Annotated in this window: 112 protein-coding genes and 1 pseudogene (2 of these 113 cut by a window edge); 40 read left to right on the top strand and 73 right to left on the bottom strand. The window is 54.9% G+C overall.

What is annotated here, in order from left to right; translation table 11 throughout:
* The 7 genes in view from FBY13_RS12420 to FBY13_RS12390 are tightly spaced (at most 12 nt apart) and all read right to left on the bottom strand, a layout consistent with a single transcriptional unit that may run on beyond the window.
* Positions 1–1,177, bottom strand: partial view of a TIGR03752 family integrating conjugative element protein gene (locus tag FBY13_RS12420; RefSeq protein WP_105080694.1) — the 5' portion only. It extends 347 nt beyond the left edge of the window; only the first 1,177 of its 1,524 coding nucleotides appear in the window; it begins with the start codon at positions 1,175–1,177; its stop codon lies beyond the left edge, outside the window.
* A complete protein-coding gene (locus FBY13_RS12415) occupies positions 1,174–2,061 on the bottom strand; it encodes a TIGR03749 family integrating conjugative element protein (protein WP_105080695.1) in 888 nt (295 codons plus the stop codon). Before FBY13_RS12415 ends, FBY13_RS12420 begins: the two co-directional genes overlap by 4 nt.
* Positions 2,061–2,720: a PFL_4703 family integrating conjugative element protein gene (locus tag FBY13_RS12410; RefSeq protein WP_105080696.1), complete on the bottom strand. Its 660-nt coding sequence runs from the start codon at positions 2,718–2,720 to the stop codon at positions 2,061–2,063. Before FBY13_RS12410 ends, FBY13_RS12415 begins: the two co-directional genes overlap by 1 nt.
* The gene (locus FBY13_RS12405) at positions 2,717–3,091 is read right to left on the bottom strand and encodes a TIGR03750 family conjugal transfer protein (RefSeq protein ID WP_105080697.1); all 375 of its coding nucleotides are present in this window, start codon (positions 3,089–3,091) and stop codon (positions 2,717–2,719) included. Before FBY13_RS12405 ends, FBY13_RS12410 begins: the two co-directional genes overlap by 4 nt.
* A 9-nt stretch (positions 3,092–3,100) precedes the next feature.
* Positions 3,101–3,466 (bottom strand): TIGR03745 family integrating conjugative element membrane protein, encoded by a 366-nt coding sequence (locus FBY13_RS12400; RefSeq protein WP_105080698.1) that lies wholly within the window; start codon positions 3,464–3,466, stop codon positions 3,101–3,103.
* A gap of 12 nt (positions 3,467–3,478) precedes the next feature.
* Positions 3,479–3,718, bottom strand: a complete 240-nt coding sequence (locus FBY13_RS12395) for a TIGR03758 family integrating conjugative element protein (RefSeq protein WP_105080699.1) — start codon at positions 3,716–3,718, stop codon at positions 3,479–3,481.
* Complete coding sequence (locus FBY13_RS12390) at positions 3,715–4,032, bottom strand: RAQPRD family integrative conjugative element protein (RefSeq protein WP_105080700.1); 318 nt, start codon at positions 4,030–4,032, stop codon at positions 3,715–3,717. Before FBY13_RS12390 ends, FBY13_RS12395 begins: the two co-directional genes overlap by 4 nt.
* Positions 4,033–4,205: 173 nt before the next feature.
* On the opposite strand from FBY13_RS12390, the gene FBY13_RS12385 reads away from it, so the two are divergent.
* On the top strand, positions 4,206–4,649 hold the full coding sequence (locus FBY13_RS12385) for an STM2901 family protein (protein ID WP_105080701.1): 444 nt from the start codon (positions 4,206–4,208) through the stop codon (positions 4,647–4,649).
* 4 nt (positions 4,650–4,653) lie between these two features.
* Positions 4,654–4,968 (top strand): DUF1493 family protein, encoded by a 315-nt coding sequence (locus FBY13_RS12380; RefSeq protein WP_105080702.1) that lies wholly within the window; start codon positions 4,654–4,656, stop codon positions 4,966–4,968.
* A gap of 79 nt (positions 4,969–5,047) precedes the next feature.
* On the opposite strand, the gene FBY13_RS12375 is transcribed toward FBY13_RS12380, so the two are convergent.
* From FBY13_RS12375 to FBY13_RS12255, 25 genes are all read right to left on the bottom strand, one after another.
* Complete coding sequence (locus FBY13_RS12375) at positions 5,048–5,809, bottom strand: TIGR03747 family integrating conjugative element membrane protein (RefSeq protein ID WP_105080703.1); 762 nt, start codon at positions 5,807–5,809, stop codon at positions 5,048–5,050.
* Positions 5,796–7,910, bottom strand: coding sequence for a type IV conjugative transfer system coupling protein TraD (gene traD, locus FBY13_RS12370; RefSeq protein ID WP_145394288.1), 2,115 nt, complete (start codon positions 7,908–7,910; stop codon positions 5,796–5,798). Before traD ends, FBY13_RS12375 begins: the two co-directional genes overlap by 14 nt.
* Positions 7,907–8,680 carry a hypothetical protein gene (locus tag FBY13_RS12365; RefSeq protein ID WP_145394287.1) on the bottom strand — a complete coding sequence of 258 codons (774 nt, stop codon included), beginning with the start codon at positions 8,678–8,680 and terminating at the stop codon, positions 7,907–7,909. The genes traD and FBY13_RS12365 overlap by 4 nt, the downstream gene beginning before the upstream one ends.
* A gap of 3 nt (positions 8,681–8,683) precedes the next feature.
* Complete coding sequence (locus tag FBY13_RS12360; RefSeq protein WP_105080706.1) at positions 8,684–9,142, bottom strand: hypothetical protein; 459 nt, start codon at positions 9,140–9,142, stop codon at positions 8,684–8,686.
* Positions 9,143–9,153: 11 nt separating this feature from the next.
* A complete protein-coding gene (locus FBY13_RS12355) occupies positions 9,154–9,786 on the bottom strand; it encodes a restriction endonuclease (RefSeq protein ID WP_105080707.1) in 633 nt (210 codons plus the stop codon).
* Positions 9,786–10,316, bottom strand: coding sequence for an integrating conjugative element protein (locus FBY13_RS12350; protein ID WP_105080708.1), 531 nt, complete (start codon positions 10,314–10,316; stop codon positions 9,786–9,788). The genes FBY13_RS12355 and FBY13_RS12350 overlap by 1 nt, the downstream gene beginning before the upstream one ends.
* Positions 10,313–10,930, bottom strand: coding sequence for a transglycosylase SLT domain-containing protein (locus tag FBY13_RS12345; RefSeq protein ID WP_105080709.1), 618 nt, complete (start codon positions 10,928–10,930; stop codon positions 10,313–10,315). Before FBY13_RS12345 ends, FBY13_RS12350 begins: the two co-directional genes overlap by 4 nt.
* Positions 10,909–11,622 carry a TIGR03759 family integrating conjugative element protein gene (locus FBY13_RS12340; RefSeq protein WP_105080710.1) on the bottom strand — a complete coding sequence of 238 codons (714 nt, stop codon included), beginning with the start codon at positions 11,620–11,622 and terminating at the stop codon, positions 10,909–10,911. The genes FBY13_RS12345 and FBY13_RS12340 overlap by 22 nt, the downstream gene beginning before the upstream one ends.
* A gap of 11 nt (positions 11,623–11,633) precedes the next feature.
* The gene (locus FBY13_RS12335) at positions 11,634–12,473 is read right to left on the bottom strand and encodes a plasmid transfer protein (RefSeq protein WP_255474487.1); all 840 of its coding nucleotides are present in this window, start codon (positions 12,471–12,473) and stop codon (positions 11,634–11,636) included.
* A gap of 393 nt (positions 12,474–12,866) precedes the next feature.
* The gene (locus tag FBY13_RS12330; protein WP_105080712.1) at positions 12,867–16,202 is read right to left on the bottom strand and encodes a hypothetical protein; all 3,336 of its coding nucleotides are present in this window, start codon (positions 16,200–16,202) and stop codon (positions 12,867–12,869) included.
* Positions 16,192–16,509 (bottom strand): hypothetical protein, encoded by a 318-nt coding sequence (locus FBY13_RS12325; RefSeq protein ID WP_145394285.1) that lies wholly within the window; start codon positions 16,507–16,509, stop codon positions 16,192–16,194. The genes FBY13_RS12330 and FBY13_RS12325 overlap by 11 nt, the downstream gene beginning before the upstream one ends.
* A 273-nt stretch (positions 16,510–16,782) precedes the next feature.
* Positions 16,783–18,213: a shufflon system plasmid conjugative transfer pilus tip adhesin PilV gene (gene pilV, locus FBY13_RS12320; protein ID WP_145394284.1), complete on the bottom strand. Its 1,431-nt coding sequence runs from the start codon at positions 18,211–18,213 to the stop codon at positions 16,783–16,785.
* A gap of 5 nt (positions 18,214–18,218) precedes the next feature.
* A complete protein-coding gene (locus FBY13_RS12315; RefSeq protein WP_145394283.1) occupies positions 18,219–18,905 on the bottom strand; it encodes a potassium transporter TrkH in 687 nt (228 codons plus the stop codon).
* A complete protein-coding gene (locus FBY13_RS12310) occupies positions 18,902–19,387 on the bottom strand; it encodes a lytic transglycosylase domain-containing protein (protein ID WP_145394282.1) in 486 nt (161 codons plus the stop codon). Before FBY13_RS12310 ends, FBY13_RS12315 begins: the two co-directional genes overlap by 4 nt.
* A 4-nt stretch (positions 19,388–19,391) precedes the next feature.
* The gene (locus tag FBY13_RS12305; protein ID WP_024472205.1) at positions 19,392–19,976 is read right to left on the bottom strand and encodes a type 4 pilus major pilin; all 585 of its coding nucleotides are present in this window, start codon (positions 19,974–19,976) and stop codon (positions 19,392–19,394) included.
* A 9-nt stretch (positions 19,977–19,985) separates the two neighbouring features.
* A complete protein-coding gene (locus FBY13_RS12300) occupies positions 19,986–21,101 on the bottom strand; it encodes a type II secretion system F family protein (RefSeq protein WP_145394281.1) in 1,116 nt (371 codons plus the stop codon).
* Positions 21,091–22,653 (bottom strand): GspE/PulE family protein, encoded by a 1,563-nt coding sequence (locus tag FBY13_RS12295; protein ID WP_145394280.1) that lies wholly within the window; start codon positions 22,651–22,653, stop codon positions 21,091–21,093. Before FBY13_RS12295 ends, FBY13_RS12300 begins: the two co-directional genes overlap by 11 nt.
* Positions 22,654–22,660: 7 nt before the next feature.
* On the bottom strand, positions 22,661–23,164 hold the full coding sequence (pilP, locus tag FBY13_RS12290; RefSeq protein ID WP_145394279.1) for a type IV pilus biogenesis protein PilP: 504 nt from the start codon (positions 23,162–23,164) through the stop codon (positions 22,661–22,663).
* The gene (gene pilO2, locus FBY13_RS12285) at positions 23,151–24,440 is read right to left on the bottom strand and encodes a type 4b pilus protein PilO2 (RefSeq protein ID WP_145394278.1); all 1,290 of its coding nucleotides are present in this window, start codon (positions 24,438–24,440) and stop codon (positions 23,151–23,153) included. The genes pilP and pilO2 overlap by 14 nt, the downstream gene beginning before the upstream one ends.
* A 2-nt stretch (positions 24,441–24,442) precedes the next feature.
* Positions 24,443–26,116, bottom strand: coding sequence for a PilN family type IVB pilus formation outer membrane protein (locus tag FBY13_RS12280; protein WP_145394277.1), 1,674 nt, complete (start codon positions 26,114–26,116; stop codon positions 24,443–24,445).
* Between the two features lie 10 nt (positions 26,117–26,126).
* Positions 26,127–26,570, bottom strand: a complete 444-nt coding sequence (gene pilM, locus FBY13_RS12275; protein ID WP_145394276.1) for a type IV pilus biogenesis protein PilM — start codon at positions 26,568–26,570, stop codon at positions 26,127–26,129.
* 1 nt (position 26,571) lies between these two features.
* Positions 26,572–27,867 carry a TcpQ domain-containing protein gene (locus FBY13_RS12270; protein WP_145394275.1) on the bottom strand — a complete coding sequence of 432 codons (1,296 nt, stop codon included), beginning with the start codon at positions 27,865–27,867 and terminating at the stop codon, positions 26,572–26,574.
* A 127-nt stretch (positions 27,868–27,994) separates the two neighbouring features.
* Entirely contained in the window at positions 27,995–28,306 is a 312-nt protein-coding gene (locus FBY13_RS12265; RefSeq protein ID WP_145394274.1) for a hypothetical protein, read from the bottom strand.
* A 353-nt stretch (positions 28,307–28,659) separates the two neighbouring features.
* A complete protein-coding gene (locus tag FBY13_RS12260) occupies positions 28,660–28,896 on the bottom strand; it encodes a DUF2442 domain-containing protein (RefSeq protein ID WP_015701191.1) in 237 nt (78 codons plus the stop codon).
* A 76-nt stretch (positions 28,897–28,972) separates the two neighbouring features.
* Positions 28,973–29,416 (bottom strand): DUF29 domain-containing protein, encoded by a 444-nt coding sequence (locus FBY13_RS12255; RefSeq protein WP_145394273.1) that lies wholly within the window; start codon positions 29,414–29,416, stop codon positions 28,973–28,975.
* 325 nt (positions 29,417–29,741) lie between these two features.
* Between FBY13_RS12255 and FBY13_RS23560 the strand changes: the two genes are divergently transcribed.
* Positions 29,742–30,089, top strand: a complete 348-nt coding sequence (locus FBY13_RS23560; protein ID WP_222430270.1) for an FxLYD domain-containing protein — start codon at positions 29,742–29,744, stop codon at positions 30,087–30,089.
* Positions 30,090–30,207: 118 nt separating this feature from the next.
* On the opposite strand, the gene FBY13_RS12245 is transcribed toward FBY13_RS23560, so the two are convergent.
* The 14 genes from FBY13_RS12245 to dnaB-PI form a co-directional block, all read right to left on the bottom strand.
* Positions 30,208–30,639 (bottom strand): DUF29 domain-containing protein, encoded by a 432-nt coding sequence (locus tag FBY13_RS12245; RefSeq protein WP_145394272.1) that lies wholly within the window; start codon positions 30,637–30,639, stop codon positions 30,208–30,210.
* Between the two features lie 119 nt (positions 30,640–30,758).
* Positions 30,759–31,145: a type II toxin-antitoxin system VapC family toxin gene (locus tag FBY13_RS12240; RefSeq protein WP_145394271.1), complete on the bottom strand. Its 387-nt coding sequence runs from the start codon at positions 31,143–31,145 to the stop codon at positions 30,759–30,761.
* Positions 31,145–31,375 (bottom strand): type II toxin-antitoxin system Phd/YefM family antitoxin, encoded by a 231-nt coding sequence (locus FBY13_RS12235; protein WP_145394270.1) that lies wholly within the window; start codon positions 31,373–31,375, stop codon positions 31,145–31,147. The genes FBY13_RS12240 and FBY13_RS12235 overlap by 1 nt, the downstream gene beginning before the upstream one ends.
* A 165-nt stretch (positions 31,376–31,540) precedes the next feature.
* Entirely contained in the window at positions 31,541–32,095 is a 555-nt protein-coding gene (locus FBY13_RS12230) for a single-stranded DNA-binding protein (protein WP_145394269.1), read from the bottom strand.
* 75 nt (positions 32,096–32,170) lie between these two features.
* Positions 32,171–32,680 (bottom strand): STY4534 family ICE replication protein, encoded by a 510-nt coding sequence (locus FBY13_RS12225; protein ID WP_064352978.1) that lies wholly within the window; start codon positions 32,678–32,680, stop codon positions 32,171–32,173.
* A 631-nt stretch (positions 32,681–33,311) separates the two neighbouring features.
* Positions 33,312–35,330, bottom strand: a complete 2,019-nt coding sequence (locus FBY13_RS12220) for a DNA topoisomerase III (protein ID WP_145394268.1) — start codon at positions 35,328–35,330, stop codon at positions 33,312–33,314.
* Between the two features lie 11 nt (positions 35,331–35,341).
* Positions 35,342–36,067, bottom strand: a complete 726-nt coding sequence (locus FBY13_RS12215) for a PFL_4669 family integrating conjugative element protein (RefSeq protein ID WP_145394267.1) — start codon at positions 36,065–36,067, stop codon at positions 35,342–35,344.
* A gap of 503 nt (positions 36,068–36,570) precedes the next feature.
* Positions 36,571–37,815: an STY4528 family pathogenicity island replication protein gene (locus tag FBY13_RS12210; RefSeq protein ID WP_145394266.1), complete on the bottom strand. Its 1,245-nt coding sequence runs from the start codon at positions 37,813–37,815 to the stop codon at positions 36,571–36,573.
* Between the two features lie 77 nt (positions 37,816–37,892).
* A complete protein-coding gene (locus tag FBY13_RS12205; protein ID WP_064352974.1) occupies positions 37,893–38,123 on the bottom strand; it encodes a hypothetical protein in 231 nt (76 codons plus the stop codon).
* Entirely contained in the window at positions 38,123–38,719 is a 597-nt protein-coding gene (locus tag FBY13_RS12200) for a DUF2857 domain-containing protein (RefSeq protein WP_145394265.1), read from the bottom strand. Before FBY13_RS12200 ends, FBY13_RS12205 begins: the two co-directional genes overlap by 1 nt.
* Before the next feature lie 84 nt (positions 38,720–38,803).
* A complete protein-coding gene (locus tag FBY13_RS12195) occupies positions 38,804–39,547 on the bottom strand; it encodes a DUF2786 domain-containing protein (RefSeq protein ID WP_064352972.1) in 744 nt (247 codons plus the stop codon).
* Complete coding sequence (locus FBY13_RS12190; protein ID WP_064352971.1) at positions 39,540–39,794, bottom strand: TraR/DksA C4-type zinc finger protein; 255 nt, start codon at positions 39,792–39,794, stop codon at positions 39,540–39,542. Before FBY13_RS12190 ends, FBY13_RS12195 begins: the two co-directional genes overlap by 8 nt.
* Positions 39,787–41,499, bottom strand: coding sequence for a ParB family protein (locus tag FBY13_RS12185; protein ID WP_145394264.1), 1,713 nt, complete (start codon positions 41,497–41,499; stop codon positions 39,787–39,789). Before FBY13_RS12185 ends, FBY13_RS12190 begins: the two co-directional genes overlap by 8 nt.
* Complete coding sequence (gene dnaB-PI / locus FBY13_RS12180; RefSeq protein WP_145394263.1) at positions 41,496–42,860, bottom strand: SPI-7-type island replicative DNA helicase; 1,365 nt, start codon at positions 42,858–42,860, stop codon at positions 41,496–41,498. Before dnaB-PI ends, FBY13_RS12185 begins: the two co-directional genes overlap by 4 nt.
* 241 nt (positions 42,861–43,101) lie before the next feature.
* Between dnaB-PI and FBY13_RS12175 the strand changes: the two genes are divergently transcribed.
* Positions 43,102–43,530, top strand: coding sequence for a hypothetical protein (locus FBY13_RS12175; protein WP_064352968.1), 429 nt, complete (start codon positions 43,102–43,104; stop codon positions 43,528–43,530).
* Between the two features lie 47 nt (positions 43,531–43,577).
* On the opposite strand, the gene FBY13_RS12170 is transcribed toward FBY13_RS12175, so the two are convergent.
* Positions 43,578–44,462 (bottom strand): ParA family protein, encoded by an 885-nt coding sequence (locus FBY13_RS12170; RefSeq protein ID WP_064352967.1) that lies wholly within the window; start codon positions 44,460–44,462, stop codon positions 43,578–43,580.
* A 628-nt stretch (positions 44,463–45,090) separates the two neighbouring features.
* On the opposite strand from FBY13_RS12170, the gene FBY13_RS12165 reads away from it, so the two are divergent.
* Genes FBY13_RS12165 through FBY13_RS12155 form a run of 3 tightly spaced genes read left to right on the top strand, consistent with a single transcriptional unit; the run spans position 45,091 to position 46,406 of the window.
* On the top strand, positions 45,091–45,534 hold the full coding sequence (locus FBY13_RS12165) for an STM2901 family protein (protein ID WP_096011451.1): 444 nt from the start codon (positions 45,091–45,093) through the stop codon (positions 45,532–45,534).
* 4 nt (positions 45,535–45,538) lie between these two features.
* A complete protein-coding gene (locus tag FBY13_RS12160; RefSeq protein ID WP_063878109.1) occupies positions 45,539–45,853 on the top strand; it encodes a DUF1493 family protein in 315 nt (104 codons plus the stop codon).
* 40 nt (positions 45,854–45,893) lie between these two features.
* Positions 45,894–46,406 (top strand): GNAT family N-acetyltransferase, encoded by a 513-nt coding sequence (locus tag FBY13_RS12155; RefSeq protein ID WP_145394262.1) that lies wholly within the window; start codon positions 45,894–45,896, stop codon positions 46,404–46,406.
* A 76-nt stretch (positions 46,407–46,482) separates the two neighbouring features.
* Here the strand turns inward: FBY13_RS12155 and FBY13_RS12150 are convergent.
* The 7 genes and pseudogenes from FBY13_RS12150 to feoA all read right to left on the bottom strand — a co-directional run.
* A pseudogene (locus tag FBY13_RS12150) lies at positions 46,483–47,019 on the bottom strand (TIGR03747 family integrating conjugative element membrane protein); the annotation flags it as partial.
* A 273-nt stretch (positions 47,020–47,292) separates the two neighbouring features.
* Positions 47,293–47,712: a hypothetical protein gene (locus tag FBY13_RS12145; RefSeq protein ID WP_096011449.1), complete on the bottom strand. Its 420-nt coding sequence runs from the start codon at positions 47,710–47,712 to the stop codon at positions 47,293–47,295.
* Between the two features lie 975 nt (positions 47,713–48,687).
* Entirely contained in the window at positions 48,688–49,683 is a 996-nt protein-coding gene (locus tag FBY13_RS12140; protein WP_145394261.1) for a glycosyltransferase, read from the bottom strand.
* Between the two features lie 403 nt (positions 49,684–50,086).
* Positions 50,087–51,391, bottom strand: a complete 1,305-nt coding sequence (locus FBY13_RS12135; protein ID WP_063878100.1) for an oligosaccharide flippase family protein — start codon at positions 51,389–51,391, stop codon at positions 50,087–50,089.
* Positions 51,388–52,386, bottom strand: coding sequence for a glycosyltransferase (locus tag FBY13_RS12130; RefSeq protein ID WP_145394260.1), 999 nt, complete (start codon positions 52,384–52,386; stop codon positions 51,388–51,390). The genes FBY13_RS12135 and FBY13_RS12130 overlap by 4 nt, the downstream gene beginning before the upstream one ends.
* An 879-nt stretch (positions 52,387–53,265) precedes the next feature.
* The gene (gene feoB / locus FBY13_RS12125; protein WP_145394259.1) at positions 53,266–55,587 is read right to left on the bottom strand and encodes a Fe(2+) transporter permease subunit FeoB; all 2,322 of its coding nucleotides are present in this window, start codon (positions 55,585–55,587) and stop codon (positions 53,266–53,268) included.
* Positions 55,587–55,811, bottom strand: coding sequence for a ferrous iron transporter A (gene feoA, locus FBY13_RS12120; protein ID WP_063878097.1), 225 nt, complete (start codon positions 55,809–55,811; stop codon positions 55,587–55,589). Before feoA ends, feoB begins: the two co-directional genes overlap by 1 nt.
* A gap of 426 nt (positions 55,812–56,237) precedes the next feature.
* Here feoA and cspA point away from each other — a divergent pair, with 426 nt between their 5' ends.
* Together cspA and FBY13_RS12110 are read left to right on the top strand one after the other, a co-directional pair.
* Positions 56,238–56,450 (top strand): RNA chaperone/antiterminator CspA, encoded by a 213-nt coding sequence (cspA, locus tag FBY13_RS12115; protein ID WP_014606872.1) that lies wholly within the window; start codon positions 56,238–56,240, stop codon positions 56,448–56,450.
* A gap of 565 nt (positions 56,451–57,015) precedes the next feature.
* Positions 57,016–58,677: a methyl-accepting chemotaxis protein gene (locus tag FBY13_RS12110; RefSeq protein WP_145394258.1), complete on the top strand. Its 1,662-nt coding sequence runs from the start codon at positions 57,016–57,018 to the stop codon at positions 58,675–58,677.
* Positions 58,678–58,778: 101 nt separating this feature from the next.
* Here FBY13_RS12110 and FBY13_RS12105 read toward each other — a convergent pair whose 3' ends face one another.
* Complete coding sequence (locus tag FBY13_RS12105; RefSeq protein ID WP_255474486.1) at positions 58,779–59,897, bottom strand: endo-1,4-beta-xylanase; 1,119 nt, start codon at positions 59,895–59,897, stop codon at positions 58,779–58,781.
* 407 nt (positions 59,898–60,304) lie between these two features.
* Between FBY13_RS12105 and FBY13_RS12100 the strand changes: the two genes are divergently transcribed.
* The 5 genes from FBY13_RS12100 to FBY13_RS12080 all read left to right on the top strand — a co-directional run bounded on the left by FBY13_RS12100 (position 60,305) and on the right by FBY13_RS12080 (position 64,705).
* Positions 60,305–61,267: an aldo/keto reductase gene (locus FBY13_RS12100; RefSeq protein ID WP_145394257.1), complete on the top strand. Its 963-nt coding sequence runs from the start codon at positions 60,305–60,307 to the stop codon at positions 61,265–61,267.
* Between the two features lie 213 nt (positions 61,268–61,480).
* Positions 61,481–62,815 (top strand): carbohydrate porin, encoded by a 1,335-nt coding sequence (locus FBY13_RS12095; protein WP_145394256.1) that lies wholly within the window; start codon positions 61,481–61,483, stop codon positions 62,813–62,815.
* Positions 62,816–63,053: 238 nt separating this feature from the next.
* On the top strand, positions 63,054–63,365 hold the full coding sequence (locus FBY13_RS12090) for a cupin (protein ID WP_096011436.1): 312 nt from the start codon (positions 63,054–63,056) through the stop codon (positions 63,363–63,365).
* Positions 63,366–63,452: 87 nt separating this feature from the next.
* A complete protein-coding gene (locus tag FBY13_RS12085) occupies positions 63,453–63,992 on the top strand; it encodes an AAA family ATPase (RefSeq protein ID WP_145394255.1) in 540 nt (179 codons plus the stop codon).
* 185 nt (positions 63,993–64,177) lie between these two features.
* Positions 64,178–64,705, top strand: coding sequence for a GNAT family N-acetyltransferase (locus tag FBY13_RS12080; RefSeq protein WP_063878089.1), 528 nt, complete (start codon positions 64,178–64,180; stop codon positions 64,703–64,705).
* Positions 64,706–64,752: 47 nt separating this feature from the next.
* Here the strand turns inward: FBY13_RS12080 and FBY13_RS12075 are convergent, their stop codons facing one another.
* On the bottom strand, positions 64,753–65,565 hold the full coding sequence (locus FBY13_RS12075) for an IclR family transcriptional regulator (protein ID WP_063878088.1): 813 nt from the start codon (positions 65,563–65,565) through the stop codon (positions 64,753–64,755).
* A 319-nt stretch (positions 65,566–65,884) separates the two neighbouring features.
* Here FBY13_RS12075 and FBY13_RS12070 point away from each other — a divergent pair, with 319 nt between their 5' ends.
* The 13 genes from FBY13_RS12070 (at position 65,885) to FBY13_RS12010 (ending at position 79,095) form a co-directional block, all read left to right on the top strand.
* Positions 65,885–67,411, top strand: a complete 1,527-nt coding sequence (locus FBY13_RS12070) for a sugar ABC transporter ATP-binding protein (protein WP_109716723.1) — start codon at positions 65,885–65,887, stop codon at positions 67,409–67,411.
* A gap of 22 nt (positions 67,412–67,433) precedes the next feature.
* A complete protein-coding gene (locus tag FBY13_RS12065) occupies positions 67,434–68,534 on the top strand; it encodes an ABC transporter permease (RefSeq protein ID WP_063878086.1) in 1,101 nt (366 codons plus the stop codon).
* Positions 68,531–69,631 (top strand): substrate-binding domain-containing protein, encoded by a 1,101-nt coding sequence (locus FBY13_RS12060; RefSeq protein WP_145394254.1) that lies wholly within the window; start codon positions 68,531–68,533, stop codon positions 69,629–69,631. The genes FBY13_RS12065 and FBY13_RS12060 overlap by 4 nt, the downstream gene beginning before the upstream one ends.
* Positions 69,632–69,645: 14 nt before the next feature.
* A complete protein-coding gene (locus FBY13_RS12055; RefSeq protein ID WP_145394253.1) occupies positions 69,646–70,476 on the top strand; it encodes an SMP-30/gluconolactonase/LRE family protein in 831 nt (276 codons plus the stop codon).
* A gap of 251 nt (positions 70,477–70,727) precedes the next feature.
* Positions 70,728–71,726, top strand: a complete 999-nt coding sequence (yiaK, locus tag FBY13_RS12050) for a 3-dehydro-L-gulonate 2-dehydrogenase (RefSeq protein ID WP_145394252.1) — start codon at positions 70,728–70,730, stop codon at positions 71,724–71,726.
* A gap of 10 nt (positions 71,727–71,736) precedes the next feature.
* The gene (locus tag FBY13_RS12045; RefSeq protein ID WP_145394251.1) at positions 71,737–72,204 is read left to right on the top strand and encodes a YhcH/YjgK/YiaL family protein; all 468 of its coding nucleotides are present in this window, start codon (positions 71,737–71,739) and stop codon (positions 72,202–72,204) included.
* 15 nt (positions 72,205–72,219) lie between these two features.
* Entirely contained in the window at positions 72,220–73,515 is a 1,296-nt protein-coding gene (locus FBY13_RS12040) for an MFS transporter (RefSeq protein WP_063878081.1), read from the top strand.
* Entirely contained in the window at positions 73,512–74,993 is a 1,482-nt protein-coding gene (locus FBY13_RS12035; RefSeq protein ID WP_145394250.1) for an FGGY-family carbohydrate kinase, read from the top strand. The genes FBY13_RS12040 and FBY13_RS12035 overlap by 4 nt, the downstream gene beginning before the upstream one ends.
* Complete coding sequence (ulaD, locus tag FBY13_RS12030) at positions 74,990–75,646, top strand: 3-keto-L-gulonate-6-phosphate decarboxylase UlaD (protein WP_109716725.1); 657 nt, start codon at positions 74,990–74,992, stop codon at positions 75,644–75,646. The genes FBY13_RS12035 and ulaD overlap by 4 nt, the downstream gene beginning before the upstream one ends.
* Complete coding sequence (locus FBY13_RS12025) at positions 75,643–76,503, top strand: L-ribulose-5-phosphate 3-epimerase (protein ID WP_063878078.1); 861 nt, start codon at positions 75,643–75,645, stop codon at positions 76,501–76,503. Before ulaD ends, FBY13_RS12025 begins: the two co-directional genes overlap by 4 nt.
* On the top strand, positions 76,500–77,198 hold the full coding sequence (gene araD / locus FBY13_RS12020; RefSeq protein ID WP_145394249.1) for an L-ribulose-5-phosphate 4-epimerase: 699 nt from the start codon (positions 76,500–76,502) through the stop codon (positions 77,196–77,198). The genes FBY13_RS12025 and araD overlap by 4 nt, the downstream gene beginning before the upstream one ends.
* Positions 77,199–77,236: 38 nt before the next feature.
* Positions 77,237–77,755, top strand: coding sequence for a DUF1440 domain-containing protein (locus FBY13_RS12015; protein ID WP_063878076.1), 519 nt, complete (start codon positions 77,237–77,239; stop codon positions 77,753–77,755).
* A gap of 266 nt (positions 77,756–78,021) precedes the next feature.
* Complete coding sequence (locus FBY13_RS12010; protein ID WP_145394248.1) at positions 78,022–79,095, top strand: acyltransferase; 1,074 nt, start codon at positions 78,022–78,024, stop codon at positions 79,093–79,095.
* A gap of 47 nt (positions 79,096–79,142) precedes the next feature.
* On the opposite strand, the gene FBY13_RS12005 is transcribed toward FBY13_RS12010, so the two are convergent.
* From FBY13_RS12005 to iucA, 6 genes are all read right to left on the bottom strand, one after another.
* Positions 79,143–80,804, bottom strand: coding sequence for a methyl-accepting chemotaxis protein (locus FBY13_RS12005; RefSeq protein WP_145394247.1), 1,662 nt, complete (start codon positions 80,802–80,804; stop codon positions 79,143–79,145).
* 180 nt (positions 80,805–80,984) lie between these two features.
* Positions 80,985–83,180: a ferric aerobactin receptor IutA gene (gene iutA, locus FBY13_RS12000; protein ID WP_145394312.1), complete on the bottom strand. Its 2,196-nt coding sequence runs from the start codon at positions 83,178–83,180 to the stop codon at positions 80,985–80,987.
* A 27-nt stretch (positions 83,181–83,207) separates the two neighbouring features.
* Positions 83,208–84,542, bottom strand: a complete 1,335-nt coding sequence (gene iucD / locus FBY13_RS11995) for an NADPH-dependent L-lysine N(6)-monooxygenase (RefSeq protein ID WP_145394246.1) — start codon at positions 84,540–84,542, stop codon at positions 83,208–83,210.
* A gap of 3 nt (positions 84,543–84,545) precedes the next feature.
* Positions 84,546–86,279: an aerobactin synthase IucC gene (gene iucC / locus FBY13_RS11990; RefSeq protein WP_145394245.1), complete on the bottom strand. Its 1,734-nt coding sequence runs from the start codon at positions 86,277–86,279 to the stop codon at positions 84,546–84,548.
* Positions 86,279–87,226, bottom strand: coding sequence for a GNAT family N-acetyltransferase (iucB, locus tag FBY13_RS11985; protein WP_145394244.1), 948 nt, complete (start codon positions 87,224–87,226; stop codon positions 86,279–86,281). Before iucB ends, iucC begins: the two co-directional genes overlap by 1 nt.
* On the bottom strand, positions 87,227–88,951 hold the full coding sequence (gene iucA, locus FBY13_RS11980; RefSeq protein ID WP_145394243.1) for an aerobactin synthase IucA: 1,725 nt from the start codon (positions 88,949–88,951) through the stop codon (positions 87,227–87,229).
* A gap of 132 nt (positions 88,952–89,083) precedes the next feature.
* On the opposite strand from iucA, the gene FBY13_RS11970 reads away from it, so the two are divergent.
* Together FBY13_RS11970 and FBY13_RS11965 are read left to right on the top strand one after the other, a co-directional pair.
* Entirely contained in the window at positions 89,084–90,295 is a 1,212-nt protein-coding gene (locus FBY13_RS11970; protein ID WP_145394241.1) for an MFS transporter, read from the top strand.
* A gap of 15 nt (positions 90,296–90,310) precedes the next feature.
* Positions 90,311–91,201 (top strand): siderophore-interacting protein, encoded by an 891-nt coding sequence (locus FBY13_RS11965; RefSeq protein WP_145394240.1) that lies wholly within the window; start codon positions 90,311–90,313, stop codon positions 91,199–91,201.
* A gap of 183 nt (positions 91,202–91,384) precedes the next feature.
* Here FBY13_RS11965 and FBY13_RS11955 read toward each other — a convergent pair whose 3' ends face one another.
* Positions 91,385–92,254 carry a LysR family transcriptional regulator gene (locus FBY13_RS11955; RefSeq protein ID WP_109716732.1) on the bottom strand — a complete coding sequence of 290 codons (870 nt, stop codon included), beginning with the start codon at positions 92,252–92,254 and terminating at the stop codon, positions 91,385–91,387.
* 98 nt (positions 92,255–92,352) lie between these two features.
* Here FBY13_RS11955 and FBY13_RS11950 point away from each other — a divergent pair, with 98 nt between their 5' ends.
* Entirely contained in the window at positions 92,353–92,862 is a 510-nt protein-coding gene (locus tag FBY13_RS11950) for a phenolic acid decarboxylase (RefSeq protein ID WP_063878065.1), read from the top strand.
* Between the two features lie 220 nt (positions 92,863–93,082).
* Complete coding sequence (locus tag FBY13_RS11945; RefSeq protein WP_145394239.1) at positions 93,083–93,403, top strand: DsrE family protein; 321 nt, start codon at positions 93,083–93,085, stop codon at positions 93,401–93,403.
* A gap of 10 nt (positions 93,404–93,413) precedes the next feature.
* Here the strand turns inward: FBY13_RS11945 and FBY13_RS11940 are convergent, their stop codons facing one another.
* On the bottom strand, positions 93,414–94,649 hold the full coding sequence (locus tag FBY13_RS11940) for an FAD/NAD(P)-binding oxidoreductase (protein ID WP_145394238.1): 1,236 nt from the start codon (positions 94,647–94,649) through the stop codon (positions 93,414–93,416).
* A gap of 185 nt (positions 94,650–94,834) precedes the next feature.
* Here FBY13_RS11940 and FBY13_RS11935 point away from each other — a divergent pair, with 185 nt between their 5' ends.
* Genes FBY13_RS11935 through dsbG form a run of 5 tightly spaced genes read left to right on the top strand, consistent with a single transcriptional unit; the run spans position 94,835 to position 98,607 of the window.
* Positions 94,835–95,626 (top strand): sulfite exporter TauE/SafE family protein, encoded by a 792-nt coding sequence (locus tag FBY13_RS11935; RefSeq protein ID WP_145394237.1) that lies wholly within the window; start codon positions 94,835–94,837, stop codon positions 95,624–95,626.
* A gap of 17 nt (positions 95,627–95,643) precedes the next feature.
* Positions 95,644–96,939: a bifunctional sulfur transferase/dioxygenase Blh gene (gene blh / locus FBY13_RS11930; protein WP_145394236.1), complete on the top strand. Its 1,296-nt coding sequence runs from the start codon at positions 95,644–95,646 to the stop codon at positions 96,937–96,939.
* A gap of 24 nt (positions 96,940–96,963) precedes the next feature.
* Positions 96,964–97,389, top strand: a complete 426-nt coding sequence (locus tag FBY13_RS11925; protein ID WP_145394235.1) for a YeeE/YedE family protein — start codon at positions 96,964–96,966, stop codon at positions 97,387–97,389.
* A gap of 15 nt (positions 97,390–97,404) precedes the next feature.
* Positions 97,405–97,833 carry a DUF6691 family protein gene (locus tag FBY13_RS11920; protein WP_145394234.1) on the top strand — a complete coding sequence of 143 codons (429 nt, stop codon included), beginning with the start codon at positions 97,405–97,407 and terminating at the stop codon, positions 97,831–97,833.
* A 21-nt stretch (positions 97,834–97,854) separates the two neighbouring features.
* Entirely contained in the window at positions 97,855–98,607 is a 753-nt protein-coding gene (dsbG, locus tag FBY13_RS11915; RefSeq protein WP_145394233.1) for a thiol:disulfide interchange protein DsbG, read from the top strand.
* A gap of 6 nt (positions 98,608–98,613) precedes the next feature.
* On the opposite strand, the gene FBY13_RS11910 is transcribed toward dsbG, so the two are convergent.
* The 6 genes from FBY13_RS11910 to FBY13_RS11885 form a co-directional block, all read right to left on the bottom strand.
* Positions 98,614–99,630 (bottom strand): substrate-binding domain-containing protein, encoded by a 1,017-nt coding sequence (locus FBY13_RS11910; protein WP_063878057.1) that lies wholly within the window; start codon positions 99,628–99,630, stop codon positions 98,614–98,616.
* Between the two features lie 29 nt (positions 99,631–99,659).
* Entirely contained in the window at positions 99,660–101,069 is a 1,410-nt protein-coding gene (locus FBY13_RS11905; RefSeq protein WP_145394232.1) for a sucrose-6-phosphate hydrolase, read from the bottom strand.
* Complete coding sequence (locus tag FBY13_RS11900; protein ID WP_109716738.1) at positions 101,069–102,439, bottom strand: sucrose-specific PTS transporter subunit IIBC; 1,371 nt, start codon at positions 102,437–102,439, stop codon at positions 101,069–101,071. Before FBY13_RS11900 ends, FBY13_RS11905 begins: the two co-directional genes overlap by 1 nt.
* A 66-nt stretch (positions 102,440–102,505) precedes the next feature.
* The gene (locus FBY13_RS11895) at positions 102,506–104,023 is read right to left on the bottom strand and encodes a carbohydrate porin (RefSeq protein WP_145394231.1); all 1,518 of its coding nucleotides are present in this window, start codon (positions 104,021–104,023) and stop codon (positions 102,506–102,508) included.
* 239 nt (positions 104,024–104,262) lie between these two features.
* Complete coding sequence (locus FBY13_RS11890) at positions 104,263–105,507, bottom strand: MFS transporter (protein ID WP_145394230.1); 1,245 nt, start codon at positions 105,505–105,507, stop codon at positions 104,263–104,265.
* Positions 105,508–105,556: 49 nt separating this feature from the next.
* The gene (locus FBY13_RS11885) at positions 105,557–108,643 is read right to left on the bottom strand and encodes a beta-galactosidase (protein ID WP_145394229.1); all 3,087 of its coding nucleotides are present in this window, start codon (positions 108,641–108,643) and stop codon (positions 105,557–105,559) included.
* 131 nt (positions 108,644–108,774) lie between these two features.
* Here FBY13_RS11885 and FBY13_RS11880 point away from each other — a divergent pair, with 131 nt between their 5' ends.
* Positions 108,775–108,981, top strand: coding sequence for a hypothetical protein (locus tag FBY13_RS11880; protein WP_145394228.1), 207 nt, complete (start codon positions 108,775–108,777; stop codon positions 108,979–108,981).
* A gap of 186 nt (positions 108,982–109,167) precedes the next feature.
* Here FBY13_RS11880 and FBY13_RS11875 read toward each other — a convergent pair whose 3' ends face one another.
* On the bottom strand, positions 109,168–110,085 hold the full coding sequence (locus FBY13_RS11875; protein WP_145394227.1) for an aminoimidazole riboside kinase: 918 nt from the start codon (positions 110,083–110,085) through the stop codon (positions 109,168–109,170).
* 230 nt (positions 110,086–110,315) lie between these two features.
* On the opposite strand from FBY13_RS11875, the gene yghU reads away from it, so the two are divergent.
* A complete protein-coding gene (yghU, locus tag FBY13_RS11870) occupies positions 110,316–111,179 on the top strand; it encodes a glutathione-dependent disulfide-bond oxidoreductase (protein ID WP_063878050.1) in 864 nt (287 codons plus the stop codon).
* Between the two features lie 11 nt (positions 111,180–111,190).
* Entirely contained in the window at positions 111,191–111,481 is a 291-nt protein-coding gene (locus tag FBY13_RS11865; RefSeq protein WP_063878049.1) for a DUF1330 domain-containing protein, read from the top strand.
* 182 nt (positions 111,482–111,663) lie between these two features.
* On the opposite strand, the gene FBY13_RS11860 is transcribed toward FBY13_RS11865, so the two are convergent.
* Together FBY13_RS11860 and FBY13_RS11855 are read right to left on the bottom strand one after the other, a co-directional pair.
* A complete protein-coding gene (locus FBY13_RS11860) occupies positions 111,664–113,100 on the bottom strand; it encodes a methyl-accepting chemotaxis protein (protein WP_145394226.1) in 1,437 nt (478 codons plus the stop codon).
* A gap of 155 nt (positions 113,101–113,255) precedes the next feature.
* Positions 113,256–114,188 carry a LysR family transcriptional regulator gene (locus tag FBY13_RS11855; protein ID WP_145394225.1) on the bottom strand — a complete coding sequence of 311 codons (933 nt, stop codon included), beginning with the start codon at positions 114,186–114,188 and terminating at the stop codon, positions 113,256–113,258.
* A gap of 135 nt (positions 114,189–114,323) precedes the next feature.
* On the opposite strand from FBY13_RS11855, the gene FBY13_RS11850 reads away from it, so the two are divergent.
* Positions 114,324–115,343, top strand: partial view of a tartrate dehydrogenase gene (locus tag FBY13_RS11850; protein ID WP_063878046.1) — the 5' portion only. It continues 51 nt past the right edge of the window; only the first 1,020 of its 1,071 coding nucleotides appear in the window; the start codon lies at positions 114,324–114,326; its stop codon lies off the right edge, out of view.

Below are 115,343 nucleotides of genomic sequence, written 5' to 3'. Positions count from 1 at the left end.
AGGCGTTGCTTTTACGGGTGCCGGAAATGCAGGGAATGCCGTTGTCATCTGAAATCCAGCCAATGCTGCTGTTGCCGTTTCCGCTGCTGTTCTGTGAATTCTGATTGTTACCGCTGGCGTTCTGGCTGTCCGGCGAGGGGAGCGTGCGCACCGTGCCGTCCGCGAACACAAACGTGATGCTGGTAATGGACCCGCGCACGCAGGACAGCGTCCAGTCACCGGTTGCCGTACCGGACACGATGGCACCCTGAACGTCCGGCAGCTCGATGCCGTTGGCCGTCAGGTTGTCTTTGCCTAACATAACCTTGAACGGGTACGGATCAGTGACTTTGCCGTCAATGGGAACGCGGCCAAGCAGTGCCGTCATGGCGCGACTGCCGACCAGCGTGGAGTTCTCCGGCAGCGTAAACACTGGTTCGACGGGTTTCACCGCATCCGGCACAGCCTGGCTGACGGCTGTGGAAACCGCCGCGCCGGCCTGCTTACCGGCGTCACCCGCTTCACTGAACGACGAGGCAAACGAGAAGCCGGTTGCGCTGTTTTTATTGCTGTCATTCACGGGTTTGCCGCTGGCATCCACCGGGAGTCCGTCTTTGGGTTCGACCCACTGAAGACCGTCTGAGGCGGGGGCTGACATCGTGACGCTGCCACTGGTGCCGCCGTCATAGCCCAGCCCTATCGGGATATCGCTGCCGGGTGCGCTGCTTTTATCAGGCGTTGCGGCATTTTTGTTTTTCAGCTGCTCCATCATCTGGCCCATCTGTGCACTCAGATCGGAGACCTGGCTGCTCAGTTTTGCCCGCTTTTCGGCTTCCTCCGCCCGGGCACTGGCCACGGCCTCGTTGATTTGTGCATCCACGTTACTGTTGGTCTTTTTAAGATCCGCGTTTTCCTCGTTCAGCTTTTTGTTGTCGCCGGCGAGCGTATCCAGGCGGTCCTGAACGCGGCGAAAGTTGCCCACTATCGTGCGCAGGGTATCCTGCGGCGTGTCGCCTTCAACGCCCAGCGCCCTGAGCTCATCAGGCGTCAGGTCTTTCAGCGCTGCATTGGTGGTTTTTTGCGTCGATGTCGTTTTATCCTTTGAATCAGAGCAGGATTTAACGCCCACGACGATGGCGGCGGTCAGCACCACCGGCACCGCAATTTTCACCAACAGGTTTGTGCCGGGCTGGCTCATTTTTTCGCCCTCCGTGCCGTTTTAGGCATGATCGTGACGGGTTCGGCGATAAACGCGCCTTCGGGACGCCCCTGTATCACCAGGTACACGACCGTTGTGTCTTCCGGCGTGCCGGCACGGCCCAGCCAGCGGTGCTGAAAGGTCGCCGTCTCGAACTGGCCCTGCAGCTCTCGCGGGTCGAGGACGACTTTATCGGCCGAGCGGTTACGCACCTGCAGCGCCACCACGCTGTCGCCCAGCAGGCTCCAGGCCGCCATCGGCGTGACCGACACGGGCTCGCCGGGCATAAGCGTTGTAATGGACGAGGGCAGCTTCAGCGACACGGGGCTGATGCCCGGCACCGGCTCCACGGTGCGTACCGGCCCGTAAAGGCTCTGTGCGGCATAGCGGGTCAGCACCACCGGCAGCGGGGCGCTGAGTTTTGGCGGTTTACGTGCCGGCGCAGACCCGGACTGAGCGTCAGGAATTGTGCTTTTACTGCTGCTGCCGGCGTCGCCGCTCACCGACTGTCTGTCACTGGCCGTTGCTGTGGCCACTTCACCGTCATAAACAAGCTTCACCGGTTCGCGCGTCACTTTGCCGGGCACGGCGCTGACGTCAAGGAGGATGACTTCGCCGTTTTCCTTGCTCTGCAGCTCAATGCGCGTCACCGGAAAGGCCTTTCTGGCATAGAGATATACCGCGCCGCCGTTGCTCTGAATACGCACTTTGCCGTTGAGGGACGGCGGGAACCCCACGCGCACGTTTTTATTCACAAACACGATGCGCTCCTGGCCGACGGTGAGCGGTATCTGCAGCGGAATGCGCTCCCACTTCATGAGCTCAACTGCCTGCGTCAGGCCTGAGACCAGCATCAGGCACAGCAGTATCAGCGGACGTTTCATCACTGGAAGACTCCTGTTTTTTTCTCCGGCTCCGGCTGCGGCATGGCTTCTAGCTGCTGCGGCGTGGAGGCATAGCAGTCAAGCGCCATGCCAAACGGGTTGCGCGCCGGGTCACCTTCCCAGCGCACGACCTTGAGGGGATAGCGTACAAGCGCCCGCTTGACCTTCTCGGCGTGGTAATACTCGTCAGCGATCAGGTCGAGCCGGACCACCCAGCGATCGTCACTCAGGATGTCGACGCTGCTGTCGCTGTAGCCGCGACGCGGGATTTCATACACCACGCGCACGCGGTCCTTGAGCTCGCCGCTGTTTTTACGAAACTCATAGTCCCTGTTCAGAAAATCCTGGCAGGACGGCGTCAGGTAAGGGCTGAGCTGGGCAATCTTCGCCGAATAGTCCACCTCACCGTTGGTCGGCCATGCGTTGAGCTGCTGGAAGATATAGAACGCAAAGGCGTACACCGTATAGGGCGGAATCACCCACCATTTCTGCGTGCTGCCCGAGCGCAGGTCGGGGGGGATATGGATAGTCATATCTGAGGGCGCACGCATCCAGCCCACTGAGGTGACCAGCATGCCAGCGAACAGCAGCACGCAGGCAATCCGCAGGGAAAAGATGTGGTTATCACGCGCCGTGATACCGTTACGAAACCGGCTCATGTGGACCTCCTCATAGCGCGTGCTGACGTGCGCTGCAGCTCCCAGGCGCGGCTGGCCAGAATCATCGAACGCGACAGGCCCAACTGGCAGCGGATTTGCTCCAGCCTTTGCCAGATGTAGTTCTCCGGCTTCCCGCGCTTGTAGGCAGCAATCCGGTTCCCGCCGAAAAACACCGTAACAATGGGCATCAGCAGCATGCAGGTCGGAAATGCCAGCCAGCCAACGTGGGGCACCAGGCAAAGCGGTACGCCCAGTGGAATGCCCGCGATACTACCTGCACCTGCAGCGAGCAGAAATTCGCCGGCGGTAAATCCCCGGTACACCACGGGCGGGTAATTGAGCCGGTCGGGGAGAAAGTCGATAACGGCCATCACTGCTCCTCAGAGAATGTCTGCTGCCTGGGTTGCGAGGTAAATCACAACAAGGATGAGGATGATGCCGACGACGCAGTAAAGAATGAGCTCGGTCCAGGTGCCTTTGCCCTTACGTACGTCGTGAAATGAGGTAATTACGGCATGTGCCACCGACATGAATGCACCAATACACACCAGGAGCCCCAGAGCAAGTCCCCCCATCTTCAGGTAGCCCATCCAGGTGTTCCAGAGCCCGCCCCCGCCACCACCGGGCGGTGGCTGAACCTGAGGCAGTCCTGCACATGCCTGGCCGGCAGCCAGTGCCAGAGGCAGTATCAGCAGCGTGGCGCGTAGCCGTGCGGCACGACAGAGCCTGATAAATCGGAGTTTCATGGTGGTGTCCTTTCAGTTAAAGAAGAAAAACAGGGTCAGCAGGTACAGAAGAACCAGACGGATAACCAGCTCATTAAACTGCCTGAGCGTGATGGCTCTCGACGCCCATCCCCGGTAGCCCTGCACGATGGCCCAGGCAGAAAAGAGCAGGATGACGATGGCAAGCGTGCTCAGAATGAGGATATTCAGCTGTGAGGGCGTGAGGCTGCCGCCGGTGCCTGCCGCCCAGCCGGAGGTCTGTGCGCCGTTCATCGCCACGCCGGCTCCTGCGCCCGGTACTGCCCGGTCACCGACGCTGAGCCAGAATTGGGCTGCGCCCGCGACGGCTCCAGATAGGTGGAAATGCCCTGTTTCATGGTGGCGATGTCGCGGGTTGCCTGCTGATAGTCGAAGTAAAAGCGGGCATCCTGATTCTGGTTCGCCACCACGCGGGCGCGGTCAAGGCCCGCCTGAACCTGATCCAGCTGGCGCATCACCAGCGCGAGCTCATCCTTTTCGGAGGCGTGGCACGTCATGACAGGCATGATGCAGGCAAGGAGTGCAATGAAAGGGGGTAAACGGCGCATGTACGGCTCTCCCGGGTATCAGATGAGGGTGAGAGTGCCGCAACCGCGCGCGCCTGACAGCAGTAAAATCTTTATGGATTTCTGAAAATAAAAGCAGATTGTTTCTGGCAAAAACCGCACCGGCTGGGCGATGATTAAATACACAATGCATTGACAGACGGAGCTGAAGTCACATGGACACGACCGAACAGCTGGACGGGAAGTATTACTTTGACGGCATGAGTGTGGATAAAGAAGAGTTGCTGATGTGGCTGATTCTTGATGAATTTATGAAAACCTTTAGTGGCATTACGGACGTTCTGGCCGTTGCTTCTATGATCTCAAGCCTGCCTTTTATCTCTGTTCCAGGTAAGCTGGATGCTAAAAAAACAACCAAAGGAACCAGTGTTCTTTCGCTGGTGACGCGTAAGCTTATTCGCCAACGTTTCAGTAAAAGGCGGCGTACACTCACCCTGGGGAGCATGGTGCGCGGTAAGTGGGCCTATACAAACAACGTAGCGACCTATATTGGTCGTTGGGTGCCCTGGATTGGGGCCGTTATCACAGCCAGAGACATCTACATCATTACGAATAACGTTCGCCATCGTTATCGTCTGATAACGGGTGAAAAGGAGTAAGTTCATGGACACTGCTGTTGAGGTGCGAAACCTGATCAAAAAACATTTCTGGGAAATGGCAGATGACGTTTCACTGAGCACCGGAAAGGAACTGGTGTTGCCGGAAGATGCTTATGATTTTATGGTGGAGTACGCCGAGAAATTTGGCGTCGACCTGACCCATTTTGAGTTCAGGAAATACTTCCCCAATGAAGGTATACGCTTTCTGCCCAATGCCATACTGCCCAAATACATGCGTACGGACCACCACGAACCTGCCGCTCTTACCGTCAGAATGCTGATAGAGTCTGCTGAAGCCGGCCGTTGGCTTTTCCCCTGATCGCGCTTTATCTGTTCAGCCAGTGATAAAAAAAGCCTGCAGCAGCGCAGGCCTCCGGGCATGTTCCCGTAACCACACATCACAGATACTTCTTAAACGAGGCAGTGACTACTGCAAGAACTGCGCCAACAAGCAGCGCAGAGGGCAGCAAAAACAGATTTGGCCACACCGCCGTCGGCCAGGCCAGATACAGCATGCAGGGCCCGTACAGCGCAGGTTTTATAAAGCGTTTAGCGTGGTGATAGACAAAACTTGATTCGTAGCCTGCCCCGTAGCGACGCAGGTCACGCCTGACCAGTCCCTCAACGATACCGGTGATGATGACCAGCCCGAACAGCGGAATGCTGAGAAACAGGATCATCACGCGGATAAAGAAAATCAGCGTCACCCAGAGCGTGGCCTGCAGGTATTCTCCCAGCCAGCTGATGAGGGATGCGCCGAAGCCGTTCAGGGCCGGAATGAGACCGCTCCCTTTCCGGCTCGTTTCCCTGAAAGAGGCCAGCCAGTGACTGAATCCGCTGTCCACAAACAGCCAGTGCCAGGCGGCCTGAACCCATCGGGTGATGGTTTCCACCGGCGTGGCCATCAGCAGGCTTCGGGTATACCCCGAAGACAGCCAGTGACTTTCGGCCAGCATCACCTGATAGCTGTGCATGGCACCCTCGTCTGGCCAGAGGAACGTCATGCACGCATATTCAACACCCAGGCTGACGAACAGCGAACCAGTCAGGATGCCGATGAGGCTCAGCGGCATGTCCCACAGCAGCAGCGTAAAAGGGCCCGGGTGTCCGTGTTTCGCGGGAGCACTCTGCCGTGTGTTCCCGCCGTCATTCTGGGACATGAAGGCCTCCCGGAATGCCGGCGTCGCCACCCGTCCACCAGGATTCGCCGCTGCGGTAATTCTTCTCCATGGTGTCAGCCAGCTGTTTCAGGCTCGCCGGCATAAATCGGTCACTCTCGTCGCTGACCGGCAGCGGCATCCGGATTTTCCACAGCCGTCCGCCTTCCAGCAGGGCAAAGGCCTGGCCTTTCGGCAGGTTGATGATGTCAGACGGACTTATCATCGGCACCTTAACCAGCGTCACCTGATCGCTGACATTACTGTTAAAGTCCGTGCCTTCACCCGGACGGGAGACGTCGGTCACGCCTGACGTCAGGGTTTTCTGGTACACCCCCACCTCAGGCAACTGATCGGTCAGGAGCATAGCCGTGTTTTTCTCTTTCACACGGAGCATGACCAGGGAGTTAAAGTTACCGATGACCTGGCTGGCTTTAGCCGAATTTCCGATGCGGGCCTCAATGTCGGACAGCGTCTGGGTGTAGGCCGTGACCTGAAACCCGGCACCGCCGCCCTTGTTAATGAGCGGAATAAATTCATCTCCCATCAGCTCGTTAAACTCGTCACAGTGCAGGTTGATGACGGCTTTACCGGCTTTTTTGTCACCCTCATCACCCAGACCAAACTTATAGATGTGCCCACCTTCAGAGACCAGGTCGGCAAACATGCTGTTCCCCACGGCGGCGGCCACCACCGGGTCAGACAGCGCATCCAGGCCGACGTAAACCACGCCCCGGGATTTGATGATATTGTGCCAGTCGAGTATCGGACGCGGATCGTTAAGGTCGGTGTAATCGGGTGCCAGCAGCGCGGCGGTTTTGCCGGTGGTGAGTTTTTCCAGCAGCGGCAGCAGCGAGGCCACGATTTTGTCGAAGTAAGTCCGGTCATACTGCACCGCACTGCGCAGACCATCAAGCACCGGGTCCCAGAGCTTTTTACCCTCAGGACTGCCGAGCACCTGCTCTGAGACCCATATTTTCTTGCCGTTCTCTCGTCCCTGGAGGTGTCGGGGCAAATCTCTGTCTGCTACCGGGATCGCCATCCGGGCCTCCATCGAAGCGACCAGCTCTGGAGCCTTTTCGCTCAGCAGGTTATCGACATAGGTCTCATACAGCTCGCCGATGTTGGTTACGTAACGCAGGATCAGGCTGTAATCCGGACGCTGGCCAAGGGCGACCAGCGCACGGGTAATAATGTTAACGAACCGCCAGGCAAACTCGCGGAAGGCGGCAGCATTGCCTTCATTTGATAGCTGCCCCGCGACGCGCGACGCCACCTCGGAGATACGACTGAAACGACCCACGGCGTTATAGCGGGCGCTGATGTCCGGCCAGCCCAGATGGAACACCCAGAAGTTGTCCTGACGCCCGGCGCGGTGCGATTCGGCATACATGCGCCTGAGCAGGTCTGCGTCACCTTTGGGGTCAAAGACGATGACCACCTCAAATTCGCCGGCGGCATTGCGCCTGCGGATATCCTGGGTAATCATCAGCTCCGCCAGGCGGGTTTTGCCGACGCGGGTGGTGCCCATGACCAGCATATGGCCCACGCGCTCGCCCAGGTCCGACATGACGTTAACCTCGTCAGGCTCAACGCCGTGGTAAACCGAGCTGCCGCCGACCGGCGGCAGCGGCCGGAACGGATTTAAGGCAGAGTCTGCCGACGTCATCCGGCACAGCCACGGCAGGCTGTACTCCATCTTTTTTTCCAGCTCGCGGGCCATGCGGTACATGACCGAAGGCTGAACGTAGATTTCGCATTCAGGACGGCGGGCTTCCATCAGCCGCTGCGTGTGCCGGGGCGACCACTGAAAACCTTTGCCGAGGAACAGGTGCCGGCGGCTGACCGGTATCTGGTCACTGGTCAGCGCATAGCGGGAAAGGCGGCGTATATTGCGGCGGTAGCGCAGTATTTTTAATCCCTGAGAAGTGCGCTTCAGCGCCAGCACGCCAAAACCGGCAGCGGTCACCCAGCTTACTGAAGGCGCCAGCGCAACAGACCAGGGCGCCGTCAGGCAAATGAATGTTGCGCTGCCGGCCACGGTTGCCGAATACAGCTCGACGGCAGGACGGAGCAGCGACTCCATGACATAACGATCGCTCATGCCCGTCTCCTGTCTGACAACCATCTGAAAATATCGTTACGTTTGGCCTCACGCCGTTCGCGCCACAGTCTGAGTGAAACCAGCAGTTTCCAGCCTTCAGTGGGATCTGCAATGTCGCGGGGAACTGTCATCATGCTAACTACGGGGTGATCCTGGCAATCCCGGCTCCATGCGCCGGTACTGAAATAGAGCGATGTGGAAAATGTATCGGTTTTCCAGCCGGGATTATCATCTCTGCGCCTGTGTATGCGGTTCACGCTCAAATCCACATGGCAGCCATGCGCCGTGTGCAGTCCCAGCTCTTCACGGAGTGCGAGAAAGACGGTCAGGAGTGATTCATCGAATTCATAGTGATTCAACTGCACGCCGTGCAGATACGCCTTTTCCTGTTCGTGAAACAAAAAACGCGCCAGAGCACTGCGGTGATTGCCATCCACGCCAACATACCACTCAATGCCGTTGTAACTGTTAAAGCACATTGAGGGCTGTTTTATGGCCATATCAGCATAGTAAGCCGGGTGGCTCTCAAGCTGAGCGATGTTTCTGGTCATGTGTTTTCCCTGATGCAGTAACTCAAACCAGCTCAGCCCCTGGTAATCCGGATGCGACGTGCCCTTAATGCAGAATACGTTGATACTGCCGGATTCAGTCCAGTAATGTCGCCTGAGAAAGTCACTGTGCTGACGAAGCAGGGTGTCATCCCAGACGCTGATAATTTCACGGGCCCAGTGAGGCGGGCTGGCTGTAGTTCTGGCCAGAAAATCGCTCATGGCTCAGCCTCTCTGTTTATCTGTTACATCACCACCGCGACCCGCCCCGGCATGGACGATTTCCCGTCTGAATATACGATCACATATCCTCGTAAATTCGCGGTTATATTCGCGACGCAAAAACAGCAGCATGTCTATCTGGAGACTCAGCAGGATTAACACCGGCCACATTTCAGGGAACTGATCGATTATCTTCAGAAGCCCGCTGGAGGCATTACCCAGGGTAAACACCGGACTGGCAAACAAAAGAACAGGAACCGCCATCATGAGGAGGGTCAGGACTGCGGAGAGGAACATCAATGGCCAGAGAAACACGGGCTTCAGCAGGTACATAAACAGCAGGAACATATAATTCAGCAGGCTAAGTAAAAGGAGGAACAGGGATTTGAATGCACGGACTGCGTTCAGTGACTGCAGCAGGTTAATGGCAGCGACCGGCACGGTTCTTAAGAAAATACGCATAACAGACTACCTCAAGGGCGGGATGAAGGGGCGCTGAAACCAGACTGCGGCTTCAGGTGATGAACGTTGTCGGGGAAGTCCAGCCAGCGCCGGTCGCCGGCAAGCAGCTGAAGCAGACGCTGGCCGCTGATGAGCGTGACATTTGGCCAGCATCTGAAGGCTTCACGACTGACTTCACCCGTGCGCCCGGTATGGATGAAGAGCCCACCGCACGCTTCCTGACGGGCCAGCTCTCCGAATGCAACAACGTGTTGTGCGTTGATAGTGGTCCCGTAGCGCTTCGCCTGAATCAGCCAGCGCTGGCCGGCTATCCAGACCTGACCGTCCATGCCGCCGTCTCCGCTGTAGCTGGCATTACGTTTGATACGAAATCCCTGGCGGGATAATGCTGTCAGCAACATTTCCTCAAAAACATAAGGATTCATTTTGCGCAGCCAGACCATGCGGGCAGCATCGTCACGCAGCTGCGGCAGGCGGGAGAGTGCTGATGCAGCGCGTTTCTGATAGTGGCGATGGCGACGCGCACTGGCGCTCCTGAGACAGAAAGGAGAAACCAGGGACACCAGAACAAGGGCCAGCGCCACAGCAACCGCAACCTTTACCGGATGTCCCCTTACCAGCTCCGCAATAACTGTAACCGGCATCACTGTGACAGCCCCTTATCAGTAATAAGCACGGGGTAATGGGCGATGTGCAGGCGACGGGCAAGGTCACCGCCGCTCACCGGCACCATTTCAGTGGACGGCGCCAGCGCACGAAGCGCGCTCAGCGCAGCCGCGTCCTTCACGCTCACGACCATGCCTGTGGCTCGCATCTGACTGAGCGCTGCCGCATGCTGTGAAAGCCACTGTTTTGACAGGCTGTCGTCGCCCACAACAAACACCGGCGGCATGCCTGAAAGCTTAAGAGGCTGAGGCGACACAGGGCCCGGGCTCATTTCCGGCGTGCTGACGGGCAGCATGTCGGAAATGGACAGCGATTCAGGCGGCGCAGCCGGCACAGAGGATGCACCGACAACAGCATCTTTATCGGCGTTGATGGCATCAAAGTACGGCGCCGTGGACTCACCGCCCAGGTCACCGACCACAACCAGCGCCGCGCTGGCCCCCGTGACGACGGAGAGCAGACATACGCTGAACAGAGCATTCCGGATAAAGCAGTTGCGTTTCATCATTTCGGTTCGATCCAGGTAAGGGAGTTACTGGCGAGCTCGACCGGCGTGACAGACTGTGCACCGGATGACACCGGGGCAATCTGGCCAAGCTTGCGGCGGACGATGGCGATGTAGGTCTGCGCCTCTTTACCGCCGGCCGGATGGTGATAACAGCCAGCCGCGTTTAACCAGCTGCCGGGACGCGCTTCGTAACAGGCCCGGAGTATGCGGGCGGCGGCACGGAGGTTGAGATACGGGTCAAAGGCGTCGCGGTAGGTCGGAAAAAAATGCCCGTTCCAGCCCAGGTTGACCTGCGCCACGCCGACATCAATGTTCTTCAGCGGCCAGCGCTGCATGAAACCCAGCAGCGCGGTGAAGGCCGCTTCACGCGTGTCATAGTGATAACCCCGCCCGGCAACGTTGATGGTCCACGGCCAGGGTTTTGTACCCCAGGCGGTTTTTCGGGTGCTCTCCGCCATAGCCAGCGAATAAAGCGACTCCGCCGGCACGCGTTCTGCTGCCGCTATCTGCCGGTAGGCATCCGGAATGACCTGAGGCCTGTCAGCTGCACGGCAGGCGCAGCTGACAAGGCAGACCAAAACAGCTGCATTCTTCAGTACGCCGCGACCTGCCATCCGGTCTCCCCCTGCTGCAGAATGACCGGCATCTGACCCATGCCGTACCTGAACCACAGGCCATTGTCGTGATTTAGCGTTATCTGACGGCTGCGGACTTTTTCCACCGGAATGTTGTGCTTAACGGCCCAGGCACGCAGGCCGTCATCGCTGTCGATGCCGACCAGATACAGGTCGACGGGGCGGTTATCAGCCAGCACGGCGGCAAGACGCGCATCACAGCGTGAGCAGTTCTCCTTCAGGAACAGCGCCAGGCGACCCTGCGTGTCGTGCGCAATGCCGGCCGCGTTGGCGCCCATGTTTACCGCCAGCGTTTCCGGATAGAGGCGAAGCCAGGCCGCGTTGACGTCACGCTGAAAAGCGAGCTCTTTCTCGGTTCGCTGATATTCGTGTTTTACCCACAACTCAGCCAGGCGACGTCGTTCCGCGCTGTTATCGGTTTCCACACCGAGCGCCGTGAGTGGGTCCAGACCCGGTGACATGATCCCGCGCTCGCCCTTCATCAGCGTCTGATAACGGCTCCAGTCGCTGTCAGATAACCCCCACTGCCGGGCCTGCTGCTGAGTGCTCAGACTGGAAGAGGTGTTTTCCTGAAGCGGTGCCACACGGCTGTTAACTGCCGGCGTCTGCGCTGTGGATGCCAGCGCCCAGAGCGGCAGTAATATGAGAACTGCGGTCAGTGTTTTTTTCATGAGTTTTCCTTTTACTGAACCTGAAGACGAACGGCACTGCCGTTAACGCTGAACAGCGCGGCGTTGCCCTCAAGCGCACGCAGGGTCCAGCCCATAAAGCCGTCCCCCGGTGAGAGCAGGCGCATTGAGGAAATCACGGTGACGCCACGGGGAATGACGACGGCGAAGGTCTGGCCGCCGCGACGTTCGATGCCGGTCAGCTCAAACGGTGCAGCCGGCATCACCGCGTGCCGGACTGACCGTTTAGCCTTTTTTGGCGAGGACTCTGCCCTCTGAGACGGCTGCGGCTTAGCTTTTTCCGGCTCGGGTGCTTTTGGGGTGGCCACAGCCTGCTGTTTCAGTGCCTCAACGGCCGAGGCTGACGTCTGAACCTCCTGACGGAGCTGCCCCAGCTGTAGCTGCAGTTGTTCAACTGACTGCTGATCAGAAATACTCGCATCGCTGAGCTGATTCACACGGGTGCTGAGTTTCAGCTGTTCAGACGACAGCGAAGTGATTTTGTCCTGCACCGGCGCAAGCGCTGATACCTGTTTTTCCAGCGTTTTCAGCTTTTCCTGCATGGCGGTCACGTTCGAAGACAGCTGGCCAATCTCGCCGCTGCGGAAAGCGGCATCCAGGGTGTTAACCCGGATAGTCAGGTTCGACACGCGTACAAGCAGTACCGCTGATGCCGTCAGGGTGCCAAGGAGAGCGATAACCACAATGGCAGCACAACCCTGACGCAACAGTCGCCGTATGTCGGGCGGCCGTTTTTCAGGTGCTGGCGAAGAAACAACGGACTCATCTGTTGTGACGCTGGCCCCCGATAGAGGCGCAACCAGTTCATCAGGTGAGGCATGGGAAAGTGACATCGGTGAATTCCTTATGGCTGCACAGCAGAACGGCCATAAGGTGCAAAATTAACGCAGCACTGGCTATGATTAACTCATCAGCCACTTTTAAAGATTTAAAGTTAAGATTTGTAAAATGTTTCGCCCATGAAAACTTCTCCGACAGTTTGACGCTGGTGCAAGATCTAAGTATTAGGGCTGCACTACATCCATGTAGTCATTTCTTGTCTTCGTTTAGTCCCGCCGGTGTCTGCAGATAATGCGCATTGACATGTTTTTATCAGACGTTATTTGTACCTACCATATACGAGTGTATATTTTGGGCAGGGTTTGATGTGCATCCCTTTTTCAACCTCATCTTTGCCTGTCGGGTAAGACCTGAATAACACAGCAATATTAGCAGTATGATACTTATTATTTACTCTCGTTCAGGCGGCGTCGGACTTCACGCATAATGCAATTTATCCCGTTAACCACCACCACTGACGACATAAATCGTCCCTGCATAAAGCGTTGCATATAAGGCCATAACTTACTGATGAATATATCTGAATCACCACTTTGGGAAATAAAAGTGCAAGCAAGCGTGATTAATTTATCTTCAGCCGAGCATGCGGCCGGAACGCGTAGCAGGTAATCACAGCAGGCATACATGACACGGTCTAAACCTACACCATAGGGATGAGATTCTGCGGTCAGGAATGGATCGGATACGGATATATACACGCCCTGACGTGCAATATTTTGTACATAACGCATGTAAACTCCGACGAGGAACTCATAAATGTTTACGTCGGGAGGAAATGCTGTCGTAAGCATGCCGAGAAAGTTACATAGCCACTCCGGCCCCGCTAAACGGTGAGATGAAGCAAGATTTTCAACATCGGAAAGAACGAGCGGAAGGGGAAGAGCGCTGACAATATGGAGAGCGATTCCGCTTTCGCGTTCAGCGTAAGAAAGAGATTTTGCGGCCTCGATCAGCAGTTGGCGTGCATTGCAGACTACGTCTCCGCATGCAACACGTACGTACCCTGCGCTAACCGAGTCTATGGTGAAATAGGGGGATACACCGGCGCTGACCGCATAATATTCGCCAAAGCTGACAGGATGCAGAACATCGCTAAGAAGGCAAAAAACCCAAGGCAGGTCGCCCGGCTTGGGTTTTATGGCAGTGACTACAGACCGAACGTTTTTCAGATTCTGGTAGATGCCTGACCTATCATTCATTACCGTTTCTGCGTTGAGAATACCGATTCGGCGATCCTCAGTTACTCCTAACTTCCTATATTCGCCCTTTTCAACGCTATCAATCCATTCATCAACGAGCTCTAATGTATAAGGTGAAACATACAGGGTAATACTCTTCTGCACGAAATAATGCGTCAGGGATGTAGCAGCCAAGTAGACAAGAGTGATGAGGTCAGTGAAAAGGCTGTCACTTCCTTTTAAACCGGTATCGTATGGGGTTGCCTTTGAAAAACGTCTATCGGTCAGCGCCTGTAAACATGCGCCGACAGGATCACTTGCCTGATTTCTGTAGGCTCGCATAGACAGGGGCAGGTTACTGTTGCCCAAGAGATCATAATCAAAATGAGGTGGCGGAAGATGTTCTTGTAGAAAGCCCAAGATATCTTCTGTTGCATCCGAAATGGTGAGGCTGCAGAAAACATCGTCACCATCAAAGGCCAAGTTTCTCAATTCTGCCGATAGGCGAAATACAGCAACATAGACAGGTATTTTTTCCAGCAGACGGATTTTGCGCATAGGCATTCGTGCCTCGTCTCCTGGCTGCATCTTTAGTAACTCTCTAGCCAAAGGGGTGTCTTCAGAAAGCAGAACCGAATGGCGTGCAGCATTCGGGGAGCAGATAATCCGCGTCATCACCTCTCCGTTTACCTCACAAACCACACCGCACTGGCAGTTACCTGATGCGAAAGCGATTTGCGGAGGTGGATGCGAATTCCCGGTGAGGGTGTTAAGACAGAATTGTGATACTAGGCGGGCGTGCTTATCAGGAGCGGAAACAAACCATTTAACCAGAATGTCCTGAACGTCTTCTCTTCTGCCATGTTCACGTAAGAAATGCATAGCACCAAAATTTTGCTCAGAAGGCACCTCAAGAAATGTTAGATCAAGTTCGCTAATGGCCTCAGACAGGGCTTCACTATTACCTGATAAGTTTAGGAAAACTAGGTGAGAAAACTGCAGGCTGATACTTTCGGGGTAAAGGATAAGTCCTTCTTTAATTAAAGTAAGGGCCTTTTCCAGATTCCGGTGTCTTAGACAGCTATCAATGTTGAGACGAAAAAACAGCTGAGTCCGGTCTGGATGATTAATGATACCGGCTATGCGCTCAAGTTTGATGTGCTGATTAGCTTTATAAAGAGCTTCACATAGCGTTTCCATAAGGGGGGAGCACCATACTTCAGTCGTGTCACCGACGACTTTTTCCAGTAGGGATGCGGCTTCGAAAGGACGTTTTAACAGCAGCATCTCTTTTGCCAACACTTGCATGAAATGCGGGTTAAGATCGCTGAAATCTTGCCGACAAATAAGCGCATCCAAAGTCTTTTTGAGCGTTTCAGCTGATTTCTGAACAGTGAATAAACACTCGATCAAGCAAAAGACCGCATCAGTAAGCGTTCCTTGGTCTCTTTGAACTCGACCACCGCGACGCGTCCAATCCCTAATCTCATTAATATATCCGGAACGCACCAGCAGGAAAAAATCCTCTTCGGCTATTTGGTCGTTGTCCTTAAGCAAGACCAAATTTCCCATCTGACCGGAAGCATCAAAGTTTTCGGATGTCTCAGCCTCCGAAAAGGATCTTAGTCTTGAAGCAAATTCGGCACTCAGACCGTCTATCATCTCAATGTGCTCAAGACAGAACTTCTCAAGCGCAGGTATATTAGCCTGAACATAATCAAAAGCCGGCAACAGTATGTTGTATAGGCGCCGATCACGTCCGTCGGTCATTTCTGAAAGGGTCAACGTGTCGTGAATCAACTTGACCACTGCATCCTTGTCAGACTGCGAAAGCAGCCAGTAGCATCGTGCTGAAATGCAAGCATTAATCTGGGTGGCCTGCGCCAGTATACTCAGCACAGCGCCATTATAATCACCTACATATTCAGATTGTATAAACCTGGCCACTTCCTCAGCCTGTCTGCCGTTGCTGAATCTAAGCAGGCCAGTGGCGAGGCCTGTAAGCTCAGGGCGCGTGAGCGCATATTTTTTTGCTGCAAAGACTTTTAGAAGCTCTTCCTCCTCCCCGCATAAGCATTCATAGTAAATCGCGCGCGAATGCTTCCCGGAGCGCGGAGCAGAGCAGTATCTCTCAGTGGCACCGGGCACGTCATTACGTCGTACCTGCAGACGAAGCTGTACCGATAAAGCTAGATCGGCAAGATCGTTGCTAGTAGCTTCATTTGCAATACGTCGGAGCTTCTGGCTATCAATGTTGTCATAACGACCGTCAATGACATTACAAAGGTTATCGAGCACCGCAATAAGATCGTCGCTATCTTGCACGCCAAAGTTGACGCGTTCCAAACTGGCCAGCCTTTTGCGGGCATCTTCAAGGCGAAATCCAGCTATATCATCCAAGATCATATGCATGGCTCCCACGAGATTTTCCGGCATGAGACCCGCATTAAAATGGCTGCCACGAAGATCGAAGCTGTGACCGCCGATGTTATTTCCCTGTCCAGAGTGGGTCTGAAAAATAGAATTCTCCGGCTTACCGGCCATATTTATTCCCGCCGACATTGTCGCCGTTTCCATAGTGGATTTGAGTCAGAGTGCGATCCTGCTTAGGAAGATTGCTTAGCATTTCCACGAGTGCTGGCTCACTCTTAAGTTTTTCCTCAATTGCGTATTCGCTCATACTCCGGTTGATATCCAACTGACTGATTTTCTGAGCGATAATTTCTGCATGGCGTTCACTCGTAATGAACTGAGTAAGGGCACCTTTGAGCTTTTCACAACTGAGAACTGCGCCCGCCTTTACCAAGTCATAAACGGCACTTGAGATAAGCGACATGATGATGGGTTCCATTTATTCATTCCTCTAGTAAATTTTCAGTGAGCACAGCTTATGAAATAAGCGAAACGAACGAGATAACTAGCAGAAACCGTTCCTAGATGAATGTAGCATCCATGTCCGAATCGCCATAGGCGGGGCTTTATTAAAACTAAGATTTTTCTCAGCAAGGCACATTATATAGAGTCAAAAAGTGATTTTTAACTACTATATATAGAATGTGTATCACAAAAGTGATGAATTATGATGCCTAGTTGTGTAAGTCATAACCTTGTGAAGTGCATTTCGTTACTGGTAAACAAAACCGTTGAATGCGCCCGGTGAACACCCGTATTCGGGTAAGGGATTGGAGACGATGCTGTAGCTCGTATTTGCCGGAACCTGAAAGCTGATAAATCCCGCCTTTGCCCAGCCCGTATTGTTGTCGTGCGCCTGCGCCACAAACTTTCCTCCAGCGTAACCGACAAGGTCATAAGTGTTAGAGCAGTCACCATCGCCAATTTGTCTGTGGACAGTTGACGCGCCGCCCGTAGCATAAACGGTAATGGTATAAGGCTGACCGTTATAACCATTATACTGCCCCGTGATGTATCCTAGGTCACCGTACTGACCGCTTGATTTCATCCCCACCCATTTACCATCTTTGCAGGAGAGTATCCCGCCACTCCAGTCGCGGCTGACCAGACCGTTTGGCCCGCAATCCGCACCGGGATTGTTTACCCCGTCAAGCTGCAGGACATCTCCCGTGGAGAGCCGGCCGTTTGATCTGACCGTTCCGCCCTGTAGCTGGCCGCCGGTGTAAATGCTCTTGTCGTTGACCGCGCGAACCCAATCGTTATCCGACATGTAAAAACCGCCGCCGTGCGCTTCATCCAGCCAGCCTTTGCCGTCCCGGGTGATGAGCCAGCCACTGTTACTGCGAATATCGCCGTTCGCCGTGATGTTACTGCCGGCAGACATGTTGCCGCGAGCATTCACATCCTGACCTGTTACGGTGCCGTTTGCCGTGACGTTGCTGCTGAAATTGCCGTTTGCCGCGTTCACATTACCCGTATTGTTCAGGTCATTTCCGCCCATATCGATACTGGTATGCATGGTGTTGAGGTCGGGTTTGCCGTTCACCGCAAAGCGGTATAACCGGTCACTCTCTGCACGGGAGGCGCCGAGGTCATCCGTTGTCAGAAGTGCCGCGATATGGCCGGGCGTGGTGTTTGCGTTAAAGGTCTGAAGAGGAGCCGACCAGCCACCCCGGGCGCCGGTGACAGTGCCCGCTGTATCAATGTAGCCGCCCATACCCGCGTTGATGCTGACGGCTATCTGATCCATGGCCACAAAAGGCAAAGGACTGCCATTCTGCGTGTAAACCAGCGCCTGCAGCTGGTTATTCTGGGACGGATTTCGCACCACCGTGGCCAGATACTGCTGACCATAATCGTTGTTTTCGGTAAATCCCGGCTCCAGAAAACCCGTGTTTTTCAGCATGGCCGGCGTCACCGTGACGGGCGCAGTCGACAGCAGCGTATCGTAGTAGCGGCCCGTGTAGCTTTTCACGGCCTGCGTGAACCGCGATGCCTGCGTGGCGCTCCTGAGCCAGTTTTGTCTGTCATTCCAGTCGCGTACCAGCGAACCGCCCCAGACGGACATATAAAGCATAACCATGAGCGCAATCCCGGTGCTGACTATGGCCCAGCCACGATCGTGAGATTTTTGAGCAGGCATGTTATTCACCAGATCACAATGGGTTGATAGAGCTGAATCAGGGTCACTGTCACGGCGCCCGCTGACAGCCATGGTCCCAGCGGGCCGCCTTCGCCCGTATGGCGTTTCGGCGCCTGCCAGAGTGTAAACATGACAAAGCCTGTTCCGATCGCCCAGCAGCCGTTTGAAAATCCAAGCCAGCCGGTGACAGCGCCAGCCAGCAACACGTCGCCCAGCGCAGGGTTTTCTCTGCCGTCGCGCATAATACTGAACTGCCGTAAGGCACCGACTATGATGAGGACGACCAGGCAGGCAGCTGCGTGACCCGCCAGAACAGACAACGCGGCGCCGGAACCTTCACTGACGGGCTTCCATAGTGAAGCCGCCAGCCCAGCCAGCAGACAACTGACAGTCATGTGTCGCGGCAGCAACCCCGTCAGGGCATCTGTCAGCGTCAGCCTGAAGAGAAACAGGATGAAAAAAAACGCCGGCATTCGCTGTGACAGTGGAGAGAGCATGACCGCCGTGGCAGCCGCTGCAAACAGCCAGCAGACGGCAGCGGCGGTGAACTCCTGTTCCCCCCGGTTACGGGGGAGATAATACAGGCCGATGCTTTTACGGACGTGTTTGGCGATAAGGCTCAGCAGTGAAAGAAACACAGGAAACAGCGCGGCAGTAAACTGCCAGGGCATACTCAGGGTCAGCAGTGTCACAGTTTTATTCCCCGCTCTTTTAACAGCAGTTTTTTATAAATGGCATAAACGCGGTTGGCGTAGGACTCGCGGGTTTCGTGCCGGTCTTTTCGAAATCCGGCGTTGTACGACCCCAGGCAGTTCCAGCTGACGCCACAGACCTGAAAATGCGAGGCCAGAATCCAGGTGCCTGTCTGTACGTTGAGGCAGGGTTTCGTCAGCAGATCCTGCGGGCTTTTGATTAACCCCTGCGCCACAAGCGACGGAATATGCGAAGAATTCACCTGCATCAGTCCGTAATCCGTGCTGACGGCCCGCCCGGTTTTCGGGTCACGATTGATGTGGGTAACGCCCGGACGCAGGCCGCTCTCACCCGTCGCGATCGCCTTAATCAGAAGCGGATCGATATGGTATTTAGCGCCCGCCGCGTCAAAGCAGAATGCCTGCGCGCGGGCACAAAACAGCGTCATAAACATCATCACAATCAGTACCGGGCGAGACATCACATCAGCCGTTATGGGTCACGACAATCGTGTTATTGCCGGTGCGTCCGCTGTCTGCGGTACAGGCCTGTGCGATTGTCTCAGAGCTGGCACCATCGCTGAAATCCGTGCTGTTGATGGTCAGCGTGTTGGAGGTGCCCGATGAGTTCATACCGGATGCAACATCAATACAGGCTGACTGCGGGAGGCTCTGGGTTGTCACTGAAAAGGCGTTATTGTAGCCATTGACCGCAACCGGGGCGATGACGACCTGACCACCGTAACTGTTTGTCAGGGTGGCAGTACCAGACGATGGCGTGCCGTGAACGGTATAACCGGAGGGTGCGAGATCTCTTTTGATAAGGGTGCCTGTCATGGAGGCACCGCTGGAGTAATCGTATCCGTTACGTCCTTTAAGGGCCACGCCGTTGCTCAGCATGGTCTGCAGGCTGGTGACCTCAACGGCGGTGTCTTTTTTGTGCAACAGTTTCCAGCCGGCGATTACCACAATGGTAATAACAAGGAGATAACCCAGGGCGATATAGCCCTGTTCACTAAAACCCCAGCCCCGGTCAGGGTGAATTTTTACGGTATTATTTGAAACAGACATGGCATGTCCTCAGCGAAGGTTAAATGAGCCTGTATCCTGAAGTTGCATGACCATCAGAATGATGAGTGCAAAGAACCCCAGAATCATGAGCATTGAAAAAAATTTGGTCGTATTGGCCCTGCGGGCCACACGTTTCAGTGTCTGTTCAAGCCAGCGGTCGGCATAGTTGCTGATCATTTCGGCTGACCCCTTGCCGTCATCAAGCAGTGACAGGTAGTTAACAGCCTCACGACTGGGGAAGTCATAGCCGCTCTCACGCAGCGCCATGCCGAGAGAATGCCCCTCGCTCATGGCGTCCATGGCGGCCTCAATGCGTTCCTGCAGCCATGGGGGAGCAAAACCGTTGAGAAGCTCCAGTGCCTCAAGCTCAGGGACCCCGGCACCCAGAAGCGCACCGGTGTTCATCAGAAACACTGCCCCCTGCAGGTCCTTGTATAAAGACCAGGGCAGAAAGTTATCGGCGAGGCGGCGCACGCCACCGCGCCACCGGGGAAGGGACCACAGGCTGGCGACAAACAAAGCGGCAGCGGAACATGCTGTTGCAGGCCCCCACTGAGCGGTCCAGTCCGAAAGATCTTTCATGAAGCCCAGAGCGCCCGTCCAGCCTGCCGGGTCGGTAATGTTACTCAGCATCGGAACAAGCGCGAGGTTATTGACGCCCAGCAGCCCCCCGCCCAGTACAACCAGTACCAGCGGATAGACAGAAGCAAAAACCACCTGATTAAGGATGCGCTGTCGGGCTCTGATGAGTTTGTCTGCCTGTAACAGGGAGACAGGAATCCTCCCTGTCCGTATTCCCGCAGTGATTAGCGCGGCTTCTTCGTAAGGCACCCATATGGCCAGCACGTCGCTGAGCGACCGCCCCGGGGTGTTATCGCTGAGCCCTTCGAGACAGTCTTCGATCAGTTCCCGATAGGGATGCCACTTCTCACCAAAACTGGTGTGTACATCGCCAATCATTTTCAGGGAAATATCCAGCGGCTTGCGGTTTTCCAGCAGAAAACGCATGTTCTCGTAAAACACCTGACGGTGTGCGCCGGTGAAGGTCAGTCTCACGGCGTGATAACGGCATCGTTCAAAAAGGGACATGTCCCGCTCTGTCCTGAAACGCAGATTACGCGACATGAGACGCCTCACTGTGCAGGTGTTCGTCTTCATCCAGGGGGCAAATCAGGTCAGCTTCCAGCGGATCGACCCTGCCTTCGGCAAGGTAGCGCATGAGGTGCATCAGGCGTGAGATTCCCCCCCGTTTGATCCAGTCCAGACGCGCTGCATCAGGCCCGTCTGAAAGCCAGATTTTCATCATTCGGGCATCCGTACGCATGACCTCTGCCACTGCGGCACGCCCTGTAACACCTTTGCTGACCACCCGGCCGTTGAACGGAATGACCTTTCTGCAGCATTCACAACCTTCAGGGTTACGAAAGAAAAGCTGCTGTGGTGTGCAGACCCCATCAACGTTGCAGTATTTCTCCAGTCGCTCGCGGGTCTCCGTATCGAGCTCAGGCATTTTACCGGACCAGGGAATTTTGCAGCTCTCGCAGAGCAGGGGCACCAGTCGCTGACCTATCAGCCCGACGATGAGGGAAGGGTCAGCCAGAAGACGGCGATCAATGCCGAAGAGCTCCATGCGCCGGAGGGCGCCGATTGGGGTTTTGGTATGCAGCGTTGAGAAAAAAAGGTGGCCTGTCTCGCAGGCATAAATTGCTGCAAGGATGGAATAGAGGTCACGCATTTCACCCGTTCCCAGCGCATCCGGATCGAGTCGGAGCGAAGAGGCATTGCCGTTATTCCACGCCCGGCTGATGGCTTCGGGACTATTGTCATCGGGCATAACCTGCGTCTGAATGGCGCCGGGCATCAGGCCTTCGGTCGGGTTCTCCAGGGTCAGCAGCAGCTTTTTGCCGCCCGTCAGTTTCATCCACAGCTCGCAGAACGAGCGCATGCTGGCACTCTTGCCTGAGCCGGTTGGCCCCGTCAGAAGCACCATACCCGAGGGCAGCCGGAGCAGCTGCATCACAAGCCCGATTTGCCCGGGCAGGAAGCCAAGCTGAGCCAGTGTTGGGATATTTTTGCTGTCATCAGGGATCATACGCATAACGACAAACAGCCCGTCAGGCGTGGCGCGATGCTCGTAACGCGCCCCGTATAATCCGGCCTGACGTGCAAACTTCGCGTCAACACGGCCCGACTGCTCACGCCCCATGTAAAAAGACTGTTCGCGGACATCGCACATAGAGATGTAAACCGTTGAGACGAGGGTAATGCCTTCTTCATCGGTGAGCTCATCAATCACCTCAAGCTCACCGTGGATGCGCATCCTGATAATGGTGAGTTTGCGGTCGGCGCTAATCTCAAAATGAATATCTGAGGAATTAAGCTCATACGCGAGGCTGAAATAACTCAGCACCTTATCCTGGGAGCGGCTGACGTCTTTTTTGTCGAGGTCGTTTTCCGTGACAATCAGCCCCTGGGCAACAGCGCTTTCACGGCGCTGGCTGAGTTCACTGAGCGTAACGAATTCCGTTTTTGCCCCGGCGTGCTGTTTCGCCATATCCACGGCCCAGCGCTGTATGGCCGGGTCCTGACGGCGGTTTTTATCAATCAGCAGTGTGACGCCCAGGGTTGGGTGCTGTTCTGCAAACACAAAGTCAGCAATGTCTTTAGCCGGTTTCATGGTCACCTCAGAATGAAAGTTCGGTGTCGTCACTGAGACGCACAAGCGTTTCGGTCACGGCCGTCACACGCTTTGCCGTGCCGGGGATCTGGTCGCCTTTCACCACCTCGGCGATACCGCCGCTCGGCAACAGCAGGCGGGCGCGCAACTGGCCGGGCTTACCGTAAATCTCGACCAGCCGGATGCCGGCAGACTTAGGAGCTGCTGAGCTGCTCTCTTTTACCTGTGAGGAGGATGACGGCATCTGCCCCGCCTGCGGGTAAGAGGAGAGCGGCGGAACGACGGCTGACAGCGCTGGCGCAGAGGTGACGGAGGCCTGGCTCTCACGCAGCTGCTGCTGCAGTCGCGCCGTCTGTACCCTCTGCTCAAGCAACAGGTTTTGTGCCTGAGCGGATTCCAGCTCGCCCAGGGTAACGTTGGGCGGAAGAGAGCCGCTGTCTGCTGCCTGAGCGTGATACATCAGCGTCCATGACAGCAGCAGACAGATAACTGCAGGGCTATTTCTGCGCATAAACGCTCCCCTTAATGGTGTAATTGAACTTCGCCTGCTCGTTCATGGTGATGGCCACACTCGTGAGACGAATCCCCGTCGCATCCAGCCCCTGAAACAGCAGCTCGGGCTGCAGGCGGGAGTTGATGATGAAGGTGAATTCCCGCCAGTCCTGCGGTGCTGTTTTCATTTCCTGCCCGGGGGCGAGAACAGGCGGCTTAACTTCATCAAACTTCACATCAATGTTTCGCCGCTGCAGGTGAGAGATAAAGCGCATCAGAAGCGCATCAGTACCGGGCAGCTTTTCATCTTCAAACATCCCCGTGTTAACCCGGGCAGGGATAAACACATCCCCGTTTTTGCCTCCCTCCTGAAGGTTGAAGACTGCATCAAGGCCAAACAGCTCTTTGACGCGTCTGGCAAAATCACTCACCGTGGCACCCGGCGTGGCGGTGTAGCGCAGGCGGATGCCCTTCGGAATGCATTCCGCATCTGAAACACGCCAGCCGGCAACAGAGGCGTACAGCGGTTCACGCGTCAGCCAACAGAAGCTGAGCATCACAGGCACCGGCAGCTGATGTGCCCAGGGATGCGGCGCTGATGCAGGCAGCACAGGTTTTGCCGGCGTCATGGCCATCCTTGTGCGGAACGCGGCTTCATCGGCGGCCTGTCTCGCCCGTTCGCTGAGGGTGTCTCTGGCATACCAGCCGGCATACAGCAACACCATCAGCAACAGTGAAGGGAGTGCGACTTGCGCCGGGCTCAGGCGACGGCGGAGACGGCAGCGTTTGAGCTGAGCGCCTGTGAGGCCATAGGCAACAGACAGAACATCAGTATCCTCATCAGCTGCTGCAACACAGCGGAATTCACCCGATTCGGAATCGTTAAAATGCAGGAAATTTCTGGCGGCGGACTCTGCATCAGCCCGGGTGCCGGTGAAGTCGCCCATGACCGAGAGGTGCCCGTTGCTTATGGCAAGAAACACCCAGCTGTCATGCTCACGGCTCAGCCGGTATATACCCCAGGCATTGCCGCTTTCTTTGAGCTGAAAGGCCAGAGCCAGTGAATACAGGCCGCTGCGGGTCCGGCCCGGAGAAACATTACCCACCAGAGCATGCGGATGGGCCCCCTGAATCCGGTAGTGCGTGTCCGCTGCACGGGTGCCGTGGCGGAGCCACTGAATACCGGACTGTGCCTCCTCCCACTCCATACCGGCCACCCATTCGCGGCGGTTTTTTCTGTCCCTGACCGTTACGCCGGAGCTGAGCAGGCGTGACGCTTTTTTAGAGGTTTTCATCGTTATTGCCCCAGTAGAACCGGTGTAACCATAATGACGAGCGTTGAACGACTCTTCGCGCCGCTCTGACCGCCGCCCAGAAGGAAGTTCTCAGGCGTAAACGTCCCCTGCTTGTTGGAGGAGGCGTTCTGCTGTTCTGAGCCGGTGAGCACCAGCGTCTGCCCCGCGCGCAGATTGACCTTACGGGCAAGACCCTCGGTGGCGGTGTTAGCCACGTCGTTACGGGTGTTCCCGTCTTTGCTGATAAAGCTCTGAATGTTTGGCGGCGTGGTGTAGCTGAAGGCAAACTGCAGCTGGATATCGCCATTTTCCTGCACAAAAGGCAGCATGGTAATGAACAGGCCGGTGGTAATGCTTGTTACGGTCTGGCTGGACGTCACCCCCACGTTGGCCACCGCCGTGGAGCTTGAGCTGTTGAGCATCCCGGTATTGTTGGACAGCTGGTAGGCTATTGGCGTCAGGTTGGCCGTCGGATCGGTCTGGTTCAGCGCCATCGTGACCGTACCCTGCTGCTCAAGCGCCCTGAGCATGAGTTGTGAGCCGGAAAATCTTTCAGCCCCGCCGGTTGCACTGTTCAGGATGGACAGACCAAAACTCCCTGCATTGGCCGGGGCTCCGGTAAAGGTGCTGCCGACGCTCGCGCCCAGACCTGACACCGTTTTGGCAATCAGGCCCCAGTCCAGTCCCCGGTCGACGTTTTTGGTCTGGGTGACGCGAACAATCTGCAGTGTCAGCTGTACCTGACGTTTCAGTACCTTATTCTGGTAATCAATATACCGGCCGACCCTGTCCAGTACGTCAGGCGTGTCGGTCACGCTGAGCGTGCCGGTTGCGTCAGACAGCCAGTATCGGCCGCTTTTTGGCGTGAGTATCTGCTCGACCGTTTTGCGGATATCGTTATAGAGGTCGCTGTTCATGCCGTAGTTGGTTTTCTGATTCGAACTGACGTCGCCTTTGGTGCCGCCTGTTCCGCTCTGGTTGCCCAGCTGAGCACCCGCACCCGATGTGATGGACGCGGAGCTGTCGACTTTGGTGTTGAGGATGGCGAGCTGAAAGGTGCGCGTGTCCTGAATAAAGAAATCCACACGCCCCGTTGTGCGGCGAACGGAGAGACCCAGCGTACTGGCGGCAATGTTCAGGGCTTCCTGCGCATCGCCCTGAAACCGCGTCCCCTGGAACAGGACAGGTTCAGACTGCGACATGACAGCGGGCTGTGTCTGCATACCCATCTGTGCCAGCGGCACCCGACCGTTGTCGTCCGGTGCCGGGAGGCGACCGCTCATCTGCGACGTGACGACGCTGCCACCGGCGGACTGCAGCAGCGCAGCGGACACCTCCGGCGAGATGTAAACCCGGAATCCACAGAGGGCATTAATGCGGCTGGCTATCTGCGGCAGTGTCAGCCCTTCGGGACTGTTAAAATACACCGGACAGGGCGGCATTTTGACGTCGTCCGGCGCCGCTATAGCCGACTGAATCGGTTTAAGGTTAACCCAGGGCTTGTCCGCCCACACGACAGCTGGCTGCGTCATATCCAGGCGGCTTTGCAGTATCCGCTGTGCCGTGTCGCCCTGCGTATTGTTGTCTTTTTCAATGGTGGCCACGTCTCTGACCGAGCACGCAGAAAGCAGCACGGCCATGGCCAGCAGCGTCAGTTTTAATGGGGTGCGCGACATCCGCTGTTCCTCAGTTAAGGTAAACAATGCTCCCCTCCGTCACGCCGGACGGAAGGGAAAGATTCATGTCGGTGCCGTCGTACATGCGAAGCCGGCCCCCGGAAACGGTCAAAGCCAGCGCAGAGGATGTCGACTGATTACGGAGCGCGGCATAAACCCCCGGCGTATCCGCCACCCAGACCCACAGCCTGCCGTTCTGGATCACGCTCTGAATCCGCTCATCAGGGGGCGGCATCATGCCGGTCGCTGCCGGCGAAACGGGTCCGTCACCCACAGAGCGGCCATGCCGCCAGTCGTTCACAGCATCTGCCGTTCGCAGCATGTCGGTGGCAAGCCGCGAGGGCGCGGCCACGGTCACTGACTGCGTGACAACGTCAGAGTTACGGCGCTGAGCGTCACTGGCCATCAGCCAGAAGAACATGGCCAGCGCCATAACCGGCAGGGCAAACCCCATTTCAGCGCCCCCCGGGCGTGGGGGTGTCGCTGACGGACACCAGGCACTGAATGCGGTTTGCTTCGGCAAACAACGGCTTTTCAGCGTGCCGGTACAGGTCAAATACCTGCACCAGAACCGACTCGAAATTGCCGTGAAACACCAGGGGGGCATCGATGCGGTAATCCAGCGTGACGGGCCAGATCAGGACCCAGTTGCCGCCACTGGCGCAGGGCGCTTTTGCCGTCCAGGCGGTGAGCGCTTCTTTAAGGGTGGTGCCCGGCTCAGCCCGCCAGGTCTGACCCGTGGCAGGCGGCGTTACCGGCCTACCCGTCGAATAAGTGGGTACGATGCGGCTGTCCGCTGCGGGTGCCGGTGTGACAGCCGTGGATGGCTGCTGACGCAGGACTGCAGACGCTTTCGGCACAGCATTCACTGTAGTCAGGGGAACTGTTTTGGGTTTGACGGCTTTCGGCGTAATGACGGCGTGATTCTGCTTCGCCGTGGTGTGCGCAGCAGCTGCGGTTCCCGCTGAAGCTGAAGGGGCCGGTTTTTGTGAGGAGGCCGGTAAATTGCCTGAGGTTACTGACGACTGACTCTGCTGCAGTACCGGAGAGGGAACGCTGAGGCTCTGCGGTTTTAGCCCGGACGGCGTGACCACATCGCCGGTGAAAGGGTTTCTGGCAAGCCCGGATGCAGACGTCTGTACTGATACTGCTTTAGTCTGCACAACCGGAGCTGCGTATGGCCTGGTGACCGGGGCGCCGACCGCGGGGCGAATGGCCGGAAGGCTGGCAGCCGGCGCTGAAAAGCTGCGGTACTGGTCGCGGAGCTCGAAGCAGACTTCGCGGTTTACTTCGTCCACCTTCAGACGCCAGGCGGGACCCGCGACAACCTGAAGCGCTTCACTGAGCTTCAGCGGGCCGATGGTGCGCTGAACGGCGGGCAGCGGACGGCTGAGCAGTTCAGAAAACGCAGCGCTCGTTGCTGAACACAGTGAATAGCCTGACTCCAGCAGCAGATAGCGGAATCCTTCACCGACCGTGCTGACCAGCTGCGCCGGCATGGTGATATCGACAACCTGATTCAGCGGGTCCAGCTGCGCATCGGCAGGGCGGGTGCTGACCAGGGTATAGCGATCGTAGCGCACGACCTCCGGCGAGCGGTAGCGGTAGATATCATCAAACCGTGCCGGTGTGCGGCTGCGGGAATACACCGACGCGGTGTCTGTCGCGGCTGCATTCACACAGCCTGCCAGCATTACCGTGCAGGCAATGATGCCTGCACGTTTAGCGGCCTGTCCGGAAGGTACTGCCATCAGGTTCCACCCCAGGAATAGTCTTAATCAGGACTGCTATTCTGGCTGTGGGGTAAAAACGGACAACGTAAAACTCTTAGCGGGATTTGAAGAAAAAGGAAGAGGCCCGTTACATCAGGTCGCACAGTTATAAATGAGAAGAAAACATAGCCCGAAATACACTGGCAAAACGATCCACTAAAACTACATACAGCAGGACGGAACCCCATAGACACGGAATCATGTAAAAAAGCACTTCTTCCATAAGGTTTCGGCACAGGGCGCTGTAAATAAAGAAAATAAAGGCATTAACACAAAATGCCCTGAGCGCATCCCCCATAAGGCTGGCTGTCAGTAAAAAGTTCATCAAGAACAGCACTGTGTAATAGATACTGAAGCCCCCGTGTCGCAGGAGTATGATGTCATACAACCAGTTGAGAAAACGAGATAAGAGTTTCATCTGTCGGTTACCTGGTATGCATGTTGTGCCAGATAAAACTGAAGAGCATGAATACTAAAACAACTGCAAAAACAGCCAAATTTAAATAAAACAAGTGAGGTGGAGTGACGTGCAGGAAACGTATGCGTCGTGCCGTCTTCTTCGTTTTCGGTCTGGTGCGTCGGAATAACATCGTAGGAACCTCATCTGGAAACATAATGAGGGGAGTTTGCGACGGACTAAGAGTTATAAAAACCGGGAAATCTGATTCAGTACGACAGACTTTTTCTTTGCATCAGCTGACTGACCGTATCACTGCCCTTAAACGCCGTCAGGCCATAAAAACAAGTTTTATAGCCTGACGGCGTTGCCCGCTAAGGACGGTACTGGGTTGTGTAGTTAACTGTGAGCAGACCATCAACAGAGATATCCTCATCAAGAGCATCCCAGTGTATGCCACGCTGACTCAGTTCAAATGCATTCAGCTCATGTGCAGGGGCATTAACCAGCGAAGGGAACCAGGTCAGCGGCACGCCAATAACCCGGCCATCATTTAAACTCACCCACATCAGATTATCGTCAAATACCACCTTCACAGGGGTGATTGTCATTGCTTTTCTCCTCAAAAAAAACGGCACCGTGAATGTTCTCCACTGTGCCGCCGGTTCGTTATATCTGGAACTTCTCTCAGCAGGCCAGTGGCCAGAAATCGCTGTCGAGTATCTGAGCGACAGACCATTCAGGCTGATCAGGAAAAACAGCCAGGCCGGCTTCAGTTGATGCGACTGCAACACCTTTTGACCAGATAACATCTGTCCAGTCAGGGTCACTGAACTTTGTTTTGAGACTGGGTGACTCCTTCAGGGTATAGAGGATCTCTTTTCTCTGGGCCTTAATGTTTTTCTCCCAGGATGTGCCACGATGTGAAGGCTGGTATTTCCACTTCAGAAGATAAGCAATCAGTAAACTCATGCTGCTTGCCAGCTCACGCTGCTCGCTTTTACCCACGTCCTCAATCTTCTCAGAAATTTTTTCAAGGTCTATCTCTGAAAACTTACCTGAGCGCAGCAGGGTGGTCTGCTCTGAGGACCAGGCCACCACATCCTTTTCATAGAGCGTATGTACTGTCATTTTTAACCTCCGTGCAGAGCAGTCATCATTATGGATTAATGAAGTCTGTCAGAGAAAAATCCGCCAGTCAAAACAGGTCGGTCAGATAGTGAGATACAGAAACGCCATCGGCATTGAAGGATGCTGAGCAGGCAGAGGTGTTAAAATGCGTACAATAAAGTGCAGCGTACCGATACGATATCCTGGGGTAAAAGTGATATCCAGGATACGACGAAGAAGCGGGCAACGTAAAAATTTGAGTTTGTACTGAAGAATTAAGTTTAAGAGGCCGATACAGGAAAAGTGGCATTTCGTCACGAACAAAAACAACAGGAAAGAGGGTGTTATGAAAAAATTACTGTCAGGTATATGTTTAGCGGCGGCATTTACGGTAAGTGCGTCAGCAACGGCAGCAACCACTAATAAGGTTACGGTGAGTGGTCTGCACTTCCAGAAAACTCAAAACGGTCTCCAGGAAATTGAAGGGATGGGACAAAATACCAGCAGTAAAACGCTCGGTAACATTATCATTAAGTTTAATTTGCTGAAAAATGACGTTGTAATAGGTCAGGCTGTAGATATGGCCAGCAACATTGAACCCGGGCAAAAATTCACCATTAACGCTATCTACAACAGCATTCAGCTTAAGCCAGATTCGTTCAAACTGACTGAAGTATTGGCAACAGAAAAATAATGCATTCTGGAACTGCCTCTTCACGCTGTAAAAGCAGCTTTAATGGCATTGCCTGGGACGATGCATAAATAGAGAAAGCGCCATAAAGGCGCTTTTGGCATTAAATGCGGTGACTGAATTATTCCGGATAAAAATCCTGAGATACAATTTGCTCTATTCCCCAGATATCGTATTCCAGTAAGACATCTGACTGTGTTTCCTGCGAGGCAAAAGAAACAGCATCGGCCCAGACGATCGCTATCCAGTCAGGAGCGTCCAGAGCCACTTTCAGACTCGGCGTTCCTTTGATATGTAACGCGATAGCTTTACGTTGTTCTTTAATGCTACGTTGACAGCCTGGTCCGCGATATCTAGGCAATAATTTCCATTTGAGAAGATGTGCAAGCAGTACAGCCATGCGACTGGCTAATTCACGTTTTTCTCTTTTTCCGACGTCGTCAATCTCCCTGGCGATATTAGCAATATCAATCTCAGAGAAACGCCCCTCACGCAGTAATGCCGCCTGTTCCTGAGACCAGGCCACTACGTCAGCTTCATATGGTGTATTCATGGTTGATATCCAGTGATTTTTTCTGGTAGATGAGCATCATTCTGGAAAAAAAGCGCCAGAAAATCGGCGCTTTGTATTATTGACGGATCGTTAAGAACTGCATTGTGCATCCCTTACCTTTATCTTCTGGCGTTCATCAGTCTTATTCCATACTGACTGAAGACTGTGTCGGCAGAGACCAGAGTGAGTCCTTCCATCTGTGACTGTGCAATAAGCATACGGTCAAACGGATCGCGGTGATGCCCGGGTAATTCTCCGGCCTGTTCTGCATGAGCATGGGTAATGGAAAGAGGAAAGAAGCGGTTTATTTCCATTGCCTCATCAATATCCGCATCAAACTGTAGTTTGTTCAGTGAGCGTTTGATTGAAATTTCCCAGGGCGTCACGGCGCTTACATAAACAACGTTGTTACCGCGTGAAATGACGCCTTTTGTCACAGGACCCAGAGCGGGATCATCTGTCAGCCACCATATAAAGACATGTGTATCAATCAGAAGGCGCTTCATCAGTCACCTTCAAACATCTTCTGGATTTCAGCATCAGCCTCATCAAAGCCGCTATCCAGTGATATAGCATGTTTATAGCCGCCGGGAACTCTGTCGCTCTGTACAACAGGAACTAACTGAACGTAGGGCTTACCGGATTTAGCAATAATTACAATTTCTCCCTCCGCAGCCTGATCGGCTAACTGGCTGAGATGGGATTTAGCTTCATGCATATTTGCCTGAATGGTCATAATAAACCTCACTTAGCTAAGTTAGCTAACATGATATCGTGAGAGGGCTTTAGCGTCAAAAATGCCTGTGTTGCTGACATATCTGCTAATCGCAGCTCTGATGCCGCCTGTGAAAAAAAAGCGCCAGAAAAACTGGCGCCGTGAGGGTATAGCTTGATGAATCCTTTACGAAATTGCGTAAATGGCCTTACGACAGATGCCATAGCCGTGCCCGAGGAACGGTATGTCATCGTCAAAGTCCATTGGCGGCTCGTTCGCCGGATTACTCGGAGCCGTCTGTTGTGCCTGAGAAGGCTGAGGCTGTTGTGGCTGGCCCCATCCGCTCTGCTGGCCTGACGGCTTATTGTTTCCACTGGTGTTGGTGCTGCTTTTAGCCCCGCCCAGCATCTGCATTGTTCCGTTTACATCAACCACGATTTCGGTCGTATAGCGTTTAGTACCTTCGCTATCCTGCCATTCCCGTGTTCTGAGTTTGCCTTCGATATAGACCTGTGAACCCTTACGCAGGTATTCACCGGCAATTTCAGCCAGCTTTCCAAACAGAACGACACGATGCCATTCGGTTTTTTCCCGGTTTTCACCGGTCTGTTTGTCACGCCAGGTTTCTGAAGTGGCCACTGAAAGGCTGGTCACAGCAGTACCTTTTGGCATGTAACGAACTTCGGGGTCCTGACCGAGATTGCCGACCAGGATAACTTTGTTGACGCCGCGTGCGGACATAATGAATTCCTCTTAGAGATGGGGTTGAGAGGAACACACCCGCCGGGATGTGTTCCAGCGGTGTGTCCGTGACGCTTAGAAAGATTCCGGATCGTAAGCCTTTTGAGTGGCCGGACCGGTTTCTGGCGTCTGGGAAGCGTTAGGGGCCTTGTAAACAACGACCTGCCCCTTTTTGATGAAGTCAACCTTTATCAGGCGGGCCTTCAGTGAGGGACGGGCTTCACCGGCGTGCTCACCGCTTTGCAGGGTAAACACGTCGGCTTTAAGGCCACTGAGTACAAATCCAATCAGGACTTTTTCCTCTTCATCAACGGCTTTCTGGCAGCGGTTGATGAGGGAGGTCGCTTCTTTACCCGATACAGTAATGTCGAAGCGGGTATAGGATGCACTGTCAGTTGGTCCGGTCAGGGCATTGATTACGGCACAGGTAAATTCACCTTTTTGCCCCTCAAGACGACGAATCGAACTGAGGTAGCCGATACCACTGACGTTAAGGTTGAAATACTCTTTCTGGTTGTTGCCGGTAGTGGCAGAGCCAGCAGAAGCAGTGTTGTTTGAAGCAGGGGTATTTGCAGTAGCAGTCATGATGTTATCTCCGGAGTAAAACGAAACAGGGTGCGGAGAAACATCAGTCCCGTGCGGGAGAGAGTTTCCCGCAGGGGGTCAGCAGATAACTGCCGACAGGCTGTATTAGTGAAGTGGACCTTGACCTTAAAAGGCACCTGTTTGCAAAGGTTAAACAGGTTTAAACCGCCCGAAAGCGCCATCTCTCAGGTTGTGATGGCATTGGCATGTGATTACCCGAAGGCGTTCCTCTCAAATCACCGGAACATTGGCAGTTGTCGGAAGGACAACGTTTAGCCTCTTTATCTTTCACGTACACGCGGCGCTTGTCAATCTGGCCGCGTATAAAAATTCATCAGTGCGCGGATAATAAAAAGCGGCACCTCTCGGCACCGCCATCGGGGTCTGCACCATCGACCTTTTGTTAACCTGCCTGCGGCAGTTGCTCCGCTGGCGTGTTCAGCGCCCGGCACGGGTTTCACGGAGTTTTCGTGCCTTACCGTCTCACGCTCAGGTGTGTGCATGGGCGGTCAGACTGTACTCCGGCAACACATGCATTAGATGCTGACGGAGCCCGCAGTCACGGGGTGCGGCTTCAGAGCCGGCGTCACAATAACAAAGGCGCTACCCGCCCGCAATCGGATAAGACGGGTTAATTCTTTTTTGTTTTTGGCGACTTAGCGCGGGCGGGGCTTTTACGCCTGCCTGAATCCAGACTGATGATGCCTTTGCATTCCGGGTAACGCGTACAGCTGCGGAATTCTCCTTTAGGGCTCCTGCGTAGGGCGGTTTTGCTGCCGCAGAGCGGGCAAGGAGGAGAAGGCGGCACCCGGATGCTGATGCGCTGCTGCATTCCCTGGCTGACTAACGTCGCGGTCCAGGCGGTCTGACGCTGCAGAAAGTCGTTCAGGTTCATACGGCCGGCAGCCACTTCGTCAAGCGCCTGCTCCCAGAGTGCAGTCATACCCGGGTCGGTCAGCTGCGCTGGCAGGGCATCGATGACGTCCGCCCCCAGGTCTGTTGCCAGAAGTTTACTGCCTTTGAGCGTGATGAACCGGCGGCTCAGCAGCTGCTCGATAATGCCGGCCCGTGTTGCTTCAGTGCCGAGCCCGGCATTTTCTTTGAGGATTTTACGCAGCTGAAGGTCGGTGACGTACGCAGCGGCGTTCATCATGGCACCAATCAGCGTGTCAAAGGTGTAGTGTGCAGGCGGCTGGGTCATCAGCTGCTTAACCTCTGCGCCGGTAACGCCGCACTGTGCACCTTTTCTGAGTGGTGGCAGGGCACCTGCGTTTTCATCATCAGCAGCGTTCTTATTCTCCTCGTCCTTTGTAAACAGCACTTTCCAGCCCTTCAGGACTTCGGTGCGGCCGGTCGTGCGGAACAGCTGGCCACCAATATCAAAGGAAATGCGCGTCGCATCCGACTCGCACAGCGGCAGAAACTGGGCCAAGTAGTTGCGACGGATAAGCAGGTAGACCTGGCGCTCTGTCTCAGTCAGGCCGGACAGCTGAACGGCGTTGCGCGTGGGGATAATGCCATGGTGCGCCGTGATTTTTTTATCGTTCCAGATGCGGGAAACAAACCCTCTGTCCAGTTGTGAAAGCAGGGATGCGAACTCAGGTGAGGGGTCAGTCCGCGCCATGGCATCAAACACGGCCGGGATTTCTTCCCGCATCGACTCAGGCAGCCAGCCGCAGTCTGTGCGGGGATAGGTCGTGGCCTTGTGCGTTTCATACAGGCTCTGGGCGGTGTCCAGCACCTGCTGTGGCGACATATTCCACATCCTGCCACAGGCCCGCTGCAGCGTTCCCAGTGAAAAGACCAGCGGGGCGGCCTCTTTCTCGCGTTTAGTTTCGTACTCCGTCACCGTGGCAACACCCGCCTGACGGCAGAGCTGCGCCACCTGCTGTGCAATATTCTGGTGAATACAGCGCTGTTCCTCATCCGTATAGACGGCGGCCGGGACCCACGATGCCTGAAAACTGACACCTGAAGCACTGAGCACAGCCTTAACCTGCCAGAAGGGCTTCGGTACAAAGGCAGCAATTTCGCGGTCGCGCCGAACAACCAGTGCCAGCGTGGGCGTCTGTACACGCCCGACTGAGACCACACCCTCAAAACCTGCTTCGGCTGCCCGGAGGGTATACAGCCGGGACAGGTTCATGCCGACCAGCCAGTCCGCGCGTGAGCGTCCCAGCCCGGCATGGTACATCCCAACCGAAGCCTGTCCCGGACGCAGGTCGCTCAGAGCAGCCCGGACGCTGAGCTCGTCCAGTGCCGAGAACCACAGGCGCAGAATCCTCCCCTCCCAGCCGCAGTAGTCCAGCAGTTCGCGGGCGATGACTTCACCTTCGCGATCGGCGTCGGTCGCAATGACCACCTCATCTGCCTGCCTGAGCAGTTTCTCAATGACCTTAAACTGATCCTGCGTGTCCTTTTTAACGACAACCTGCCATCTTGAAGGAAGAATAGGCAGCACAGACAGCGACCAGGGCTTGCCGTACTGCTGGCCATAGACCTCCGGGGGCGCGGTCTCCAGCAGATGACCGACCGCCCAGGTGACTGTCACGCCATTACCCGTCAGAAAGCCCTCACCACGCCGAGTCGCGCCCAGTACGGCGGCAAGGTCACGCCCCTGAGAAGGCTTTTCGCACAAAAATAACCGCATCACCGGCCCCGCTACTGACCGGCTTTATAACGCAGGCGCAGAAGGTTCACGCTGGCTTCATTAACTGGCGGGGAGAACGCCGAGCGTTTGTCACCGAGCAGAACGGCCCGGTCGGGTTCACCAGCTGCTTCGCAGGCTTTTCGCCAGGTTTCATTATCTTCAGCGGCATCGATACGAGTGGCGTCAACATGACGGTATGAAAGTACCGTACCGTAAATCTGTCGTAGAAGACGACCACCTTCGCTCAGATACTGATCTCTTTTAGAACGTGTTATAAGACCGTAATGAGATGCCTGCAAAACCTTTTTGGCAAACTGATCGAATCCCATGAGCAGGAATACACAGCGATAACCCAGAGGGGTTCGGGTAAAGACATTAATGTCGAGTGGCTCAGCTGATTCCACGTTGCTGACCGACACACCTTTAGGCAGCATGCTCATGTCTTTATCAATCTGTTCCAGCAGAGAAGTCATGGCTTCAGAAGCAGACCTTATTTTTTCTTCAAGCTGGTACATCGCCTGATCTGCCCAGGGGTTATTCCTGAGCGAATCCTGATTTATCTGGCCTGCTCTCTGGAAAAACTGAGGCATACCGATGATCCCGTGTCGCCCGGGCTTATCAGTCTCATTCTTTTCAGGTTTGCGTCCCTGCCAGAGTCCAATTGCATAATTAGTATGAAGCGCTATCGTCATTTCGGACTGCAATGCGCCCGTCCGCTTGTCCGTTTTATCAGCCATTGTTGTCACCTGCCGTCAGTTAAGATGAGGCGACATAGTCCTGAATTATCAGGTTTTACAACAGCCTGAAACTCATAATTCCAATCCGCTAATTATTATCAGTAAATCTCAAGACCTCAAAGCACCAGCTGAGCTGATTATATTTAGACACTGTTGCGCTCCGCATCTCTGTTTGCTATTTGACCGCTGTTGCGCCCCGCAACGCTGGTTATTATTTGACCGCTGTTGCGCCCCGCAACACTGGTTATTATTTGACCGCTGTTGCGCCCCGCAACACTGGTTACTATTTGACCGCTGTTGCGCCCCGCAACGCTGGTTACTATTTGACCGCTGTTGCGCCCCGCAACAGTGGTTAATATTTGACCGCTGTTGCGCCCCGCAACACTGGTTACTATTTGACCGCTGTTGCGCCCCGCAACACTGGTTGTTATTTGACCGCCACTCCGCTTCCTGACATCGACTTTTATAAATCGCAGAATATTTGACCAACATAAACAACTCAGTTAGCTGAACTGTCGTCTGATAGCGGCGATCGCAGCGCTGACCTGTTCAGCGGTCGCACGGTTTTCAGGCAGGACGGGAGCCGTATGTTTTGACTCTGATTTTGGCGAAGACCTGCCTGCAGCACTGTTTACAGGCTTTGCAGAGCCCTGCGCAGAATGCGTCGCAGGAGCTTCAGACGGCCGGAATTCGCCCTGTCTGGAACGTTTCAGCATGGTGAACATCCAGCCGGCAGGGTTCGCCAGGCGGCCTTTGCTCAGTTGCTCCTGCAGCAGGCCGCTCAGGGCGTCAGCCACCGGCACCGGCAGCGCACAAAACTGCTCGCTGACCATCTGGCGGTCTTCGTTGCTCAGCATGGCCAGAAAACTCTCGGGCAAAACCGGCTGGTCAGCAACGTACGTTTCTTTAATCACACTCTGTGTGAAAGAACGTACGTTACGGTTCGAATTTCGAACTCTGTTGTAAGTGACTGATTTATTACTTAGTTCGGATTCCGTACTCAGTGATTTTCGAGCCTGCGCATGACTGAGTTCGGATTCCGAACTCAGTATTTCAGGAGATTTTTCAGCAGTTTTCTGACTGAGTTCGTTTTTCGAACCCGGTTGTTCCGCGCCGTTTTTACGCATCATGGCCAGCGGCGTTGACGGAGCATTGAGGCGACTTTCAATCAGCGCAAGGCGGCTGTGGCGGTGGCGCATGCCGCTGTCCTGCAGAATGTCGTTAACGATGGCCAGCGCCGTCATGCGCACGGACTTGTTCTTACTCTGGCAGCTCTGCTCAACCAGCGTCAGCCAGCCCGGGTCGAAGCTCTCCGCATCACGGTAGCCCAGCGGCTCATCGTGCTGAGCATAGATGTTGCCACGAACCCGACCGCCCTCGTCGCGTACCTTTTTACACAGGCTTATCCAGCCCGTGAGCCGCAGCATCAGCAGCGTGCGGCTCACGGTTTCACGCGAGGCTTTGTCCGAATGTGCTGAGGCAAGCTGTGCCTGCAGTTCGTCATAGGTCGGAAACACCGCCCCGTCATTCTGCTGGGCATAAAGGCGTATCATCACCCAGGCGGTTTTATCGAGCGGCGACAGGCGCGTGTCGAGAAACAGCCGACGGGGAAACGCATCGTGGACGTTGCCCATAAACAGCAGACCGCTCCGTTCCTGGCTGGCGTCGCCATTCACTGCCCTGCGCTCAAGGCTTTTTTCCATGCGTGACAGCGTGTGCGCCACAATGCTGTCGGCGGGTATGTTCATTTTTTGTTCCCCTTTTTTACCTGAGACAGCACAGTGCCGGGATAACCCGGCACTGTCTGGTCTTCGCTGGTCGTCCGTTACCGGCGTATTTCACGGTTATATGTCTCATGGTCCATCAGCCACCACTGCCGGCCACCGTCCTTGCTGAGCATTCGCCAGTAGGGGCCGACATCAATTTTAAGGTAGCCGTTGAGGGCGAGCCGCCGGAACACCTTTTTACCGCTGCAGAGCGCAAGGAACAGCTGCTGAGCCCGGCGGCGCACTGCTGGCGAAACCTGCTGACGCCGGGTGAAATCGCTTAACTGCATCAGGCCTCCTTACGCAGCACTGGGATTGAGGAAACCCGTTTTGATGCCTCCCGGCACCACTGGCAGACCTTCGTCCATACGGCGGTCAGCGACAGGCTGTGAAGCTCAGCCGCGAGCATCATCGCCTCCAGCGCCTTGTGCGAGTCCGGCGACTCAAGACCGGTGTTTTTCCACTCGTTCCAGAGAAGCGCATCCTGCTCCTCGGTCAGAGACTGCGTCCTGCCCTGTCGGCTCTCAATGCCCATCAGACGGCGACGGCTGCTCACGTCAGAAGGTGACATGCCAAAGTATTTGTCCATCAGCTCCATAGAGCCGCCCAGCTCAAGGGCGCGGTCGATCATCAGCATACGGGCCTGCTCGTTGCGGGCCTGGTTGAGTATCAGCCAGAAGTTTTCGTGGTTTAATTTGACGTCCAGGACGGACACCTTCGACTGACCTATATAGTGCAATTCGTCGAGGCTGAGGCCGCTGAGCACGCGAATTTCCTCAACTGACAGGCCCAGCGATTCGCAGCGGCGGATATTCCCGCATTTGATGTCCATCAGCAGTGAGCTAAGAATACTGGCTGTTGCGCCGGAAAGGTTTTGCTGGTTCACAGACCACCTCCCGTGCAGATCTGGCTGGTCAGCTGTATTGCATCAAAAATCCAGCCTGACAGGCAGGCCCCCAGTAAGAGTGTGTTAATCATTGCGTGTGTCTCCCGCCGTAAGCTGCTTATTAGCCTGCGCCCCTGCCAGGCCGTAACTGAGTTCGGCCTGACGGCCTGCGAACCATCCTGCGTTTCTTGCCAGTATGTCGCCGCGACAGCGTTTCGCCTCGCGCGTGACAAGCGCAGAGAAGGCCTGTCCCGAATGCCGCTGCGCAAGCCAGCGCTGTAGCAACTGATTCTCACCGTCAGGCGTACTGAAAGACTGCAGAACCTGCCAGACGCCGGAGACCCATCCTTCACGGAACTGGTCGGCACGGCCGCGAAGCGTACTCTTCTTAATACGCTGCCTGCGGTAACTCGACATGTGCGCATCTGTTGCCGCCCGCACTTTGCGCTGCAGCACGGTATAGATATAGAGGGCCAGCTCGGGACGTTCCCCGAAGCCGTAGAAGTGGAGTGAGCGACGGATCAGGCGCAACCCGCCCGTGCTCACGTAACCGTACCAGCCGAACCAGCACCGGCAGCCTGTAGCCATGCATACCACTGTGGCCAGCGAGTGCATCCAGGCGGGGACTTTCTCAGCGTTACTGGTCAGCTGTTCGCAAACCGATTCACCTATCTCACTCAGCGAAATCTGATCGTCAGTCAGACCGTGACGGCGCATAAGCCGCTGGGCCAGCGCAACCGCCCGGGCGGCTTCATGATCGTTGCTGTTCTGCGTCCCCAGCGCCATCAGGCGACGGATGCGACGGGTGAGCTTTGAGTTTTCAGGCATGACGCGCCCCCCGGTAACTGCCTGCCATGTGTAGGGCCTTTTTCTCCTTGACGTCCTGGCAGCCGGCGCAGAGTTTCACACCAGGCATCGCACGCTGGCGGCCTGCTGGAATGTCAGCACCGCAGCACTCACAGAACTCATTTGACGGCTCATCAGTTCGGAGCTGCGACCGGACGGCGTCAATGCCGCGCTGAATGAATAAAGCCGTACTGGCCTGTGCCATTTCGTCGTTCAAATCATCAGACATTTTCTCCCCCTTTTGCGGCAAGGCGCTGCAGCTCACGCAGGCGGCGAATGATGCGAATAAGGCGCATCATTTTGACCACCATGACGTCGTCAAATACCGGCGTGTCGGCCGGTTCCTGAGAACCAAAAAAATTCAGACAGAACATGAACATGTTGCACTGCTGATTAGGCAGACGACCGGAAAGGCCTGCCAGGAATAAGCTGAATTCTCTGCTGCCGCCTGATACGGAAAAACCGGCAGACTCAGGGCTTTTGTCCTCACTGATGTCGCTTACACACCCCATACCTTCGGCAATTTCGTAGACAAGTCGGTAGGCCATGTCCTGGAGATGCTCAACATCATCCTGCATAGCCGGGATCAGCCAGATGTCGCTGACGGGTTCAAGGCCGGTTTCGGCAAAGCTCACGGACCCGGCTGACATTGACTCCGCATCGTCCTGCTCTCCAAACGCCGAGGCCAGGGAAAGACTCCCCAGAGAAATCAGCCCCGTGCCGTGTTCAGCGTTATTGTTGACACCATCACCGGTAATAACGGGACGGCCACCAAACAGGTCATTCTGGATTTCTCTGCGCGGAAGGCTGCCGGCGCTGATGCCGGAACTGTCGGGCAGAACGGTATGACCAGCTTGCTCAGGAGCGGATTCGGGGCAGGTTGAGCCAGTGAGAGTGCCTGAGCGCAGGCCGGTGACGGGCGTGCTGGAAGTCGTGTCATCCGGCAGAACGGTAAGGGGAGCAGTGTGCCCGCCGGAACGCTCCGGGACCGGGCTGAGGGTCAGTGAGGGCATGGCCGGCGGCTCCCCAAACTGCTCGCGGCGCTTCTGTTCCTTAGGATCGAGCTCAATCAGCCAGCGGTCATAGTTCAGGCTGGGGTGTGGCAGAGCCTTTATAAGATGACCAATAAATTCGTCACGAAAATGCTCAAGGGTAAAACTGTCAGGGTCGTTGAACTGACTGCAAGTCTGAGAAAAAACTGACTGAAAATTATCAGTCGTGTCCACAGCTAATCGAAATTTCAGCCACACTTTCTCCGCGAGGGAACGAAGATTAAGTAACGGAATAACCTGACTCCGGCTCAGCCCGCTTTCAAGTAACTCAGGCATAGAGGGATAAAGATATTTTAACGTATCCTCCATTCTGCTGATGCTGGATGCATGAATCGGATAACCCTCTAAATTCAAAAGGTCTGAAAGTTCACGAAGCGAAACAGAATGCCCAAGTAACTCCTCCTGAATAGTTCTCGCATTGTGTACGCCAAGTGCTTTATCCAGATATGTCAGATCCCCCCTGACCTCATTCTCAGCAAGATGGCCAACCAGACATTTAAGACGGCCCGGCCACGGTTTGAAGATGGTGTGAACACGATAAAAACGCTCTTCGCCTGTTTCCTGCCACAGCTCACATAAGATTTGATAGCGGGTATTCCCGCCATCACTGAAAATATAAACATCGTCACCCTCTGGGTTACGGGTAACTTTGGGGATAGAATCCAGGCCTCTCGCCCGAATTGACGCTTTAATTTCATCAAAACGGGGATTTCTGCTTTTGCGCGGATTGTCGGGATTCGGACGAAGTTGATCCAGCGTCAACACCATGGCCATCTCGCTGACTGGCAAGGGGGCCTCTGAGACATTACCCCCCTGCTGCGCCGGTGATTTTCCCCGGAGCAGCATCGCTGTGCCCAGGTTCAGGTTGCGCACGTTATTCATGAAGACCTCCCGGCATCGACCCGGAGATTCTCAAAACGGGTATAGCGACCTTCAAAACGCAGCCGCAGGGTGCCGGTTGGCCCCTGACGCTGTTTGCCTATGATTAGCTCTGCCAGGCCTTTGTCCGGGGAGTTTTCTTTGTAAACCTCGTCACGGTAAACAAAAATGATGACGTCAGCATCCTGCTCAAGCGCACCCGAATCACGCAGGTCGCCGCAGTTGGGGCGTTTGTCAGCCCGGCTCTCCAGGGAACGATTGAGCTGGGACAGTGCCACCACCGGGCAGGCCATCTCTTTCGCCAGGGCTTTAAGCGACCGGGATATCTCTGCGATTTCCTGAGTGCGGTTTTCCTGATCCGGGCAGCGCATGAGTTGAAGATAGTCGAGGCCAATGATGTCAGGGTTACCGTAGCGGCGGGCGTTGCGTCTTGCCCGCACCCGGAGCATGGCCGGCGTCAGATCACTGGTGTCATCAATGAGCAGACGCTCTTTCATATCGCCAGTCAGTAATGCGAAGGCACCTGATACTCGTGCCCAGTCCTCATCATCCATCATCCCGCTTTTCATGCGGGTCAGGTCAACGTTGCCGAGCGACGACACCATGCGCATCAGAATTTGCTCCACAGGCTGCTCCAGACTGTAAAACTGGCCATTTAAGGCCACGTTTTTCATCAGAGCATTAACGATGATGTTTATCAGCAGCGCCGTTTTCCCCATAGAAGGACGTGCGGCAATGAGGACAAGGTCGCCCGGCTGGAGGCCGCTGGTAAAGGCGTCAAGCTCGTCAAACCCGGTTGGCGTGCCGGTAATGCCGTCAGGCGTCTGGCAGCGCCGTTCGAGTTCCGCCGCCAGCTTTTCCAGTCCGCTAACCATGCTCACGCCCTGCTGCGGTTCGGCCCGCTCTGCCAGCTGCGTGATTTTCATCTCGGCCGTTTCCATCGCGGCCGCAATGTCAGCGCCCGGCGCGGTGGCTGAAGCATGTATCTCACTACCGATGGCTGCCAGCTGACGCCCGCGACTGTAGCGGGCCACGATGTCGCAATAGTGCGTGATGTTAGCCACGCTCGGGGTGTTTTTGGCGATCTCAGCCAGATAGGCAAAGCCGCCCAGTTGCTCAAGCAAGTCCTTGCCCCGGCTTTCAATGCTCTCGGTAAGCGTTAGCAGGTCAATCGGCCTGCCTGCCGCCACAAGATGCGACATAGCATTGAATATTTCCCGGTGAGCCTTATGAAAGAAATCATGAGGCCTGAGACGCATGACAACTTCATCCCAGCAGTCATTGTCCAGCATCAGGCCGCCAATGACGCTCTGTTCTGCGTCCAGTGCACAGAGGCCTGGAATATTTCTGCGTTTGTCAAACATGACAACCTCCCTTACGCGAGATCGCTAAGGAGGGACGAAAGCCGCATTCATTCAGTGACGTTATACCTTTTATTTTCAGAGAACTGACATTAAGGCAAAAATTTGTAAAGGGTGCCGGACGAACAGTTGCCGGGAGTAAACTCCCCGAGACTGTCTGCATGATTTCAGACCAATGTGGTTGCCGCCCCTGGTCTGAAGATGCGGACAGCATATTCATGTCAAAACTTTGAAGGAAATATCCATGAATACATCTACACAGCTGCCGTCCGGCATTGATTTTTTTAACTTTCATGAAGATGACGGGCTCCAAGAAACCATGTTTCTTATTTACTCGAGCTATTTCTGGGCCGTTGCACGAGAACACTCTGAGGACGTTGTATCCCGCCATACGATGTATCGCCTGCAGTGGCTGGGTGACTGGCTTGCAGTAACTAACGGATGGAAAGAGATGAATCCCGGAATCACTCCCCTCAAAGCCCTCCAAAGTTACCTTATTCTGCGCCACAATTTTTCTGCTGCTGAGGCTGCCAAAATGACTGCTGGAGAGATGAATATGGCGCTTGAGGCAGAATGGGAAACTTATAAAGCCAGCAGTGGTGCCAGAGACTTTCTGCGCCGCGTTGAGAAGCGTCTTGACTCGCTTGATGACCCCTACACGGGCAGGCACTGATGCCAGTAGTTGGTAAACAGTGAATCTAGGGGGCGTAAAGGTAAACATCATTTCACGTCCCCTTCTTCTGAAAGTACGTCGAATTTATGCTTCCACTCAGGGAACAGTTCGCAGGCAAGTTTGTGCATAGAATCAAAGGCCGAATCACTGGTACGGCTGGTTTTCTTCTCCAGACGGTGAACCGGTAGCCCGCTTGCGTGTCCCTGCTTATAGACCGTCAAATCGTAAATACGGGTATTTAGCATCGAGATTGCAATCTGCTCAGACTGTGCGCTGTAGGCTTTGTCATGGATAATCTGCTCAGCCTGCTTAAGCGTTTCTGTGGCCAGGTTGGTATAATCCATACAGTTGACCAGCATACGTATGGCAGGGAGTTTTATGCCAAATGCAGAATACGGCACAAGATCTTCCATCAGGGTAACGGTTCCGCGCATGAATTCGCGCACGTCAGGCAGTACGGGTTTAACCATGCCGATCATTTCCCCCGTTGAAGCAAGGATAATCAGCTCGGACATCACCGTTTTCGCACCCTGGGAATCAATCAGAATGACGTTGTACCCCTCGAACAACGGTGCAGAAAGCGCATTGCGCAGCCGGACTCGTCCGTCAGGCACGTTAAGCATGTAAGTTGGGAGAAGATTGCGTGGATCGTTTGAAACAATAAGGTGGAGATTATCGATTTGCGTGCGGGAAATGATGTTATCTGCTACTGAGAGGTTTACGGTCTGCATGAGCAGCTCGTAGAGTCCGCAGGGGGCTTCATAACTCAGGGGAAATATACTGCTGGCCGTTGGCTGAGCATGGTCGCCATCAATAATGAGAACCTTCAGGCCGGCATCGGCCAGAAATCCACCAAGATTAGCGGTTTGAGTTGATTTACCCTCTCCACCTTTGGTAGAAACTACGGGTATAACTTTCGTTTTTGAATGCATTTAATCACCTGATAACTAATAGTTAATCAAGTGCGAGCAAATGCATACTCAACTGCGATTCAGGGACACGGGGATTGAAAATCCCCGTGTCCCTGGTTCGATTCCGGGTTCGGGCACCACAAATTTGAAACCCTCGCTTCGGCGGGGGTTTTTGCGTTTTGGGGCTTTTAAAGCTGCGCCTCAGTGGGTGAGTAAACTCGATTTAGGTGATGGTAAGGTTTTGATTTCCAGGTTTGGAGTGATTGTCGAGATTTCTACGAAAGGGTGCACGGAGCAGGCGAGCGGTGATAGCACTGATGAGCAATGCCCCGATCGCCAGGAGCAACAAGCAGGTTCGGGGTAGGTAAACTCGTACTAAATTCCAGAAATGCATTAATGGGGATCGCTGTAAGAGAGAACGACATAATGAGACATGCATTGTTAGGCATCGTAATGAAAGGAGGTCAACGGCACATGTACGGCTCTCACAGGTAACAGATCAGGGTGAGAGTGACGCAACCGCGCACGCCTGGCAGCAGTAAAATCTTGATGAATTTCTGAAAATAAAAGCAGATTGTTTCTGGCGAAAAGCGCGTCGGCTGGGCGATGATTAACTACACAATGCACTTACAGGTGGAGCTGATGTCGCATGGACACGACCGAACAGCTGGGCGGGAAGTATTACTTTGATGGTATGAGTGTGGATAAAGAAGAGTTGCTGATGTGGCTTATTCTTGACGAGTTCACTAAAACCTTCAGCAACATCACGGATCTTCTCGCCGTAGCCTCAATGCTTGCCAGCCTGCCATTTATTCCTGTCTCAGGAAAACTGGATGCGAAGACGTCCACGACTGGCACCAGCCCTCTCTCAATATCAATGCGCAAACTAATCAGAAAACGATTTGCGAAAAAGCGCAGGACACTGACTATCGGTAGCATGATACGGGGGAGATGGGCCTACACGACGAGCGTTGGCGCTTACGTTGGTCGCTGGGTACCCTGGGTAGGTGCCGTTATTACTGCCCGTGACATCTACATCATTACGAATAACGTCATACATCGCTACCGACTGATAACGGGTGAAAAGGATTAAGCTCATGGAAACTTCAGTTCAGGTCAGAAACCTGCTTAAAAAATACTTCTGGGAAATGGCAGATGATGTCTCACTGAGTACAGGGAATCAGATGGTGCTGCCTGAAGAGGCCGCTGATTTTATTGAAGAGTACGCAGAGAAGTTTGGCGTCGACATGACCCATTTTGAGTTCAGGAAATACTTTCCTAACGAGGGCATACGCTTCCTGCCTAATGCCATACTGCCTAAATTCATGCGTACCGACCATCATGAACCTGCCGCTCTTACCGTCAGAATGCTGATTGAGTCGGCTGAAGCCGGACGCTGGCTTTTCCCCTAAACGATACGATGACCTATAAAGTTAAGTCTGGGATAAATGAATGACATTAATACTGCGAGAAGCAAGACATTCTGATGCTTCGCTCCTGAACGAGCTGGGTGTCAGAACATACACCCAACATTTTGAGCAGTACTGGACCCACAGAGATGAACTGGATGAATTCCTTAAGCAGGAATATTCGTTACAGGTGATCGAAAGCAGCCTTAACGATCCTTCTGCTGGCTGGTATGTAGTCGAGACTTCGGCTCCGATTGGATTTGTTAAAGTTATATGGCGATGCAATATTCCGGACACACCTATACACGGTACTCTTCTGAAAAAACTCTATCTTTTAGAAGGCACGACTGGGAAAAACTACGGCCAACTTATATTGAATAACGTTGCTGAGATGGCGAAAGAAAGAGGGAGTAATTTTCTGTGGCTCGAAGTACTTAAAGAAAACACCAGAGCGCGTGGTTTTTATGAAAAACAGGGAATGACCTTTATCAGAAATAATTTCTATAACACTGCTACGCAACATGTCACTGTGCATGTTCTCGGCAAAAACCTTTAAATCCCCCTGAACACCTAAAAAAGGCCTGCAGCAGCGCAGACTCTCCGGGCACATTTCCGTAAGTACACATCTACGTTTAGAGGGGCTTCTTAAAAGACGCCGTCACGACAGCCAGCACGCCACCAACCAACAGCGCAGAAGGCAGCAAAAACAGATTTGACCAGACTGCTGTTAGCCAGGCCAGATACAGCATGCAGGGTCCGTACTGCGCCGGTTTGATAAAGCGTTTGGCGTGGTGACAGACAAAACTCGATTCGTAACCCGCCCCGTAGCGACGCAGATCGCGCCTGACCAGCCCCTCAACCATGCCGGTGATAATCACCAGGCCGAATAGCGGCATACTGAGGAACAGGATCATCACGCGAATAAAGAAAATCAGCGTCACCCAGAGCGTGTGGCCTGCAGATACTCTCCCAAAGGTTAATAGGTTTGCGCCAAAACCGTTTACAGCAGGAATGAGGCCGCTTCCTTTTCGACTCGTTTCCCTGGAAGAGGCCAGCCAGTGACTGAATCCACTGTCTACAAACAGCCTGTGTCACGCGGCCTGTACCCAGCGGGTGATGGTTTCCACCGGCGTGACCATCAGCAGGCTTCGTGTATATCCCGATGCAAGGACATCTCAAGACCGGAGACGACAAACATGAAAAAGCACAGGAATAAAACGGGAAATAACCATCTGAACATCACGTAGACAGGGGAGATAAAACAACCATATAGATTTAAAAATTATCTGTCGCCAAACAGGATTGAATATCACTCTTCTTTCATATCGTTGAAAACAACAACCGCCACAGAATTAATATTTACGAAGTCACCATGATGTATTGATTATGCAAATAAAAAGCATCAGGTGGTGCAAATATATATGCACCACCTCATTTAAAAATTACAAATACCAGGATGTTACTACTTTGTTTTTATTAAAGTTAATCTCAAGATTCGAACCATGATGGCTGGTATCGCCAGTCATTTTGCCGGATGCTCTTGTCATCGTATCGGAGGCGTTACTGGCAGAGGTGGCCATTCCAAGTGCGCCTGAAATCGCACTTGCGCCTGGAACATATCCCATGACACTGGATGCCGTACTCAGATTACCACCTTTATTGAAGCTCCAACTATAACCGCCACTCGATGAAGAAAATTGATTATCTGGCGTTCCATACAGAGCCTGCACCTCAGCCTCAGTAGTTTTATTAGGAATGATATGTGAGCTTACATAACTTCGGCTAAATTTATCTTCGCCCCCCATAGAACTACATCCTGCAAGCAACAACATCATTGTTACAGCAACTAAAATAGCTTTCATTCTGCTTCTCCATGAAGTTTATCCAAACTCGACTCTATTTATTAACATGGAGTTAAAAATATGTAAACAACATTTATTTACATAAAACTGACATAAACTTATCATCTTAGAAATTAATTTTAAGCATTGAAATAAATAAAACACATCGCAGTAAAGCCAGACAATCTCCATTTCTTGGTTTTTTATTTCTGAACTCATCGCAAAATCGATATTTAATTTCATTTAAATATCAGGCACTGTCGGCCGTCTTTTATTCTGTGATGACCACACGAACAGGCATGGCTACAGCGTTAGCTACGGGTATTTTCGCCCTGTAAACTGTGACTACGAATTCAGAAGTCCCGCGCTTTCACTATGTAGAAGCTTTGTGTCGATAACAAAAGAGCGGTACGGTAATTAACGTGCGGCGATACAATGCAATTTACTATCATAAAATACAAATAGTTAAGATCATCAAAATGATATCGACTTCTGTTCTTTCCCTACAGATCACCTTTACGTTTGAGCCTAAATGGATGGCAACTAAGATTTCGCGGTTCTAAAATTTTCCACAATTTCGAAAAAGCATCGGTAAGCAGGGAATTACGAGCAGGACTCAGCAGGTCACCCTTTATATACCGGGTATGGAATATTTGACGTTTAACCCGCTAAAAAGGGGCCCGGCTGGTGAGTTATGGTTACTCTGACATGAAGAACGCTTTGTGTAACGAGCATAATCAGCACGGGCTAACCGTAAGAGTGAAGCGCCCCTGTTTGGCGCAATGCGGGCCGCGACGTGGGGCGTGACTTTCAGGCATACCGGCATAACAACGACTGAAACTGCAGCGGGCAGCACGGGGACATAACGTGTTCGGGATTAAGGCTGCGGGGTTAAACGACATCAGGTATCCCTGCCCTCATCAGATACCTGTGGTTCCCGTCAAAACGTTAAGCGGAAATGTGAGTCAACGCTGCCAGGCTCAGTCTGTGAAAACCTCAGAAGAAGCGCAATCTGAAAAGCATATACAGCACAAAATATGCCGCCTTCGCATTCACGTTCATCACATGATATTTCACTTTCTCGCTCCTGTTTAACAGCCCCAGGACATTCTCAGGATAACGCTTCTCTTTGATACGTTTGATGCTATTACGAACCTCATTAATATTCAGCGTGGTGTAGTACATTGCGGTCACGATTTGCATATCCAGCGTCAGCTTGCGTTTGGTTATTCCTGTAGAAAAACGGGTCATATCGCCGTTTTTATACTTCACCAGCAGCCTTTCATAGAGGTCGGTAAGGTAGCGTTTACGATCCAGCAGCTCTTCATAAAGTACGCGTTTCTTTGAAAGCGAGTTCTCTACATCATCATAGTGATAGGAGGCACTGTCAAAAACAAACAGGTTATCGGTATAGTAGAAATAGTTAAGATTAAACAGGAGATCTTCACTCATCGAAATGCCTTTCGTGAAGCGAATACCACAATCATCGATAATTTTTCTTCTGTAACACTTGTTATGAAGATAACCAATATTATCACTTAACTCGATTTCACCCAGAACGTCGGGAATACCCTGCTGATCAAAATAGCCATAGGTCGACAGATCGCCCACGCGATCGCATTTGAGGTTCCCTACCATCAAATCAAGAGGTTGTGGAATTCCTGAGGAAAGATGCTGATGAAATATGGCAAGAAAATCATCGTCAACCCAGTCATCGGCATCAATAAAAATGACATAGTCGCCCGATGCCGCTTCCAGTCCGCTATTACGCGCGACGCTGACGCCTGCATTATTCTGCGTGATTACTTTAAAATTATTGTACTGTTTGAACTCATCAAGGATCGCAGCGCAGTTATCTTTACTGCCATCATTAACTGCAATAATTTCATAATTTTTAAATGTCTGAAGGAGAAGGCTCTGTAGGGTACGCATAATCGTCTTCTCGGCATTATAAACCGGTATTATTATACTGAATAAATATTTATCATTCATTTCAAAACCTCGTAACCAACATACATCATGGCATCATCAGGCAGAGGAAAATCGGCGTTATAAAGTCGCCTTCATTCCTTTTCACCCCGGAGAAAATGAGCTTTTTAATTATTTATAAATCCACGATCACAGTATAAAAGCGCTAAATTAAACTGACTGTAAACAGGTATAATTCCGGCAACGAAGATCAGTCATTATCCTTAATTAAATACTGTAGATAAAATAATGAATGAAATAATAAAGGCATACGTACGCCTCCCGCAGGTTTGCAGGATTATAAAAAATAATATTTATCTGAAACCTACAGATAATCGACGGGGAAAGGAAATCTCAATGAATATATTTCAATATGATGAAAGGTATTATTTCTCAAAAATAATAATACCTTTCATAAAAACTTAACTTACCGGCCAGAAAACAGGGTGCGGTTAATCAGAAACCATAATTTCCCCGGCTGGATGAAGATTTTATGAATCTTCATCATTGGCTGACCGCGGAAAAAGTAATTAAGGACGGTAAAAGCCATAAACTCCGTGACCACCACGCTTATTGCCCCGCCAGTGATGCCGAACATGGGCACCAACGTCACCGTCGTCACCAGGCAAACCGCCAATACGCAGAACGTTTTTTTGATCAGATAACGGTAGCCGTTGTATTTGATGATAAAGCGATCCATCACGCTGCTTAACACACCAAACATGGCACCGATACTCAACAACACCATCGGGGCTATCGCTTCGGTGTAAGCGGCACCGTAGAAATGCTCAATAAACCAAGGTCCCACCAGTGCGATGCCAAGGATAACCCCTACGGATACGGCAATGACCAGTAACTGCAGTTTCTGAGCGCGTATCACAGCCACCTCAGGATCGCGCTCGGCAAACAGGGCCGGATAGAAAGACGCCAACAGCGCATTGGGTAAAAATACCCAGGCAACCGACAGCGTCATCGCCACCGAAAAAATGCCCGCCTCTTTGAGGCCTAAAAACCATGACACGCTGAGCTGGTTGAGTCGGGTATAGATGGTAATCGCAATCACCGACAGCACCAGTGACCGTCCGGCCTGAAGAATATAGCGGCTGTAACGCCGGATATGGCTCAGCTTAGGAAGCGGCGGCCGCACCTGAGATCGTCGGTGATACCAGCCAAACACGCAGATCTTAATCAGGAAAGGAATAAAGGTGGCCAGCACAATGGGAATCGCCAGCAACTCTGGAGCTAGCTGGTAATAAGAAATCCCATAGCGAATGCCTAAACTGATGAGCAGCCCGGTCAGGTTAGCGATCACGTTCAGCTTCGCATTTAAAACCGCCTCGTTATAAATGTTAATCAGGTCGATAGCTGAAAACAGGCAGGCTAAGGCAGCAGCACAGATAAAGATAAAGGCCTGCGCATTCATCTCCTCGCGCATCACGATGATGCCTATCGCCGACAGCACACAGTAAATGGCAAACACTAATATGACTGCAGGCACCATAAGCCGGATGCCCGAACGGTGATTCTGGGCGATACGCTTCAGCAAAATTACATCGCAGCCCATCATGGCAACCGACTGGATAAACTGAAAGATCAGCATTGAAATCGCGATGACGCCAAAGGTGACAGGCCCCACGTATTTCGCCACGAAGGACGTGACGAACATCAGCCCAAAGACGGCAACCAGTTTCTCAATGATCATCCACAACGAGTTTTGCAGCTTCTGTTTCACGACCGGCCCCTCAACACATTCTGTGCGACGTTGCGCAACCCGGATACCAGCCGCGGCGACAGAAAGAAGAAGGTGAAATACAGGCTCCATGCATTTGGAATGATGCCGGCAGCGCAATAAGCACGATAGTTCTGACGATAGAGATCGATGTACTGCTTAACAAACGCAGCGCTGAACGCCTCACTGTGCAACGCCTTGTAGATATGCGAAGCGGTCACTTTGAGGAATAAAAAGTAGTAAAAGCGTTCCTGTGGGCGCAGCAGCAACATTTTTATCCCGGCAAAAGCACGTACATAGGTAAAGTGTTTTTCTTTAAGCTCGGAACGTGTGGCGGAATTTCTGGACTCGACATAGTGGTAAACCACACGGCGACTAAACACCACCTGCCCGGGGTTCGCGGCGGACAGATAGCCGATCACAAACAGCAGGTCTTCAAAGTTAAAGATATCTTCACGAAAGTGCAATTGCTGCTGTTGCACGATTTCCCGGCGGAAAAATTTGTCACAGATACCGTGCTTCGGCGTGTGATACAACAGTTCACTTATCGCCTTATCGGCAGACATACTGCGCTGAGAATCGGCTTCTGTTACCTCAGAAAGCGGCTTTCCGTCATGAGAAAAGGTACGTGATTCGCCTACAGCCAGAACCACATCATCCTTCATAAGCGTAAGCCAGGTATCAAGAACCGCAGGAGGCAGGAAGTCGTCAACGTCAACAAAAGAAATGAATGTACCGCGTGCGGCGTCCAGTCCGCAGTTACGCGCCGAAGAAACACCGCCATTGGGCTTATTGATAATCAATACCCCAGGATAATTCTGGTATTTATTCATCAGCTCAAGTGAATTATCGCTGGACCCATCATTCACCAGAATCACCTGGCAGCGCTCAGCCTGAGGCTGCTTAAGAATACTCTCAACACAACGTTCAATAAATGCCGCACCGTTATAAACAGGCACAATAAATGACACTAAAGGGACTTGTTGATCGTTATTCATATAACCTCTGGTGTGACATATTCATTAAAGTGAAATACAAAAGAGAGTGCCAGTTAGTCCCAAAAATTTTTATTTGTACAAATTTTTCGCTACTCTAAATCAGTCGTATGTATGCACATCGTCAATTTTTGTATCAAAATGTTTACCCTGTTTTATCGCGAGTAAAAATTAAATAAAAACAATGAATTAATCGATAAACTAAGAGTATTCTGTAATTTGCATTGCCGCTAAAATGGCCTTTAAAAAATAAACAGAAAACAGGGGGAATACTCTACTCAGATGCGGATCGCTTTCGCAATAAGCAGGCTCTGCAAACAGCGTGGAAACGCGAACGCCAGGCAGTATTTATCATCATCACAAGGCGGGAATGCCGCAGTGCAGGCCCATTAATAAGAATATCCTTATAATAAGGATTTCATGGCTGCAAAATACCTTTACCTAAAAAAACGCAAAGTCTACTAAAAAGAAATATATAAACCAGAAGAAGCCATTGTGTTTAATTTACGTTTAAGTTTATTGCGTCGAAGTTTATGGATATCTTTCCGTGTTAACGATTCCTGATATTGATATAAGGAATACGCTTTTCTGCATAAGCCGCACAATGATGAAAGCATTTTTCTTGCCACGCGCATCTGGCTCAGTGCCCTGTGTGCCCAAAACCACGCCAGGGAACTATGCGGATTTGACCTCTGTGGTGAATACAGGCAGATTGCCGACCCAACATGGCTTTGCTGGCCGGTAAGCGCTCAGCGTGTTTTTAGTTCACAGCGATATTCGCCCGGCGTTTGCCCGCGCGCATCGCCTCGCGTCATCCTGTCAATAAGGTCAACCACCAGCGATGCGGGTTCAGGGCATCCGGCGGTATCGGATAGCAAGAATCTAGCGTCGATGCCGTTGCCCGGTGCATGTGTGGCAGCCGCCACATCCCCGCGCCGTTGTCGTGCCAGTAAAAGGCACCGTCTTTACGCGCCCGCTAAACCGTCGCAGCAGAACAAACACCACGCTGTTCACCATCACCACGCTGATAAGACAGAGCGAACTCAACCCCGGATGATGGTGGAAACTGACGCTCTGATAAAACAGCGTGGCAACGGAATACGCCACGTTTAAGCCCCAGAAAAACGAAAAGAGCATCCAGTTTCTTCCTGCCTCGCGGGCAATCGCACCCATAACCGACACGCAAGGGACATAGAGCAGCACAAAGATGAGGTAGCTGTAAGCGGCAAAGCCATTGCCAAACTTCGCACTCATCACGCCCATCTGGCTGGCGCTGATCTCGCTGTCTCCTTTGCTGGCTTCAATGGGGTTTGCCAGCGCGGTGAGGCTAAATGCCGCTTTCAGGCTGTCGCCGGTTGCGGTCAGCGCATCACCCAGTTCGCCCAGCAGATCAAAGTGCTGCGGGTCGAAGTCACCGCTTTGCACATCTTCACCGACATAGAGACTGTTCAGGGTTCCGACCACCACTTCCTTTGCCATAATGCCGGTGACCAGCCCCACGGTAGCCTGCCAGTTGTCCGGGGTGACACCGATTGGCCGCAGCGCAGGCGTCACGATCTTGCTGGCAGAAGCCAACGCAGACACGTTGATATTGTCCACCGTCGAGCCGTTAAACGAAAAGCTGCTCAGCAGCCCGATAACCATGCTGACCAGAATAATGACCCGCCCGGCCCGTATGATAAACATTTTCAGCCGCTGCCAGGTCTGAATCAGCAGGCTTTTCAGATGAGGCCGGTGGTAGACGGGCAGCTCCATAATAAACGGAGAAGCCTCGCCGCGTAGCAGCGTGTTTTTCAGGATGAGCCCGGTGACAATGGCAACAACAATGCCCAGTACATACAGGGAAAAGACCAGGCTGGCGCTGTAAGCCCCAAAGAACGTCGCCGCGAAAACGGCGAAAATCGCCAGGCGGGCGCCGCAGGACATAAAGGGCGCAATCAGCACGGTGAGTAAGCGCTCACGGGGTGTATCCAGGGTACGGGCGCCCATCACAGAGGGGACATTGCAGCCAAAGCCGACGATTAAGGGAACAAAGGATTTACCGGGTAAGCCCAGCGACTGCATCAGACGATCGATAACAAACGCCGCACGCGCCATATAACCGGAGTCCTCCAGAAACGACAGGAACAGATACATCAGCCCTATCTGAGGCAGAATAGGCAGCACCGTATTGATGCCAGCACCGATTCCCTGCGCCAGAAACACGGTCAGCCAGTCGGGAAAATGAAAGGTATAGCCGAGCCATTGCGTTCCATGGATAAACAGCGCCACCGAGCCGCCGTCAAATATCGGTTGTAGTGCGGCACCGATATTAATCGACAGTACGAACATCAGGTACATCACGCCCAGGAAAACCGGCATACCTGACCATCGGTTGAGCACGATGTTGTCCAGCCTTTCGGTCAGCGCGCCTGGCATTGACTGCTGAATATTGCTGACGGCGGCACAGAGGGCGCTGATAGCCTGATAACGGCAGTCGGCGATGACCATTGCCGGATCACCACCGGCTTCCTGGGCAATCTCGGCCAAATGTGGCACGACTGCGGGACAAACCTGGCGGCTGTTGATATCGCCTTCCAGCAGCTGTAACGCCAGCCAGCGCTGTTTTTGCACATGGATATCATCAGGCATCATGGCGCGCAGGCGTAAAATTGCTGCCTCAATAGCGGGCGGATAAACCACCGGCAGTGGCGCTATCGCTTTGTGCCAGCCATCAATGGCGGCTTTGAGATGAGTGAGTCCTTCGGCACGCGTGGACGTCAGCGTAACGACCGGGCAGCCCAGCCGGGCTGAGAGCGCGGCGACATCGATGTGGATATGCCGGCTGGCCGCAATATCCTGCATATTCAGCGCCACAATGCAGGGAACACCCAGCTCCAGCAGTTGAAACGTCAGGAAAAGATGGCTCTCCAGGTTCGAGCTGTCGACCACATTCACAATCAGGTCGGCACGATCGTCAAACAGGTAGCGGCAGGCAATGCTCTCATCAACAGAGCCATCCGCCGACAGTGTGGTGAGCGAACGTGTGCCGGGCAGATCAACCAGCCGCACATCCGCCGTTGCCGTAAAAAACTGCCCTTCTTTACGTTCGACAGTGACGCCAGCCCAGTTCCCTACTCGCTGCCGCGCGCCGGTAAGCTGGTTAAACAAGGTGGTTTTGCCCGTATTGGGATTACCAATCAGGCCAAGGGTCAAGGTTTTCATCAGTCTATTTCTTCAAGCATCACGGCAGCCAGATCCCGCTGCCTTACCGCAAGGTTGACGCGGCGCGTACGGATTTGCACCGGATCGCCCAACGGCGCTACGCGAACCACCTCAATCAACGTGCCGGGCAGCATTCCCATGGTTAGCAGCTTTTGCCGCCAGGCGGGATGAATGGAATGTTGGTATCCCCCAATACGATAGGTCGTGCGTGGTTTTATTTGCATAGCCTTATTCGATCCAGTAACAACAGAACGCAAATTATACAAATGATAACTATTCTTGTTTCTTGATCTGGATGGGGAGAAACGCAAGGAAACGCAGAAAGGGTTGTAACGACTTACCGCAAGGCGAAAACCCCAGACCGGCGGCGGCCGGGATAAACAGCTGTCCGGGGTTTCGAACCGGCTGTCTGGCCTTTATGACTTAAATAAAATTAAACCTTGCTTAATAAGTTCAACCTCTATAGTGTAGCGACATCGGTTTGGAACACAGACCTTATGAAAGCAGTTTTAGTAAAGCAGTCCTCAGTTCAAGCGTCATTCCCAGATGCCCTTCTTCATGAGCCTCCTCCTAAGTGCCCAATAAGTAAAATCTGCAAAACAGGCCATCTTCGTCACCTTGTGTGGCTCAAAAATGAAAAGGACACCTCTATGTCGACTAAAATGACTGGTTTAGTAAAATGGTTTAACGCTGATAAAGGCTTCGGCTTTATTTCTCCTCAGGACGGAAGCAAAGATGTATTCGTACATTTCTCTGCTATCCAGAGCAGCGATTTTAAAACTTTAGATGAAGGCCAGAAAGTGGAGTTCTCAATCGAGAACGGCCCTAAAGGTCCTTCAGCTGGCAATGTTGTTGCACTGTAACAACTGACGCCCTCACGACCGCTTACGATAGCGATGATGGCAACAGCCTGAGCAGTTAAGTCGTTGTGAAAAAAACCCGCCTTGTGCGGGTTTTTTAATGCCTGTCATAAACTGCATTCGCCCTCGCGGCAGCCTTGCAGAATATTTTTCGCCCTCCATTGCGCCATAAAGTCTGACATCCGCTAACCTCTGCATCGCTTGCACGAATAACGCCAGTGAGAGAAAAGCGCCGACCATCACGTTTTCATTCTTATTATTTCAAAGCGTTATTATATTCACGTGAAAATACAGGCATCTGTTGTGCAAAATAACGACGCATGGGCACAACCCGTGGACCTTTTTATTATTGTCAGATCACAATAATGTATCTGATGGTACATTTTAGCCGCGCTGCCTTTTATCATTGAGGCGATGTCCCCCAAGGGCTCGCGAACATCTTCTCTCTTCAGAAAAGCCGCTTTTATTTCTTAGTTACTGTCATAGATCACATTATTTACCGCGTCACTATTAAGCTAATCATTTTAATACCGATAAACCTGTATCACCTTTTACCGGGATTACTGCAATGCTTAAAAACCTTAAAATCACGACGGGTATTGTTGCCGTGTTATTTCTTTTTAGTGCGCTATTGACCATTACGGGCTTTCTTTTCTATTCCTCTGTCAGCCAGGCTGGTCGCAATTTTTCGCACACGGAACAACTTACGCTGCAACAACAACAACTCAGCGACAGCGTGCAGACGCTGATCAAGACGCGCGTGACGATCAGTCGCGTGGCGATCCGCTTTCTTAAAAACCAGAAAGATCCCGCATCACTGGCGTCTATTGCCAAGTTGCTGGAGGTGGCGAAGCAGTCCGCCGATAAAGCTGATGAGTATTTCCAGGCTTATAAGACCGCACCCGCGTTACCGGGTCAGCATGCCGAGGTGACAAAAAATGTCGAGGCGGCTTACACCAAGATGCACGAGACAATGCTCGCCTCAGTAGACTTTCTGAAAAATAATAATTATCAGGGTTACGGGAATCTTGATGCGCAGGAAGCTCAGGATAATCTGGATAAGGCTTATCAGACATGGCGCAGTGCCAACTACCAGTTAATGAAGCAGATCGCCGCTGAAAACGATAGCAACTACAGCAATATGCTGTGGACGTTGCTGATTATCGCGATCATTGCCCTTGTCACCGTTGCCACTGTTTGGGGCGGTCTGAGAACCCTGCTGCTGAAACCGCTGAGCATGGCCACTGATTACATGCGTGCTATCTCTGCCGGTGATCTGACCCAGGAGATCGCCAGTGAGAGTCAAAACGAAACCGGCAGACTGCTTCGCCAGCTCGAAGAGATGCGCAGTGCGCTGGTTGTCACCATCCGCTCTGTGGATGATGCCACGCAGTCCATTTTTACCGGCGCGGCCGAAGTTTCTGCCGGCAGTACCGATCTCTCCTCGCGCACCGAACAACAGGCGGCAGCCCTTGAGGAAACCGCAGCCAGCATGGAGCAGCTCACCTCAACGGTAAAACTGAACGCGGAAAATGCTCAGCAGGCAACCACCATGGCGAAAGATGCCTCCGTAATGGCCTCGCAGGGTGGGCAAATCGTCGCGAAGGTGATTGCCAACATTGAACAGATAAGTGAAAGCTCAAAACAGATCGCCAGTATTATTGGCATTATTGACAGCATCGCCTTTCAGACCAATATCCTGGCGCTTAACGCCGCAGTGGAAGCCGCGCGTGCCGGCGAACAGGGACGAGGTTTTGCTGTGGTGGCCGGTGAAGTGCGTTCTCTGGCCGGTCGCAGCGCCAGTGCGGCCCAGGAAATACGCACGCTGATTGACCAGTCCACGCAGCGCGTAAACAGTGGTTCGACGCACGCCTCAGAAGCAGGCGATGTGATGGGCAGTATTGTGAATTCCGTTAACAGCGTTACGCAGCTCATGGCAGAGATTGCCTCCGCCTCGGCCGAGCAAACGCGCGGCATTGAGCAGGTGAGTAAAGCGGTGTCTGAAATGGATGGCGTCACGCAGCAAAACGCCGCGCTGGTTGAAGAGTCGGCCAGTGCCGCTGCCTCGCTAGAGGATCAGGCAACGCAGTTACGCCAGTCGGTTGCGGTGTTTAACACAGGCAGAACCCCGGCCGCAGGTCAGAATGTGCTGCGTAAGCCATCGCTGAAGAAGCCTTTAGCGGAGAGCACTAGCGCTGGCCTGTCAGCAGAAAACTGGCAGTCCTTCTGATTGCTTAACCACAGAGCAAGGTTCCGCTCTGCGGTTAAGCCTCTCATCAGATGATGGAGATGACGCCGCTGCGTTATCGTCAGTGGATAGCCGCACGCGCGTCATCCGTGTTGAAATGATTCGCGCAGCACATGAAGCGCCGCCCAACTGGCCTCTTTAATGCTGCCGTCTTTACCAAACAGCAGTGGCCCGGTCGCCAGCGCGTCCCCCGCCTTCGGTGTCGCAGCCGTGCGGTGCGGCGTGTCCCAAACGCCCCACGTTAAAATAGCGGCAACGCCTGCCTCCAGAACCAGCGAAAGATAGCGTTTATACAGACCGGCAACCGCCATCGGTCGGCTCTCCATCGGCACGCTGCTGTCATCCACGTCCAGTTCGGTGATGTAGACCTTCAGGCCAAGCGATTTCACGTCGCGAATAAATGCCGCCAGCCCCGGCCCAAAAGCGGGATGGGGACCGGCTTTGAGATGAGACTGGATACCGAGCGCGCCAATCGGAATATGTCTGGACTGTAAGTCGCGCAGCATCGCCAGTACCGCCGCCCGTTTTCGCTGCCCATTGGCATCGTCGCTTTCAAGCCCGTAATCGTTGTAGCAGATTACCGCATGGGGATCGGCCTGATGCAGCGCCTCGCAGGCAATATCCATATAACGCGTACCAAGCCGCTGATACCAGAAACTGTTGCGCCATCCGCCGGGTTGTCCGTCGGCGGGATTGATGATTTCGTTAGCCACGTCCCAACTTTGTATCTGCCCACGATAGCGGCCCGCAACGGTGGAAATATGCTGCCTCAGCACCTTTTCCAGTTCGGTCGGATCGGCAATATCCTGAACCCAGCCAGGAAGGGCGCGATGCCAGCAGAACGTGTGCCCACGAAGCAATATCCCCTGCTCGCGGGCAAAGGCGGCGATAGCATCAGGGCCGGTGAAATCGTAGCGATCGCGCGCGGGATGGACGGCAATCCATTTTAGTGCGTTTTCCGGGACGATAATGCTCGCCTGACTCGCGACAAACTGCCGATAGCGCGCATCGGATTGCAGACTGTCGGGCCTGACGGCAAAGCCAAACAGCAGATGACGGCGGGCGGCAACGGTTTTTAAGGCAGGAAAGGGCGCAGAAGACGCCAAAGCAGGTAGCGGCAGCGCGGCACCCAGCATGAGCGCGGCGCTGTTTTTTAGAAACCCACGTCGGTTTGACGACATGAAAGCAGTTTTACGCAGCACGACGACGCCTCCAGATGCCCAATGAATGACATTAAGGGCACGGTTGTCCTGCCCTCACTTTTTATAGCCTTAACCCACCTCGCCGTCTGCCGGGATTGTTTGCATTGAGGTTAAGATGCGTTTCAGACTGTAAAAAAGCCATGAGCCTGAGATCCCGTCTGATAACAATGCGGCCCACCCAACCGGTCGTCATCGCGTTCCCTGTCTTCAGGTCCATCAAGAAAAAAGTGACAGGAATACACGTCATCATCTCTGCCTGAAACAGGCAAAAAAGGCGGTGTCATCAATTGCCTCACGGGCGCATTGCATTAGCCTGCCGCACAGGTTGATAACCAGAATTAAATAACGGGGATTTTCCTTTGCTAAGCTGAAAGGCATACCTGATTCGTTTAACCAAGGAGAATGCTATGACGCAGCTTAAAACCCGCCAGCTCGGCAACAGTGGTATTAACGTGCCGCTTCTGACTTTTGGCGGCAACGTCTTTGGCTGGACGGTTGACGAGAAAACCTCGTTTTCCCTGCTCGATGCGCTGGTAGAAAAAGGTCTGTTCTTTATCGATACCGCAGACGTGTATTCGCGCTGGGCGCCCGGCAATCAAGGCGGTGAGTCAGAAACCATTATCGGCAAGTGGCTGAAAAAAAGCGGTAAGCGCGACAAGATCGTCCTGGCAACCAAAGTCGGTATCGAAATGTCACCGGAGAAAAAGGGGCTGAAACCTGACTATATCCACCAGGCTGTGGAGGATTCACTGCGCCGCCTGCAAACGGATGTGATCGATCTGTACCAGGCACACCGTGACGACGACTCCACCCCACTGGCCGATACACTTAATGCCTTCGATGCGCTGATTAAAGCCGGCAAAGTAAGGGCCATCGGTGCCTCCAATTACAGCGCGACGCGGTTACAGGAGGCGCTGGACATCAGCAAGCAGCAGGGGCTGGCGCGCTATGAAACCCTGCAACCGGAATACAACCTTTATGATCGTGAAGGCTATGAAAGTGGGCTGGAGCAGGTCGCCCGCGACAATCATCTTGGCGTCATCAACTACTACGCCCTCGCCAGCGGCTTTCTGAGCGGTAAATACAAGAAACCGCAGGATGCCGCCAAGAGTCAGCGCGGTCAGGGAATTGTGGATAAATACCTGAATGAACGCGGCCTGCGCATCGTTGAGGCGTTAGAAGATGTGGCCGCCTCACATGATGCTTCAGCCACGCAGGTCGCTCTGGCCTGGCTGATTGCGCGTCCAGGCATTACGGCACCGATTGTCAGCGCCACCTCTCTGCAACAGCTCGATGAGCTGATCAAGGCCACGGAACTGATGTTAAGTAAGCAAGAAATCGAAGAGCTTTCCCGCGCCAGCAAGGCCTGAGTCAAAGGGGATGCTACGGCATCCCTTTTTTTATGCTTCCTCGCATTAAATGCCTTTTCTGTTAAAAACATATTCGTTCAGAGAGACCTGTCACAATTGCGTTAATCGTTTATTGTTTTGAGGTTATATACGCACGGATTTGCAAAAACTGACATTTCACCAGCACTATCCTCTGCCCGGTCAATTACTGTCATTCACACAAGAATAACGATCATGAATACTCAAAAAGCAGTGCAGTTTATGCCTCGTCTGGCCGCGGGCAGCCTGATGTTTGCGATGCTGAGCGCCTCCGCGCTGGCCGCCGATGCCTTTAGCTATGATTCCCCCTATATGTTCGGTGACTGGAACGGGTCGCGGACACAACTGGAACAAGACGGCATCAAATTCGACGTTAACTACACCATGGAAAGCGCGGCGAATCTTGGCGGCGGAGCCGATACCAATACGTCGATGCGTTACAGCGATCAGTGGGCATTCGGTGCCAATTTCGATCTGCAAAAGCTCCTCGACTGGCAGGATACGCAGTTCCAGGTGACCATCACCGATCGTAATGGCCGTAACATCTCCGATCAGGTTGCCGATCGCCGCACCGGGATGCTCTCCTCTACGCAGGAAGTGTACGGCCGCGGTCAGACCTGGCGACTGACGCAGTTCTGGTTAAGCAAAGGCCTGTTCGATAACACGGTCAATGTTAAAGCCGGCCGGGTTACCGTCGGGGAAGACTTCGATAACTTTGACAGCAAGTTTCAGAACCTGGCATTCGGCAGCGGTCAGGCCGGTAACTGGCGCGGCGATCGCTGGTTTAACTGGCCGGTATCCCAGTGGGGCGGACGGGTAAAAGTTAACTTTACCCCTGAGGTATTTTTCCAGGTCGGTTTCTACAATCAGAACCGCGCTAACTACGATCGCGGCGACGGTTTCCGCCTTGATACCAACAACTCAGAAGGCAATCTGGTGCCGGTCGAACTGGGCTGGAAACCGACTTTCGGGCCAGAGAATCTGCCGGGTAATTATCGCATCGGCTACTACTATTCGTCCGCGAATGGCGATAACTACGGTAGCTGGCAAGATGGCGCTTACCAGCGCAAAGATCATGCTTATGGCGGCTATGTGCTGTTACAGCAGCAGCTTACCGCACAGGGTGGCGATGCCAGCCGCGGCCTGGGCGTCAGCGTTCAGGCGGTCATGAACGATCACAAAACCGCTAAAACCGATAACTACCAGTCCATTAGCTTCACCTGGAAAGGGCCGTTTGATGCGCGTCCGCGGGATGAAATAGGTGTCGGCGCGGCGCGCATTCATGTTAACAGCGCCTATTCCCGTGCGCTGCGTCAACAGAATGACGCCAGCGGTCAGACCGACTTCAACAGTCCCACCTACCTGCCGGTTCAGGAGGGTGCGGAGTACAACTATGAAATTTACTATAACGCCCAGTTGACCAAATGGTTGCAGCTGCGTCCCAACCTGCAATATGTGGTTGCGCCGGGCGCCGTCAGTGAGGTGAAAGATGCCTTTGTCGGCGGCATCAGCGCTAACGTGAACTTCTGATTTGCGCCTCATGCCTGTCGGCTCATTCACGTCAGCCGACAGGCATGTTTTACTGCATTCGGCGACAGGCGAGCCCTGCTATGAACCTCATGCATGCCGCGTTTGCTGAGATTCGCCCGTGCGGGGGTTTCGGCCTTCCCCACCACACCTGCCCGTAATAGCCGCAATTTTTTGCAAGTCACGCCCTGGCTGATGCGCTATAACTCGCCTCACATGCGTTCAGACCAGCAGGGAACAGATGAAAACGTTTATCAGCAAAACTTTCACCGCCGAAAAGGCCTGGGGTGCCGTCGACATTGCCAATTTTGAGGGCACCACCGTGCGGCTTCACTGGACGGATAAGCCTTATAAATGGCATATCAATGATGGTCAGGAAGTGTTTGCCGTCATGGATGGCTGCGTAGACATGCATTATCGGGAAGCGGGAGAAACAAAGAAAATCCGCTTAGAAACGGGCGATATTTTTTATGCCAGCACTGGAACCGAGCACGTCGCCCATCCGCAGGGTGAAGCAAGAGTGCTGGTGATTGAAAAAGAAGGGTCAGTATAATCTTCCTGAATTTTGCCCCGCGCGCCTGGCGGTGTGCAATCCGCCACAGCCGCCCGCCGCAGGGCCAGCAGACAGAAGGGCGCCGCCATGAGCGCATTAATAACGCTTGAAAATCTGGGGCCGCGCATCTGTATTATGGGGCCGTCTAACAGCGGGAAATCAACGCTTGCGAGCGCGCTCGCACGTAAAACCGCCCTGCCTGCCATTCATCTTGATCAACTTTATCACCTGCCCCATACCGACTGGCAGCCAAGAGATGAGGCTGAGTTTTTGCATTTACATCATCAGGCCATCCATCAGGATTGCTGGGTGATGGACGGCAACTACACCAACTGTCTTAACGCAAGGCTGGCGCGGGCAACCGGCTACATTCTTCTTGATGTATCCACGCTCGTCAGTTTGCTGCGTTATTTCAGACGTTGCTACGCCAGTTCCCCCCGCCAGGGCGGGCTTGAGGGCGGGGTGGATAGCGTGAAAGGGGCAATGATAAAGCACATCGCGTTGATTACCCCCGCAAACCGCAGGCGCTACCAGACACTGTACTCGGACCTCGATCTGCCAAAATGCTTTTTGCAGGGCCAAAAGGCCATTGATGATGCCTACAGAGGCTGGAATTTGTCAGCCTGACCTGCGTATTCTTCTTGATATTCACTGCCGCACCGAGCCATGGGTCCGGGGGAGGTGCGCAGCGTGAGGCGCCCACCGCTTGCGTGCAGCAAGCCGGGGAGAGATTCGGTTAGTGAACGCAGCGTGCGGCCATATATACTGCTGACGCTGCGCTTTTGCAACGCAACAGGCAGGGAAACAGGGAAATGAAAATCATCCTGGCAGAAGACAGCCATGTTCCAGCAATACACCAGATTTACGCCTACCACGTCTTACGGGGTACAGGCAGCTTTGAAATCGTTCCGCCCGACGAGGCAGAGATAGCCAGCCGACTGGAAAAACTTCGCGCCGCCGGGCTGCCCTGGTTCGTCGCGGTGAGTGAAGGACAGGTTTGTGGTTACTGCTATCTGGGCTTTTACCGGCCCCGTTATGCCTACCGGTTTACCCTTGAAGACTCTCTGTATATCGATCCGGCATTTCAGGGAAAAGGCATCGGTAAACGCCTGCTGGCCCATGCTATCGACTGGGCTGAAACGCGCGGTTTTCGCCAGATGGTGGGGAATGTGGGTGACAGCGCCAACGCAGCCTCCATTGCCCTGCACCGCGCCGCCGGTTTCAGCGTGATCGGTACGCTGACGTCAGTGGGGTTCAAGCATGGCCGCTGGCTGGATACGGTGCTGATGCAGCGCGCGCTCGGTGCCGGGGACGGCTCGCTGCCCGAAAACGAAGCATAACGCCGTGGTGACAACCTGCGGCTGGCGACAGCCTGAAAAGGCCGTCCTCAGGCGGTGCAACCCAGCTCCTCTGAAATGGCCTGCGCCGTGGCAACCACCTTCGCCATCAGGTTTTTCGCACCAATCTGTTGCAGCTTCGCCGTCGGCAGCGAGACCGATACCGCATAAGGGACACGCTGCTGGATATCAAACACCGGCGCGGCAATACAGGTGACGCCCAGTTCATTTTCTTCACGATCCATCGCGGTGCGCTGCTGAAGAATATCGTTAAGTTCCCGCTGCATCTCAGGCAGCGTGGTAATGGTATTTTTCGTCAGTTGCTCAATGCTGTCCTGATGATTTTGCCAGTATTGCAGCAGGTACTCTTCGCTGCCCCAGGCCAGAAAGATTTTTCCCATGGCCGAACAGTAAAGCGGCATATGCTGGCCGATATAGGCACGGGTACGCATCATGCCGGTCGTGGGTTCTAACTTGTTGATCAGGACTACGTGGTCATCTTCACGGCTGGAGAAGTTCACGGTTTCGCCCACGTCCAGATTCAGTTTTTCCAGATGTGGCCCGGCGACGTGAATAATATTGAGTGACGACAGCGCCTTCTGCCCGACCGAAATAAACTTGGTGGTTAAGCGATAGCTACCAGGCGAAGGTGCCTGCGTCACGTAACCACTGCTGTGCAATCCCTGTAGCAGGCGGTGTACGGTGCTTTTGTTCATTCCAGACAGTTCAGCAAGATGGGCCAGCGGGCAACCGTTGGGATAATTACTCAATAACTCAATTAACTGCAGGCCACGAAACAGGCTCTGTGTCCCTAATGGCTTATCGCCCTTCGTTTCCTTTGCTTTATCCACTTTCACCGCCATCCACCGATCCTCTCCGTTTCTCACTTCCTGAACGCGCTAACGCATGATGTTAACTCATGGCATAGCGGCTGGGAATCTTTCGCTTTTTTAGTGTGGCCGGACAGGTCTGTTCCGTCCTGGCAGAAGTGCGTTGTTCATCACAAATTCAAAACAATATTTTAACTTACTGTTTATTATGAATAAATATCCGCCCTGCTTCTTTGCTTTTCCACGGCGGCAGGAATACTATTTTTTGGAATAGTATTTCACATATTGAAATTAGCAACGAGCGGTCGCCGCCCTTGCTGCTGATACTCACCAGGCGTCACGGGAGGCAGGAATGCAACCTCATCCGGATAAACCGGTTCTTACACTCAGCCATATCACTAAACGCTTCGGCGGTAACGCTGCGGTTAACGATGTGAGCCTGGACGTTTTCCCCGGCGAAGTCGTGGCGCTATTGGGGGAAAACGGCGCAGGTAAATCCACGCTGATCAAAGTGCTGGCTGGCGTGTACACCAGTGATGAAGGGCAAATTACCTTTCAGGGCAACGTCACGGCATCCGCCGCCGCGTTAAAAACCGCCACCACCCAACCCATTGCGTTTATTCATCAGGACCTGGGACTGATTGAGTGGATGACCGTGGCGGAAAATATGGCGCTGGTCATGGGATTCAGCCGCCGTTTTGGTCTGGTTAACTGGCGGGCGGTGCGTGAGCGAGCGCGTTTGGCCCTGGAAGAAGTGGGTATTCAGCTGGACCCCGATGCCCGCGTCTTTGAACTGTCGCGCACCGAGAAATCGCTGCTGGCCATCGCCCGTGCCGTGGCGGTCAACGCCGAAGTGCTGGTGCTGGATGAGCCGACCGCCTCGCTGCCCGCCAATGACGTGCGTCATCTGTTTGGCGTAATCGAGCGCCTGAAAAGCCGCAACGTCGGCATGATTTATGTGACACATCGCCTGGATGAGGTGATTGAGATTGCCGACCGTATTTGCGTGATGCGTGACGGTAAACGGGTGGCAGAGGGCGTAACGGCAGATTACCAGCTTCACGATCTGGTCGAAATGATTGTGGGCGAGGCGCTGGAAAGCAATCAGCGCCTTGCCCTGCCCGAAGCGCGTCCGCCTGTGCTGTCGCTGGACAAGCTGTGCATCGATGAAGTCGGCCCGGTCTCTTTCAGCCTGCAACCCGGCGAGATGCTGGCGCTGGCAGGCCTGCGCGGTGCCGGTCAGGAAGAGATTGGTCGGATGCTGTTTGGTCTGAAGCAGTCCACCAGCGGGGAGGTTATCTTCCGCGACCAACCCTGCCACCCGCGCTCCCCGCGTGAGGCGATGGCCGCAGGCATCTCGTTTGTGGCGGGCGATCGCACCGGCGAAAGCCTGGTGATGTCGATGAGCGTGCGCGAGAACCTGTTTATTAATCCTTGCGCCAGCGGTCATCGGCTGATGTCCCATTACGGTCGCCGCGCTGAGGTCGGAGCCAGTTGGTGGAAAGTCCAGCTGTTCGATGTGCGTCCCAAAGACGTGAACCTGGATATCAGCGCCCTGTCCGGCGGCAACCAACAGAAAGTGGTGATGGCACGCTGGATGCACCTGAATGCGCCGCTGCTGATTCTTGAAGATCCCACTGCCGGTGTGGACGTCGGCGCACGTGAAGAGATTTATCACCTGCTCAATAAAGCCCTCGCTGAAGGCGTGGCGGTGCTGGTGATTTCCAATGACCTTGAAGAAATTGCTCATATCTGCAACCGCGCTCTGGTGTTTAACCGGGGCCAGGTGGTCGGTGAACTGAGAAATGAACAGGTTACCTTTGCAGGTTTACTGGAGCTGGCCTCAGCCAGTTCTGCTGCCCCATTAGCTACCGTCTGAACAGGCAGTCAGGAGAAACGATATGTCTAAAACCTCGGTGAAATCTACCGCACTCGAACAACGGGTCAGCCTTGCCCAGCATGGCTTTGCGCCGTGGTCGATGCAGATCCTCACCCGCTACGGGTTACTGCTGTTGTGCGTGCTGTTAGCGTTAATGTTTTCAGTCCTGTCCCCCACTTTTGCCTCGATGTTAACCGTGCAGGCGATTCTGTCCAGTAAGGCAAAAATTGCACTGCTGGCGCTGGCGGCCACGTTGCCGATGATCGTTGGCAAAATCGACCTGAACGTCGGCTTTGGCATCGTACTGTGGCACATTCTGGCCATTACGCTGCAGGTGGAATACGGTTTTTCCTGGCAGATGGCGGTGCTGACGGTGCTGGTATTGTCAGCGCTGTATGGCCTGCTAAACGGTATTCTGGTGGCGCTGGCAGACATTGACAGCTTTGTCGCCACGCTCGGCTCCGGCACGGTGCTGTATGCCATTGCGCTGTGGCACTCCGGCGGACGACAAATTGTGGGCGACTTGCCGGACGCCTTCAGTGCCCTGCACAGCACGGAAATTGTTGGCATCCCGATTGGCGCATTTTATGTGCTGGGCCTGGCGCTGGTGTTATGGCTGGTCACCGAGCATACGCCGCTGGGCAGATGCATGTATGCCGTGGGCGGTAATCCCGTAGCGGCCCGACTCAACGGGATTGCCGTTAATAAATACGTGATTGGCTCCTTTATCGCCTCCAGCGTCATTACCGGCTTTAGCGGCGTGCTGATCGCCGCCGAACAGGGCGTCGGCCAGGCCAGCGTCGGCATGGATTACCTGCTGCCTGCCCTAGTGGGCGCCTTTCTGGGCAGCACCACCATTCGTCCGGGACGGGTTAACGTCTGGGGCACCGTGGTGGGGATTGCCATTCTGGCTATCGGTATCGCCGGTATCCAGCAATTTGGCGGGGCCTTCTGGGTTGAGCCTTTGTTTAACGGCGCCACGCTGCTGCTGTCGATTACGCTTGCCGGTTACGCCCAGCGTCGCCGTATGTTGAACCAAAAAGCCGTCGTGCGCAGTCAGGGCACGCCAGCGACCACACCTGACCCACAGCAAAAAACCATCACACCAGGGAACTCATTATGAAAAATCCGGTATTTGGTCTTTCTCTCGTTGCCATGCTGGTAGCTTCTCTGCCCGCACATGCAGACAGCTATCTGGAACAAGCCACCGCGGCCGTCGCCAAAGCCACGTCCAGCGCCACCACCTGGGACGGCCCCACCACAGGTCCTAAGCTCCAGGCGAATAAGAAACTGATTTTTATTGCCTCTGATATGAAAAACGGCGGCGTACAGGGCGTGCAACAGGGGCTGAGCGAGGCGGCGAAAGTCGCCGGATGGAAGCTGGATACGCTGGACGGCGCGGGATCGGTGAAAGATCAGCTCGCTGCCCTGAATCAGGCTATCGCCCAACGGCCTGACGGCATCATTATTGGCGGCTGGAACCCCAACGTCGCCAAAATGCCGCTCAAAAAAGCCGTGCAGCAAAAGATTGTGCTGATGGCGTGGCATGCGGAACCCGCCCCGGGGCCGATTAAGCAGTACGGCATTACGGATAACATTACCTCGGACTCAAACGAGGTGGCCCGCCTGGCGGCACAGTACGCCGTGGTGAAATCGGGCGGCAAAGCCCAGGTCATTATCTTTACCGACTCGCTGTATAAAATCGCACTGGATAAAGCCAATGCGATGAAGCAGGAAATTGAAAAATGCAGCGAGTGTAAGGTCATCGACTTTATTGATACGCCACTGGCCGATACCTCTAACCGTATGCCGTCGCTGACCTTCAGCCTGTTACAGAAGTACGGCGACCGTTGGCAGTATTCGCTGGCGATCAACGATCTCTATTTCGACTTTATGGCACCGGCGCTGAAAACCGCAGGCAAAGGCGGTAAAAACGCGCCTTACAACATCTCCGCAGGTGATGGGTCCATCTCGGCCTTCCAGCGCATTCGCAATGGGGAAAGCCAGGTCGCCACCGTGGCTGAACCGTTAAAACTGCACGGCTGGCAGCTGCTGGATGAGTTTAACCGCGCCTTCGCCGGTCAATCGCCTTCGGGCTATGTGACGCCCGCGCATTTAATTACCCAGGAAAACATTAGCCGCGATGGCGGGCCGCAGAACAATTACGATCCCGAAAACGGTTATCAGGCGCATTACAAAACCATCTGGGGCGTGAAGTAACGGAGGCCAGCAGCATGCAGGTAGAAAAACTGTGTTCCCCTGCCATCTGGGCCGAAGGCCCGGTATGGCTGCCGCAGCTCGATGCGGTGGTGTTCAGCGATGTGAAAGGCAACCGCATGTACTGCTGGCAGCGCAACGGCGAGCTCAGCATCTGGCGTCATCATGCTAACTATGCCAACGGCAATGCCCGGGACAGTCAGGGACGCGTCGTGAGTTGCGAACATGGCCGCCGGGCTATCAGCCGGACCGAATCAGACGGCACGGTCAACGTGTTGATCGACAAAGTCGAGGGCAAACGCTTTAACTCGCCCAACGATCTGGCGATCCGTTCTGACGGCACCATCTGGTTTACCGATCCGCCTTACGGAATCGTTAACGATCACGAAGGCTATCTGGCCCCCAGCCAGGTGATTGGCTGCTATCTCTACTGTTTTGATCCCGTCAGCGGGCAGCTCAGTATTGCGGCCAGCGATCTGCAGCGCCCTAACGGGCTGGCATTCTCACCCGATGAAAGCCTGCTTTATGTGGCCGATATGTCGGTGGTGGACTTCCCGACGCTGGGACGCCATCAGCTCCGGGTTTACCAGGTTGAAGGACGGGAACTGTCGCCGGGGAAATTTTTTGCCGATGTCACGCCGGGCTTTCCGGACGGCTTTTGTGTCGATGCCAACGGGGACATTTACTGTAGCTGCGCGGACGGCGTGATTATTTTTGACGCTCAGGGGACGCGTAAAGGCAAAATCCCGATCCCTGAGACGGTATCCAACTGCACGCTTGGTGGACCGGATAATCATGAACTCTATATCACAGCCAACACCTCGCTCTACCGGGTAACGTTGCGCTAAACCGGCTGCGCAGGCAGAACGGCAAGAAGGACCTGTCAGGTCAGCGCGTCTGTGGCTGACCGGCCCCTCTGTGGGCAAAATCTGGCAAATAAGCCTGAGATCACAAAAGCCAGCAATAAATATAACTACATGATTTTTAATGGTTAATTTTTCAGTCATTTCTTTGACTGCCCTGTCTTTTCCCCATAGCATTTAGTTGAAATGACATTCCACATTATGAAATAAGCGGCAACGCTGGGAGTATCAGTCGTATGAGAATCAGCTATCAGCAGTTGTATGAGGAGTTTCTCCGCGTACTCACGAGTCGTAACGTGCCCCAGGATAAAGCCGAAGCCTGTGCGCATATGTTTACCGAAACCAGCCTCAACGGCGTGTATTCCCACGGCATAAACCGCTTCCCACGTTTTATTCAGCAACTGGACGCGGGCCATATCGTTCCCGACGCCGAGCCGCAAAAAGTCCTGTCGCTGGGCGCGATCGAGCAATGGGATGCCCAGCGTGCCATCGGCAACATCACCGCGCACAGTATGATGGAACGCGCTATGGCCGTGGCATCCGACCACGGGATTGGGCTGGTGGCGCTGCGTAATGCCAATCACTGGATGCGCGGCGGCAGTTACGGCTGGCAGGCGGCGGAAAAGGGCTTTGTGGGCATTTGCTGGACGAACTCTATTGCCGTGATGCCGCCCTGGGGCGCGAAAAGTGGGGCGATCGGGACTAACCCGCTGATCATCGCCGTGCCGGGCGAGCCGATCACCATGGTGGATATGTCAATGTCGATGTTCTCCTACGGCATGCTGGAGGTGAACCGTCTGGCCGGTAAAAGCCTGCCGGTCGATGGCGGATTTGATGATGAAGGCAATTACACCCGCGATCCGGCCACCCTTGAGCAAAACCGCCGCATCTTACCTATGGGTTACTGGAAAGGCTCCGCGCTGTCGGTCGTGCTGGACATGCTGGCCACCCTGCTCTCCAACGGTGCCTCCGTCACCGAAGTGACACACGACAACGGCGATGAATTCGGCATCTCGCAGGTCTTTATCGCGATTGATGTCGACCGGCTCATTGATGGTGAAACCCGCCAGCACAAGCTCGACCGTATCCGGGCATCGATTATCAACGCTGAACGGGCCGACAGCGAGCAGGCCATTCGCCTGCCCGGCGATAAGTTTCCGCCGCTGCGGGCTGAAAACCAGCGTCTTGGTATTCCAGTGGACGATCGCATCTGGGCGCGTATTCAGGCGCTGTAAGGGGGAAACCATGATCACCGGACATATTGCGAACACCGACCCGCGTCACTATCCCCCGGCGATTGCCAAAGCGATCGCCTGTCTCGCCCGCCACGACCTGACCATTATGGCTGCGGGACGTTATCAGGACAGCGAAACGGGCTGGACCATGCAGGTACTGGATCTGCACACCGCCGCGCCTGAAGAGAACTACCCGGAAGCGCATCGCCTGCATATTGATGTGCAATATCTGGTAGCAGGGGAAGAAGTCATCGGCGTCGCCACGCAGCCTGTGGATTTACCGGTGCATCAGCCTTACGACAGCAAGCGCGACATCATCTTTTACCAGCACGCGCCGGAAGAAACCCTGGTGCGCATGCTGCCAGGCACCTTCGCCGTGTTTTTCCCGCAGGATATTCACCGACCAAATTGCGCGGTGGGCAAGCCCGGACCGATTCGCAAAGTGGTGGTTAAGATCCCCACCCGCGATCTGGTCTAGGCAAGGAGGAATGCCATGAGTCTGACATCGACCGCCGTTAATCGTGAGAAGATCCCCGCCCTGCGCTGGCTAAGGATCATTCCACCCATCCTGATCACCTGCATCATTTCTTATATGGATCGGGTCAATATTGCCTTTGCCATGCCGGGCGGCATGGACGCCGAACTGGGCATCAGCGCGTCGATGGCCGGACTGGCGGGCGGCATTTTCTTTATTGGTTATCTTTTTTTGCAGGTGCCGGGCGGCAAGCTGGCCGTGTATGGCAATGGCAAACGCTTTATCGGCTGGTCACTGCTGGCCTGGGCGATCATCTCGATGCTGACCGGTATGGCAACCAGCCAGTATCAACTGCTGGCGCTGCGCTTCGCGTTAGGGATCGCCGAAGGCGGTATGCTGCCGGTGGTGCTGACGATGATCGGCAACTGGTTCCCGGATGCCGAACGCGGTCGCGCCAATGCCATTGTGATCATGTTTGTGCCGATCGCCGGGATCATTACCGCCCCGCTCTCTGGCTGGATCATTACCGCCTGGGACTGGCGCATGCTGTTTTACGTGGAAGGCGCATTATCGCTGGTGGTCATGGCCCTGTGGCATTTCACCATCAGCAACCGGCCGCAGGAAGCCACGTGGATTTCTCCGGCTGAAAAGCAGTATCTGATCACCACCCTGCACAACGAGCAGCTGATGATCAAAGGGCAGAACGTGCGTAATGCCTCTCTGCTGCGGGTCATGCGCGAGCCCGTGATGTGGCGGCTGATTCTGGTCAATTTTTTCTATCAGACCGGCATTTACGGTTACACCCTGTGGTTGCCCACCATTCTGAAAGAGCTGACCCACGGCAACGTCGAACAGGTCGGTATGCTGGCCATCCTGCCCTATGTCGGGGCGATCTTCGGCATGTTTCTGTTCTCTGTTCTGTCGGATGCAACCGGCCGGCGCAAGCTGTTTGTCGCACTGCCACTGGCCGGCTTTGCGCTGTGCATGGCGCTGTCGGTATTGCTTAAAGCACACATCTGGTGGTCCTACGCGGCGCTGGTGGGCTGTGGCGTGTTTATTCAGTCTGCGGCGGGCGTGTTCTGGAGTATTCCGCCGCGCCTGTTCAATGCCGAGGTCGCGGGCGGGGCACGCGGCCTGATCAACGCGCTGGGCAACCTGGGCGGCTTCTGCGGGCCTTATATGGTCGGCATGCTGATTGCGTTCTACAGCAAAGATGCCGGGGTTTACAGCCTGGCCATTTCGCTGGCGCTGGCGGCGCTGCTGGCCATGACGCTGCCTGCCCGCTGTGATTCTGCGAAACGGGAGGCAGTATGAAACGCTGGCTGGGACTGGACTGTGGCGGCACCTTTATTAAAGCCGGGCTGTACGATATGCAGGGCCGCGAGCTGGCCGTTGCACGGCAAAACCTGCCGATACTGGTGCCAGAGCCGGGTTATGCTGAACGCGATATGACGCTGCTCTGGCAGCAAGCGGCAGCGGTGATTCGCGAGGTCCTGACCAGTAGCGGTCAGGATGCCGCCGACGTTGCTGGATTAGGCATCTCTGCTCAGGGTAAAGGGCTGTTTCTGCTGGATAAAGATCGCAATCCACTGGGGAATGGCATCTTATCCTCCGATCGTCGCGCCCTGAGCCTGGTCCAACAGTGGCAGCGGGAAGGCCTGCCGCAGCAGCTCTACCCGCTCACGCGACAGACGCTGTGGACCGGCCATCCGGTTTCACTCCTGCGCTGGCTAAAGCAGCATCAGCCGCAGCGCTATGCCGCGATTGGTAGCGTGCTGATGGCCCACGACTATCTGCGTTTCTGTCTGACCGGTGAGCTGGCCTGTGAAGAAACCAATATCTCGGAATCCAATCTGTACGACATGCAGGCCGCCGACTGGTCGCCGGCGTTGGCTGAGATGCTGGATATCAGCGAAATCGTTCCCGCGCTGCCCCCGATTATTGGGTCGACGCAGATTGCCGGTTATGTTACCTCGCAGGCTGCCGCCGCATGCGGTTTGCTGCCCGGTACGCCCGTGGTCGGCGGTCTGTTTGACGTGATGTCCACTGCCCTGTGTGCGGGGCTGAATGACGCAACGCGCCTGAACGCGGTGATGGGCACCTGGTCGGTAACCAGCGGCATTACCGACTGCATCCGCGATGAAACAGACTATCCCTACGTTTATGGCCGCTATGCCATCGAGGGACAGTACCTGATCCATGAAGCCAGCCCGACCTCGGCGGCCAACCTGGAATGGTTCTGTGAACAGTGGGGCATTAGCGATTACGACCAGCTAAACCAGTGGGTCACCGAGCTGGAACCCGCCAGCAACGCGCTGCTGTTTCTGCCTTTTTTGTACGGCACCAACGCCGGGGCCGATCTGCACGGCAGCTTCTTTGGCCTGCAGGCGGGTCACAACCGCGCCCATCTGGTGCAGGCCATCTACGAAGGTGTGGTGTTTTCCCACCTGACGCATCTGAACCGCATTCTGCAACGCTTTCCTCAGGTTACCGCCCTGCGTCTGAGCGGCGGTCCCACACGATCCGCCCCCTGGATGCAGATGTTTGCCGATGCCAGCGGCCTGACGGTAGAAGTGCCGCAGATCAGCGAAAGCGGCTGTCTGGGTGCGGCCCTGGTCGCGCTAGCCGGGACGGGCGCTTACGCCTCGCTGCAACAGGCGCAGCAGGCCTTAGCGCCGGATATCGTGACCTGGCAGCCAGACAGCACAAGACATGCCCGTTATCAGCAGAAGTATCAGCGTTATCAGCATCTGATCCGCGTCCTGAGTGATGCACAAGGAGCCACCTTATGAGCCTGCCCTTACTCCAGCTGGCGCTGGATCATACCGAGCTGGAGGCGGCGCTGAGTACCGCACAACAGCTGCACCCACACGTGGATATCATCGAAGCCGGTACGCTGCTGTGCCTGAGCTGCGGGGTCGAAGCCGTGCGCCGTCTGCGCCAGCAGCACCCGGAGAAAACCCTGGTGGCTGACTATAAAGTGGCGGATGCCGGCGGCACCCTGGCAGACATGGCCTTTACGGCGGGCGCAAGCTGGATGACGGTCATCTGTGCCGCTCCGCTGGCGACCTTTGCCAGCGCGCTGGAGGTGGCACAGCAGCACCAGGGCGATATTCAGATTGAACTGTTTGGCAACTGGACGCTGGATGATGCGCGAAAATGGCGGCAACTGGGGCTAAAACAGGCCATTTATCATCGTGGCCGGGATGCGCAGGCCAGCGGTCAGCAGTGGAATCAGCACGACCTGGATACCATGAAAGCCTTATCCGATTTGGGTTTCGCCCTCTCCATCACCGGCGGGATTACGCCTCAGGATCTTTCACAATTTAAAGAGGTTGACGTTAAGGCGTTTATCGCCGGACGCGCCCTCAGCGATCCCGCCAGCGGCATCCAGCGCGCCGCAGAATTCCATCAGGCCATTGCCAGCATTTGGGGAACCGTATGAAACACCAGCATCCGTTAGGTATTTACGAGAAAGCCCTGCCCGCTAACCTCACCTGGCCTGAACGCCTGGCGCTGGCAAAAGCCTGTGGTTTTGATTTTGTGGAAATGTCGGTGGACGAAACCGATGCGCGGCTGGCGCGTCTGAACTGGAGCAAAGAGCAGCGGCTGTCGCTGGTGAATGCCACGATTGAAACCGGCGTCACCATTCCCTCCATGTGCCTGTCGGGACACCGCCGCTTTCCCTTTGGCAGTCACGATCCGGCGATCCGCCAGCGCGCGGACGATCTGATCGATCGGGCTATCCAGCTGGCAAAGGACGTCGGTATCCGCACGATTCAGCTGGCGGGTTACGACGTGTATTACGAACCCCACGATGAAAGCACCGTGGCGCGCTTTGCCGAAGGGCTGTCACGCGCGGTGCAGCGCGCTGCCGCGGCCCAGGTGATGCTGGCGGTTGAGATCATGGACACCGAGTTTATGAACGCCATCAGCAAGTGGAAAGTCTGGGAGCAGCAGCAGGCTTCACCGTGGTTTTCCGTGTATCCGGATGTGGGCAATCTCAGCGCCTGGGGCAACGATGTGACCGCCGAGTTGACCCTGGGCATTGACCGCATCGCCGCCATTCATTTGAAAGATACTCAACCCGTGACCGCAAGCTCACCAGGACAGTTTCGTGACGTGCCCTTTGGTCAAGGCTGCGTCGACTTTGTCGGCGTGTTCCGCACGCTCAAAGCACTGAATTATCGCGGCTCGTTCCTGATTGAAATGTGGACAGAAAAAGCCGAAGAACCGGTTGCCGAAATCGTCCAGGCCCGGCGCTGGATTGAACAGAAAATGCAGGAAGGAGGTTTAGTATGAGCATAGCCGCAATGAAAGAGCAGGTGCTGGCCGCCAACCTGGCGCTGCCGCGCCATCAACTGGTGACCTTTACCTGGGGCAACGTTAGCGCTGTCGATCGCGCCCAGGGCCTGGTGGCGATCAAGCCGTCCGGCGTGGACTATGACGGTATGACAGTAAACGACATCGTCGTGGTGGAACTGGAGAGCGGACGGGTGGTGGACGGCAGCAAAAAGCCCTCATCAGATACCGCGACGCACCTGGCACTCTACCGGGCCTTTGACGATATTGGTGGCATTGTGCACACCCATTCGCGCCACGCCACCATCTGGGCACAGGCCGGTCAGGATCTGCCCGCCTGGGGCACCACCCATGCTGACTATTTCTACGGCGCGATTCCCTGCACCCGACTGATGACGGAGGCCGAAATCGCCCACGATTACGAACACAATACCGGCGAAGTGATCATCGAAGCCTTCCGCACGCGTGGTATCAGTCCGGTCGCGATCCCCGCCGTGTTGGTTAACGCTCACGGGCCATTCGCCTGGGGGAAAGACGCCGACAACGCGGTACACAACGCGGTGGTGCTGGAAGAGATCGCCTATATGGGCATTTTCTCCCGCCAGCTGACGCCCGGTATCACGCACATGCAGCAGCCCCTGCTGGACAAGCACTTTCTCCGAAAGCATGGGGCGAATGCCTATTACGGTCAGTAATTCACGTTTTTTATCACACTCAGCAGGAGCGGTTGACTATGAACAGGTTGTTTCATCTGACATCCCCTGCCGACCGGCATTATGGTCTGGCGCTGTGGGCGGGGTTTTGCGGCGGCAATGTCGCCAGTTTTGTAAAATGGGGAACCGAAAATCCCTTTCCACCCAGAACGCCTGACAGGGCGATTCCGCCTGCTGAGATGCTGCATGATATGGGGATCAACGTCAGCAGCCTGGTTTATCACTATTCCGATCACGTGGTGAACTGGGGCATTGCCGGTGTACATCACCTGTTCTCCATTTTCTTTGCTCTGCTCTACTGCGCACTCGCGGAGATCGTCCCGGCAGTCACCCTGGGCCAGGGTGTCGCTTTCGCCATCGTCATCACGCTGGCGTTTCACGGCGTAATACTGCCGATGAACGGCTGGGCACCGGCGTTATGGCACCTGCCGCTCGCAGAAATCGCGTCGGAAACCCTGGGGCATATTCTCTGGATGTGGACGATAGAGATATTCAGACGCGCCTTCTGTGAACAGGCCCGGCGACGCCAGCCTCTCTGAGCGCAAGACCGGGGCGCCAGACATAACCTTTAGTTAAGAACCCTCTGAAATCCCTGCGGCGCACATTTTATCCTGTGCGCCAAACTACTGCGATATCAGCCACATCTTCCGCAAAATAACCGAAACACGCGTGAATTATTTTATCCCGTCTGGAAATGAGGGTTGATAATCGTTAAGTCGTTTTTACAATACGGCCTACGCTTAACCCTAATCGGCTCGCTTAGGCGATCGCCGTTATTGAGTAAACCGACAGGCCTGTAACGCTCATGAAAATCGTCTCAATCCAGTATCTGCGCGGTCTCGCTGCGTTACTCGTGGTGCTGGCACACAACTCATCGCTGTTAGAAGGCCACTGGACCCGGCACATTCCCGGCGCGCTGGGCGTGGACGTGTTCTTTATTATCAGCGGCTTCATCATGACCTTTATTACCCACCAGTTTAACGAAGCCCCGACCTCGTTCATGGTGAAACGCTTTTTCCGCATCTGGCCGGTATTCTTCGTGGTCTGGCTGCTCTCGTTCGTGGTGGTTTATCACGATCGTTCACTTCAGGACATGTCCTGCGCACTCTATTTTTGTCTGCAGGATTACAGCAGTCCCGGCCCGACCTTTGGGTTTAGCGCATTGGGGCCGCCCTGGACGCTGTCCTACGAAATCCTGTTTTACGCCGTGTTCACCGTCGCGATGTGCATCAACTACCGCTATCGTAGCTATTTGTGTGCGCTGATTTTTCTCGCCTCCAGCGTGGGTTTTCAGCTGTATTACAACGGCAGTTTTGCTTTTTCATCCCAGGTATCGCCCCATATGGCGGTGACGCACTGGTGGCAGGCGTGGATCAAACTCATCAGCAATACCATCTGCATGGAGTTTATCTTAGGCATGATGCTGGCGGAGTTAATCGTGAAGCAGAAGCTGCCTGAGCTGACGCCTCAGGGGCGCAGAATACTGCAGGTCGGGCTGGTGCTGGCGTTCGCGACGGCGCTGATGATTGGGCCGCAGCCGTTTGGCCTGAACGGGGGTTTCTGGCTGGCCGCGGCGATCATGAGCATCACCGTGATGCTCGGTTATCGTAGCGAAAGGGGTCATAACCGCGCGCTGATTTTCTTTGGTGATATCTCTTATTCGCTCTATCTCATCCATTACCCGCTCATGATATTGCTGATGAACAGCCTGGCCGATAAAGCCTGGACGGATAATTTTATGATCTTTGTGTTGTCCATCAGCATCAGCGTGGCGCTGGCGTCAGTGATGTTTTTCTGGATTGAAAAGCCCGCCATTAAGGCAGGTAAGCACGTCGCCCGCTGGTTATCGACGCCGCTGACGCTGCACAAAAGTTCATAGCCTGCGGCAAACAGTGGCCTTTTAACGGGCCACTGTTTTTTTCGCTATCAGAAGCTCTGCCAGTTGTCTTCCTGCGCACCGGCACCGGCGGCCGCAAGCTGTGGGCGCTTAAGCACGGGCGCAGCCGTCACGGCGACAGGTGGACGCTTATCCATCACAACCTGGGCAGAATGAATAGTAAAGGCAGCCACCAGCTGTTGCAGCGAAGTGGATTGTTCGGTTAACGAACGCGCGGCGGCAGAAGCCTGTTCCACCAGTGCGGCGTTTTGCTGGGTCACGCTGTCCATCTGGTTGACGGCTTCATGCACCTGACCAATGCCCTGCGACTGCTCCTGAGCCGCTACCGCAATTTCATCCACCAGATCGTTGACCTGGCGCACGGCATCGTTCATCCGGTCCATATTCTGTCCGACTTCTTCAGCCTGCGCGGCACCGGTTGCTACGTAGCGCATCGATGACTCGATTAACGCTTTGATCTCACGGGCAGAAGAAGATGAACGCTGTGCCAGATTACGCACCTCACCGGCTACTACCGCAAAACCGCGTCCCTGCTCACCCGCCCGAGCCGCTTCAACCGCCGCATTCAGCGCCAGAATATTCGTCTGGAAGGCCACACCTTCAATCAATGCAATGATGTCGTTGATTTTCGCCGAGCTGCTTCTGATATCGGTCATGGTGCCCAGCATCGTTTTGACTTTACCTGAGCTGTCCTCCGAGATTTCACGCGCGTTTTTGGATAGCTGGCTGGCGAGTCGGGTGTTTTCGGCGGTCTGGCGTACGGTTTCACTCAGTTCAGACATGCTGGCCGCCGTTTCCTCCAGCGACGCCGCCTGCTGTTCCGTGCGGGAAGAGAGATCGTCGTTACCGGCTGAAATCTGGGACGAGGCAGAACTGACCGAGTGGGACGCCTGCTCAACCGATGACAGCGACTGCGCCACATTGTTGACCAGGAGGTTGTAAGCCCTGGCGGTTAAGCCAATCTCGTCACGACGTGCATCGTCTGCGCGCAGCGTCAGATCAAGCCGCTCACTGGCGTGTTCCATGGTAGCGCGAATGGCGTTAAGCTGACGACGGATGCTGAAAATCGTCTTAACCGAAAACGCGCCGAGCAGCAGGATAATCGCTATCGATCCCCCTGACATGCCCCACAGGGTTTTCTGATACGCCTTGCCGTTTTCCTTACTGTACATCTCACCGATAGCCACATTCAGCGCCAGCTGCTTCTGGTATCCCTTCAGCAGATCGCGTATTCCCTGTCCAACCCCGCTGTCGCTCTGAATAGCGCCGAGGGAAACGACATCGTTTTGTGCACGGGAACCGGCTAAAAACGCCGGCAGTCTGGTTTCGATGTTTTTCATCGTGCCAAAGGCTTGTTCAGCTAACGACTTATCTTCAGTACTGGAGATATCGTGTTCCAGGTAATACTGGTTAAGTTTCTTTAAGTCGTTGATCGTCGAGCCAATATCTTTTTCAAACTGTGCCTGCTTACGGGGATCGGTGGCACTCTGGTGGCGGTAGAGCATAACCGTCAGGGCGTTACTGCTGTCCACCAGCTTGTTCAGGTCGATAATCGACGGAATGGTATTTTGCTGAACATAGTCAAAGCGTGACTGAAAGCCGGTCACGACCAGGATAGCGACCACGGCTAAGGCAGCCAGTGAGGCAGCAAGCAACGAGAAGGTCAGAAACAGTCTCTGGGTAATGGTCATAGCTTTATTCACCTGATGTAGAGGAAACATTGTGTGGAGGATGTTTCTACTATCGGCATCTGGCGATGAAATATTACACAATTCATTAGGTAGCTAACTTTATTTTGTCGCAACCTGTTGTGATAAAGGGGAAAAAATGTAAAAGACAGGCCCGGACAGTGCCGGGCACAGAAGCAGGAATCAGAACAGTACGGAGTAGTTCAGACCAAAGGTGCGACCGCGGCCTTTGTACTGGTACTGAGACGGTGAACCGTAGGTAGGGCTGTAGAACAGCGGTGCGCGCTGTCCCCACACCGTGGTGTAGTCGCGGTCCAGCAGGTTCTCGACGCTAAAGCTCAGCTTGCCGACGGGCAACTCATAGCTGCCAATCAAATCAACGGTGGTGTAGCCGTTAATGTTATAGCCCGCATCATCGCTCAGATTAAACGAGGTGGTGCTCTGGACTTTCAGGCTCCAGGGATCTGGCGACCAGCCAACATAGGCGGTTGCTTTCGACGGACTGGCGACTTTCACGTCATATTTTTGCCAGCTGCCATCCACTTTCGACTCGGTCTTCAGCACATTGAAGTTCGCACCGGTGCTCCAGTTGGTATCCGGGATAAAGTAATCCACGGCACCTTCAACACCATAAATCCGACGCTTATCGTCAACGACGCTGATGGTCAGATCCTGATTCTGCTGAACACTCTTGTCTGAGAGCGAATAATAGGCGCTGAGCTGCGTGCGCAGATTGTCACCGGTATAGCGCCAGCCCAGCTCCCACGAATCGACTTTGATGCCCTGCAATTTGCTGGCATCCACGTTGACGCTGTTGATCAGCGGAAGATTGCCGTTAACCGCCCGACCATAGGTGCCGCGTCCGTAATATTTACCCGGGTCCGGCAGTTCAACGCCTTGCGAGAAGTTAAACCAGGCCTGCTGCCGCTCCGTGATATGCATCAGGATACCGGCGTTATACAGGAAATTATCGTAATCGGTTGAGCCACCCGGAATCGTATCGGCTGAACGGGCGGTGCCGTTGGCAATCGCCTGCTGCTGCGCATAACCAACAAAGTCATCCACCTTGTTTTCGGTGTACTGATAGCGCACGCCGCCACTCAGCGTGAAGGTATCATTAATGTCGTAGCTGGACTGCAGGAAGGTCGCCAGGTTGGTAATGTCATAACCCGGATAGCGACCGGTCGTGTAGATGCTCTGATTGTTCAGCCCGCCCGAGGCTGCCGACTGGCCCAAATCAAAGAACATCTGGTTAGCGTTGAAACGCTCGTGATCGGCGTCCACACCGTAGGTCAACGCCAGCCCATCGACGGGCTTACTGGTTATCGCCAGCTTGCCACCATATTGATCGGTGTTCTGTTCTGAGGAGGAGAAACTGGTCACGCGTCCGCCAGAAACGGTTGGGAACGGATAAAACGTCAGTGACTCGTCCCGGTAATAAACCTGCCCCACCAGCTCCTGACCGAGGAAATCGGTATTGGAGTACTGCAGGCTGACAAGGTGGCGCTCGGTGCCGGGAATACGGTCCGAGTCCAGCCCTTTACTGGTGTAGGCGTTGCCGTTACCGGTTACTGCCGAAAAGTTTCTGCCCAGATTCAGACCATAATCATCGTCACCCTGGCTCTTATAGTATTGCGTTACCAGTTGCAGTTGCTGGTGGTCATCAATTTCCAGCGTCCCGGTGCCCATCACATCCAGACGGTCGGAATATTGCAGCCCCGTCTGGGTATTATCCAGCAGAACCGAATCGCCGTTGCCGTCATACCAGCCACCAAACTTCTGATAAGCGACAGACAGCCGTCCTGAGGCGTGGTCATTACCGCCAGAGATAGCGCCCGCCACGCGTTCGTCGTGATCTTTACTGCTGTTAAAGCCGGTTTTGGTGCCGGTTTCAAACTCAAACTGCGTGCCCGGCTGGCCTTTCTTGGTGACGATATTGATCAGGCCGCCGGTGCTGCCACCGCCGTACAGTGAGGTCGATCCTGAGATCACCTCAATGTGATCGATGTTGAAGGGATCGATCGAATCCAGCTGGCGACTGTCTGTGCGCGAAGAATTCAGGCGCACGCCGTCCACCAACACCACAATCGCGCGGCCGCGCATGTTCATGCCGTAGTTGGTTCGGCCCTGGCTACTGACGTCCAGACCCGGCACCAGCTGCGCCAGCGCATCTTTAAACTCTTTGCCGCCCTGGACTTGCTGCTCCAGTTCGGCCCCCTCAATTACCCAGGTGGTTTGGGCCATGTCAGCCACCGTACGGTGCGTACGACTGGCCGAAACGACCATTTCATTTTCGCTGGTTTGCTGTGCAACCGCCGGTGCCATCATGGCTAACAGCAGCGGATTGAGCAGCCAGATATTCTTGTTTTTAGCTTTCATCATCGTTCCTGCGTGCGAGGTTAAGACTTACCCCAAGGACTCGGTATAGTTTTTGGTAGAAGCAGCGCCATGCTGCGGTTTTTCCCGGCTGACGCTGCGCCACTGGATCAGAGCGGGCGGCGTGCTGAGATCGAACAAATCACGCCCCAGTGCGCGATTCAGAATACGGGCGGAGCGCCAGGCCATCAGGCTGAGCTGCGGTTCAGCAATACCGTGAGTCTGCATACTGGCGTTCACCGCAAAGATGTTATTGTCTTTTGGCCCGTTCCACTCAAGCGTGAAGTCCTCACGCACGCTGAACGTGCACTCGTCTTTCATGGTCAGGCGACTCATCAGCGGAGAGAGCAGTTCAGGCAGCGCCGGGCGATAGCCGGTGGCAAAAATCACGACATCACAGTCGATAAGGTCGTAACCCTGATCGAGCTGATGCTGTAACTGAAGCTGCCAGCCCTGATGATGGCTGTTGAGTTCAATCACCGAACGGCTCGGCAGCAAATAGGCATTGCGCGGCAGTCGCTGCACTTCAAAGCGGTGATACAGCTCGCGATAAATCGTCAGCAGAGACTCAGCCGTAATGCCATCCGAGGTCATCTTTTGTTCAGCCAGCATTTTCTGCCGGGCAGGCTCGTTCAGGCCGACAAAGCTGGAAACGTACTCTGGGGTGAAGTATTCGTTGGCGAAAGCGGCTTCATCCAGGGCATTGAAATTGTTGCGGCGCGATACCCAACTGACCTCAGCCGGTTCGCCCCACTCGCCCCGGAAGGCGTTGAGGAACAGATCGGCACCGCTCTGACCGCCGCCGATTACCGCCACACGCTTGCCGCGCAGGTCGGGCTTGCGCAGGCTCATTTCGCTGGCATGGAAGCAGGTGGCGCTGATGCGGTTCACGCAGGGCGGCAGGTAGGGCTGCTTGCCAATGCCCAGGCAGATGTTGCGGGCATAGCTTTCGCCGCCGTTGCTGTGAATCACAAAACGTTTATTCGCGTCGTCAAAATCGATGCGTTCTACCGTCTGATTAAAGCGCAGATTATCCATGCCTTCGGCGGCCCAGCGCAGATAGTCGGAAAACTCATCCCTTGAAATGGTGCGCAATTCGGTGGTCATAAAGCGGTAAAACTTTTTACGCTTGACCAGGTAGTTCACAAAGCTGAATGGGCTGGTGGGCGCGACCGCCGACACCAGATCTTTTAAGAACGAGGTCTGCATATGGCAGTCCGGGACCAGCATGCCGGGGTGCCAGGCAAAATCGGGGCGACTGTCTAAAAACTGGCTGGTGAACCCTTGTGCCTCGTGAGCCAGCGCCGCGATACTCAGGTTGAACGGGCCAATGCCAACGCCAATAAAATCAACAGTGTTTGTCATGATTCAGTCCTTGGTGACCAGCCACAGCGGGTTTTGCAGATTTTCCAGGTAATTGGGCAACATACGGCTTCCGCCGTCCTGATCGGGCCAGGTGAGTTTTACCGGATTCAGCACTACACGAATGATTTGTGGCTTGAAGAGTGAGAAAAGCGCAAAACGCGCCGACAGTTGCGGATGGTCCTGCATATAGTCGCTCAACACTGCGGCAAGCAGTTGGTAAAAGCGTCGTTCTGGTACGCCAAGGCGCGCCATTAACGGCGAAATAAACCGCAGGACCGTGACAAAATGGCCGGTCTGCAAGTCATGAATCAAATAGTCAGCGCTCAGGCGTGCTGTCACATCGCGGACGTCCTGAGGCAGAGAATCCATCTCTGGAAAATCGTCCTTCACCAGCCGCATATCGCCCTGAAAATCTTTCAGTAATACGCGCTGGGGCACACCGTCCTTCATCGCCAGCGTAATATTTTGCCCGTGCGCGATCAGTGCTACGCCATAACGGCACAACAGGTGATAGAGCGGCACCACAGAGACGCGAAACATCTGACGTAACCAGGCTTCCGCGCTCAGGCCAGAGCGGGCGATGTAAGCCCCGATAAGCGGCTGATGGTTCTCATCGCACTCCATCAGCGTTGCCATCAGAATTGGCGTTTCGTCCGGGTGCAGCCAGCGTGAGGGGTTTTCGCGCCAGATCACGCCCAGCATTTCCTGGTAGCGATACGGTGCTTCGGCCAACGCGCCGTAAGCCTGATGGGAAACATAACCGGCGGCAGGTTCACCCAGGATCACCGCCCCGCTTTGCTGCAGCGTCGTGTCCGTGGCAAAGACGTTTTGTAGCCAGCGGGATGCCAGCGGGCCTGCGGCGATGTATTTGCCCGGAATACCGCGATAGCAGGAGGTGTTGTAAATGGTGAGCGGCAGTTTAATATCCAGCCCGCCCTGACGACTGGCGTTGGTCAGCGTGCGCAGTGACTGCTGCGCCAGCCAGCGATCGCCAAATTCTCCCAGCGAGACCATCTTGCCTGTCGCCAGATCCGCCACAAAATCGAGGGCAATTTTTTGCTGCCACTGCCAGGGATGAACCGGTAACGGCAGCCAGCTGTCGTCCAGCCCCTGGTCCTGCCAGGCCTGAGTGAAACGCGCATATTCACCGCTGTCCATCGCGGCATGTAGCAACTGCTGGAGCTCCAGCGCGCTGTCGCAGCGCCAGACCATATGATCACGCTTCACCGCCAGCCAGTGCAGGCGGAAAGTATTCAGGTATTCGGGTGCATAGCGCTCCAGCGCCTCTTGTCCCCATCCCCGACGGCCTTTATTGAAGGCAAACTTAGGATGACCGCTTAGCAGGCACTGCAGGCGGTCGGCATCCATATCAATGAGCGCGTTCGCATCCAGGCCCTGACGTGCCTGCATAAGCTGAAGATCGCCGCGCAACGTGGCATAGAGATCCTGCATATGTTCCGCCACCGTTGCATCGCTCATCGACAGCACCGGCTTCAGCTGATACAGCAGCGTCTGAGCCAGTATCGGCTCCTCCGCACAGCGCAGGCTCTGCGCATCGATCCATAACCAGCCCCAGATGCCCCGTTCGGCGGTGAAGTGCCACTCGGCTCCCGGCAGGCTGATGCAGTAACGGTTCTCGCCCTGAGGCTGCGCCTGAAAGACCTGCTCGTACTCCAGCTCAGCCAGCATTTTCGCGACCAGTTGACGGTTAACGGCGTCCCATGCGTGCTGATTCATCACAGGCCCACCTCGCCGAAGAAACGCGCGCGCTGGGTCATGACCAGCCGGGAGCGCTTGTGCGGAAAATCAAACTCTTTCACGGTGCTGTAGCCCGCCGGTGCCAGATGGCGGAACAGGCGCTGATTATCGGCCCGGGGTTCCAGCACCAGGCGCTGGGTTTGTGGGTTGTCCAGCAGCAGATAGTGACTGATGCCGCGCAGCCAACTCTGCACAAAGTGCGGCCCGCGCCACTGCGGCTCACCCACCAGCAGATGCAAACCGCGATCGTACGGCTGCCAGCTGTAGTGCCGTCCGATGCGGTCTTCTGCCGCCCAGTAGATTTCAAAGTAGCTAAAAGGCTCATCATCAAAGCAGCCAATCAGCGGAAAGGCATAACTGCTGGTCAGTTGGCGTTCAAGGTAGGCGGTCTGCACCGCCAGCGATCCGCTCAGCTCCCAGAAGTAATCTACGCGCGGATCGTTCATCCAGCGGGTGAACGCCTCTGCGTCCCGGGCAGGATCGGCTACGCGAAAACTCAGCGTACGGCGCACGCGCGGATCGTAACGGCGATAAACTTCGCCGTTGGGGCGCGGCGGGCGCTGGGGAAAATAGATCTCACGCTCGGCATCAAACGTCATCTCGCCGGAGGCCTGCTGACGCGGGGCAGACAGCCACAGCGGCAGTTGCCAGAACATATCGCGATGCACGATATCGCTCTTTAGTGCGTCAAACAGCGCCAGCGCCTGTGGCTCTTCGCGCCATTCTGCGTAGGGCAGCACCACGGCGGAAAGCTGCGGGGCCGCGATAAACATCTGGTCCAGCGCGTCACGCAGCCAGCCTTCGGCAAGCGGACCGGAAAAATGCAGCACCGCACTGTTGTCCTGTCCCCAGCCGAGATTCAGCGTGTTGCCTGACTTTTCGCAGCGCAGGCCGTGGCCACTATGAACAATCTTTGCCTGAGACATTTAGCGCTCCTGAGACAGCAGTGGGTTGATGAAGTCAAAGTAGATCACCGAGGGATCGACGATGGTGTTTTCATTGTGATCGTGCAGGTAGCAGAAGAAATTGCCTTTGACGTTCCAGTGCGGGCTTGTCAGCACGTAGTCAAGGCAGTCCGTGTGCGTCACCTCGTTTCGTAGCGCGCTTAACGCGTCACGTACCCGTGCCATCAGATGGGCTTCGCTGTCCATGCCTGCCGCACCCAGTGCTGCCGTCACGGCAAAGGTGGAATTCACTAACAGGTAGTAGGGGAAATAGCGCAGCAGCTGTTCGCGGCTAAAGACGTTTTCCGCCTGGGCTTCGCCAATCACGTCCAGCCAGCCTGCGGCATGTGGCATAAAGGCGCTGCCCTGGCAGTCGCGATAGATCAGGCCAACCGGCAGATCCTGCGCCATCTCCACCAGGATATTTTGCTGATGGGCTAACAGCACCAGACCGTAATCAGCTTCCGCAGTGAACAGCGGTTTCAGCACCTGCTGACAGTAGGCGTCGACCCAGGCATGGGCGGCCTGTTTTTCGCTGATGTTCAGACGCTGGCTCAGGCGTTTCACCGCCGCAGACAGCAGTGAGTCGCCGCCGTCCGGCGCGGACTGCGTCAGGGAAACCAGCACGTTGGTCTGGCTCTGCGGCCTGTCGACAATCAGGTTTTCACGCAGCGCGAACAGGCTCTCTTCCATGATCCTGCCCTGCGCATCGCGCAGTCCGGCCCAGCCATCTTCCTGCATGACACGAAACGTCGGGAAACGCGCCTGCATGTCCTGCCAGCGTTCGGTCTGCGCCAGGCGCGCCAGGCGCATGCCGCGTTTGACCTCTTTCACCGACAGGGTGCGGACGGAGTTAGTCAGCCGCACGCTCAGGGAAAACTTGATCATGTCCCGGCTGGTCGCACAGTACAGCGAACGCGATGACGTGGTGGGCAGCCAGGGCGCACCGGCTTCCCCCAGGTCAGTCACCAGGCCTTTCTCCACCAGTTGCTGACACCAGGTCTGCTGGAGCAGATAGTCCGCCTGCCAGGGATGGAGCGGGAACAGCCACTGCCGATCGGTCAGCGCATGCAGTAACTGCGGCGCGTTTTCAGCCGCGAAGCGCGTCAGGCGCTGCTGTAAAGTCAGCTGCAGACTGTCGCCCGCCAGGTGGTCTTTATCCACCGCGAACCAGCGTAACGGGAAATGTGGCGCAAAATCAGGCAGATAGCGTTCGGCCTGCGGTTGCGTAAAGGGTTCGTGTGATTTCGGTGCCGGATGGAAGGCGTGCCCGACCAGCAGTGCCTGCTCGGCCTCGGCAAAGTTCAGGGCTTGCTCACGGAGGCCGTTCCAGTCATGACGGGCAGCGATTGCCTCACCGGTATGGGCGTGACTTTCCATAACACGCTGGTAAAACGCCTCACAGCCAGCGGCGGGCAGCTGCTGCTGGTTTTGCAGCTTATCGACAATCAGTCTGGCAACGGTCGCGAACGCCACTGGCTGGCTGTCGCGATGCGTGACCAGTCGGGCCGGGAAAGCAAAACGGTGGTGCTGGGTGGGAGAAAAGTAAGCCACCTTAAAGTGTAGGGCCTTCTCATCGTCCAACGGAATCACTAATTCTGCGGGTTCACCCTGGCTGAGTTGCCAGTCCTTGGTTTCACGGATCAGAGAATTCAGGAAGCACTGTGCTGCCACATCCCAGGCTCCCTCGTGTGTTGATTGAATCATTATCAAACAATTTCCAGGCGTTATGATAATGCGAATTCTGCCGATAACAGTTCTCATTATCAACGACAATTGTTAGAATTGGCGGAATAAATTTTACAAATACATACAACAAAGATACGGGTTAGCAACATCGTGACATCTCTTGAACTGACCGCGACGCCGCAAAAAGCCTTATCTAACTGGCCCTTAGCGATAAGCGCCGGATTGCTGGGCATTGGCCAGAATGGTTTGCTGGTGGCTATCCCGATGCTGGTTGCGCAGACCAGTCTGAGCTTGTCGGTCTGGGCAGGACTGTTAACGCTTGGCTCAATGCTGTTTTTGCCCTCTTCGCCATGGTGGGGAAAACAGATCGCGCGCGTGGGAAGTAAACCGGTCGTGCTGTGGTCGCTGGCCGGTTATGGCGCCAGTTTTTTGCTGCTGGGCATCGGCTGTACGCTTCTTTCCACGCAGTCCATTAGCCCCTCGATTGGATTAGGCATACTAATTATTGCCCGGGTTATTTATGGCCTGATGGTGTCGGCAATGGTGCCGGCATGCCAGGTATGGGCGCTGCACCGGGCCGGTGAAGGTAAGCGCATGACGGCACTGGCCACCATCAGTTCCGGCCTGAGCTGTGGCAGGCTGTTTGGCCCGCTGTGTGCCGCCGGAATGTTAGTGATTCATCCCCTTGCCCCCTTGGTACTGTTAGTGGTTGCGCCGTTGCTGGCGCTGATGATGTTACTGCCTTTGCGCGGTAACGCGCCGCAACCGGCCGTGGCGCGTAACAATGCCCGGCTGCGCATCGAGTGTCTGCCCTATCTGCTGTGCGCCCTACTGCTGGCGGCAACGGTGAGCCTGATGCAGTTGGGCCTGTCCCCGGCGCTGGCAAGACAGTTTGTTGGTGATACCGCCGCGATTAGCCATCAGGTAGCCTGGCTTCTGAGCGTGGCGGCGATCGCCTCACTCGGCGCGCAGTTCACGGTGTTGCGCCCTCAGTTACTGACGCCGCTTGCGCTGTTGCTGAGCGCAGGGCTGTTGATGTCTCTGGGGCTGGGGATGATGCTGAGCCCGCCGCTCTGGCTGTTTTATACCGGCTGTGCCTTGCTTTCGTTTGGTGCTGCACTGGGCACGCCAGCCTATCAGCTGCTGTTAAATGACAAGCTGGCAGACGGCGCGGGGGCAGGCTGGATAGCCACCAGCCATACCTTAGGCTACGGATTATGCGCGCTGCTGGTGCCACTGGTGTCGCAGTCGCATGGCGAGACGGCGCTGATCGGTGCCGCCTTCGCTGCTGCCCTGCTGTTTATGGCGATGTCAGCGTTGATCTGGCGCGCACGCCGCCGCTCCACCTTATCGGCTTATTAACTAAAAGGAACGACGATGGCTGAAGTCCATAGCTACCGCCTGTTTGACGTAAAACTGGCACGCAAGCGTCATCTTTCTCCCTCTATGCTGAGCCTGGTGTTTAACGGCCCCGACATCGCACAGATGAAATCTGATGCGCCTGACCAGCGAATTAAAATTTTGCTGCCTGCCGAAGATGGCAGCATGCCCACGCTCTCTGACAACGGTGAGTGGTATCAGACCATTCTGTCGCTGCCAAAAGAGCAGCGTCCCCTGTTGCGCACCTATACGCTGCGCCATCTCGATCCTGACCAGCAGGAACTCACCATCGAGTTTGTCAGCCACGGTACGGAAGGCCCGGCATCAGCCTGGGCGATCAACGCCCAGCCGGGTGACAGCCTGGTGATCGTTGCGCCTAATGCGGCCTATGCATCTGACAGCGGCGGATATGAATGGACGCCACCGGACGCGCTGCGCAACGCGTTACTGATTGCCGATGAAACCGCGTTACCCGCGGCGAAAGGCATCCTGGAAAAACTGTCCCGGCAGCAAAATCCGCCGCGAGTGCAGGCGTTTTTTGAAGTCCCGGATGCGGAGGATTGCGTCGGTTTACAGGCTTATGCATTTGCCGACATCACCTGGTTGCCGCGCAAACCCGCTTTTGCCTCACACGGCGAATGCCTGGTCGAGGCGATAAAATCCCGGGTTAAGGTGCCTGATGGCGGTCATCAGCAGGACGTACAGGAAGAGGCAGAAGGCGAATTACTGTGGGATCGCGCTCAGGCCCGCAACAGCGAGTTTTACGGCTGGGTCGCCGCCGAGTCGACCGTGGTGAAGTTATTACGCCGTCACCTGATTGGTGAACGCGGCGTCGATCGTGAAGCGATCAACTTTATGGCTTACTGGGCCAAAAAACGGGCCCAGTAAACGCCCTGTCGAGAGTGGCGCGTTAGGGGATTTCTGGACGCTGTTTATGCGCAGCGGTGGTGTTCAGGCTGGCCCACAAACCCAGCCATTTCGAACGCTGTCACAGTTTGCTGTGTCGCCGTCAGACCGGCACGGGCCATAATCTGGCCACGCTCGTTAACGCAGACCCCTTTAGCTGGCCGGTCAGGTCAGGGTGGCCTTTTTCAGCAGATCGAGCAGAGTGACGATTTGTGGGTCCAGCCTCAGGATGTCTTTCTTAATCAGTAAATGCAGCGTGGTGGCGCGACGGACGCCATGCTGTAAGGGCAATATTTTTAGTGTTCCCTGCGCCAGTTCCTGCTCGATGCGCTCATGCGGAATCCAGCCATAGCCCACCTGATGCATCACCGCCTCTACCGCCGCCTCGATGGTCGAAAACGACCAGTAGTCGCCATTACTGCTCTCATCCTGCACGGTGAAATGTTCCCGGTCGGCGATACGAATCAACGGATACAGCGCCAGCTGTTCTTCGTCCAGCGTCACCCCGCGATGGTGCAACGGATGGTCACGGTGAGCCACGGCAACAAAATCCACGTTCATTAACCACTCACCCCGCCCGGCCATATCCTGGCGCTGGGTCACCACCATCACGTCGGCCTCGGCGTAGTCGGTGTCGGTTTCCAGCACTTCGGTAAGGTTGATCTGGGTGTGAGGATGGCATTGCTGAAACGCCTTAAGGACGGAAAACAGGCGACGACGCGGAAAGATGCTGTCGACCACCAGTTCCAGCTTTGTCCTGACGCCGCTGCGTATTGAGCCTGCAAACGCCTCCAGCGAATGGAAGGCTTTAAGTAACGGCCGCACCTGCGCCAGTAGCAATTCCCCTGCGGGCGTCAGCACGGCCTTGCGTCCTTCGGTATGCAACAACGTAATGCCAATGCGCTGCTGCAACATGGCAAGGTTATAGCTCACGGAGGACTGGCTGCGATTGGTGAGCGTAGCGGCCCTGGCAAAGCTGCCCTCGCGCACCACCTTGTCCAGCAAACTCCACTGCTCCAGCGTCGTCTTGTGCATAACCCATCCAATTTTTGAATCAATTTCATCGTAAATTAGCGTTTTTAATTCATAAAGTGAATGGTTAAGCTGGGTTCAACCAAAGAGGAGAACAAATTATGAGCAGCTTTGACAAACACAATCTTGACGGCTTTATCGGTAAACATCTGGTTTATACCTATGACAACGGCTGGAACTACGAGCTGTATATTAAAAATGAAGACACCATCGATTACCGCATTCACAGCGGCATGGTGGGCAACCGCTGGGTCAAAAATCAGCATGTTTACGTTGTCAGAGTCGGTGAAGATATCTATAAAGTCTCCTGGACTGAGCCGACCGGCACCAGCGTCAGCCTGATTGCTAACCTGGGCGATAAACTGTTCCACGGCACCATCTTCTTCCCGCGCTGGGTCATCAACAATCCTGAGCGTACCGTGTGTTTCCAGAACGACCATCTGGAAGAAATGGCGAAGTACCGCGATGCCGGCCCAACCTATCCAATAGAAGTGATTGATGAGTTTGCCACCATCACCTTTGTGCGTGACGCCGGAAAAAATAATGAAGACGTGATTGCCTGTGCCGCAAGTGAATTACCCGCAAATTTCCCTGAAAATCTGAAAAATTAATCTGAACAAAGGGGCAATGCCCCTTTTCCTGTTGGAAAGACGCATACAGCAATCCCCCGGTTATTACCGCGATAATACAACAAGCGTTTCTGTTTTTATTTAACGGGAATCGCCGACGACATATTTGCTTTCAATCGTCAAATTCATCTGTCCCTGTTGATGTTTTATCCTGTGCCATCGACGTCTTTTTCCGTTGCGGTAAATACCGCCGAGGCACAGAATGAAGATAATTTTGCACGTCCCCGATAAGAACCGTATTGACAATGCTTTTGCTAATGCAGGCAACCTGCTTAAAGAAGCGGGTTTTAACGGCGACATTGCCATTGTCTTTAATGGCGACGCGGTTAGCGATGTTATTGGCAGGATTATTTCTGACGCCCTTAAGCAGGCACCGACCGTCACATTATTACTCTGTCAGAATAGCCTTAATGCGCAAAATATTGACGTCAGCACGCTGCCAGTAACCTTTCACGTGGTTCCGGCAGCGATTACCTATATTATCGACCAGCAGTCGCAGGGCGCATTATACATTCGCCCTTGATCGGCTTGCTCTACAGCGGCTTACTTTTAGCAAACCACTCAATTCCGCGCAACATGCCAGCCCAATAGAAACGCGGCAAAAACCAGGCTTTTAACCACCATGCGGCGCGACTGGGTCGGGCTGAATGGAGCGGAAAAGTCGGAAGCAGGCGGTTGCCATAGCCAAACTCCGCCAGCACGACTTTGCCTTTCTCCACGGTGAGCGGGCAGGAGCCGTAACCATCGTAACGCGTTTCAGGCACACCTCCGTCAATGACCTGTCTCAGGTTTTCCGCCACCACCACGATCTGTTTACGGGCGGCGGCGGCCGTCTTGGCATTCGGTGTTGAACAGCAATCGCCCAAAGCAAAAATATCTGGCCAGCGGCTGTGCTGCAGCGTCTCTTTATCGACATCACACCAGCCAGCAGCATCCGCCAGACCGCTTTCGGCGATAAACTCAGGCGCGGCCTGAGGCGGGACAACATGGAGCATATCGAACGGCAGGGTAACGTCACGCGTGCTGCCGTCAGCATCGGTGACGGTAAATATCGCCTGCTTATTCATGCCATCGACGCCGGTAAGGACATGGCCGAAATTCACCTGCGCCCGGTATTTCTCCAGGTAAGCCGTTAACGGTGGGACAAATTCGGGCACGCCGAAGACCACCTGACCCGCCAGACAAAATTGAATATCAATCTGCGCCAGACAACCCTGACGCTGCCAGCGATCGGCAGAGAGATAGAGCGCTTTCTGCGGCGCACCCGCGCATTTTATCGGCATCCCCGGCTGGGTAAAAATAGCCTTCCCCTGCTTCAGATTTTGCACCAGTTCCCAGGTGTAGCTCGCCAGATCGTATCGATAGTTTGACGTTACGCCATTGCGGCCCAGGGTTTCATTCAGACCACTGATTTTATCCCAGCGCAGGACCAGACCGCTGGCGATAATCAGGTAGTCATAATCTATTTTTTGGGCAGAGGCAGTTTCAATATATTTCTGTCCAGGTGATATATGGGTTACCGCATCCTTAATCCAGTTCACGCCTGCCGGAATAACCGCATCCATCTGTCTGCGGGTTTTTTCAGCGGAAAATAATCCTGCGCCGACCAGCGTCCAGGCAGGTTGATAATAGTGCTCTTTTTTAGGCTCAATGAGGGTTATTTTGATGTTCTTAATGCGTTTCTTAATACTTGCGATGACGCCAATTCCAGCTGATCCACCACCAATAACAACAAGATGAGGATGATGGGGATTATTTTTATCGTTCATGCAGGCCTCCCTTTCGTTTAACCGTAGTGGATTGCGGCACAGAGATAAAGCGAATCAATAGACTTTAAAGTTATAAAAAAAATCACTTATAATATTTAGCTATATGATATAGCAAAAAGAAATAATAGATTGACAGTTATTTGTCGCCCCTCTTTAATACCTTAAAAATAGCGTCAGGAATGAAAATGCTCATTCAGGAATTTACCCATCTTTCTGCCCTCACGATGTGCCTGCTAATCGCAACAGGTATCGCCGTGGGCTTTTTTCTGGCGCTGACCGGCGGGGGCGGATCGGTCGTGTGCGTGCCGCTGCTGCTGTACCTGGTTAAAGTCCCCGACACACATCGGGTCATCGGCACCAGCGCTATTGCCGTGGCAATAAGTGCCCTGATCAATCTTTTTGCCCACGGACGAAAGGGAAATGTCAGATGGGCGACGGGCGCGACGATATCGCTCGTGGCGGTGTGCGGCGCGCTGATCGGCGCCGGACTGGGGAAAATCGTCAGTGGGCAATACCTGTTACTGCCGTTTTCGCTTTTGATGTTTACCGTGGCGCTGATGATGCTGAGGAAACACCGTCATTCGCCCGACGCGCCTGCACATGAGAAACACGTTTCCCCCATCCTCGTCTGGGGAAGCGTGCTGCTGCTGGGCAGTTTGGCCGGATTTATGGGCATCGGTGGCGGGTTTTTAGTGGTGCCGGTGCTTGTCTGGTTGTTTCGTTTTCCCGTGGTGGAGGCGATAGCGACGTCGCTGATGGTGGTATTCGCCATGGGGATCTCAACCAGTGCAAGCTATGCCCTGGCCGGAAAAGTGTCGCTGGTCATGACCGCTTATCTGATTGCGGGCGGCCTGCTGGGCGGCTTACTGGGTGTGGCGGTGGCCAACCGTCTGAAGAAGAATGAGCGCGCGATTAACGCGGTCTTTTCGACCATGCTCATGGTGATGGCCAGTTACATGTTGCTTAAAAATCTCTGAAAAAACGGGAAAACCTGATGAATATTCGCCATTTTAATGCGCAAATCGCCTTTGCCGATGCCCCGCTTGCAGAGGATTTCCGGCAGTTGCATCAGTTGGGCTATCAGATCGTGGTGAATAATCGTCCTGATGAGGAAGACGGCCCCTTTCTTCACCATCAACAGGAGAAAGCGCTGGCTGAGCAACTGGGCATGGACTATGTCTATATGCCGTTCACGTTTGACACGCTGAGCTGGGAATATGTGGATGCTTTTCATCGCCGGGTGGAACGCGGTGGGAAAATCCTTGCCCACTGTCGAAGCGGCGCGCGCTCCGTAAGCCTGTTTTTGCTGCACGATTTACGCGAAGGGCTGATTGATGAGGCCGAATTCCGCGCTCAATGCCAGCAGTTCGGTGCCGACGCCGACAAAGCCCTGACCTGGTATGCCAACAGAGTACGCAAACCGCCGCAGGCAGAAGTCCATCATTTTTATGAACCCGAGAGCGGAAGCCTGCAATATGTCATCGCTGACGGGCAGGCCAAACGCTGTGCCATTATCGATCCGGTGCTGGACTTTGATCGCCGCTCAGGCGCGGTATCCACCCAGCAGGCTCAACGCCTACTCGATTTCATTCAGCAAAAAAACTGGCAGGTTGCGTGGATTCTGGATACCCATCCTCATGCCGATCACTTCTCTGCCGCAGCCTGGCTGGCTGAGCAAACCGCTGCGCCCACGGGCATTGGCGAAAAGGTCGCCGAGGTACAACGGCTGTGGCAAAAACTCTATCACCTGCCCGACCTTAATCCAGCGCATAAAATCTGGGACACCTTGTTCAAGGACGGCGATGTGTTTTATGTGGGTAACCTGCGTGGCGAGGTCATCTTGTCTCCCGGTCATACGCTGGCGTCGGTAACCTACCACATCGCTGACTGTGCCTTTATTCATGACACGTTCTTTATGCCCGACAGCGGCACGGCACGGGCTGATTTCCCCGGCGGCAGCGCTGCCGTATTATGGGACAGCCTGCAGCGCATCCTGCAGTTACCTGACGACACCCGTTTATTTACCGGGCATGATTATCGTCCTGACGGGCGCGACGTGCAGTTTGAAAGCACGGTACGCCAGCAGCGGGAAAACAATCCCTGGGTTGTGAATCAGCATCAACACACGTTTATTGCCCGGCGACAGCAGCGTGATGCCACGCTCCCGCTTCCTGAACTGATGCTGATGGCGCTGCAGGTCAATATCAACGGCGGACGGTTACCTGAACCGGAGAGCGACGGCGAGCGCTATCTGAAAATCCCGTTAAACCGCTTTTCACTTAAGACGTAAGAAGGGCATAAGGAGTCGAGCGTCATGCATATTGACCTGATCCATTTTACTCCGTGGCAAAGCCTGGCGGGCGGGCTGCTGATTGGCGCGGCGGCGGGCATGTTAGTGCTATGTTGTGGCCGCATAGCCGGTATCAGCGGCATTCTGGGCGGTCTGCTTAAACGCCGGTCATCCGATAAATCCTGGCGGCTGGCCTTCATCGCGGGGCTGGTCCTGTCGCCGCTGGTGTATCAACGGTTCAGCGCCCTGCCGTCAATCGAGATTGACGCCTCGTGGGGGCGGCTGGTGCTTGCTGGCTTACTGGTAGGGCTGGGAACGCGTCTGGGTTCAGGCTGCACCAGTGGTCACGGCGTGTGTGGATTATCCCGGCTGTCGCCGCGCTCACTGGTTGCGACACTGGTCTTTATGTTAACCGCCATGCTGACCGTTGGCGTGATGGGTCACGGGTGAAGCCCAGGAGGCACGATGGCCGTTTTATTTTCTCTGCTGAGTGGACTGTTATTTGGCACGGGCTTACTCGTCAGCGGCATGGCGAATCCGGCTAAGGTTCTGGCTTTTCTGGACATTTCCCGCACCTGGGACCCGTCGCTGGCCCTGGTGATGTGCGGCGCGATTATCGTCGGGCGAGTGACGTTCTGGCTGGCTTCCCGCCGGAAGCGCCCGATATGGGGCGAAACCTTCCATCTTCCCGCCAACAGGGCACTGGATAAAAGGCTTATCATCGGCGCTATCCTGTTCGGGATCGGCTGGGGACTGGCCGGCATCTGCCCCGGCCCGGCGCTGGTACTGATCGGCGGCGGTGTACTTAAAGGCGCAGTCTTCATGATGGCTATGCTGGCAGGTATGCTGTTTTTTGCGTGGTTCGACCACCGCTCATCCACCAACATAACGTGAATTCACACAAAACAGGGATTAATGAAAACCTTCAGGATAGCGATCTCCGCCGTGCTGTTTAGCAGCACGACCCAGGCGGCTACGCTGCCAGCGCCCGTCCAGCAAATTGAAAAACAGGGCGTGGAAATAATCAAACCTTTTACGGCCCCCGGCGGGGTTCAGGGCTGGTTAGGTAAATATCAAGGCACCGGCGTCACCGTTTACCTGACGCCAGACGGTCAGCATGCGATTTCGGGCTATATGTACGATGCTCAGGGCAATAACCTCAGCGAAAAAATCATCAACGATGAAATTTACCTGCCCGCCGGGCGTGCAATGTGGAAGCGGCTTCAGGCCATGCCGGGCATCAATGAAGGCAGCACCACAGCCCGCTGTCAGGTGGTGGTGTTTGCCGATCCGTTTTGCCCTTACTGCCAAACGTTCTGGCAGCAGGCGCAGCCGTGGGTGCAGAACAACACGCTCAGCATCAAAACGCAGCTCGTCGGTATTCTTAAACCTGAAAGTGGGCGCTATGCTTCTGCCATTCTGGCGGCAGCCGATCCCGCCAAAGCCTGGCAGGATTTTGAACGCTCGCAGGGGCAAACCAAACCGGTCTTCCCGGACAGCACCCCACGGGCGCTGTTCGATCAGATTCAGCATAATCAGGCACTGATGCAGGAGCTGGGTGCCAACGGCACGCCCGCTATCTATTACCTGAATCATGACCAAAAACTCCAACAGATAGTTGGCCTGCCTGATAAGCAGCAGATGGCGGACCTGGCTGCCTGTCGCTAAGCGGCGTTAACGCGCCAGAGAGGACCGGTAACGCAGCCTGGCGGGCAAGATAATTTGCTTGTCCGCCGGTTCCTGCCCCTGAATCATCTGGGTAATGACGGAAAAACACTCCTGCGCCAGGCGAGGGACGTTCTGCTCCACGGTATCGATATGCAGTGACAGCGAATCATACAGGTAGTGATCGTCGAAACTGGCGATGTGAATATCACTCTCCAGCAGACGGTGCTGACTCATGTAGCGCAGTACCCCTTCCAACAGGCCACAGGCGGCGGTAAACAGCGCTTTGGGTGGTCTGCCAAGGCGGGCACACAGGGCAGCAAACATTTCATAGCCGCTGCTGGGATGATAGTTGCCCTGAATAATCCATTCCGGACGTGGACTCACACCGGCGCGCTCCAGCCCCTGCATAAAACCGGCCAGACGATCTTTGGTCGGCGAAAGTCGTGGCTGACCGCCCAGGAAATACACCTCATCGGGATGCGCACGCGCCAGGCGCTCTACCAGCTCGGCGGTCGGCGTAATGGAATCGGTGATCACCAGCGGCAAACTGCTGTTATTCACATGACGGTCAAACAGCACCACCGGCAGTTGTTCACTCAGCTTCAGGTAATCGCTGTCGCTTTGCTGACTTGACGCGACGATCAGGCCATCCACCTGACGTGAGACAAGGTTGTTCACCACCAACGTTTCCTGGCTGGCATTTTCATCGGTACAGGAGATCAGCAGTTGCAGCCCGGCCTCACGACAGAGGTTTTCCAGCGCGTGAGAAAAAACGGCGAAACCGTAGTTAGTGATTTCCGGTACCACCAGCCCTAACGTATGGCTGCGGTTTTCGCGCAGCAGTCGGGCGTGGATACTCGGCAAATAATGGTGCTGTTGTGCAAGGGACATGACGCGATCGCGCGTCTCTTCTGCCACGCGCAGCTCTTTACCGCGCCCGTTGAGCACCAGGCTGGCCGTGGCTTTTGACACCCCGGCCAGCGCAGCGATATCACTGATGGTAACGCGCTTTGTTTTTTTCACGTCGGTGCTTCGTTTAAGGAAACAAGGGTTTATTCTACCATGCAGGATCGTAACGACCAGTAGCAGGCAGTGACTTCTGCGCTGCCGCTCAGGTGTAAACGGGCAGGATGCTGCGGGAAGTAGCGGCTGCTCATCACACCTTCTCCGTCGTTGATAAAAATCTCTACGCTGGAGTGGTCGCACAGAATATGCAGTTTGCGTGCGCGGCCGCACCAGTGACGATAAAGCCATTCGCCGTTTTCCAGACTGCGGCGTGCCAGACAAAGCGCATCCTGATGCCAGCTCAGCCGCAGCGTATCGGCAAAGTCCAGCGTGATATCGCCGTCAGACGTCAGCACCAGCTCAAGACGCCGGGCCTCTATCTCGGGTGCCCAGTCCGCACTGCCGTGATAGCGCTGTTCGTCCAGCCGCAGCGCCTGCAGCTCCGCGACCGGCTGTTGGTACAGTCGGCCTTCCCGCTCCGTCAGCTCACGCAGGCAGGTCATCTGATGAATCCAGCCAAACGCCACGGTCGGCTGGCGCATCTCTTCGCCGTCTGGTACGCCCATCCACCCCACCAGCAGCCTGCGTCCGTCCTGGGTCAGCGTGGTCTGCGGGGCATAAAACTCAAAGCCGGCATCCAGTTCATTGAAGGCGCCGTGCTGGTAATGCGCCTGCTCATAGTCGAGCGTGCCGCTGAGCCATGCGCAGGGATGGGTGTTCAGATAGCGCTTCTCTTCCCGGGCAATGCCCTGCGGGCAGCAGATCAGAAACGTCGAGGCTCCCAGGGTAAACAGGTCGGGACATTCCCACATATAGCCTGCCGCGCCGAGTCCTCCCAGGCCGCTACCGGCAATTTCGCCCAGGTTATCCCAGTGGTGCAGGTCGCTGGAACGCAGCAGCAGGACTTTGCCCTGTAACTGCCTGTCCTGCGCGCCCAGCACCATGTACCAGTGCGCGCCATGCCGCCAGACTTTAGGATCGCGAACATGACCGGTGTAGCCTTCGGGCAGCGGAATGACCGGCCCCAGCTTGTCGAATCCGCCCTCGCTGTTCTGCACGGCCAGGCATTGCCAGGCGGTGCGCGAGCCGTCCTCGAATTTGACGTTACCGGTGTAACACAGGGTCAGCTCGCCGTTGTTGTCCACCGCGCTGCCGGAATAGCATCCACTGCGGTCATACTCTTCATCGGGCAACAGCGCGACCGGCTCGTGTTCCCAGTGCAGTAAGTCGGCTGAACGCCAGTGGCCCCAACATTTGTGCTTATGCTCGCAGCCCAGTGCATTCCACTGATAGAACAGATGATACTGTCCGTTGAAGTGGATAAATCCATTGGGATCGTTCAGCAGCCCCGTCACCGGTGCCAGGTGCCAGCCGGGATAATGGCTGTCCTCACGCGCGTTGGGCTGGCCTTTCATCACCGCCTTAAGCATGGCGGGCAGCAGGTTTTTCAGGGCCATTATTCAGAATCCGTTTTGTACTTCAGCAGGAAAGCGATCACAAAGGCGACACTAAAGGCGATAACCATACCAATAACGTAGTTCAGCAGCGAACTGGCCTGAACAATCGCCATACCGGGTAAGCCGGTCAGCCCGACCGCGGTCATATAGACCTTAACGGACACCACCCAGGCACCGCCGATGGCTCCCCCAATCAATCCGGCGATAAACGGCTTCATAAAGCGCAGGTTGATACCAAAGATGGCGGCTTCGGTGATCCCCAGTAAGGCCGAAAACGCCGAAGGTAAGGTAATGGCTTTGATTTTAGGATCGTTGGTTTTAAACCACACCGCCAGACACGCGCCACCCTGGGCAACGTTCGCCATTGCCCAAATGGGTAACAGAAAATTGACGCCGATAGCGGGATTACCGAGCAGTCCGGCTTCAATGGCATGGAAGCTGTGGTGCACGCCGGTAATCACAATCACCGAGTAAAGCCCCCCAAACAGTAATCCGGCCAGCCAGCCAGCATGGGCAATTAACGTGCTGAGTATGAAGGAGATGCCGTCACCCAGCGCGCGTCCCGCCGGACCGATAATCAGCAACGCCACAAAGCCAGAAATAATGACAGTCAGGAACGGGGTCAGAATCAGGTCGAGCGCGTCAGGGATAATGCGCCGCAGTTGTTTTTCCAGCAGGCTCATAAACCACACGGCCAGCAGCACCGGAAACACCGTGCCCTGGTAGCCGATCATCGCCACTTCAATCCCAAAGAAGTTCATGGTGTGGAAACCGGACGCCACGCCCCAGGCATTGGTTAAGGCCGGATGGGTCAGAATGCCGCCCAGCGTGGCCCCCAAAAATGGGTTACCGCCAAACTCACGCGCCGCCGTAAAGCCAATCAGAATCGGCAGAATAATAAACGCCGCCGAACTGCACATATCCAGCATGATATACAGGGCATTTTCCGGGTTAACCCAACCATAGGTTTTGACCATCCCCAGCAGGCCCATTAACAGGCCGGATGCGACAATCGCCGGAATAATTGGAACAAAAATATTCGACAGTAACCGGGCAATCCGCTGGAACGGGTTGAGTTTGCGGGCGGCAATGTCGGCCGCTTCAGATTTACTCGATTCACTGATACCGGCTTCCGCGACAAAGGCTGCGTAGACTTTGTTGACCACCCCGGTGCCAAAAATCACCTGTAGCTGTCCGGCATTACGGAAACAGCCTTTTACCCCGTCGATCTTACCAATTGCGCTGGTGTCCGCTTTGGCGTCATCGACCAGCACCAGCCGGAGCCGGGTCGCGCAGTGCGCCGCGCTGGCAATATTTTCTTTGCCACCCAGCAACGGCAGTAATGCACGGGAGATTTGTACAAAATCCATAAAAAACCTCTGTGTTATCGTGTGATGGTGTCAACCCGCCAGAAACGGCCCCGCAGGGCCGGATCGTCAGAACCAGGTTTCCATTTGTACGCCAAAGTTCCATTCACCGCCGGCTTCAAAACCGCTGCTGCCAAAGGCATCGCCGCGCGCATAGTTATCCAGTCGGTGGTCCCAGTCCATCCAGGTGGCAAAGAGGCGAATTTCCGGTCGCTTAAGGAATTCCCCTACGTTGCTGGCTTTCAGCGTAGGCGCGACGGTCAGTTTGTAGAAGTTACCACTGACCGCACTGCGCTGGTTGAAGCCCTCTGGACGTAAATCCATATACTGATAGGTGGCTTCATACTGCATTTCAAAGTTCTCCGTTATCCCCTGAATCAGACGCATATTGGCGGTGGCCCACTGATAACTGTCGCCCTTGACGTAACGATCCTTGCTGCTTTGTGCCAGCACCGCTGGCGCGATATGCCAGTCACCGCCCAGTGGCGTTATGCCGTAGCTGGCCAGTCGCCAGGTATCGGCATCCGGTAACAGCGCCCCGTCTGACCCAATGGCTTTCACCTCTGCGCCTAAACCGTGACCGTAGAGCAGCGCGGTTTTCGCAGACCCTTCACGCAGGCCATAGAAGCTGTCGTTATGCAGCCCCAGCAGCGCATGGACACCGCTATTTGCGGCGTCGCCTTTGACTTTAAGGCCGTTCACATCCAGTCGGTCATCGTTGTCTTTCGCACGCATGCCGCTCAGCATCAGCTGGAACGGGCCGTAAAAGTTGTTGGTCGTCAGGATGTAGTTCTGCGCGGTGTTATCGTTATTCTCAATATCACCGAACGTACGTCCATACAGCGACAGGTTACTGTGAGCCTGATCGCTCCACTTCATGTCGTAAATACCCGCCCCGGTACCGGCGAGAAACACCACATCGGAGTCGATCCAGTGGATATCGAAATTATCCCGGTCAAAGCGTTTACCTGCCCAGACAGTTGTGTCTTTGAACGCCCCCGTGAAGGTCGGGAGCTGGCCCAGTTCGACAAACGCCTGACGCAGATTGAGGTCGCTGCTGGAAGCCGTCCAGTCGTTATAGGTACGCTGACCGTCGGCCAGCATCGCCTTGAAGCGGGTGGTCGCGCCGTTTTCCAGCGTTTGTTTATGTTCCAGATTCAGCTCTACGTAAGTATCAGGTTCGTTACCCAGACGTCCCACGTGCCCGCCGGTTTCCCCCGCAGGCGTCACGGTGGGGCCACCCTGGGTTTTCGTCGCCGAACTGTTCATCAGCAACCCAGAGCGGGCATAGCCGTGAAATTCAAAACCCTCTTCACTACTCGCTTTCTGTTCAAGCTTCGCCGTACGCTGTTCAACCTGTGTCGCGGTGGCCTGGCTCTTTTGCTGCGCGCTGGAAAGCTGCTGAGCCTGTTTTTCTGCCGCTTCCGCGCGATTTTCTGCCGCATTCGCCCGCTGTTCTGCCGCCTGTAACCGCTGCTCCAGTGCTGCCAGCCGTGCTTCAATACTGCTCATGCTTGGTTCTGCTGCCAGAACCGGCCCCGAACTCAATAGCAGACCAACGGTGACGGCAAGTGCCTTTTTTCTCATCGTTTTACATCCCAGAAAAGGTAACGGTAATGATGTCGTTTTTTTGCTAAACCGGTTTAGTTTGCGGATGATATTCATCGATGTATTTTCAGGCAAAGTAATTTGCTAAACCGATTTTATGAATGTGAGACAGTTCGCAAAATGAAGCGATGCGGCAGAAAAAGAAGGCGGGAAAGCGGTGAGAAAGCAGACAACCGGATGCGCCATCGAGCCCATCCGGTCAGGTTATGACAGTGAGGTCAGGCAGCCTGACGGCGTAAAAGCGTCAAGGGCCCCGGCCCACTGAGGGTGAAAACCGAGATCAACGTAAAGGCCATCGCAATACAGCCCAGCACCAGATAGGCACCGTGGAAGCCAATACTTTCGTACATGTTACCTGCCAGAACCGACATGAAAATCATGGCTAACTGCTTGAAGAAACAGAAGCACACCAGATAAATCGTGGCAGAGAAGCGCACCTCAAACTGACTGGTGATGTACTTAAAGCAGCCAACAATCAGGAAGGGAATCTCAAACATATGCAACGTTTTGAGGATCACCACTTCCACGGCGCTAGTGGCAAAGGAGGAACCAATAATGCGCACTGACATAATGGTTCCGGCCAGTAACAGGGCGTTCTTGCCGCCGATACGGTTGACGATCAACGGGGCAAAAAACATGATCGAGGCATTCAGCAATTCGCCCAAGGTGGTCACATAGCCAAATACTCGCGTGCCCTGCTCGCCGGAGGCAAAGAAAGAGGTGAAGAAGTTAGCAAACTGTTGGTCAAACACATCATATGTACAGGACACGCCCACCACATACAGCGACAAAAACCACAGCTTTGGCTGCTTAAACAGCTCCAGAGCCAGCTTCAGACTGAAGCCTGACTGATTCGCGCCTACCGCCTGGGCGACCGTGGCTGACGACGAGGTGTTGGTACGGGAGAAGAACAGCAGCAGCGCCAGAATCACGGCACAGCCTGAGCCCAACCAGAACACGAACTGGTTGTTGATGGTGAACATGATACCGACGATGGAGGCGCACAAGGCCCAACCTACGCAGCCAAACATACGTGCCCGACCAAATTCAAAGTTGCTGCGGCGACTGACTTTCTCAATATAGGCTTCAATTGCCGGTGCCCCGGCGTTGTAGATAAAGCCCAGGTAAATACCGCCAACAATCGAACCTGCCAGAATATTCACCTGCAACAGCGGGCCAAAAACGTAAATAAAGAAAGGGGCGAACATCACCAGCATGCCGGTGATCACCCACAGCAGGTGTTTGCGCAGGCCAAGCTTATCGGACAACAGGCCAAACAGCGGCTGAAACAGCAGAGAAAACAGCGAAATACTGGCAAAAATAATGCCGGTATCCCCTTTGCTGATGTGGTTGATATCATGCAACCAGATAGGGAAGAACGGGAAATAGGCACCCATGATGAAAAAGTAAAAGAAGAAGAAAAAACCAAACAGCCAAAAATTCGAATTTTTTAAATAGTACATAACGGACGTCCTCAAGCAAGCATCAGGCAGGCGAGAGCCTGCCCGCGCATTATTTTTGCTGCCCCCAGATAAACTGGTAGCTATAACGTCCTGCGCTGAGCAGGAATTCTGGTGATACCGACGGGCTCCAGGAATCATCTCCGCCGACGCCCATATGGAAGCCATCCAGGTTGAGCCACGTGCCCGCTTCAGGCTGTAACAGGTGGCGATGGCTGGTTTCCATCAGCTGTTTCTGACTGTAGCGACTGATGTTGAACTGGAAGTTGCCGCGCCACTGATGCGCGCCATAGCTGAGTTCTCGCGTACCACAGCGCAGCCCGTTCTCGGTGGGGAAGACATACGGGGTGTACATCTCACTCAGCGGTAAATCCCAGCGATCAAAGCAGGCCGAGGTCAGGCGATCCGGGTAGTTTTCATGCGGTCCCAGGCCTAACCAGTTCACCCGGTCGGCAATCTCGGTCAGCTGACAACTCATACCGATGCGGGCCGGATAAGGCGTGCCGCTTGCCACCTCCACATTGACCGTTACCGCCATCTCGCCAAATCCATCAATGCGGTAGGTTTTACGGCTGATAAACAGGGTTTTGCCCTGGAACTGCCAGGCATGGGCGGTGGTGATCACGACCGCACTGGAGAGCGTTTCAGCACTGCACTGCAGGTTCATCACCTCTGCCTGATAGTGGCCCGCCGCTTTCCAGCGCTCTACCCAGGCATTGGGATCGATGCGGGTGACTTCGCTGACACCGATATCATTATCCAGCGGCGCGCGGGTGAACTGGTCGAGCAGCGGTGCCAGTAACTGCGGCTTATCGTCAATCCAGTACTGCATAAGTGCGCCCTGATGACGGCAAAATTCCCAGCGCTGGTTGTTGAGCGCAATGCTGTAGCTGGCTTCGCTGCTGCTGAGTTGAGGCGCGTTCGCCGCCGGAGAGGGTACGGCGATGCTCAGAATTTCGTCCAGCGGCCACTGTTGCCAGGCGCTGATATGACCGGCTTCTGACCAGGCGGTCGGCTGAGGCTGCGCCACCCGCACCGTCAGCCAGAGCTGGCCTGCGGATGCAGGCAGCGGCACGTCAGGTAGCCTGATCTGCTGGCTGCCCTGCGGGGCGATATCCAGCGTGATGTCACCGGAGGCCAGCAGATTGCCGTCCTGGGCAACCGACCAGTGCAGGATTTCATTATCGCTGTGACGGAACAGGTATTCACTGGTCACTTCCAGCGTGCGTTCGCTGCCCGGTAGCAGTCTGAACTGGAAAAACTGCTGTGCGTGACGGGCTTCATAAAGCGAAGGATGGGGCGTACGATCGGCAAAAACCAGTCCGTTCATACAGAACTGACGATCGTTGGGCGTATCGCCAAAATCGCCACCGTAAGCGGACCAGGGTTCGCCGTTATCGTCATGTTTAATCAATGACTGATCGACCCAGTCCCAGACAAAACCGCCCTGCAGACGCGGATACTGACGAAATGCCTGCCAGTATTTTGCATAGCCGCCAAGGCTGTTCCCCATAGCATGGGCGTATTCACAGAGAATAAGCGGACGCTGTTCGCCCGGCATAGACAGCCATTTTTTAATGGACCATTTCGGCACGGCCGGGAAAGGTTGATCCTGATCGACCCGTGCATACATCGGGCAGATAATATCGGTGGCTGCCGTATTCGCGCCGCCGCCTTCGTACTGTACCGGACGGGACGGATCTTCGCTTTTCAGCCAGCGGTACAGGGCATCGTGGTTCGCGCCGTGGCCCGATTCGTTGCCCAGTGACCAGATAATAATGCAGGGATGATTACGATCGCGCTGCACCATACGCGTGACGCGCTGGCTCATCGCAGGCAGCCAGGTGGGATCGTCGCTCAGGCGATTCATCGGCACCATGCCGTGGGTTTCGATGTTGGCTTCATCGACTACGTACAAGCCATAATAGTCACACAGGCGATACCACAAGGGATCGTTAGGATAATGGGAGCAACGCACCGCGTTGAAGTTGTTTTGCTTCATCAGCAAAATGTCCTGCACCATGGTGTCGCGATCCATCACCTGACCGCGTTCAGGATGGTGTTCATGCCGGTTGGTGCCGCGGATTAACAATGGCTGACCGTTCAGCAACAGCAGGCCGTTTTCAATGCTGACGTGACGGAATCCTACATCGCAGGCTTCCGCCTCAATCAACGTGCCGTCTGCCCGATGTAACTGCACAACAGCCCGATAGAGATGCGGGGTTTCGGCGCTCCACAGCGCGGGGTTATCGACCTTGATACACAGCGTGGCCCGGTCGTTCCACGCGCCGCGTTCGTCAATAATTGCACTGCCCAGTGGCGAGGTCGCTTCGCCGGTCAGTTGGTCAGCCGCGAAGAGCTGCACGCTAACCCGTAAGTCGTCATCCAGCGCCCCGGCTACGCGCACCTCGGCTTCCAGCCGGGCACGACTGAAATCGTCGTTAAAGTGGGTACGAATGCGCAGGTCGCGGATATGGCTGGCGGGCTTATGCAGCAGGGAGACATCGCGAAAAATGCCACTCATGCGCCACATATCCTGATCTTCCAGGTAGCTGCCATCGCTCCAGCGCAACACCATAACGGCCAGTCGGTTTTCACCGCCGATCAGAAACTCGCTCAGATCGAACTCAGATGGCAAGCGGCTGTCCTGGCCGTATCCCACCCAGCGCCCGTTGCACCAGAGATAGAAGGCGGAATTCACGCCGTCAAACACGATTCGGGTTTGCCCGCTTTGCAGCCAGTCAGCATCGACATTAAATGTGAGCGAATAACATCCTGTGGGATTTTCAGCCGGAACGCGCGGCGGATCAACCGGAATGGGATAGGTCACATTGGTATAAACCGGCACATCGTAGCCCTGCATCTGCCAGACTGACGGCACGGCGAGAGTGACCGCATCGCTCAGGTCGTGGGTGCGCCAGCTGTCGGGCACCGCCTCGGGCGCAGGAAAAAAGGCAAATTTCCATTCGCCGCTCAGGCTTTTTCGCTGCGCGGATTGTGCATTCTCGTGCGCCGCTTCCGCGCTGCGCCAGCTGTAAAATGGGGGATGGGCGTCCAGTCGGTTCAGTTCGGTGACGCCGGGGTTTTCCCAGTCGCGCCGGGCCAGTACGGCCGCTAGTGAATGTGTATCCAGGGTCATGGCAGTCTCCTGCGTAAAATTGTTATCCGCTCACATTAAACTGACATTACGAGGCCGGGATGGGGATGTAAAGCAAGGAAGGGCGAATGAGTGAACTGCCTCACAGCAAAGCGTGACTGGCGATAAAGTTTATGATCCGCGTCGCTGTCCTTGCGGAACCGGACAGCACGGGCCGTCCACCAACGGGGGCGGCCAAAAATGGGCGGGGAAACAGACTGACAGCGGTTAAAACCGGTCGCGCTGCGCCGTTGGCGCCTGGCGACCTGCAACAGGCAAAGGGGCGAACCCTGGCGCTGGCAATCCCGGCCTTAACGCTGCTCATCGCCAGCGGCCGGTGATTCAGCACAGCCAGGGGCCGCTTGGTTAACCGTAGCCTGACGCGACAGGCTGCATAGCCACCTGGAATGGTTGGCCCGTTGATGTTTTAGTCACGCGACCGGTTGACGCTGACCGGGACACCGCCCGCAGGCTGACCTGATGCGGGCGATGGCGGTTCGTCCATGAATCGCGGTGTTATCGACTAATTATCCTTCAATTTGATGACGATAAGGCAGCGCAGTCATGGCCCCTTTCGCCGTGGTCGCCAGCGCGCCGCACTGCTGGGCGCTGCTGAGCCGTGCCGCCAGCTCAGCTTCATTGGCCGGCATCCCTTTTTCCGCCAGGCCCCACAGCAGCCCGGCGACAAACGCATCCCCTGCGCCGGTGGTATCTACGCTGACTACAGGCAGCGTGGGATAGTGATAATGCTGCCCTTGATGCCAGACTTTTACCCCGGCTTTGCCCTGGGTAACCATCAGCAGCGGAATCGCAAAGCGTTCAGCCAGCGCCTGCATACTGTCATCGCCTTGCGCATCCTGGGTCAGAAACACCAGCTCTTCCTCAGACAGCTTGACCACATCAGCCAGCTGCAACGCCCGGTTCACACAGTCCCGTAACTGGACGTCGTCACGCCACAGATCGTGACGAATATTGGGATCAAAGCTGACAAAACCGCCGGCATCACTTATCTGCTGCATGGCAGAAAAAGTGGTGGAACGCGAGGGTTCCGCCGCCAGGGCAATCGAGCAGCAGTGAAGCCATTCACCCGGCTGAAAGGTGGGGAGATCGCCGTCTTCCAGAAACAGATCTGCGCTGGGCCGTACCATAAAGGTAAAAGTCCGCTCACCTTCATGATCCAGCGCCACCACCACCGTTGAGGTACGCTGGGCGCTGTCGAGCGTCATATAGCGGGTATCAACCTGCTCAGTCGCCAGCGTATGTTGCATAAAGTGACCAAAAGGATCGTCCCCGACCCGGCCAATAAAGCCGCTGCTGCCCTGCAAACGGGCAATCCCGACCGCCACATTCGCCGGCGCCCCACCGGCACACTGTATTAAATGCCCCGGCCCGTCCGGAAGCAGATCCACCACGGCGTCACCCAGACACCAGACTCGCGCTGACATATTATTCTCCCTACTCAGATGCAGCTAAAAGTTTACTAAACCGTTTTAGCATAGCAACGCTCGGGCGTAATGAATGTGATTTGCGCCAGCAAAATGCACGCCAAAACGCGGTAAAGCTGTCTGTAGCACGGTAGTAAAGCGATACAAAGTCACCGCCATCAGGGTTAAACCGGCGCGCTGGCAACTGCTACACTCGTGAAAACTCCAAACACAAAAAGGCGAACCTCATCATGTCTGAACAACACTATCAGCCCGCTAAAGTCTGGAAGTGGGACCCGGAAGCGAAAGGTAATGGTGCCAGCACAAACCGTCCTACCGCGGGCCCTACCCATGAAAAAGCCCTGCCAGTGGGTAAGCATCCGTTGCAGCTCTACTCTCTTGGCACACCTAACGGCCAGAAAGTGACGATTCTGCTGGAAGAGTTGCTGGCGCTGAACGTGAACGATGCAGAGTACGATGCCTGGTTAATTAATATTGGTGAAGGTGACCAGTTCACCAGCGGTTTTGTTGAGATCAACCCCAACTCCAAAATCCCGGCACTGTGCGATCATTCCGCTACCCCGCCCATTCGCGTATTTGAATCCGGCAACATCCTGCTCTATCTGGCGGAAAAATATGGTTATTTCCTGCCGCGAGATCCGGCTCAACGTACCGAAACGCTGAACTGGCTGTTCTGGCTGCAAGGCTCTGCCCCTTACCTTGGCGGCGGCTTTGGCCACTTCTATCACTACGCACCGGAAAAGATTGAATACGCGATCAACCGCTTCTCGCTGGAAGCGAAGCGTCAGTTTGACGTGCTGGATCGTCAGCTCGCTGACAACCGTTATCTGGCAGGTGATGATTACACTATCGCGGATATCGCGACCTGGCCGTGGTACGGCAGCATGGTGCTCTACAACCAGTACAATGCGGCAGAGTTCCTTGACCTGCAGTCCTACAAAAATGTGGTGCGCTGGGCCAAAGAGATCGCCCAGCGTCCGGCCGTTGTACGCGGCCGCAAAGTAAACCGTGTGATGGGCGAGCCAGCCGATCAGCTGCGCGAGCGTCATGACGCATCGGACTTTGATACACAAACCCAAGATAAAAAAGCCTGAGGAGAAACACGTTGAGCGCTTACGTTGTATTTATTCGTGACAATACCCTGAATCAGGATGAAATGGCCATCTACGCTGAGAAAGCGGGTAAGGCCCATGGCAACCATCCCATCAAGCCTTTAGCCTTTTATGGCGAGCTGGAAACCCTGGAAGGGCCTGAAGCGGAAGGTGTGGTGATTATTGAATTCCCAAGCACCGACGCCGCCCACGCCTGGTATGACAGTCCAGAATATCAGGAGGCGAAACAGCACCGCCTGAAAGGCGCTAATTACCGTGTTCTGCTGGTGAAAGGCGTCGAATAACCGTTTGCCCTGAAAACAGCCGTCGTCCAGCAGGCCAGCCCGTGAAGCTGGCTGGCCTGCTGATTTACGGCGGCTCAATACGACGTCAGTGACGCGCCCGCGCCACTCTGCGCGGCAATGGCCGGGTTTGCACCTGTGCCCTCAGCCGCGCGCTCCCACGACCGCGTTTCTGCCTGCCCCGCTTAACTAAAACGGAACAGTGAGATAGCCTGCTGTAATGCACTGGCCTGCTGACGCTGTTGCTGCGCCACCTGAAGCGTTTCCGTCACGTGTTTAACGTTGTGATGCACGCTGTCGTCAATGCTGTTAATGCTGTGCTGAATCTGTTCGATACTCTGATTCTGCTGCACGCTCATCTCCGACAGCTCGTTCACAAGCCGGGAAAGGCTGTCGATACTGACGAGAATGGCCTGCATGGTCTGGGCGGCCTGATCAACCTGTACGGTGCCCTGCTCGGCACTGGAACTGGACATATCCATGAGCTGGCGAATATCACGGGCGGCATTTTCACACCGTTGCGCCAGGGTGCGTACTTCGTTGGCGACCACGGCAAAGCCACGGCCTTCCTGCCCGGCGCGGGCGGCTTCCACCGAGGCATTCAGGGACAGGATATTGGTCTGGAACGCGATGCCGTCGATCAGCTCAAGGATGGTTTTGACCCGCCCCGACTCCACGTTAATTTGCGCCATGGAGGCCATTGCCTGCTGAATATTGTGTTGTCCCTGGCGGGTAACCTGACAGGTTTCACGGGCCAGGTCGCAGGCCGTTTGCGCTTTATCCCGCGTATGACTGGCGGCGACGCTGATTTGCGACATTGCTGCAGTGGCAACGCCCAGCGCCTGCGCCTGCTCGTCGGTGCGCTGCGACAGGGCGGCGTTGCGCGACAGCATGCTGTCGGATTCCTGCAGCAGTGCGGAGACGCCGTGGCTGACCTGATTTAGCGTACCGCGCATGGTGCCCAGCGTCTGGCTGAAGGTTTTGGCGAACGGCGTTTGACTCTGTTGCGTATCCGCCGACAGCGTCAGGCAACCCGGTTCACGGTTGATCCAGGCGGCCAGTTGGGCGACCTCGCTCGCCGAACGCATGTCTGCCGCCATCTGACGCGCAATCACCACCAGCATCGCGGTTTGTACCACCACGAACAACCCGTGAAATAACACCATATTCAGGCCGGGATGATGAAAGACCACGATGCCAAATAGATCGTTTTCCTGCAGATAGTTGAACAGCAGATGATGCACTGCACCTGTCGCGGCGGCCATCAGTAGCGGTCTGCTGTCGCGATAAACCAGCAGCACTGACAACAAGACAAACACCGAGAAGTGAAATTCAGTTTCCCCCTGGCCCAGCTGAATCAGTAAGCCCGCGAAACCGATGAGCGTGAAGGCCAGCCATAATCGTGAAAACAGCGTGCCATTTGCCAGCCATCCCACCAGCGTGGCGACCAGGGCCAGGCCAGCCCCCACGATGACCGCCAGCAGAGTTGCCTGATAAAGGCTGCCCACAATGACTGAAATCACCAACAATATCCAACACAGCACCACCATCAGCCGATCGGCCTGCTGTGCAATACGCTGGAGCGAAACGCCCTCCCCCGCGCGTGATCGGTTTTTATCCATGCTACGCTTCCACCAGAGGTTAAACCGCGCCTCCGGACGGAAACGCGGGCAATTATGATCGGCGCAACGGGCGCAGACACCTCAGATTGCTATCGACAAAGCGTCAAAATACTTTACTAATGGTGATGTTTTAGGTGGAGGATTTGTGCGAACCATCACAGTTTGGTTGATGCGGTATCAAGCTGCAGGTTTTCCTGCAGAAAGGTGACAAACGCCATCATGCGGGCCGGTTGCTGACGCTGCGCCTGCCAGACCGCATAAATATCGCCGTCCGGCGAGCGCCATTCCGGCAGCACGTGCAGTAACGCCCCTGCGCCGATGCTGTGTTTCGCATCCCACCACGAGCGCAGCAAAATGCCATGGCCATCCAGCGCCATGCGCATCGCCACTTCGCCATCGTTCGTCACCAGGTTTCCGCGCACTTTCTGGCTCAGGCTCTCTGCATTGCTGACAAAGCGCCACAGCGCGAAGTCGCTGTCATGCTGTCTCAGCAAAATGCAGTTATGCTGCGCCAGCGCCCGGATACTGTCCGGCAGCCCATGTTTTGCTGCGTAAGCCGGCGAGCAGCAAAGTACACGTGGGTTCTGCACCAGCTTGCGCGCGACCAGCCGCGAATCCGGCGGTTCGCCGACGCGAATGTCGATATCCACATGGGCATCAAGAAAATTCAGCGGCTGACTGCTCAGCTGCAGGGAAAGCGCCAGATGAGGATGCAGGGCAGCAAAGGCGGAAACGCAGGGCGCGATATGACGGCGACCAAAGCCGAAAGAGGCATTGATATTCAGCGTGCCGCGTAGCTGGGCCGTTTCACCACTGACCGCGTCTTCCAGCGCCACCAGTTGCTCCAGCAGCGGACGGGCGCCTTCCAGGTAACGGCGGCCTTCCGGCGTCAGTTCCAGCTTGCGCGTGGTGCGGCGCAGCAACTGGACACCGAGCCGCTGTTCCAGCAGGCTCAGGCGTTTGCTGACGGCCGCCAGAGAAAGCCCCAGCTCCCGCGCTGCCGCCGTTAAACTGTCCAAAGATGCCACGCGCAGAAAAAACGCTAAATCGTCGCTTGAGGTTCGTGATTCTCTACTTTGATTTAACATGGGATTAACTTTCAGGCCAATTGTTTACCTCAGGTGGAGAGTTATACTGCGCTAACGCCCGGCTATAAATCAAGCTGCATAAAGACAGCATACTGAAATCCGGCGGGCTAACCCTACCAACTTCAGAGGTGCCCTGTGACAGAGAAGATCCATCGTATTGCCGTGATCCCCGGTGACGGTATTGGCAAAGAAGTGATGCCAGAAGGCGTGCGCGTGATGAACGCGGCGGCAGAAAAATTCAACATTCCGCTGCGCTGGGAGTGGTTCGATTATGCCAGCGCCGATTACTGGCAACAGCATGGCAAAATGTTGCCGGATGACTGGTTTGCTGAGCTGAAAACGTTCGATGCGATCTATTTTGGCGCGGTAGGCTGGCCTGATGTGGTGCCGGATCATGTTTCGCTGTGGGGATCGCTATTGCAGTTTCGTCGTGAGTTTGATCAGTACGTTAACCTGCGTCCGGTGCGCCTGATGCCCGGCGTTAAAGCGCCGTTAGCTAACCGTAAACCGGGCGATATCGACTTCTATGTGGTGCGCGAAAACACCGAAGGCGAGTACTCCAGCGTCGGCGGCACCATGTTCCCTGGCACAGAGCGGGAAGTGGTCATTCAGGAAACCGTCATGACCCGCGTGGGCGTCGATCGTATTTTGAAGTTTGCCTTCGAGCTTGCCCAGCGTCGGCCCAAAAAACACCTGACGTCTGCCACCAAGTCGAACGGTATCGCGATTACCATGCCGTACTGGGACAACCGCGTTCAGGCGATGGGTGAGCACTATCCCGATATCCGGGTCGATAAGTATCATATTGATATTCTTACCGCCAATTTTGTCCTGCATCCCGACTGGTTTGATGTGGTGGTCGCCAGCAATTTGTTCGGCGATATCTTGTCGGATTTAGGCCCGGCCTGTACCGGCACCATCGGCATCGCCCCTTCCGCCAATATCAATCCGGAAGGCAAATTCCCGAGCCTGTTTGAACCCGTACACGGCTCCGCGCCCGATATCGCCGGTAAAAATATCGCCAACCCAATTGGACAGATTTGGTGTGGTGCCATGATGCTGGAGCATCTCGGCTACAAAGAGGCCGGTGATGCTGTGCTGAATGCCATTGAGCGTACCCTGGCCGCCGGTGAGCATTTAACCCGCGACCTCGGT

It is taken from the genome of Pantoea sp. SJZ147 (assembly GCF_007828605.1).
In the GTDB taxonomy this organism is placed as follows: domain Bacteria; phylum Pseudomonadota; class Gammaproteobacteria; order Enterobacterales; family Enterobacteriaceae; genus Pantoea; species Pantoea allii.
Note: the sequence above shows the minus strand (reverse complement) of the source record. Positions and strands in the feature narration are given on the sequence as shown.

Coding starts and splice junctions, on each gene's coding strand:
- FBY13_RS12415 (WP_105080695.1), bottom strand. CDS start 2,061: ATGAAACGTCCGCTGATACTGCTGTGCCTGATGCTGGTCTCAGGCCTG.
- FBY13_RS12410 (WP_105080696.1), bottom strand. CDS start 2,720: ATGAGCCGGTTTCGTAACGGTATCACGGCGCGTGATAACCACATCTTT.
- FBY13_RS12405 (WP_105080697.1), bottom strand. CDS start 3,091: ATGGCCGTTATCGACTTTCTCCCCGACCGGCTCAATTACCCGCCCGTG.
- FBY13_RS12400 (WP_105080698.1), bottom strand. CDS start 3,466: ATGAAACTCCGATTTATCAGGCTCTGTCGTGCCGCACGGCTACGCGCC.
- FBY13_RS12395 (WP_105080699.1), bottom strand. CDS start 3,718: ATGAACGGCGCACAGACCTCCGGCTGGGCGGCAGGCACCGGCGGCAGC.
- FBY13_RS12390 (WP_105080700.1), bottom strand. CDS start 4,032: ATGCGCCGTTTACCCCCTTTCATTGCACTCCTTGCCTGCATCATGCCT.
- FBY13_RS12385 (WP_105080701.1), top strand. CDS start 4,206: ATGGACACGACCGAACAGCTGGACGGGAAGTATTACTTTGACGGCATG.
- FBY13_RS12380 (WP_105080702.1), top strand. CDS start 4,654: ATGGACACTGCTGTTGAGGTGCGAAACCTGATCAAAAAACATTTCTGG.
- FBY13_RS12375 (WP_105080703.1), bottom strand. CDS start 5,809: ATGTCCCAGAATGACGGCGGGAACACACGGCAGAGTGCTCCCGCGAAA.
- traD (WP_145394288.1), bottom strand. CDS start 7,910: ATGAGCGATCGTTATGTCATGGAGTCGCTGCTCCGTCCTGCCGTCGAG.
- FBY13_RS12365 (WP_145394287.1), bottom strand. CDS start 8,680: ATGAGCGATTTTCTGGCCAGAACTACAGCCAGCCCGCCTCACTGGGCC.
- FBY13_RS12360 (WP_105080706.1), bottom strand. CDS start 9,142: ATGCGTATTTTCTTAAGAACCGTGCCGGTCGCTGCCATTAACCTGCTG.
- FBY13_RS12355 (WP_105080707.1), bottom strand. CDS start 9,786: ATGCCGGTTACAGTTATTGCGGAGCTGGTAAGGGGACATCCGGTAAAG.
- FBY13_RS12350 (WP_105080708.1), bottom strand. CDS start 10,316: ATGATGAAACGCAACTGCTTTATCCGGAATGCTCTGTTCAGCGTATGT.
- FBY13_RS12345 (WP_105080709.1), bottom strand. CDS start 10,930: ATGGCAGGTCGCGGCGTACTGAAGAATGCAGCTGTTTTGGTCTGCCTT.
- FBY13_RS12340 (WP_105080710.1), bottom strand. CDS start 11,622: ATGAAAAAAACACTGACCGCAGTTCTCATATTACTGCCGCTCTGGGCG.
- FBY13_RS12335 (WP_255474487.1), bottom strand. CDS start 12,473: ATGTCACTTTCCCATGCCTCACCTGATGAACTGGTTGCGCCTCTATCG.
- FBY13_RS12330 (WP_105080712.1), bottom strand. CDS start 16,202: ATGGCCGGTAAGCCGGAGAATTCTATTTTTCAGACCCACTCTGGACAG.
- FBY13_RS12325 (WP_145394285.1), bottom strand. CDS start 16,509: ATGGAACCCATCATCATGTCGCTTATCTCAAGTGCCGTTTATGACTTG.
- pilV (WP_145394284.1), bottom strand. CDS start 18,213: ATGCCTGCTCAAAAATCTCACGATCGTGGCTGGGCCATAGTCAGCACC.
- FBY13_RS12310 (WP_145394282.1), bottom strand. CDS start 19,387: ATGTCTCGCCCGGTACTGATTGTGATGATGTTTATGACGCTGTTTTGT.
- FBY13_RS12305 (WP_024472205.1), bottom strand. CDS start 19,976: ATGTCTGTTTCAAATAATACCGTAAAAATTCACCCTGACCGGGGCTGG.
- FBY13_RS12300 (WP_145394281.1), bottom strand. CDS start 21,101: ATGTCGCGTAATCTGCGTTTCAGGACAGAGCGGGACATGTCCCTTTTT.
- FBY13_RS12295 (WP_145394280.1), bottom strand. CDS start 22,653: ATGAAACCGGCTAAAGACATTGCTGACTTTGTGTTTGCAGAACAGCAC.
- pilP (WP_145394279.1), bottom strand. CDS start 23,164: ATGCGCAGAAATAGCCCTGCAGTTATCTGTCTGCTGCTGTCATGGACG.
- pilO2 (WP_145394278.1), bottom strand. CDS start 24,440: ATGAAAACCTCTAAAAAAGCGTCACGCCTGCTCAGCTCCGGCGTAACG.
- FBY13_RS12280 (WP_145394277.1), bottom strand. CDS start 26,116: ATGTCGCGCACCCCATTAAAACTGACGCTGCTGGCCATGGCCGTGCTG.
- pilM (WP_145394276.1), bottom strand. CDS start 26,570: ATGGGGTTTGCCCTGCCGGTTATGGCGCTGGCCATGTTCTTCTGGCTG.
- FBY13_RS12270 (WP_145394275.1), bottom strand. CDS start 27,867: ATGGCAGTACCTTCCGGACAGGCCGCTAAACGTGCAGGCATCATTGCC.
- FBY13_RS12265 (WP_145394274.1), bottom strand. CDS start 28,306: ATGAAACTCTTATCTCGTTTTCTCAACTGGTTGTATGACATCATACTC.
- FBY13_RS12260 (WP_015701191.1), bottom strand. CDS start 28,896: ATGACAATCACCCCTGTGAAGGTGGTATTTGACGATAATCTGATGTGG.
- FBY13_RS12255 (WP_145394273.1), bottom strand. CDS start 29,416: ATGACAGTACATACGCTCTATGAAAAGGATGTGGTGGCCTGGTCCTCA.
- FBY13_RS23560 (WP_222430270.1), top strand. CDS start 29,742: ATGAAAAAATTACTGTCAGGTATATGTTTAGCGGCGGCATTTACGGTA.
- FBY13_RS12245 (WP_145394272.1), bottom strand. CDS start 30,639: ATGAATACACCATATGAAGCTGACGTAGTGGCCTGGTCTCAGGAACAG.
- FBY13_RS12240 (WP_145394271.1), bottom strand. CDS start 31,145: ATGAAGCGCCTTCTGATTGATACACATGTCTTTATATGGTGGCTGACA.
- FBY13_RS12235 (WP_145394270.1), bottom strand. CDS start 31,375: ATGACCATTCAGGCAAATATGCATGAAGCTAAATCCCATCTCAGCCAG.
- FBY13_RS12230 (WP_145394269.1), bottom strand. CDS start 32,095: ATGTCCGCACGCGGCGTCAACAAAGTTATCCTGGTCGGCAATCTCGGT.
- FBY13_RS12225 (WP_064352978.1), bottom strand. CDS start 32,680: ATGACTGCTACTGCAAATACCCCTGCTTCAAACAACACTGCTTCTGCT.
- FBY13_RS12220 (WP_145394268.1), bottom strand. CDS start 35,330: ATGCGGTTATTTTTGTGCGAAAAGCCTTCTCAGGGGCGTGACCTTGCC.
- FBY13_RS12215 (WP_145394267.1), bottom strand. CDS start 36,067: ATGGCTGATAAAACGGACAAGCGGACGGGCGCATTGCAGTCCGAAATG.
- FBY13_RS12210 (WP_145394266.1), bottom strand. CDS start 37,815: ATGAACATACCCGCCGACAGCATTGTGGCGCACACGCTGTCACGCATG.
- FBY13_RS12205 (WP_064352974.1), bottom strand. CDS start 38,123: ATGCAGTTAAGCGATTTCACCCGGCGTCAGCAGGTTTCGCCAGCAGTG.
- FBY13_RS12195 (WP_064352972.1), bottom strand. CDS start 39,547: ATGCCTGAAAACTCAAAGCTCACCCGTCGCATCCGTCGCCTGATGGCG.
- FBY13_RS12190 (WP_064352971.1), bottom strand. CDS start 39,794: ATGTCTGATGATTTGAACGACGAAATGGCACAGGCCAGTACGGCTTTA.
- FBY13_RS12185 (WP_145394264.1), bottom strand. CDS start 41,499: ATGAATAACGTGCGCAACCTGAACCTGGGCACAGCGATGCTGCTCCGG.
- dnaB-PI (WP_145394263.1), bottom strand. CDS start 42,860: ATGTTTGACAAACGCAGAAATATTCCAGGCCTCTGTGCACTGGACGCA.
- FBY13_RS12175 (WP_064352968.1), top strand. CDS start 43,102: ATGAATACATCTACACAGCTGCCGTCCGGCATTGATTTTTTTAACTTT.
- FBY13_RS12170 (WP_064352967.1), bottom strand. CDS start 44,462: ATGCATTCAAAAACGAAAGTTATACCCGTAGTTTCTACCAAAGGTGGA.
- FBY13_RS12165 (WP_096011451.1), top strand. CDS start 45,091: ATGGACACGACCGAACAGCTGGGCGGGAAGTATTACTTTGATGGTATG.
- FBY13_RS12160 (WP_063878109.1), top strand. CDS start 45,539: ATGGAAACTTCAGTTCAGGTCAGAAACCTGCTTAAAAAATACTTCTGG.
- FBY13_RS12155 (WP_145394262.1), top strand. CDS start 45,894: ATGACATTAATACTGCGAGAAGCAAGACATTCTGATGCTTCGCTCCTG.
- FBY13_RS12145 (WP_096011449.1), bottom strand. CDS start 47,712: ATGAAAGCTATTTTAGTTGCTGTAACAATGATGTTGTTGCTTGCAGGA.
- FBY13_RS12140 (WP_145394261.1), bottom strand. CDS start 49,683: ATGAATGATAAATATTTATTCAGTATAATAATACCGGTTTATAATGCC.
- FBY13_RS12130 (WP_145394260.1), bottom strand. CDS start 52,386: ATGAATAACGATCAACAAGTCCCTTTAGTGTCATTTATTGTGCCTGTT.
- feoB (WP_145394259.1), bottom strand. CDS start 55,587: ATGAAAACCTTGACCCTTGGCCTGATTGGTAATCCCAATACGGGCAAA.
- feoA (WP_063878097.1), bottom strand. CDS start 55,811: ATGCAAATAAAACCACGCACGACCTATCGTATTGGGGGATACCAACAT.
- cspA (WP_014606872.1), top strand. CDS start 56,238: ATGTCGACTAAAATGACTGGTTTAGTAAAATGGTTTAACGCTGATAAA.
- FBY13_RS12110 (WP_145394258.1), top strand. CDS start 57,016: ATGCTTAAAAACCTTAAAATCACGACGGGTATTGTTGCCGTGTTATTT.
- FBY13_RS12100 (WP_145394257.1), top strand. CDS start 60,305: ATGACGCAGCTTAAAACCCGCCAGCTCGGCAACAGTGGTATTAACGTG.
- FBY13_RS12095 (WP_145394256.1), top strand. CDS start 61,481: ATGAATACTCAAAAAGCAGTGCAGTTTATGCCTCGTCTGGCCGCGGGC.
- FBY13_RS12090 (WP_096011436.1), top strand. CDS start 63,054: ATGAAAACGTTTATCAGCAAAACTTTCACCGCCGAAAAGGCCTGGGGT.
- FBY13_RS12085 (WP_145394255.1), top strand. CDS start 63,453: ATGAGCGCATTAATAACGCTTGAAAATCTGGGGCCGCGCATCTGTATT.
- FBY13_RS12080 (WP_063878089.1), top strand. CDS start 64,178: ATGAAAATCATCCTGGCAGAAGACAGCCATGTTCCAGCAATACACCAG.
- FBY13_RS12075 (WP_063878088.1), bottom strand. CDS start 65,565: ATGGCGGTGAAAGTGGATAAAGCAAAGGAAACGAAGGGCGATAAGCCA.
- FBY13_RS12070 (WP_109716723.1), top strand. CDS start 65,885: ATGCAACCTCATCCGGATAAACCGGTTCTTACACTCAGCCATATCACT.
- FBY13_RS12065 (WP_063878086.1), top strand. CDS start 67,434: ATGTCTAAAACCTCGGTGAAATCTACCGCACTCGAACAACGGGTCAGC.
- FBY13_RS12060 (WP_145394254.1), top strand. CDS start 68,531: ATGAAAAATCCGGTATTTGGTCTTTCTCTCGTTGCCATGCTGGTAGCT.
- FBY13_RS12055 (WP_145394253.1), top strand. CDS start 69,646: ATGCAGGTAGAAAAACTGTGTTCCCCTGCCATCTGGGCCGAAGGCCCG.
- yiaK (WP_145394252.1), top strand. CDS start 70,728: ATGAGAATCAGCTATCAGCAGTTGTATGAGGAGTTTCTCCGCGTACTC.
- FBY13_RS12045 (WP_145394251.1), top strand. CDS start 71,737: ATGATCACCGGACATATTGCGAACACCGACCCGCGTCACTATCCCCCG.
- FBY13_RS12040 (WP_063878081.1), top strand. CDS start 72,220: ATGAGTCTGACATCGACCGCCGTTAATCGTGAGAAGATCCCCGCCCTG.
- FBY13_RS12035 (WP_145394250.1), top strand. CDS start 73,512: ATGAAACGCTGGCTGGGACTGGACTGTGGCGGCACCTTTATTAAAGCC.
- ulaD (WP_109716725.1), top strand. CDS start 74,990: ATGAGCCTGCCCTTACTCCAGCTGGCGCTGGATCATACCGAGCTGGAG.
- FBY13_RS12025 (WP_063878078.1), top strand. CDS start 75,643: ATGAAACACCAGCATCCGTTAGGTATTTACGAGAAAGCCCTGCCCGCT.
- araD (WP_145394249.1), top strand. CDS start 76,500: ATGAGCATAGCCGCAATGAAAGAGCAGGTGCTGGCCGCCAACCTGGCG.
- FBY13_RS12015 (WP_063878076.1), top strand. CDS start 77,237: ATGAACAGGTTGTTTCATCTGACATCCCCTGCCGACCGGCATTATGGT.
- FBY13_RS12010 (WP_145394248.1), top strand. CDS start 78,022: ATGAAAATCGTCTCAATCCAGTATCTGCGCGGTCTCGCTGCGTTACTC.
- FBY13_RS12005 (WP_145394247.1), bottom strand. CDS start 80,804: ATGACCATTACCCAGAGACTGTTTCTGACCTTCTCGTTGCTTGCTGCC.
- iutA (WP_145394312.1), bottom strand. CDS start 83,180: ATGAAAGCTAAAAACAAGAATATCTGGCTGCTCAATCCGCTGCTGTTA.
- iucD (WP_145394246.1), bottom strand. CDS start 84,542: ATGACAAACACTGTTGATTTTATTGGCGTTGGCATTGGCCCGTTCAAC.
- iucC (WP_145394245.1), bottom strand. CDS start 86,279: ATGAATCAGCACGCATGGGACGCCGTTAACCGTCAACTGGTCGCGAAA.
- iucB (WP_145394244.1), bottom strand. CDS start 87,226: ATGTCTCAGGCAAAGATTGTTCATAGTGGCCACGGCCTGCGCTGCGAA.
- iucA (WP_145394243.1), bottom strand. CDS start 88,951: ATGATTCAATCAACACACGAGGGAGCCTGGGATGTGGCAGCACAGTGC.
- FBY13_RS11965 (WP_145394240.1), top strand. CDS start 90,311: ATGGCTGAAGTCCATAGCTACCGCCTGTTTGACGTAAAACTGGCACGC.
- FBY13_RS11955 (WP_109716732.1), bottom strand. CDS start 92,254: ATGCACAAGACGACGCTGGAGCAGTGGAGTTTGCTGGACAAGGTGGTG.
- FBY13_RS11950 (WP_063878065.1), top strand. CDS start 92,353: ATGAGCAGCTTTGACAAACACAATCTTGACGGCTTTATCGGTAAACAT.
- FBY13_RS11945 (WP_145394239.1), top strand. CDS start 93,083: ATGAAGATAATTTTGCACGTCCCCGATAAGAACCGTATTGACAATGCT.
- FBY13_RS11940 (WP_145394238.1), bottom strand. CDS start 94,649: ATGAACGATAAAAATAATCCCCATCATCCTCATCTTGTTGTTATTGGT.
- FBY13_RS11935 (WP_145394237.1), top strand. CDS start 94,835: ATGCTCATTCAGGAATTTACCCATCTTTCTGCCCTCACGATGTGCCTG.
- blh (WP_145394236.1), top strand. CDS start 95,644: ATGAATATTCGCCATTTTAATGCGCAAATCGCCTTTGCCGATGCCCCG.
- FBY13_RS11925 (WP_145394235.1), top strand. CDS start 96,964: ATGCATATTGACCTGATCCATTTTACTCCGTGGCAAAGCCTGGCGGGC.
- FBY13_RS11920 (WP_145394234.1), top strand. CDS start 97,405: ATGGCCGTTTTATTTTCTCTGCTGAGTGGACTGTTATTTGGCACGGGC.
- dsbG (WP_145394233.1), top strand. CDS start 97,855: ATGAAAACCTTCAGGATAGCGATCTCCGCCGTGCTGTTTAGCAGCACG.
- FBY13_RS11905 (WP_145394232.1), bottom strand. CDS start 101,069: ATGGCCCTGAAAAACCTGCTGCCCGCCATGCTTAAGGCGGTGATGAAA.
- FBY13_RS11900 (WP_109716738.1), bottom strand. CDS start 102,439: ATGGATTTTGTACAAATCTCCCGTGCATTACTGCCGTTGCTGGGTGGC.
- FBY13_RS11895 (WP_145394231.1), bottom strand. CDS start 104,023: ATGAGAAAAAAGGCACTTGCCGTCACCGTTGGTCTGCTATTGAGTTCG.
- FBY13_RS11890 (WP_145394230.1), bottom strand. CDS start 105,507: ATGTACTATTTAAAAAATTCGAATTTTTGGCTGTTTGGTTTTTTCTTC.
- FBY13_RS11885 (WP_145394229.1), bottom strand. CDS start 108,643: ATGACCCTGGATACACATTCACTAGCGGCCGTACTGGCCCGGCGCGAC.
- FBY13_RS11880 (WP_145394228.1), top strand. CDS start 108,775: ATGATCCGCGTCGCTGTCCTTGCGGAACCGGACAGCACGGGCCGTCCA.
- FBY13_RS11875 (WP_145394227.1), bottom strand. CDS start 110,085: ATGTCAGCGCGAGTCTGGTGTCTGGGTGACGCCGTGGTGGATCTGCTT.
- yghU (WP_063878050.1), top strand. CDS start 110,316: ATGTCTGAACAACACTATCAGCCCGCTAAAGTCTGGAAGTGGGACCCG.
- FBY13_RS11860 (WP_145394226.1), bottom strand. CDS start 113,100: ATGGATAAAAACCGATCACGCGCGGGGGAGGGCGTTTCGCTCCAGCGT.
- FBY13_RS11855 (WP_145394225.1), bottom strand. CDS start 114,188: ATGTTAAATCAAAGTAGAGAATCACGAACCTCAAGCGACGATTTAGCG.